The sequence below is a fragment of the Lentzea flaviverrucosa genome, assembly GCF_003350445.1.
In the GTDB taxonomy this organism is placed as follows: Bacteria; Actinomycetota; Actinomycetes; order Mycobacteriales; family Pseudonocardiaceae; genus Lentzea; species Lentzea californiensis.
In genome coordinates, this window is sequence record NZ_QQAU01000004.1 from 55,795 (window position 1) to 169,287 (window position 113,493).

A 113,493-nucleotide genomic window follows, 5' to 3' on the forward strand; every position below is an offset into this window, starting at 1 on the left:
CCGCGCGATCTTCCAGGGCACCAACGGGTCCGGCAAGTCCCGCACGCTGGAGCTGCTGCTCCCGCTGTGCCTCGACGGCGACCTGCGCCAGGTCGGCTCGAAGGGCTTCGACACGGTCAGTCTGCGGCGTCTCATGCTGGACGACTACGACGGCGGCCCGAACCGCATCGGCTACACGTGGGTCGAGCTGATCCGCGAGGCCGCGGACCACTCCGGCAACGAGTACCTGACGTGCGGCCTGGGCGTGAAGGCGTCGAAGACCTCGCAGGCCATCACGGACTCGTGGCGCTTCGTCACGCCCCTGCGCGTCGGCACGGAACTGCAGCTCGCGGGTGCCGAGCGCGTTCCGCACGGCCCGGCGCAGCTGCGGGACCTCATCGGCGCGGACTGCATGTTCGAGGAGCCGGCGTTCCGGGCGAAGATCGCCGAGACCGTCTACGGCGTGCCGGCGGCGCGGTACGGCGACCTGCTGCACCTGCAGCGGACACTGCGCAACCCGGACGTCGGCCTGAAGGTGCTGGAGGGCCAGCTCGAACAGATCCTGAGCGATGCCCTGCCGCCGCTGGACCAGGCGATGGTCGAGCAGCTCGCGACGTCGTTCGACGACCTGGAGTCGATCCGCGAGAACATCGTGCGACTGTCCTCTGCGGACAGTGCGCTCGGCACGTTCCTCAAGACCTACAGCGACTACGCGTTCGGCGGGCTGCGGTCCGCGTCGGAACGGCTGGAGGCCGCCGAGAAGTCGGTGGCCAAGCTGCGGCGAGAGCAGTCGAAGCTCACCCAGGAGCTGGACCTCACGCGGATGGAGCGGGCGGCGGCCGAGCAGGCGCTGACCGACATGGAGACCGGCGAGCAACAGGCCGAGGAGACCATCGCGGCGCTGAAGGAACTGCCGGCGTTCCGCGACCTGCAGGACCTCAAGACGCGCGAGAACCTGGTGGCGGAGAAGCGTTCCTCCGCCGTCGCCGCCCTGGAGACCGCCCACCGCCAGCGCGCCCAGGAGGAGGCGGCCGTCGACAACGTGCTGCGCCTGCTGCGCCGCCTCGCCGAGGACCTCCAGGCCGCCGACGCGCTGAGTGAGCCGTTGCGCGAGAACCTGCGCCTCGCGGGCATGGACCCGGACCTCGCGCCGGACGTGCCGCAGGTCCCGGCCGCCGAGGCAGGCGTGACCACGGCTTCGGTGCGGGCCAAGCCGGACCCGGAGGCCGGGCCGCTGCCGATCGAACGCCGCGTGCCCCCGGCCGCCGCGACCGAGGACGTGCTGGCCGCGCTGACGTCGGTGGTCGACCAGACCTCGGGCATCGCTTCCCTTGCACGTCAACGGGGTGCGCTCGCCCTGGCCCTGCACGAGCAGGCGCTGGCCCTCGACGCGCGGCAGCGCGAGGTGGAGTCGTTGCGGCAGAAGGCCCGCGACGCGCAACTCGGTGCGACCGAGTCGACCTCGTTGCGCAACCAGGAGGTGCAGGAGCTGGCCGAGGTCGTGCAGGCCTGGCTGGAGCAGGTCGAGGTGTGGACGTCGAGCGGCCCGCTGCTCGACGAACGCCCCGCCGAGGCCCTGAAGCTGCCGCGGACCGCCGATCCGGCCGTCGCGAGGACGCTGAGCACGACCGCCCGCGAGTGGGCGGCACCGCTCGTGCAGACGGCCCGCGACGCCGCGCACGCGTTCACCCAGCAGCGCAGCGAACTGCGGGCGCGGCTGGACACGCTCGACGAGGAGCTCGTCGGCCTGCGTTCGGGCAACGAGCGCGTGCCGGTGCCCGGCCAGTACACGTCGGCGGACCGCGACTCCGCCGCCGGAGCGCCCTTCTACCGGCTGGTCGACTTCGTGCCGGCGCTGACCGACGACGAACGGGCGGGGCTGGAGGCGGCGTTGCAGGCGAGTGGCCTGCTGGACGCCTGGGTGACCCCGGCCGACGCCGACCTGAGCGACGTCCTGGCCGTCCCGCGGCCCGCCGTCGACGGCCGTTCCCTGGCCGACTACCTCGTGCCGGCCGTCGAGGGCTCGCCGGTGCCGGAGTCCTTCGTCGCCGACCTGCTCAAAGCGGTGTCGCTGGACGACATGACCACGACCGGCGACTGGCGCACGGGCGTGCTGACCGGCCGCTGGACCAAGCCCGAGGCCGAGTTCATCGGCGCGGGCGCGCGGGAGGCCGCCCGCGGCCGCCGCATCGCCGCCCTGGAGGAGGAGCTCGCCGATCTGCGCGACCGGCTCGGCACCGCCGAGGACGAACTGGCCCGCGCCCACGAGCACGTCGCCACCTGGGAGGCGCACCTCGCGGCGTTCCCCGGCGACGGCGAGCTGATCGCGAAGCACAGCCGCGTCCAGGCCGCCGAGGAGTCGGCGGCACGGGCCCAGCAGCGCACGTTCGAACTGCGGGAAGCCCTGGAGAACGCCAACTCCCGGCTCGAGGCGGCCCGCGGTGAGCTGACCCGGCAGGCGGGCGACGCCGACCTGTCGTCCGACACCGAGGCGCTGCGCCAGGCCCAGGCCGCGGCCGCGGAGGCCCAGCGGACCGCGGACCTGCTCGGTGACGCGGTGAAGAGGCGGTGCCAGGGCACGATCTCCGACCTCACCGACGCCTCGCACCGCTACCACGAGGCCGTCGCCGACCGGCAGACCGCGGAGGCCGACGCCGACAGCCGCTGCGTCGACCACGCGGCCCAGGCGGGAACGCTGGCCGAGCTGACCGACGCGGTCGGCGGTGAGGCCAAGGAGATCAGCGAACAGCTCACGCAGCTGGAGAAATCGCGCAAGAAGATGCGCACGGACCTCAAGGGCGTGCGCGAGGGCATCACGACCGCGCGTGAGCAGGCCGCGAAGCTGGAAGCGTTGCTGGAGAACAATTCCACGCAGGTCACCGACGCCGCCGAGGCACTCGAACGGGCCGCGGGCAACTTCCGCGCGACCGTCCGCGCCCCCGGTCTGCTGGCCGCCGCCTTCCCCGAGGCACCCGACGAAGCCCTGGTGCGCCAGGCGATCGCCGAGACCCCGGACCGGCGGGGCGGCACCGAGGCGACCGTGATCGCGAAGCTGCAGGCGTTGCAGACCTCACTGGCAGGCAGCCACGACATCGCCGCCGAACAGCACGCGGGCCTGCTCACCGTCACCGTGACCGGCGAGGAGGGCGCGAAGCCCGTCGCCGTCGCCGCCCGCCAGGTCACCACGAAGCTGGCCGAGCAGCGCGGGTTCCTCGACGAGCGGTACCAGGGCATCTTCGCCGACTACCTGATCCGCGACCTGGCCGAGTGGCTGCGCAACCAGATCACCGTCGCCGAGGACCTGACCAAGCGCATGAACGAGGTGCTCGGCCAGGCCCGCTCCAGCCAGGGCGTGCACGTCAAGCTGGCCTGGAAGTCGTCCAGCGCCCTCGACGACGCGACGAGGCAAGCGCTTGCGCTGGTGCGGCTGCCGTTCGGCGAACGCACGCCCGAGCAGGACGCCACGCTGCGCCGCGTCTTCACCGAACGCATCGAGAACGAGCGCGACACGCACTCCGGCGGCTACGCCGAGATCCTGTCGCGCGCACTCGACTACCGCACGTGGCACCAGTTCACGGTGACCGTCGCCGACACCGGCCCGGACGGCAACCCGCGCGAACGCCGCCTCCGGCAGCTCTCGTCCGGCGAGACCCGCCTGATCTCGTACGTGACGCTGTTCGCGGCCGCCGCGAGCTTCTACGACGCGGTGAGCGACGAGTTCGACCCGCTGCGCCTGGTGCTGCTCGACGAGGCCTTCGAACGCCTCGACGACCCGACCATCGCGCGCATGCTGGGCCTGCTGGTCGACCTCGACATGGACTGGGTGATCACCTGGCCGAGCGGCTGGGGCGTGTCGGACAAGATCCCGCGCATGCACATCTTCGACGTGCTGCGCCCCAAGAACGGCCGGGGCGTCGCGTGCACGCAGACGACGTGGGACGGCGCGGCCCTGGACCGGGTCGACCCCTAGGGCGTGTCCCGTAAGTCTCGTCCGCGATGGTCGCGGTCGAGGGCCCCGGAGGCGGCACCGCCGCAACACCCGGATACGCCCGGTATGAGGGCGCCGCGGCGGCACCGCCTCCGGGTCTCTCGACCGTGACTCTCATCGAACGGACTTGCGGGACACGCCCCTAGAACGGCACCTCGGTGTCCAGTGGGGCGGTCCCGCGGCCGCAGAGCGCCCGGCAGAACTCGACGGCGTCGAACTGCATTTCGGGCCCGTCCTCGCCCCAGCCGCCTCCGGCGGGCCCGGTCAGCCGCAACCTGACCGGGCTGCCCAGCCGCTCGAACCACTCGCGCACCACGTCGTCGACCAGCACGCCGTCGTGCTCGGCCGTCAGCACCATCGGGGCTCCGGTCGCGAGCGCGAGGTCGCTCCGGTGCATCCACGGGTCGCGGGTCATGATCACGTCGTTGAGGAAGCCGAGCGTCCACGCCTCGTCGCGGCCGTTGACCCGCTGGGTACCGGGCATCTTCCGCCCGCGCACGAACCGCGGCACCCGGCGCCGTCCCTTGACCGCACGCGGTGCCACCTCGGCGAAGCGGGCCACGACGGCGGCGGGTGTCAGGCCGGCGCGTTCCTCGACCTGCACCGCCGTCAGGTCGTCGATGAAGACACCGCCACGGGCCTGAGCGGCCTTGGCCTGCCGCACGCTCTCGATCATCGACGCCGACATCTCGGCCATGCCGAGCATGTGCGTGGCCATCGCACGGACGTCCCACGACGGGCAGTCCGTCGGCTTGTCCCAGTCCTGCGGCGCGAGCCCTGAGAGCAGGGCGGTGACGCGGTCGTACTCGGTGGCCGCGAGCCGCATCGCGGTCTCCCGGTGCAGCGCCGACGGACGGGGTCTGGCAGCAAGGGCGGCGGTCATCTCGAGCTCCTCAGGGACGGTCCGGGCAGGCCGACTTCGTCGGCGAACATGTCGATCACGCGGGGCAGCTGCCGCAGCCAGCGGTCGCCGCCGGGCTCGTTGGCGAGTTGCCGGTCGAGCAGGCCGCCGCACAGCGCCAGGAACAGGTCCACGTCGGCACCGTCGGTGACGCCGAGCCCGCGCATGACGTCGTGCAGCAGGCCGATGACCTCGACGGACGGCGCGTAGGCGGCGTCCGACGGCGTGAAGCCGGGGATGGCGTGCTGGTTCAGCAGCTGGTAGCGAGCGGTGTCGGCGAGCGAGAACGCGAAGAAGTGCTCGGCGATCGCCAGCACCGCCTCCCGCGGTGCCGGCGGCAGGCGGTGCTCCCGCATCTCGGCGAGGTAGAGCGTCCAGCCCTGCCCGAACATCGCGTCGTAGATGGCGTTCTTCGAGTCGAAGTGCGAGTACAGCGACGGCGACCGCATCCCGATCATGGCCGCGACCTCGCGCAACGTGACCGCACCCAGCCCGTCGCGCCGCGCGATCTCCCACGCGGCGTCGACGATCTCCCGCCTGGTTGCCTCACGCCGTTCGGCTTGCCTATCACGATTAGGCAGAACGCTCATGGTTAGGTACGGTCCGCTCGCCGGGGCTTCCTGTCAAGGCCTAAGTTGGAGTCGTGACCGAGTACGACCGCCCCGAACTCGAGGCCTTCTGGCACCTCGCCCGCGAGACGATGGAGGGCGGCGGCCGGTCGGCGTTCAGCTTCCGCGTCGAGGACGCGAGCACCGCCACCGTCCTCGGTGAACTGCTGCGCAAGCCGATCGCGCACCCGGCCCGCCGCCAGATCTCCCTGGCACGCCTGGACGAACACCTCCGCGCCCACGGCAGCACGTTGCCGGAGGTGCTGGAGTCGGTGCACGGCAGGCCGATCGGCATGTCCACCGCCCAGGAGGCCTCGACGGCGGACGCCGTGCTGAGGTTCGCGTTGCGGCAGAACGGGTTGCTGCAGGCTCCCTGGGCCGACGAGTGGATCGAGCACGTCCGCAGGTACGGCAAGATCCCGCAGCCCGCGCTGCCGATGATCGCGAACCAGGCCGCGGCGATCCTCGCGCGGCTGCACCCCGAGCCGCGGCGGTGGACGACGCGGTTCGCGTTGGCGGGCAACGACCTCGACGACGGCCGCCCGCTCGCGCGGATCGTCCACAAGGCACTGACCTTGGCGGGCCTCGACTGGGAACGAGCCGGAGTCCTCCGCGACGCCTACAGCGACCCGGTCCTCACGTCACAGGGATACCTGACGTTGAACGACTCCCCGGCAGCGCAGGAGATCACCGTCGTCCGCAACCCGCGGCTGCTCGAGTCCGGCGTTCCGGGCACGTTGGTGGTGCTCCCCCACGGCCTGACGCCGCAGGCGAAGCACCACCTCGACGGCAAGACCGTGAAGTGCCACAACGACTTCACGCCGGACGGCATCCGCGTGATGAACGAGGTCCTCGCCTGGACCGGCGGGACGGCGTGGCGGATGTCAGCGGACGACTACCGCGACGCCGTGGCCACGCTCATCGCCCGAGGCGTGGAGCTGCCGACGTTGAACAGCCGGCCGGAGGAGGCGAGCTGGGACCCCGCGCTCGCCGGGACCATGGCCACGACCGGGCTCATGGTCACCGAGGAGCACGTGCTGCCGTCACTCCTCTGAGGTGGCTCCCGACCAACTCTGCAGCATCCGGAACGCGATCGACGCGCCGCCGGCCAGACCGAGGCCCGGGATGCTGCCCGGTTCCTCGATCGCCTTGCGGACGTCGGCCCGCGACACCCACTTGGCCTCGGCGATCTCGCCCTCGGCGAGCCGCAACGGCTCGGCTGGGTCGGCCACGGCCTCGAACCCGATCATCAGCGACCGCGGGAACGGCCAGGGCTGGGACCCGAGGTACCGGATGTCGTGCACCGAGACACCGACCTCCTCGGCGATCTCCCGCGCCACGCAGGCCTCCAGCGACTCGCCGGCCTCGACGAACCCGGCCAGCACGGAGAAACGGCCCTCCGGCCACTCCGGCCCGCGAGCGACGAGGACCTGGTCGGCGCCGTCGTGCACGAGGCAGATCACCGCCGAGTCGGTGCGCGGGTACTCCTCCCGGCCGCAGCCGGAGCAGACCGACGCCCAGCCGGACTTCTCCAGCACCGTCCTGGCCCCGCACTTGGCGCAGTACTTGCCGAGCCGGTGCCACTGGAACAACGCGGCGGCCGTCGTGAACAGCCCGGCCGACATGTCGTCGAGCGTCGCACCGGCCTGCCGCAGGTCGAGCCACTGCGGCTCGTCCGTGAGCTCCGGCGGGCCCCAGGCGCGGCTGGCCGGCACCGCCTCGCCGTCCTCGGCGGGCATCAGCACGGCGAACCAGGCCACGCCGTCCTGCTCACCGAGCAGGACGGCGTTCACGGGCGGCAGGTCGCCGAACTCCAGGGCCGGCCGGTCGGCCAGCCGCGTGCCGCGATCGGCGACCAGCGTGCGGCCGCGCGTGTCCACGACGATCATCCGGGCCTTGGGCCAGAGCGCGGCGAGCTTCTCGTCGTCGCCGCGCAACGGCTCGGACCGGTCGACCGCGAAGCGCGACAGCGCGGGCAGACCGACTAGTTCGAAACTCACTGGAACGAGACCCCGCCCAACGCGGCCAGCTTCGGCTTGAGCGTCTCGGCGTCACCGACGAGCACGCCGGTGAAGTTGCCGGGGGCGAAGAACTCCAGCGCGGCCGCGGCCACCTGCTCCGGCGTGACGGCCGCGAGGCGCTGCGGGTGCGCCACCAGCCAGTCGAGGCCGAGGCCGAGCGCGACGAGGTTCACCAGGAACGACGCCAGGCCGCCCTGCGAGGACGTGCTGGTGAGCAGCGTGCCGACGGCGTAGCTGCGCGCGGTGTCCACTTCGGACTCCGACGGCGGTACGAGGCCGAGGCGCGCCAGTTCGTAGCGGGTCTCCAGCAGCGCCGCCGCCGTCACGTCCGAGGCCGTGTCGGCGTCGATCAGCAACGTCGCGCCGTGCACGGTGAACTCGGGGTGCGACCGGGCGCTGTAGGTGTAGCCCTTGTCCTCGCGGATGTTCTCGACCAGGCGCGACGAGAAGAACCCGCCGTAGACCAGGTTCGCGAGCTGCAGCGCCGGGTAGCGCTCGTCGGTGCGCGGGATCGCCTGCGCCGCGAGGCGGATCTGCGACTGCACGGCACCGGCGCGGTGCACGAGCACCAGGTCGCCACCGGACACCTCCGGCAGCGGCGGCAGCTGGACGGCCTCGCCGTCGCCCTGCCACGCGCCCAGCGCGTCGCCGATCTGGGCCACGGCGTCGGCCGGCTCGACGTCGCCGACGACGACGATGACCGAGCCGCGCGGCAGCAGTGCCTTGTGGTGCAACGCCACCACGGCGTCGCGGGTGACGGCGGCGACCTCGTCGGCCTCCGGCATCTCCTTCGCGTACGGGTGGTCGCCGTACAGCACCTTCTGCAACGCCTCGCGCGCGATGACGCTCGGCTGCGAGCGGGCGATCGTGATGCGCTCGACCAGGCGGGCGCCCTCGCGCTCCAGTTCCTCGACCGGGTAGGAGGCGCCCGTCAGGACGTCGGCCAGCACCTCCAGCACCGTGCCGAGGCCCGAGGCCAGGGCGTTGCCGGTGAAGCTCAGCCGCTCCGGGTCGACCATGGCGTCGAGCTCGCCGCCGACCAGCGCCAGTTCGGTGTCGATCTGCACGCGCGAACGCTTCTCGGTGCCGGTGAGCACGGTGTTCGCGAGGATCTCGGCCACCGCGGCGTGCTGGGAGCCGACGCTGCTGCCGGCCGGGTCCGCGAACGGGACGCGCAGCCGCAGCTCGACCATCGGCACCGTGGCGCGGCGCACCGCGATGACGCGCAGGCCGTTGGGCAGCGTGGTGTCCACAGTGGACAGCTCTGCGGCCGCCTTCTGCGATCCCAGCTCCGGCAGCGGACGGGGACCGGCCTCGGTGCGGCCGATCTCGTCTGCCGGGCGATGGGTCTTGGCGGCGGTCACTGAGCTCCTCCGGTGGGCTTGACGAACAGAAGGGCGCGGGAGTCGGGACGCAGCGCCTTGGCCGCGGCCGACACCTCGTCGACGGTCACCGACGCGATCCGCTCGGGAAGTTCGTAGATCAGCTCGGCGCGGCCGAACAGCAGTTCCGCGGAGCCGAGGCCCAGCGTGCGGTTCGTGAGCCGGTCGTGCTCCTTGTGCATGGTCGACGCCCAGCGGGCGGTGACCTTCGCGAGCTCCTCGGCCGACGGCGGCTCCTGCGCGAGCTTCTGCAGTTCCTCGTCGATGGCCGCGACGACCTGGTCCGCGGAGACCTCGGCGGCGTGGATCGCGGTGATGCTGAACGTGTCCGGGTCGCGGGCCTCGAGCGGGCCGAACAGGCCGCAGCCGGCGTTCAGGTCGATCACGATGCCCTCTTGGTGCACCAGTCGCTGCTGCAGGCGCGAGCCGTCGCCGTCCGCCAGCACGCCGGCGAGGACGAGGTAGGAGAGGTAGCCGTCGATGTCGGTGACCGGGTCGGGCACGCGGTAACCGATCGCGATCGCGGGCAGCGGGGCGAGCGCGTCGCCGTGCTCGTGCCGCACCTCGCCCTGCGGGGCGGGCTCGGCGAACGAGGGGCGCTCCGGGCGCGGCCGCGCGGGCACGTCGCCGAAGTGCTTCTCCACCAACGCCTTCGTGGTCTCGACGTCGAGGTCGCCCGCCACCGTCAGCACCGCGTTCGCCGGGCTGTAGTAGGTGTCGAAGAACTCCGCGCAGTTGTCGACCGTCGCGCTCTCCAGGTCGACGAAGTCGCCGTAGCCGTTGTGCGCGTTGGCGAACGTCTTGAACAGCACCGCGGGCAGGAGGATCCAGGGGAACCCGCCGTACGGGCGGTTCAGCACGTTGAGCCGGATCTCCTCCTTCACCACGTCGATCTGGTTGCGGAGGTTCTCCTCGGTGAGCTTCGGCGCGCGCATGCGGTCCGCCTCGAGGAACAGCGCCCGCTCCAGGGCCGCGGACGGCAGCACCTGGTAGTAGTCGGTGTAGTCGGGGTGCGTGGACCCGTTGAACGTGCCGCCCGACGACTGCACGTGCCGGAAGTGGGCGAGCTTCTCCAGGCTCTCGCTGCCCTGGAACATCAGGTGCTCGAACAGGTGCGCGAACCCGGTGCGCCCCTCCGGCTCGGAACGGAAGCCGACGTCGTAGTGCACGCTGACGCCGACGACCGGTGCGGAGGCGTCGGGGGCGAGCACCACCCGCAGGCCGTTGGGCAACGTGAACCTGTGCAGTTCGGGTGAGGCCATGGAGCAAGACTACGGGTTCGGCGTCCGGAGCGATCGCAGGTGGCCCGCCTGGGCGAGCACGCCGTCGAGAGCCCCGAGGAACGCCGGGAAGCTGCGCCGGAAGTCCGAGCCGGTTCCCGAGTTGCCGTACCAGTAGAGGTCCTGCTGACCGAACGTGCCGATCCACCGCTCGGTCTCGCCGAGCACCACCGCGTACGGCAGGGACCGGGAGAACACGAGCTCGCGGTCGGCCTCGGGGACGTCGCCCGGCGTCACCCCGGCGAGGTAGCCGCGCAGGCCGCGGACGTGCTCCAGCAACTCGCTGCCGCGCTTGGTGCGGGCGGGCATCGACCGCGCGCCGAACGCCAGCGCGACGCCGCCGACGGCCACGACGAGCCCGAACAGGGCGTTGCCGACCGTCAGCGCCAGCACGACCGTGGCGGCCACGCCGAGCACCGCGATCACGATTCCAGCCCACCAGAACAGGTTCCGCTCGGCGTCCGGGCGGCGCACGAACCAGCGCTTCTCCACGACGTCGGAGTAGAGGCGGTCGCGCACGAGCGCGAGGTCGATCTGCCGGCCGCGCAGGTCGGACACGCTCACCACGTCCGCGCCCTGGGGCAGCAGTGCCTCGCAGACCGCCTTCTCGTAGCCGGACAACGAGTCGTCCACCGGGTTGCGGCGCACGATCTGCCAGTCGTGGCCGAAACCACCCTCCTGGCCAGTCTCCGTGATCCACAGGTAGTTGCGGACGGCGAGGTCGATCACCGTGGCGGTCACGTCGACGACGTCCACGTGCTCGTCGACGACGGTGCCGACCTGACCGGGCAGCACGCCGTCCGGGGAGGCGAAGGCGACCCTGCCGTCCTGGTCGCGGACCAGCACGGAGACCGCGCCGACCTCGCTGGCGAGCGCTGCCGCGTCCCGGCCGCGCAGGTACCAGAGCAGCGCGACACCGCCGAGCAGCAGCACCAGCAGCCCGCCGAGCGCGGCACCGCTGGCCGGCGTGAGCGCGAACGCGGCCGCGAGACCGGACTGCTCGACCACGACGGCGTTCGGGGGCACGACCCCGGCGGACAGTCCGATCGCGACGTCCACGCGTTCGCCGGCGCCGAGCTTGATCTCCTGCGCGCGCACGCCCTTGCCGTCCGCGAGGTCCGCGCTCGTGCACGGCTGCGACGAACCGACCGGGCCCGCGAGGCAGTTCACCGACGTCGGGGAGTCGGGTGCGGAGAAGGAGACGGCGACCTTGTCCAGTTCGGTGTCCCAGCCGCCCGCGACCTGCCAGCGGACCTCCAGCGCGTCACCGACGGGGGCGACGGCGCCGACGACCGTGTAGGTCAGCGTGGACTGGCCGCCCTCGAGGGTGACGGAGAAGCTGTCGTCGTCGGTGGAGGTGCTGCCCTTGCCCTCGACCTTCGCGTCGGTGACCCGGTACTGGCGCTCCAGGTCGTCGCCGGCCGCGAGTCGCAAGGGGACGGTGCGCTTGACGGTCTTGCCCTCGGGCACCTGGACGGTCTCGGTGACGGAGAGCCGGGCGTCGCGCTCCAGCTTCATCCGCACCTCGGTGCTGACGGTGCCGGGAAGTGGCTGCGCGAGCGCGCCGGCCGCCGTCCCGAAAGACGTGACGGACGTCAGCGCTACGGCGACGAAGATCGCCGCACCCCAGTTCTTCGACACGGCTGCGGACAATAGCGGAGTCCTCATATGCTCCGGCGGACTTTCGAACAGACGCCATCTGGGGGATCTTCGGCGATGACACAACCACCGCCGCCAGGCAACCGGCCACCGCCGCGCCCGGTGGGTCCGCCGCCCGTGCCCGCCGCACCGCCGTACGGGCCGCCGATGCCTCCCCGCCCCGCTCAGGGACCTCCGCCCGGCGCACGCCCGCCGATGGGACCGCCGCCTCCGGCCGGTCCGCCGCCGATGGGGCCTGTGGGACACCGGCCTCCCGCAGGCCGCCCGCCCATGGGTTCGCCTCCTCCCCACGGCCCTCCCCCGTACGGCCCGCCGCCCGGCCGCATGCCGCTCCCGCCACCGCGCCCGATGATGCCGCCGCCGCGTCCGGTGATGCCTCCGCCGCACCCGGCGTGGGGTCACCCGCACCCCGGCGCGTTCGCACCGCCGCCCTACCCGATGGCACCGCCCCGCAGGAGCAGCAGCGGCCCGGTCCTGGCGCTCGTCCTCGGCGGCGTCGTCGTCCTCGGGCTGGGCGCGATCGGCATCTTCTCGGCGGCGCTGAACAACAAGGTGAAGGACACGGGCTACTCGAACTACACGACCTACAGCCCGACCTACACCTCCACGCGAACGACGACGACCACGACCACGACGACGGCGTCCACACGCACCTCGTCGACCCGCACGCCGAGCACGCAGCAGACGCCGGTGGGCCCGAAGGCGGTCTACAAGCTCGCCGACCACCCGATCTTCAGCACCAACATCGGCGCGAACGACTTCGACTCGTGCCCGTTGCCGCAGATGGAATACAGCCCGGCGGGCGAGAAGCGGTTCCTCGAGGCCGCGCTGCCGTGCATCGAGAAGGCGTGGCAGCCGGCGCTCAAGGCCGCCAACCTGCCCTACCAGCCGGCGGAGCTGCAGGTGTTCACCGGCACCACGCAGACGCCGTGCGGTTCGCGGCAGAACAACACGACGGCGATGTTCTGCCGCGGCGTCATCTACTGGCCCGGCAACTTCTACGCGAACGAGGGCGGCTCGACGGTCCGGCACCCCGGCGTCTACCTGGGTCAGCTCAGCCACGAGTACGGCCACCACATCCAGTGGCTCACCGGCATGCTGCGCGCCGCGGACCAGGCCCAGTACGACGTCGGCGGCTTCGACACCCCGAAGGGCCTGGAACTCAACCGCAGGCTGGAGTTGCAGGCCACCTGCCTCGGCGGCATGACGCTGGCGCCGTTCTCGCACCGCAACGTCGTGCCGATGGAGGTCGTGAACACCGGCCTGAGCGACTCGGGCAAACGCGGGGACTACAACCGCAGGCCTGACCACGGCAGTGCGCCGAACAACGACCGCTGGGTGATGCACGGCCACAAGCAGAACAAGATCAACGCGTGCAACACGTGGGCGGCGACCTCCGCGGACGTCTCGTGAACCGATCCCCCGGCCCATGCGTCTCAAGGAGTGAGCGGGACGCGTTAGCCCGGTCGGGGGACGCGTGATCCCGGTCCGCCTATGCTCGTACCCGACCCAGGATGACCATTGGGGGGACCTCAGGCGATGACGCAACCACCGCCACCGGGCAACTGGCCGCCGCCGCGTCCGGTAGGCCCGCCACCGATGCCCGCACCGCTCGGGCAGCGTCCGCCTCAGGGCCCACCGCCTCAAGGTCCACCACAGCAAGGCCCACCGCTCCAGGGCCCGCCGCCTCCGTACGGCATGCCGCCGCAGGGCCCGCCCCCCGGCTACTACGGCCCGCCGCATCCCGGCCAGGTCATGCCGCCACCGCAGCCGTCGTGGGGCCCGCCTCCCGGCTACGGCCCGTACCCGCCGATGCCACCGCGCCGCAGGAGCAACGGCCCGATGATCGCCCTGGTCCTGGGCGGCGTCGTGGTCCTCGGCCTCGGCGCGGTCGGCGTCTTCGCGGCGACCCTGAACAAGAAGGTGGAGGACGCGGGCTACTCGAACTACACGACGTACAGCCCGACGTTCACCCTCCCGACCACGACTGAAGCCCCGGCGACGACGAGCGGCGCACCGCGCGCCTCAGCGTCGCGCACCCCGTCCGCACCGGCCACCCCGGCGGGCCCGAAGGCCGTCTACGCGCTGGCGGACCACCCGTTCCTCAAACCGGGGTTCGGCGCGAACACGGTCCCCGGCTGCGCGCTGCCGCCGATGGACTACTCCCCGGCTGGCCAGGACCGCTTCCTGCGCGCCGCGCTGCCGTGCATCGAGAGCATGTGGAAGCCGGCGCTGAACGCCGCGAACCTGCCGTACCAGCCGGTCGAGCTGCACATCATCACCGAGACCGCCCAGTACCCGTGCGGCACGGTCCGCCCGGACCAGACGGCGCGGTACTGCCAGGGCGGCATCTACTGGACGGCGAACGCGTACGCCGCCGAACGCAACCCGAACAACCCGAACCACCCCGGCAAGTACCTGGGCCAGCTCGCCCACGAGTACGGCCACCACCTCCAGTGGCTCACCGGGATGCTCAAAGCCTCGGACCGCGCGCAGTACGACGCGGGCGGGTGGGATACTCCAAAGGGCCTCGACCTGAACCGCCGGATGGAGCTGCAGGCGACGTGCTTCGGAGGCATGTCGCTGGCCCCGTTGTCGCACGGAGCGATTCCGATCGAGGTGATCCGGATCGCCCTGACCGACGCGGGCAACCGGGGTGACTTCGACATCTACCCGACGAAGGACCACGGCACCCCGCAGAACAACGCGACCTGGGTCGACCGCGGTTACAAGTCGAACAAGGCGTCCGACTGCAACACCTGGGCAGCCGATCCAGGCGCTGTCTCCTAGGAAGGGGAGAACGTGACCCAACCAGCCAAGAACAACCCGGTCCTGCTCGCGGGAGTGTTCGTGCTGGTGGTCGCGTTCGTCCTCGGGATCGGTCAACTGAGCCGGCCCAGAGTGGTCGCCGGCCACGCCATGGCCGGGTCGCGCCCGGCCACGACTCCCCCGGCCGAGCCGTCGACGCCGATCCGGCCGCGGGCCGTCTTCCGCCTGGCCGACCACCCGTTGCTGGTGAAGCCGGTCTCGCTGACCCAGGTGACCTGCTCGTTGCCGCAGTTCGGCACCTCGGACGGCCAGCTGGCCGCCTACTACGCGGCCGGCGTCGAGTGCCTGGACACGGCCTGGGGCCCGCTGCTGAAGGCGGCGAACCTGCCGTTCGACAAGCCCGAACTGGACGCCTCGCCGGACCTGAAGGACGGCCCGTGCGGTGAGGCCCCGGAGTCCGACCACGCGGTGGCCTACTACTGCGGCCGCAACCGCACGATCTACATGCCGACGGCCCGCCTGCGCGACAACGGTGGCGGCGACGCCCCGGCGACGCACCTGGCCACGCTGTCGCACGAGTACGGCCACCACGTCCAGGCGTTGACGGGCCTGCTGCGGGCGGCGGACCTGAAGATCACCGAGGCGGGCGAGAAGACCCCGGCGGGCCTGGAGATGTCGCGGCGGATCGAACTGCAGGCGAACTGCTTCGCGGGCATGTTCCTGAGCTCGGCGGCCGGACGCGGTTCGCTGACGGCGGGCCTCGCGCGGCAGGCGCAGGAGGACTTCAAGTTCGCGATCGAGGAGAAGCCCGAGAACAACGCGCACGGTTCCGCCGAGAACCAGGCGCAGTGGGCGGCCGCGGGCTTCAGGGCGAACTCCACGGACGCCTGCAACACCTTCTCGGCCTCCGCGGCCCAGGTCGGTTAACGCAGGTAGGTCTGCTCGTCGACGTGACGCGTGGGCGTTCCCAGGAACACCTTCGCGTCGCCCGGTGAGCCGTAGGCGAGGTTCAGCGTGGTCAGCAGGTAGTTGTAGCCGCCGTCGCGCGGCCGCTGCCACCGGTGGTTGAGCTGCCACCGCACCCATTCGCCGCGCGCCAGCCGGACCGGGGAAGGCCGGTTCCACCGCCGTGGCGTCGCGTGCATGGTGTCCTGCAGCTGCACGGACAGCACGTCGTCGTCCTCGCGGAGGGTGAGCGCGATCCGGTCGATCTCGTCGCTCTCCTTCGACCACACGGGGGCGAAGTCCTCCCACTCGAGCAGGCGCACCTCGTGCACGGCGGGCCTCAGGTGCGGCAGCGCGAACCCGACCGGCACGGCGTTGCGCCGGGTCGCACCGGGCTCACCGCGGGACTGCTTGGTCCACTCGGTCCTCACCCACTGCACCACCACGTCCGCGTCCACACCCCGATGGAATCAGACGCGGCTCGGCTCGGCGACCGGATTGATGGCGGGCAGCACCACGCGGAACACCGCGCCCTGCTCGGAGGGTTCGCACGTCAGGTCTCCGCCGTGAGCGCGGATCACGCCGCGGGCGATGGCCAGGCCCAGCCCTGATCCACCGGATCGCCGGTCGCGGGCGTCGTCGAGCCGCACCAGCCGGTCGAAGATCCGCTCGCGTTCGGCCTCGGGCACGCCAGGACCGTTGTCGGACACGGTGAACCCGGTCAGGTCGACCCGGATCCGGACGGTCCCCTGTGGACCGGTCGCCTGCCGGGCGTTGTCCACGAGGTTCGCGAGCACCTGCGCGAGCCGTTGCCCGTCCCCGACCACGGCGACCGGGACGCCCTCTGCCGTGATGTCGAAGTCCGGCGCCACGAACCGGGTCCTGGCGACCTCGGCCTCGGCGAGACCCAGCAGGTCGACCGACTCGCGCTGCATCTCGTAGCCGGCGTCGAGCTGGGCGAGGGCGAGCAGGTCGTCCACCAGCCGTCCGGCTCTTCTGGCTTCCCTGACCAGCAGGAACGACATCTGGTCGCGGTCGGGTGAGTCGACGGGGGCCTGCACGAGCGCCTCGGCCACGGCCTGCACACCGGTGATCGGCGTCCTCAGCTCGTGCGCGGCGTCGGCGACGAACCGCCGTGTTCGCTGTTCGGAGCCCTCCAGCGAGTCGAGCATGCCGTCGAACGCGGCCGCGGTCCGTCCCAGCTCGGTGTCGGTCCTGGACGGGTTGAGCCGTCCACCCCGGTGCCCGGCGGCGATGGCCTGGGCCAGCGAGGTCATGGCGTCCAGCGGTGCCAGCGCCCTGCGCACCACCACGACGATCAGCGCGCCGGTGATGCCGATCGCCGCGAGCCCCAGGATCAGCAGCAGCTTCCGCAGCCTGTGCTGGGCCTGCGAGATGGCCTCGGTGTCGGCGTAGAGGGTGACCTTGTTGCGCTGGACGTTGCGGACCTGGCGTTCGAACTGCCCTTCTTCGGGCGCGCTGCCGACGGTCGTGCCGTTGGGCAGCTCGATGGTGACGTGGATGTTCCGCTTGGTCAGCACGCCGACGACCTCGGCAGGACGTCTGCCGTTCCTCAGCATCTCCACCGCACGCGCCCCGGCGTTGTTCAGCACGCCGTCGACGTCCTTGGAGGACTGCCCGGCGAACGTCCGGTCGACCGAGATCACCAGCGTCACGAGCACCAGGAACAGCACCAGCAGCACGGACACCGCGACCCGCCGGCGCAACGAGACCGTGCGGAGGTTCATTCCTCGGCCCGCAGCACGTACCCAAGGCCGCGAACGGTGTGGACGAGCCTCGTGCCGTGTTCCTCGATCTTGCGGCGCACGGCGCTGACGTGGACCTCGACCAGGTTCGGGTCGTAGTCCTCGTAGCCCCACACGGCCGTGAGGATCTGCGTCTTGGACACCACGCGCCCGCGCTGGGCGGCCAGGTACACCAGCAGCCGCAGTTCGGTCGCGGTCAGTTCGATCGGCCGGTCGGCGCGCATGACGACACCGGCGTCGGCGTCCACGACCAGGTCGCCGACCTGCACGGTCGACGGCGTGCGGCCGAGGCGGCGCAGCACCGCCGAGACCCGTGCCACGAGCTCTGCCAGCACGAACGGTTTGCCCACGTAGTCGTCGGCGCCTCCGGAGAGTCCGCGCAGCCGGTCCGGCACGCCGTCGCGCGCGGTCAGCATGACCACGCCGGCGCCGGACGAGCGGCGGATGACCTCGAGCAACTGGAAGCCGTCGCGGCCGGGCAGCATGACGTCGAGCACGACCAGGTCGGGGCGGAAGCGACCGAGGTCGGCCTCCAGCTGGCGCCCGTCCAGGCGGTGCTGCACGTCGTACCCGGACTCACGCAGCGCGGACGACACCGCGGCACCGATCGCCTCGGCGTCCTCGATCACCAACACCCTGGCGGACACCTCACCATTCTGCTGATCATCGGCACTTCGGGCGACTCGCCTTCAGCTTGCGCTCAGCATGCACCCGCACTCTGGTGCGCATGTCGAAGAAATCTGCGTGGGCCGGCGCCATCGTCGCGGCCGTCGGCCTCACCGTCGGCGGCATCGCGGTCGCGACGGCGGCCGAAGGCCCCGACCGCCCACCGAACGCGGCGTTCGCGGAGCGCCACCTCGGCGCCCCCGGCGGCCCCGGCAAGCCCGGCCGTCCGGACAAGGCCAAGCTCAAGGACAGCACTCTCGTCGTCGGCCGGGTCAAGTCGGTCGAGACAGGCAAGCTCACGATCACCAAGGACGACGGCAGCGAGGTGTCGTTGACCACTGACGGCTCCACGAAGCTGCGCGGGGGCGATCTCGCCGGGCTCAAAGCCGACCAGCGCGTGACCGTGCGCGTGAAGGACGGCAAGGCGCTGAACGTGGCGCTGGCGAAGGCCCAGGCACGCGGCACCGTCAAGGACGTCAACGGCAACAACGCCACGTTGATCCAGGTCGACGGCCTGCAGACGTCGCTGGACCTGTCCTCGGTGACCGAGAAGCCGAAGAACGGTGACCTCGTCGCCGTGAGCGGTTCGGTGACCGACGGCAAGACCATCAAGGTCGACCAGCTGCGCCGGCTGGCGAAATAAACCTGGGCTCCACGCGGGCCGCCGCGTCTGCGAACATCGCAGTGTGGCGGTTCCGCGAAGCCCGGACAGATGGGTGTTCATCCTGCTGGTCGTCGGACTGGTCGGGATCGGGGTCGCGCTCGCGCTCTTCTTGCCCGCCAAGGTGTTGGGCGCCGAGGAACCCCCTAGACCCGTGACGGCGACTGTCGTCGAGAGCGGCTCCTGCGGCTCCGGCATGGACACGGTCGAGTGGGACGCCGACGGCCAGAAGAAGCAGGCGAAGCTCGACGGCTGCGGCCACACCAAGGGCGAGACAGTCGAGATCATCAACACCGGCGGCGAGATGGTGTCGTCCGCCGCCTCACTTCCCGCCGGACTCCCGGTCGGGCGCCGCCTCACCGCGCTGCTGCTGTGCATGGCAGCGCTGGCGGGCGGCTTCTACGCGTTCCTCTTCCGCTACGCGCCTCTGCGCGCACCGGCCGTGATGCCTACTCCTCGCCGGGCGGGGTCACCTTCTTGACGTAGAGCAGCCGGTCTCCCGGCTCGATCGCGTCGGCCTCCGGAGCGTCCACCCGGAACAGCGTCCCGCCCCGCACCACGCCGAGCACGATGTCGGGCAGGTGCCGCGGCGATCCGCCGATCTCGCTCTTCTCGACGTCCCGCTCGGCGATCGCCAGGCCCGCGTCGGGCGTGAGCAGGTCCTCCACCATCGCCACGACGGACGGCGTCGCGGTGGCCATGCCGAGCAGGCGGCCGGCCGTCTCGGACGACACGACCACCGAGTCGGCGCCGGACTGCTTGAGCAGGTGCTCGTTCTCCCGTTCCCGCACCGACGCCACGATCTGCGCCTTGGGGGCGAGCTCGCGGGCCGTCAACGTCACCAGCACCGCCGTGTCGTCCCGGTTCGGCGCGACGACGATCGCGCGCGCACGGGCCGCACCGGCGACCCTCAGCACGTCGTTGCGAGTGCCGGAGCCGTGCACGACCACCAGTCCCTTGGCGGACGCCGCGTCCAGCGACTCCTGCACGGTGTCGACGACGACGATGGAACCGGGGTCGACACCGTCACCGAGCAGCGCCGCGACCGCCGAACGCCCCTTCGTGCCGTAGCCGACGACCACCACGTGGTCCCGCACAACCCGCCTCCACTTTTGAATGCGCAACGCCTGACGTGAGCGCTCCGTGAGAACTTCGAGTGTCGTGCCGACCAGCACGATCAGGAACAGGACCCGCAACGGCGTGATGACCAGGACGTTGACCAGCCGCGCCGACGACGACGCGGGCGTGATGTCGCCGTAGCCGGTCGTCGAGAGGGACACCGTCGCGTAGTAGAACGCGTCGAGCAGCGAGACGCCGTCCTCGTTGACGTCGCGGTAGCCGTCGCGGTCCAGGTAGACGATCATCACCGCGAGCAGCAGCGCCGCCATCGCGCCGATGACGCGCTTCAGGATCGCGCGGACAGGGCTCTCGACCTTGTCCGGCATCCTGATCACGCCGACGAGCGAATGCGACGCTTCATCAGACAGGCTCATCGGGACAACCTCTTCGCGATCTCCGCTTGGGCAAGCATCCGCCACAGGTGAGCGGCCGCCTCCGCGCCTTTGAGGAGCAACGGCACCACTACGCGCTCGTTCGGCGCGTGGACGCGATCATCCGGCAAGGTCGCGCCGAGGTAGACGAGGGGCACCCCGAGTCGTTGCTGGAGCACCGCCGCGGGCCCGGACCCGCCGGCCCGCGCGAACCGGACGGGCTGGTCGAACGCGAGTTCCAGGGCCTGCTTGACCGCGGCGTTGGCCGGGTCGTCGGGGCTGATCGCGTACGGCGGCACCCCTTCGCCCCTGAGGGCGACCCGCGCCGTGATGCCCGGCGGCGTGTGCTCGGCGACGAACCGGCTGAGCTGCTGCGCGACCTTCTCCGGGTGCTGGTCGGGCACGAGCCGGAAACTGATCTTCGCGGTCGCCGTCGCGGGGATGATCGTCTTCAGGCCGGGCCCGGTGTAGCCGCTGCTGATGCCGTTGACCTCGGCGGTGGGCCGCACCCAGATGCGTTCGAGCGTGCTGTAGCCGGTCTCGCCGTGGGTCGCCTGGGCCCCGCCACCGTTGTGCTGGAGCCACTTCCGCTCGTCGAACGGCAGCGCGGCGTAGTCCTCGCGTTCCTTTGTGGACGGTTCCAGGACGTCGTCGTAGAAGCCTTCGAGCCGGATCCTGTTGTCGTCGTCGTGCAGCGCGGCGACCAGTTTCGCGAGAGCCGTCGCCGGGTTGGGAATCGCACCGCCCGCACGCCCGGAATGCACATCGCCCGCGCCGCCTTCGAACGTGATTTCGGCGCCGAGAACACCTCTTTGCCCGGTGTTGACCGTCGGCGTGTCACGATCGTGCAATGCCGTGTCGGTGAACACAACAAGATCACAGCCGAGTTCGGCTTCGTGATCTTCGAGCAGCTTTCGAAGATGCGGCGATCCCGATTCCTCCTCGCCTTCGACGAAGAGTTTCAGCGTGACGCTCGGCGCATTCTGCCCGGTGGCCGCGAGATGCGCTTTGACCGCGAGCAGGTGCATCGCGACCTGCCCCTTGTCGTCACTCGCACCGCGCCCCCTGATCTCGTCACCGCTGATCACGGGCTCGAACGGCGGATGCTCCCAGCGTTGCACCGGATCGACCGGCTGGACGTCGTGATGCCCGTAGACGAGCACGGTGGGCGCGTCCGGATCGCTGGCGGGCCAGCAGGCGAACACGGCGGGCAACGCCGGCCCGTCACCCCAGACCGCGACCTCCGGCCAGCCGTCCTCGCGCAGCGCGTCCGCCAGCCAGTCGGCGGATCTCCGCACGTCAGCATGGTGCGCGGGGTCGACCCCGATGCTCGGAATCCTGATCCACTCGCAGAGCCCTGCCACGAACGAATCGGTCAGCGCGGCGACAGCGGCGCGTTCAGTGCGTTCTGTGCCTTCGGAATGACGAGAATCACCTGCCACGGCCGTGGAGAATAGGCCAGCCCCGTCTCGCCTACGCGGCGTAGGCATGACAGGGTGACGCCATGGAACCAACCCGTTCCCGAGCGCGGTCGGCGCTGGCGCTCGCCACACTGCTGGGTCTGGCCGGAGCAACCCACTTCACCAGGCCGAAGTACTACGACGCGATCGTCCCCCGCTCACTGCCCGGCACCCCGAGGCAGTGGACGTACGTGTCAGGTGCCGCAGAACTGGCCGTGGCCGCGGCGGTGGCCACCCCCCGAACCCGCCGTCTGGGCGCTTTCGCGGCAACCGCACTGTTCGTGGCGGTGTTCCCGGCAAACGTGAAAATGGCTCTTGATTTCCGGGGCAAATCGCCCAAAGCACGAGCCATCGCCTACGGCCGCCTGCCACTGCAGATCCCACTCGTCGCATGGGCGTGGAAAGTGGCGAAAGCCTCCCCATGACCACCCTGGGTAATCCTTAACCAAGTATCCCGCAAACGCTGTCATTTTCTGCGCGAGGAACCTTAGGATGCGCCCTGTGCAAACGCTCCTTCAGCGCGCCGCGACCGCACTCGGCTGGGACGGAGTCGTCGTTCCCGACGTCGCCGTCCTGGGCCAGCAGGTGTCCGCGGTAGTGCGTTTGCTGCCCGACGTGCACGAGTGGAGAACCTCGAACGGCTGGCCCCCACGAGCCGACCCGTCCTGGTTCCGCTCGTGGTTCGAGCCGGAAGCACACGACCGGCTCCCCGTGGCCGCCGTGGAACTCGTCGGCGTGCTGGTGAGCGAGTCCACTACGGACCGCGCCCTCCAGTCTTGCGGCACCCTCCTGACTCTGGCGCCGTGCGCGGTGATGCTCCCCCGCACCGGCGAGTCACAGGCCTGGTCGTTCATCGAGCTCGACTACTACGGGATCGGTGTCGTCGTGGGCGACGACAGCGTGGCCGAGTTGATGGTGCCGCCGGAGGACCGGTCGCCTGAGTTCGGGCCTTCGTTGTTCGGGCGGTGGTTGCTTGAGGTTTTGTATGAGCGGGTTTTGAAGGCTTCTCATGCGCCGGCGGGTAGTTCGCAGGGGTGAAGCTGGTCGCGGGGGTGGTCCGGGGTCGTGGGGTCGTCCCGGCGGGCTGAGCCGGGTCGTGGGGTCTTTCCGCCGGGCTGAGCTGTGTCGCCGGGCCGTGTCGCAAGCCGAGCCGTGTCGCAAGCCGAGCCGTGTCGCAAGCCGAGCCGGTCGCCAAGCCGAGCCGGTCGCCAAGCCGAGCCGGTCGCCAAGCCGTGTCGCAGGGCTGCACCATCCCGCCGGACTGAACCAGTCGCAGAGCCGAACCGCAGGGCCGGACTGAGCCATCCCCGCAGGGACGAGCCGTACCCGCATGCCGAGCCGTCCGCGGAGCCGAGCCACACCGCAGCGCTAAGCCGTCCCGCAGGGCGGCACAGGGCCAGCCGTTCCCGCACGGCCAAGCCCGCCCAGCAGGACCAAGCCCGTCCCGCAAGGCCAAGCCCGTCCCGTAGCGCCAGGCCCGTCCCGCAGGGGCCAAGCCATCCGCGGAGTCGAGCGGCGCGGCCCCACAGGCATCACCAGCGCGCACGCCCGAGTCGCCACGTCCAGGCCGACAGCCGCCGCAGCCCTCGCGCGCGATCCAGAGCTACAGCCGTCGCACACCACTTCGATGACGACTCGGACCTGACCGAAAGATCGGCCTGCTGCTCCCCCGCGCGCTTCCTTGTCACGCAACGAGTGAAACGCAACTTCGGTTCCCGCCTGTCCACAGGCTAACCGGGCAATAGATAACCGCAGGTCAGAAAGTCGCAGCCTGTGGACAACTCGCGATCAAGACCCAACAGACCGGATCAGGTCCTTCAGGCCCTGCTCTTCCAGCAGGTCCGCCGGCCTCACCGTGTGGTCGTGCCGCACGTAGTGGAACGCGGCCCGCACCTGTTCCAGCGGCGCGCCGACCAGGGCCGCCCACGCCAGCCGGTATGCCGCCAGCTGCACGGACAGGGCGGGCAGGGCGTCGGCGTCCGGGACTGCGCCTGTCTTCCAGTCCACGACGGTCCAGCCGTCGGGGTCTCGGTACACGGCGTCCATGCGGCCTCGGACTGAGATGCCGTCGAACTCCGCTTCGAACGGCACTTCGACGTCGTGTGGGGTGCGGTCTGCCCAGGCGCTGGCCAGGAACGACTCCTTGAGGCGTTCTAGGTCTGCGTCTGGGGCGGCGTCTGCGTCGCCTGCTCCTGGGAGGTCGTCAATGTCGAGCAGGCGGGTGGCGCCGAAGCGGTTTTCCAGCCACGTGTGGAAGGCCGTACCTCTGCGGGCCAGTGGGTTCGGGGGGAACGGGAGTGGGCGGCGCAGGCGGCGGGCCAGCAGGTCCGGGTCTTTTGCCAGTTCCACCAGCTGTGAGACCGACAGGTGGTCCGGCAGGGCCACCTGTTCACGGCGGTTCTGGGATGCCGCTCGTTCTGCCAGCAGGACGTCGACGTCCCTCGCCCAGCCTTCTGGGTCCTCGTCGAGGGGGAGTTCCGGGTCGTCTGGGACGACGTCGTCCGGGAGTGGTTCTGGCTCTGGCGGGAAGTCGTCGTCCGGGGGCTCGTCGGTGGGGGGCGGGTAGTCCTCGTCCAGGAGCTCGGCCGTGGGGTCTTCGAAGATCAGCGGCAGGGGTGCCGGTGGGGCGTTGCGCAGGGTGTCCAGGGCGGCCAGGACCAGTTCGGCGCCTTCGACTACGGCGTCGCGGCGTTTGCCCAAGGGGTCTGCGGGCCAGATCGAGGACTTCACGTCCTCGGCCAGTGGGTTCGGGGTGTCCGCGTCCGGTTCGAGGGCCCAGCAGGAGATGTCGCCGACGGCGGTGTCGCGTTGCAGGACCTCGTGCATTTCCTGCAGGAACACCGAGGGGCCCTTGGGCTTGTCGCCTGCCTCCGCCCACCAGTGGCCCGACATCAGCAGGCTGTGTTCGGCTCGGGTGACGCCCACGTAGAAGAGGCGGCGTTCCTCGACCAGGCGGCGTTCCTCGAACTCCTCCGCGTGGATGGTCAGTGCCTCGTCGACCTCTTTGCGGTTGTAGCCGGCGGACAGCGTCAACTTGGGGAGGTCGGCCGCGTCGCCGCGCAGGGGGGCCGGCAGTTCGGTCACGGACTTGAGCCAGCACGAGGACTTCTTGCGGCCCGGGAACACGTCGCGGACCAGGTGCGGCAGCGCGACGATGTGCCACTCCAGGCCCTTCGCGGAGTGGACGGTGAGGATCTGCACGCGGTCTTCGGAGACCTCGACCTCGCCGGGTTCGAGGCCGTCTTCGGCGTGCTCCGCCGTGTAGAGGTAGTCGAGCAGCGACGGGAGCGTGGCGGACGGGGAGGCCGCGGCGAAGTCCGTCACGACGTCGGAGAAGGCGTCGAGGTGGGCGCGGCCGACCATGCCTGGGCGTGACATCGACTCGATGTCCAGCAGCAGGGTGCGTTCCACGTCGGCCACGAGTTCGGGTAGCGGCTGGTCGAGCCTGCGCCGCAACGCCGCGAGCTCGCCGCCGAGCCGCCGGATCCGCCGGTAGCCGTCGGTGGAGTAGGCGTCCGGGTCGCCGGGGTCGTCGAGGGCGTCGGCCAGGCCCGCCTGTTCGGCGTGTTCGCCTGGCAACGCGTCCGCCAGCACCATCAGCGGATCGTCCACAACGGACTGTCGCGGTGCTACGCCCGCCAGGTCGCGGGCCCTCGACCACAGCGCGGCCAGGTCCACGGCCGCCAGGCGCCAGCGCGAGCCGGTCAGGAGGCGGGCGGCGGCGGTGCCCGCCAGGGGGTCGACGAGCACCCTCAGGGCCGACACCAGGTCGCGCACCTCGGGTTCGTCCAGCAGGCCGCCGAGGCCGACGACCTCGACGGGCAGGCCGCGTTCGCGCAGGGCCGCGGCGATGGCGGCCATGTCCGAACGGCGGCGCACCAGCACGGCCGCGGTCGGCGGCACGCCCTCGGTGTCGAGGTGTGCTTCCCATTGTGCCGCAACGTTGTCCGCCATCCAGTCGAGCTCCCCGCGGATGTCGGCGTGCAACGCCAGCCGCACGTCGCCCGGCCCGGCGCCGGGCCTCGCGCGCAGCTCGTCGACGTCCAGCCCGGCTTCCCGCAACGGCAACGAGACCGCGTTGGCGAGTTCGAGCACCTCGGGCGGGTTGCGGAAACTGGTCAGCAGCCCGAACTTCTTCGTCGGCGGGAAGTCGTCGGCGAAGCGCGGCAGGTTCGCGGCCGACGCCCCGCGCCAGCCGTAGATGGCCTGCGCCGGGTCGCCCACGGACGTCACCGGCATCGGCTCGCCCTCGCCGAACAACGACCGCAGCAACACGCGTTGTGCGTGCCCGGTGTCCTGGTACTCGTCCAGCAGGACGGCGCCATAACGCTCGCGTTCCCCGGTGGACACCTCGTCGAACGCGGCCAGCTGCGCTGCCAGCGACATCTGGTCTGCGAAGTCCAGCGCGGCTTCCTTGCGCTTGCGCTGCTGGTAGGCGTCCAGCAACGGCAGCATCGCGATCCGCAACCGTTGCGCCGCAACGATCTCGCGCAGCTTCTCCGGCAACGCGTCCCGCTGGCGGGGCGCACGTGGCGCGTTCTCGACCAGCGCGCAGAACTCGAGGGCGTGCGCTTCCAACGCCTCGGGCGTCACCAGGTGCTCGCCCAGCTCGCCGGCCAGCGACAGCAGGTACCCGGTGATCGTCGCCGGCACCTTGTCCGTGTCGAGGTCGCGGGCCCACGTGGACACCACCCGGTGCGCGAGCTGCCACGACGCCGTCTGCGTCAGCAGGCGCACGCCGGGCTCCACGGGCAGCCGGAGCCCGTGCTCGGTCACCAGGCGCCCCGCGTAGGCGTGGTACGTCAGCACCACGGGCTCGCCGGTCAGCACGGCCATCTTGCGCTCGCCGCTGGGATCGAGATCGTCCAGGAGGGACGATCCGGCCAGCCTGCGCAGCCGGGCGCGCACGCGGTCCGCGAGCTGGCGCGCGGCCTTGCGCGTGAACGTCAGGCCGAGCACGCGGTCGGGCAGCACGAGCCCGTTCGCGACCAGCCACACCACGCGCGCGGCCATGGTCTCGGTCTTGCCCGCTCCGGCGCCGGCGATGACCAGCGCGGGTTGCGCGGGTGCGGCGATGACCTCGGCCTGCTCGGGTGTCGGCTTGTTCAGCCCGAGCGCCTCAGCGATCTCGAACGGGCTGACGGTCACCAGTACATCTTCCTACCCGGGCCGGACGCGGCCGCACCACCCCGCACGGTGTGTTCGCCGACAGTTCGAGAGCATGAAACACGCAGGTCGACAGCACTTACTCGCTGACCTGCCGGCCGGACGGGTGGACCGGGCACGTCGTACGGGCCGGGCAACGGTCGCAGTCCGCGTTCTCCCGCGCCGTGTAGTTCGGCCCGAGCACGGACTCCGCGGCCCCCTGCACGACCTCCAGCCACGCCTGCACGCCCTGCTCGTCCAGCGGCGCCTGGGTGCGTTCGACGGCTCCTGTCTTCTTGTCCTCCTTCGCCACGTAGAGCAGGCGGGCACCGCCTGGCTCGGTTCCGAGTCCGATGTGGGTGAAGCCGCCCAGCGACGACGCCAGCTGGTAGACGGCCAGCTGCGGGTGTTCCTGGGACGCCTCGCGCGACACCGGGCTCTTGCCGGTCTTGAGGTCGATCACCACCGGGCGGCCGTCCTCGTCCTTCTCCAGACGGTCGACCCGGCCCCTGACCTGCAGCCACGGCCCGCCGTCGCGTTTCGGGACGTCGACGACCATCTCCTCCTCGACCGCGACCTGCGTGAGCTGGCTGCGGCTCATGGCCAGCCACGCGAGGAACGTGTCGAGCATCTTCTCCACCCGCATGCGTTCGCGGCGGGAGAACCACGGGGCGCCGGCGTCCACCGCGGCCCAGGCCTCGTCGAGCTTCACCCTGAGCTGCTGCGCGTCCGCACCGGACGACGCCGCCTGCGCCAGCGCGTGGACGAGCGTGCCCGTCACCGAGGCGAGCTCCGCCGGGTCCTGCCCGCCGTGGCGCTCGACGACCCAGCGCAACGGGCACTTCGTGATCACCTCGATGGTCGACGGCGTCACGCTGACCTTCTGCTCCTCGGTCCACAGTGGAGCGTCGATGGACACTTCCGCCAGGCCGTACCAGGACTCCGGGTGCGCACCGGGCACACCCGCCTCGGCCAGCCGGGCCAGCTGTTCGGCGGCACGCGAACGCCGGTCAGGGGACTCGGAGTCCGAGCACACGACCCGGCGCAGTTCGCCGACCAGCTCACCCAGCACCAGGCCGCGCTGGGGCCGGTGCAGCTTCCGTTCGTCCTCCGCGGACGACTCGATCTCGTCGAGGAACCGCGACGGCTGCTCGTCCTCGCCTCGCACGGCGCTGATCAGCAGCTTCGACCGCGCGCGGGATGCGGCGACGAGCAGCAGCCGGCGTTCCTCGGCCAGGATCGGCGCCACGGCCGACACCGAGGGCTCCATCCCTGCCAGCACGTCCACCATGCGTTCGACGCCCAGCACGGTGCCGCGCAGCCGCAGGTCCGGCCAGCTGCCCTCCTGGACGCCGGGCACCGCGACGACCTCCCACTCGCGCCCGGCGGCCGAGTGGGCCGTCAGCACGGACACCGCCTCACCGGTCGGGGCCGAGGCGGCCAGCGTGTCGCCGACGATCCGTTGCGACTCCAGGTAGTCCGCGAACCCGGCGACCCCGGAACCCGGCAACCGGTCGACGTACTTCGCGGCCGCCTCGAACAACGCCACGATCGCGTCGAGGTCGCGGTCCGCCTGCATGCCGAGCAGTCCGCGCCGGGCCGACTGCGCCACCCAGCGCTCCTGCAGGCCCGTCGCCGCCCACAGGTCCCACAGCACGACCTCGACGGACTTCCCCGTCTCGATCGCCTTGCGCGCCAACGCCAGCAGATGTCCGATCCGCCGCGCGGGCAACGACTCCGCGTCTTCCAGCGCGGCCAGCCTGTCCCCGGTCTCCACGACCTCGACCAGCAGGTCGCCGCTCGGCCTGTCCCCGCCCGCGGCCATCTCCAGGCGCCGCAGACCGCGGCGCAACCGCCGCAGCGCCAACGGATCCGCGCCACCGTACGAAGAGGACAGCAGCATCGCCGCCGTGTCCTCGTCCAGCGAACCCGGCGAGGCCGCGGCACGGACGAGAGCGAGCAGCGGACGCACGGAAGGCTGCTGCGCCAGCGGCAACTCGTCCGACGCGACCGACACCGGCACGCCGGCGGCGAGCAGCGCACGTTGCAGCACCGGCAGGGACAGCGTCGCCGACCGCACCACCACGGCCATCTGCGACCACGGCACCTCGTCGGCCAGGTGCGAACGCCGCAGCTGGTCCGCCACCCACGTCGCCTCCTGCGCGGACGACGCGAGCAACCGCACCTGCACCGAGCCCTCACCGTCGACCGGGTCGACCGAGCGGGCAGGGGAGGCACCGGGCAGACGCGCCGCCAGCCGGGCCACCGCGTCCCGGACCTCGGGCATCATCCGGTGCGACTGCCGCAGCACGACCGTCTCGCCGCCGGCGTCCCGCAGGATCTCCGGATCGGCGCCGCGGAACGTGAAGATCGCCTGGTCCGGATCACCGGCCAGCACGAACCGCGCGGCTCCCGACCCGAGCGAGCGGATCAGCGAGTACTGCATCGGATCGAGGTGCTGCGCGTCGTCGACCAGCAGGTACCGCACGCGCCGCCGTTCGGCGAACAGCAGGTCCTCGTCGTTCACGAACGCCGCGTAGGCCGACGACACCAGCTCGGCCGCGTCGTAGGCGGGGGCGTACGCCGTCGCGGAGTCCATCCCGGACAGCAGGTTCACCGCCTCGTACTGCGCCCCGAACCGCCCGGCCGCCACCCACTCGTCGCGCCCGTTCCGCTCGCCGAGCTCGATCAGGTCTTCCGGCCCGAGCCCCCGTTCCGCCGCGCGCAGCAGCAGATCGCGCAGCTCGTGCGCGAACCCCGGCAGCTCCAGCGCCGCCCGCAACCGCTCCGGCCACTTCAACGCGCCCAGCTCCACGTCGCCGGCGAGCAGTTCGCGCACCATCGCGTCCTGGTCCGGCCCGGACAGCAACCGCGGCGGCGGCTCGCCCTGCAGCACCGCCTGGTTGCGCAGCACCGCGAACGCGTAGGAGTGCACGGTCCGCACCAACGGTTCGCGGATCGCGGACAACCGCCCCGTCAGCAACTGCGTGACCTGCGCGCGCAACGCCACCGACGCACGCCTGTTCGCCGTCAGCACGAGCACGTTCTCCGGATCCGCCCCGTGTTCCAGCACGACGTGCGCGGCCAGCTCGGCGAGCAGCGTCGTCTTGCCGGTGCCGGGGCCGCCGAGCACCCGGACGAAGCCCTCGTGGGAGAAGACCCGCTGGGCAGCGGCGTCCCACCGGGGACGCGGGCGCGTCTCCGGCCTTCGGCGGACCAGCTGGGGTGGAAGTGCCACGGGTCGATTGCACCACGCGGCACCGACAAGATCGTCAAAGGCCGCCCGACCAGGGTGGAACCGTGCAGCACGAACCAGCGGACGATTTCGTCTACCTTCTTGACAGAGAGAGGTGGTCTAGTCCACTTTTGAAGACGTTGTGAGCCCGCTCACTGCCAGCTCCGCCGCCCTGGACCGAGCAGTCTTGGAGGAGAAGATGAAGCGGTTCCTCGTCGGCGCCGTCGCCGCCACGTGCGCGGCGATCATGCTGCCCACGACCGCACAGGCGGCCGTCAACCCCGTGCTCGCGGCGCCCTACCTCTACCAGTGGGGTGGTCAGCCCAACCCCGCCACCGTGATGCAGCAGACGGGCATCAGGTCGTTCACCCTCGCGTTCATCCTCAGCGACGGCACCTGCAACCCGAAGTGGGACGGCAGCCGCTCGCTGACCGGGTCGGACAAGACCCTGATCAACTCGATCCGCGCGGCCGGCGGTGACGCGGTGCCGTCGATCGGCGGCTGGTCCGGCAACAAGCTCGGCCAGTTCTGCGGCTCACCGGCCGCGCTCGCCGGCGCCTACCAGAAGGTGATCGACGCCTACGCGCTCAAGGCGATCGACATCGACATCGAGGCCGCCGAGTTCGAGAACAACACCACGCAGGACCGCGTGCTCGGCGCGTTGAAGATCGTCAAGCAGAACAACCCCGGCGTGAAGACCGTCATCACCATGCCGACCGACCGCACCGGGCCGAACTCCTGGGGCAAGCGCCTGATCACGCGGGCCAAGGAGCTCGGCGCGCCGATCGACACGTGGGCCGTCATGCCGTTCGACTGGGGCAGCAGCGGCGACATGCTCGCGCTCACCAAGAGCGCCGTCGACGGCCTGAAGAACCACGTCAAGTCGACCTACGGCCTCACCGACGACGCGGCGTACCGGCGCAGCGGCCGCCCCCAGCAAAGCCGCAGCCTGCCGAACGGTGGCCAAGGCCCGAGCATCAGACGAACCCGCCGCGGCGAGCACAACTGCGTCGCCGCGGCGGAAACCTGCCTCCCGCAACCGATCTCGAACCGCCGGCACCGCGTCCAACCCCACCGGCGACGTCAGCACCACATCAGCCCGAGGCCCGATCTGCTCGGGAATGTCAACCCGGACGTGATACCCGGCAGCCAGAAAAACCGGCACCACGACACAGGGACCATCCACAACGGACCGGACGTCCGGCTGCCGCACATCGGCGTAAGCGACCTCGACGGGCAGGTCCACCGACTCCTGAACAGCAGCCGCGATCTCCGAACACACCGCGGCCCCACGCGGATCACGCGTCCCGTGGAACGCCAACACCAGTTTCATGCAGGCTCCATCGCTAGCCGATAACCACGTTTCACGACCGTGCACACCATCTGCGGCGACCCCAGGGCGGTCCGCAACCGCCCGATCGCCGTCTCGACGGCGTGCTCCTCGCCACCGGAAGGCAAGGCGGCCAACAGGTCCTGACGCGACACCACCCGCCCACGAGCGGCCACCAAAGTCCGCAACACGGCCATGGGAGCGGGCGCGACGGGCCGCAACTCCCCGTCGATCACCACGGCCTGAGCACGCATCTCCATGTCACGAGAAGCGATCCGCAGCCGCAACGCGCGCGAAGGAAGTTCCAGCGCCAACTCGCGCACCATCGACCCGATCCGCGACCGGGCAGGTTGCACAACAGGGATCCCGGCGGCCACCAACGGCCCGGCGGTGATCGCACCAACCCCGACCACCAGAACATCGCGGCGCAAACAGGAAACCAAAGCCCCGAAGTCCGGAGCCGTGCGCAGCACAGAAGAAGCCGCAGGCGCCGAGGTGAACGTCAAGGCGTCCACCTGTCCGGCCAGGACGGCGTCGATCAAGCGTTGCAACGGTCCCAGATCGGCCGGCGGCTCCCACCGGTAGACCGGGATCTCGACGACGAGAGCCCCGGCGGCTTCCAGCGTGTTCACGAAGTCCGGCAACGGCTCGCCGTGCAGCTGAACGGCGACCCGCTTGCCCGACACGCCCATCCGCAGCAGGTACTGCAGCAGTTCGGCGTTCGACTCCGACGACGGCGACCAGGCCTCGACCAGCCCGGCCGCGCGGACCGCGCCCTTGGCCTTCGGGCCGCGTGGCAGGACCACGGCGCCTTCCAGAGCGCGGTGCAGGCGCCCGGCGAGCCCCCATCCCTCGGCGGCCTCGAACCACCCGCGGAAGCCGATCGCGGTGGTCGCGACGACGACGTCCACGGGGGACGACACGAGTTCCAGCGTCGCGGCGTGCAGGGTCGCGTCGTCGGGCAGCGGCACGATCCGCAACGCCGGGCCGTGCAGCACCGAGGCGCCCTTGCGTTCCAGCATCGCGATGAGCTCGTCGGCCCGGCGGGCCGCGGTGACGCCGATCGTGAAGCCCGCCAACGGACCCGTCATGTCAGCTCCACAACACCGTCACGCACGCGGACCTGGTGCACCGCAACGGAGACGGAAGGTTCGTCCAGGCACTTGCCGGTCGCCAGCTCGAACGCCTGCTTGTAGACCGGCGACACCACGACGGGCACACCGCCGCGGTCGCCCACGATGCCGCGCGACAGCACCGCGGCCCCGCTGAACGGGTCGATGTTGTCGAGGGCGTGCACCGTGCCGTCCGCGGTCAGGAACACCGCGACCTGCGAGCCGTCGGGCCGCAACGCGGCGACACCCTGTTCCGGCCTCAACACGTCAAAGTCACAGACGATCATCTGACGACCTCCGGGATGCCCAGGGAGACGGGGACGCGCTGACCGCGTTCAGCGCGGAACGAGATCGTGGGGTCGGGGACGCCCGGCGCGTTCACGAACGACGTGAACCTCGCCAGCTTCTCCGGGTCCTCCAGCACTCCACGCCATTCGTCGGCGTAGTCGGAGACGTGCGACTCCATCGCGGTCTCCAGTTCGGCGCAGATGCCGAGCTTGTCGTCGACGACGACCTCACGCAGGTGGTCGAGCCCGCCCTCGAGCCCTTCCAGCCACGCCGCGGTGCGCTGCAGCCGGTCGGCCGTGCGGATGTAGAACATCAGGAACCGGTCGATGATCCGGATGAGCTCGGCGGTGTCCACATCGGACACCAACAGGTCGGCGTGCCGCGGCGTGAAGCCGCCGTTGCCCGCCACGTAGAGGTTCCAGCCGTTCTCCGTGGCGATGATGCCGAAGTCCTTGCTGCGCGCCTCGGCGCACTCACGGGCGCAGCCGGAGACGGCCGACTTGAGCTTGTGCGGCGAGCGCAGGCCCCGGTAGCGCAGCTCCAGCTCGATGGCGAGGCCGACGGAGTCCTGCACGCCGTAACGGCACCACGTCGTGCCGACGCAGGACTTCACCGTGCGCAACGACTTGCCGTACGCGTGCCCGGACTCGAACCCGGCATCGACCAGCCGGCGCCAGATCTCCGGCAGCTGGTCGACGGTCGCGCCGAACAGGTCGATGCGCTGGCCGCCGGTGATCTTCGTGTACAGGCCGTAGTCGCGGGCCACCTCGCCGATGACGATCAGCTTCTCCGGCGTGATCTCGCCGCCGGGGATGCGCGGCACGACCGAGTACGTGCCGTTGCGCTGCAGGTTCGCCAGGAACCTGTCGTTGGTGTCCTGCAACGAGACCTGCGTCTCGCCCAGGATGTGCCCGTTGCCCAGCGAGGCCAGGATCGAGGCCACGGCCGGCTTGCAGATGTCGCAGCCGCGTCCGGTGCCGTGCTTCTCGATCAGCGCGGAGAACGTCGCCACGCGCGTCGCCCGGATGATCTCGAACAGCTCCGCGCGGGAGTACGTGAAGTGCTCGCACAGGGCCTTGGACTGCTCGACACCGCACTCGGTCAGCAGCTTCTTCAGCATCGGCACGCACGAGCCGCAGCCGGTGCCGGCCTTGGTGCAGGCCTTCAGCTCGGCCACGTCGCACGCCACACCGGACTGGATCGCGTCGGTGATCGTCTGCTTGGTCACCGCGAGACAGGAGCAGACCTGCGCGTCCGCGGGCATCTCCACGTCGACGGCACCGCCCGGCTGCAACAGCGCGGCCGGAACCTCCTTGCCCACCAACGGGCGCAGCGACAGGTACGACGAGGCGTCGCCGACGAGCACGCCACCCAGCAGGATGCGGGCGTCGTCCGACACCACGAGCTTGCTGTAGGTGCCCGCGACCGCGTTGTTGACCACGACTTCCAGCGCGCCCTCGGTCTGGGCGTGCGCGTCGCCGAACGACGCCACGTCCACCCCGAGCAGCTTCAGCTTCGTGGACACGTCGGCACCGGGGAACACCCGAGCGCCACCGGAGAGCTGGTCGGCGACCACCTCGGCCATCGAGTAGCCGGGGGCCACCAGCCCGTACGTGACGCCCTCGACGGCGGCGCACTCGCCGATCGCGAACACGTGCGGGTCGGAGGTGCGGCAGGCCGCGTCGACCAGGTAACCACCGCGCGGCCCGAGCTCCAGTCCCAGGTCGAGGTCGGTGCGCGGCCGGATGCCGGCGCTGAACACCACGACGTCCAGGTCGAGCTCGAGTCCGCTGGCGAGCTTCGCGATCAACCGCGAGCCGTCGCGTTCGATGGAGGAGGCGGACGTCCCGGTGTGCACGGTCAGGTCGAGCTTCTCGACCAGCCGCTTCAGCAGCCCGGCACCACCGTCGTCGACCTGGATCGGCATCAGCCGCGGCGCCAGTTCCACGACGTGCGGCGAGACCCCCATGCCGCGCAACGCGTTGGCGGCCTCCAGGCCGAGCAGGCCACCGCCGAGCACCATGCCGGAACGCCTGCCGGGCCGGTCGGCGGCCTCCACCGTCGCCCGGATCTCGTCCAGGTCGTCGACCGTGCGGTAGACGTGGCAACCGGGCAGGTCACGGCCGGGCACCGGCGGTACGAACGGCACCGAGCCGGTGGCCAGCACGAGAGCGTCGTAGGAGATCTCGACGCCCGAGGAACCCACCACGACCTTGCGGACGCGGTCCACGGACACGGCCTTCTCGCCGAGCCGGAGCTCGCAGCCGTCCAGCGCGGGCAGCTCCAGGTCCGCGAAGGTCCAGCTGTCCACATAGGACGACAGCGCGACGCGGTCGTAGGCGGGGCGGGACTCCTCCCCGAACACCACGATCCGCCAGGACGAGCCACGAAGGATCTCGACGAGCCGGTGGCCGACCATGCCGTTGCCAACTACGACCAGAGTCTGGGTCATCGGGCATTCCTCCTTCCGCCCGGTATGCTCACCGGGCGGCGTGTCATCCCAAGGTCCGCGGTATTTCGCGGGTGTTAAAGGAAACTCTCTCCGCAGTTCAGCGAGTCGTGCGTCACACGCCCGCGTAGGCGAGCGACGGACGCGCCGCGAACACGTTGCGCCGCAGGTAGAACCACCAGGTGGTGCCCACGCAGAGCCCGTAGAAGACCAGGAACGCGGTCAGCGCGGGCGTCAGGGTCTTCGATCCCTCGAGCGAGAACTTGAAGACCAGGTTCACCAGCACACCACCGGCGGCGCCGATCGCACCCGCGATGCCGACGACGGCGGCGGCCTGGCGCTTCGCGGACTTGTCGTCGTCCGACTGGGTGCGGAAGATCGCCGGGATCATCCGGTACGTGGATCCGTTGCCCACGCCCGCCAGCACGAACAACGCGATGAACGAGCCGAAGAACAGTGCGAAGTTCCCCGAGTCGACGCTGACGATCACGCCGACGGAGCCGATGGCGAGGCCGACGAACGTGCCCAGCGTCACCTTGGCGCCACCGATCCGGTCGGCGAGCCAGCCACCGAACGGGCGGGCCACCGAACCGATCAGCGCACCGAGGAACGCGAGCGCCACCCAGCCCTTGTAGTCCACGAAACTGATCTTGATCAGCGACGGGAACGCGAACGAGAACCCGATGAACGAGCCGAACGTACCGATGTACAGGAAGGACATCACCCACGTGTGCCGGTTCGACAGCGCGAGCCTGTACGACTGCCCGTCCGGCTTGGCCTGGGTGAGGCTGTCCATGAAGAACCACGCGCAGGCCGTGGCGAGGACGATGAACGGCATCCAGATCAGCGCCGCGTAGGCGAGGTGGATCCCGGTGCCGATGGTGATCACGATCGGCACGAGGAGCTGCGTGATCGCGACACCGAGGTTGCCGCCGGCCGCGTTCAGGCCGAGCGCCAGGCCCTTCTTGCCCTCGGGGTAGAAGAACGAGATGTTCGCCATCGACGACGAGAAGTTGCCGCCACCGAGGCCCATCGCGGCCGAGGTCAGCAGGAAGAACCAGTAGGGCGTGCCCGGCGTCGACACCGCGTAGGCGAGCATCGTGCACGGGATGAGCAGCAACCCGGCGCTGATCGTCGTCCACAGCCGGCCGCCGAAGCGCGGCACCGCGAACGTGTACGGCACCCGCAGCGCGGCACCGACCAGGTTCGGCACGATCAGCAGCCAGAACTGCTGGCCGACGCTGAAGTCGAAGCCGACGGAGCCGAGGCTGACGACGACGATGCTCATCAGCACCCAGACGCTGAACCCGAGGTTCTCCGCGAGGATGGAGAACACGAGGTTCTTGCGGGCGATCCGCTTGCCCTTGTTCTCCCAGAACTCGGGCTTCTCCGGCTCCCAGTGGTCGATCCAGCTCATTTGAAGTCCTCCGCGGGGTCGGCGTTGCCGCAAAAACTAGGAAGCGCGCATTACCGAGGCGTTCTGGGCGGTGACGGCGGAGGCAACTCCGCCGCACATCACGCCGGGGCGGGCTGTGAGGCCCCGAGCCAGTCGAGCAACCCGCACACGGCGTCCTTGCAGCCACCACAGCCCGTGGTCGCGCGGGTGGCCTCCGCGAGCTGTGGCAACGACTCCGCACCCGCGCGCCAGGCCGACACGATCTGTCCCTTGGAGACGGTGTTGCACCGGCAGATCACCGCGCTGGACGGCAGGTCGGCGGGGGACGCGGCCTCGGCGGGCAGCGCACGTCCCAGCAGCAACGCCAGGCGGTCGGTCGGCGCGGGGATGCCGCGGTCGTAGAGCTGGGTGATCGTGGCCGCCGCGTCCGGCGCGCCCAGCACGATCGCGCCCGTCACCCGGTCGTCGCGCAGCACGAGCTTGGCGTACCGGCCGCGCGAAGGTTCCTGGAAGCACAGGACTTCCGAGTCCGGGCAGTCCACATCGGTGTGCACGTCACCCAGCGCCGCGAGGTCGACGTCGCGCGCCTTCAACCGCGTGACGACGGACGTGCCCCGGTAGCGGGCGGCCGGGTCCACTCCGGTCAGGCGGTCCGCGAGCACGGCGGCCTGGTCCCACGCGGGCTGCACCAGGCCCGACACCGTGCCGGGGTGCTGGGCGCAGTCACCGATCGCGTGGATGCGAGGGTCGCTGGTGCGCAGCGCGTCGTCCACGACGATGCCGCGGTCGACGGTCAGTCCCGCCCGCACCGCCAGCGACGTCTCGGCGCGCACGCCGGCGGAGACCACGACGAGTTCGGCGGGGACGTGCGTGCCGTCGTCGAGGATCAGGCCGTCGCCGGGCAGGTACTTGGTGGCCATCGAGTTCAGGCGGAACTCGATGCCGAGCTTGCCGAGCGTGCGGGCCAGCACGCCGCCGGCACCGGGGTCGAGCTGGCGTTCCATGAGGTGGCCGACGGGGTGGACGACGGTGACCAGGCAGCCACGTCCGGCCAGGCCACGGGCGGCCTCGATGCCGAGCAGGCCACCGCCGAGGACGGCGACGGGCATGCCCTTGCCGGCCTTGGCCTCGATCTGGGCGCAGTCGTCGAGGGTGCGGAAGGCGACGACACCGGGGGCGAGCCCGCCGTCCTCGGTGAGGCCTTCGGCCGGCGGCACCCAGGGGACGCTGCCGGTGGCGAGGACGAGGGCGTCGTAGGGAATGGGCTCGACGACGAGCTCGAGATCCCCTGCCTTGCCGGCCACCACGGTGCGCGCGGCGCGGTCGACCTCCAGGACCTGCCAGCCCAGCCGCAGGTCGACGCGGTGCTCCTGCGCCCACCTGTCGTCGTGCAGCCGCGTCGACTCCGGCGTCATCGTGCCCGCCACCACCGTCGACAGCAGCACGCGGTTGTACGCGGCGTGCGGTTCCGCACCCACGACCGTGATGGAGATGTCGGCGTCGCGCCGGCGCAGTTCGTCCGCCAGCCGAGCCCCTGCCATGCCGTACCCGACGATCACGACTCGCCTCATGCCCGCTCCAATCGAACCGCGCAGACCTTGAACTCGGGCATCCGGCTCGTGGGATCGAGCGCGGGGTTGGTGAGCAGGTTCGCCCGCCCGTCACCGGGGAAGTGGAACGGCAGGAACACCGCGTCGACGCGCATGCTCGGCACGCACCGCACGACCGCCGTCACCGTTCCCCGTCTGGACACGACGTGCGCGGACTCGCCGGAAGCGAGGCCGGCCCGTGCGGCCGTGTCCGGGTGGACCTCCACGTACATCTCGGGAACGGCCTTCAGCAGCTCGCCGATCCGCCGCGTCTGCGCTCCCGACTGGTAGTGCTGCAGGACGCGGCCGGTGGTGGCCTGCAACGGGAACTCGTCGTCCGGCGGCTCGGCGGGGCCGCGGTGGTCGACCGGGATGAACCGCGCCAGGCCGTCGGGGTGCGCGAACCGGTCGAGGAAGAGCCTCGGCGTGCCGGGGTGGTCCACCGACGGCACCGGCCAGTGCAACTGCTCGGACTCCAGCCGCTCGTAGGTGATGCCGGAGTAGTCGGAGGGGCCGCCGGCCGACGCGCGCCGCAGTTCCTCGAAGACCTCGACCGGCTCCACCGGGAACTTCTCGCCGACACCGAGCCGTGAGGCGAGGCCCTGCAACAACTCCAGGTCGCTGCGCACCCCGGCCGGGGCGTCGAGTGCCTTGCGGCGCCTGATGATCCGGCCTTCGAGGTTGGTCATCGTGCCGTCCTCCTCGGCCCACTGCGTCACCGGGAACACGACGTCGGCCATCGCGGCGGTCTCCGACATCACGAAGTCCGCCACCACCAGCAGGTCCAGCGCCTTGAACCGGTCGACGACACCGGAGGCCCGCGGCGCCGAGACCACCGGGTTGCTGCCGAACACCAGCATCGCCTTGACGTCGTCGGCGACCAGCAGCTCGTACGCGCTGCGCCCCGGTCCGGGCAGCCAGTCGACGCCCCAGACGTCCATCACGTGCCGCCGCGCGGCGGGATCGTCGATCCTGCGGTAGCCCGGCAGCTGGTCGGCCTTCTGCCCGTGCTCACGGCCGCCCTGGCCGTTGCCCTGCCCGGTCAGGCAGCCGTACCCCGAACCCGCGCGACCCGGCAGACCCAGCGCCAGGGCCAGGTTGATCCACGCCGAGACGGTGTCCGTGCCGGACGCGTGCTGCTCGGCGCCGCGCCCGGTCAGCACGTACGACCGCCCGGCCAGCATGTGCACGGCCGCGCGCTGGTCGGCGGCGGACACCCCCGTGACGCGTTCGGCCCGCTCCGGCCACCACCCCGCCGCGACCCGCCACGCGTCGTCGAAACCCGAGGTCCGCGAGGTGATGTACTCCTTGTCGATCACGCCCTCGATGACCGCGGTGTGCAGCAACCCCAGTGCCAGCGCCAGGTCCGTGCCCGGCGCGGGCTGCAGGTGCAGCGTCGCGCGCTCGGCGGTCGGGGTGCGCCGCGGGTCGATGACGATCAGCCGCGCGCCTTCGAGGTGTCGCAGGAACGGCGGCATCGTCTCGGCCGGGTTCGAACCCGCCAGCAGCACGGTGTCGGCGCCGCGGAGGTCCGTCAGGGGGAACGGCAGCCCGCGGTCGAGCCCGAACGCCCTGTTGCCCGCGGCGGCGGCCGACGACATGCAGAACCGGCCGTTGTAGTCGATCTGCGAGGTCTTCAACGCGACGCGCGCGAACTTGCCGAGCGCGTAGGCCTTCTCGTTCGTCAGCCCGCCGCCGCCGAACACGGCGACCTCGTCGGGCTCGTAGGAGGTGATCCGGGCGGCCACGAAGTCCAGTGCCTCGTCCCACGACACCGGCCGGCCGTGCAGGAGGGGCGTGGTGAGGCGGCCGGGATGGCGCAGCAGCTCCCCTGCCGTCCAGCCCTTCTGGCACAGCCCACCGGGACCAGGTGTCACCTGGCCGTCGATGACGCTCATGGAGCACTGCAGCGCGCAGTAGGGGCAATGGGTCACGCCGCTGACGCTAAGAAGCCCCCGTTAACGCCGCGCGCCGAAATGTTTCCGACGTGGAAAATGACCCGCTCAGAGCAGTGCGGTGACGTGGTGAGCAGCTCGTTCCAAGCCCGCAAAGGACTGTGGCGTTGACAACGGGTGCAGCGCGTGCACGGCCAGCCGGAACAACGTCGCGCGCACCAGCGCCTGCTCCCACTCGGCCTGGTGGCTCCACCGGTGCAGCAGCCCGGAGTCCGCGCCACCCCACGCGACGGCGTCCACCGCGACCACGGCGGCGGCCCACTCGGCGGGACGCCAGTAGGCGGTGAAGTCGATGACGGCCGGCGGAGCGTTGCCCGCGAACAGCACGTTGCCGAACAGGTCACCGTGCACGACCTGCGGCTTGAGGTTGATCGGCTTCTGAGCTTCCTTGAGCAGGTCGAACAGCCTGCCGCCGAGGTCGGCCTCGAGCGGCACGTCCTCTTCGCCCCACGCCTTGCGGTCAGCAACGGCGAACACGTCCGTGCGCGCCTCCAGGAACCGGGGCTTGGGCAGCTCGGCGGTGGCCTGGTGCAGGCGCTGGGCGACGGCGATGACCTCGTCGTGCCGCGCCTCGGCCCTGCCGGCGAGGAACTTGGTGGCGGACCAGCCGCCGACGACGTACCGGCCGTCGGTGGATCTCAGGGGCCTGCCGATGCGCAGGTGGTGGACGTCGAGACCGTCGAGGGTCTTGGCGATCCAGGTGGCCTCGGCGGGCCTGGGCGACGGCCTGATCGTCGCGTCGCCGCACCGCCAGGCGGGACCGCCGTCGATCAGCTCTGGCTCGGCGTCACGTGCCCCGAACGCCGCACGCACGTGCGCTGGGGGCGGTTCGGGGGACCGGGTCACGGTCGGGCACGCTACCTGCTTAGACCGTCCGGGTGGTGGAAGGCAGCACACCACGATTCGCGCCGCCACCCGAAAAGCCGAACGGTTGATGGGTGCTTTCGAGCGCTCGCGCGCCCGAAAGCACCCACCACCACTAGTACGTCGGCAGGCTGGGGTCGACCTCGCGGGCCCACGCCAGCACACCGCCACCGACGTGCACGGCGTCCTTGAAGCCCGCCTTGTGCAGCGCCGCGAGCGCCTCCGCGGAACGAGCGCCGGACTTGCAGTGCAGCACCAGCGGCTTGTCCTGCGGGAGCTCCGAGAACGCCTCCCCGGACAGGATCTTGTCCTTGGGGATCAGCACCGAGCCCGGGATCTTGACGATCTCGTACTCGTGCGGCTCGCGCACGTCCACCAGCAGGAAGTCCTCGCCGGACTCCTGCTTGTGCTTGAGCTCGAGCGGCGTGATCGTGTTGCCCGCGGCCGCCTGCTGCGCGTCCGTGGACACGACACCGCAGAACGCCTCGTAGTCGATCAGCTCGGTGATCTTCGGCGACTCCGGGTCCTTGCGGATCTTGATGGTCCGGTAGGACATCTCCAGCGCGTCGTAGACCATCAGGCGGCCCAGCAGCGGGTCACCGATGCCCGTGAGCAGCTTGATCGCCTCGGTCACCATGATCGAGCCGATCGACGCGCACAGCACGCCCAGCACGCCGCCCTCGGCGCACGACGGGACCATGCCGGGGGGCGGCGGCTCCGGGTAGAGGTCGCGGTAGTTGAGGCCCTGGCCGTTCGGGGCGTCCTCCCAGAAGACGCTGACCTGGCCCTCGAACCGGAAGATCGAACCCCACACGTACGGCTTGCCCAGCAGCACCGCGGCGTCGTTCACCAGGTACCTGGTGGCGAAGTTGTCGGTGCCGTCGAGGATCAGGTCGTAGTCGCGGAAGATCTCCAGCGCGTTCTCGGAGTTGAGGTGCGTCTGGTGCAGGATCACCTTGACGAACGGGTTGATCTCGGCGACCGAGTCGCGCGCCGACTCCGCCTTCGGGCGGCCGACGTCGGACTGGCCGTGGATCACCTGGCGTTGCAGGTTGGACTCGTCCACGACGTCGAAGTCGACGACGCCGAGCGTGCCGACCCCGGCCGCGGCCAGGTACAGCAGTGCCGGGCTGCCGAGGCCGCCCGCGCCGACGACGAGCACCTTCGCGTTCTTCAGCCGCTTCTGCCCGTCCACCCCGACGTCCGGGATGATCAAGTGGCGGCTGTAGCGCGCGACTTCTTCCTTGGTCAGCTCCGCGGCTGGCTCAACGAGCGGCGGAAGCGCCATGCTGGTCCTCCTCGACGAATGTCTCCGTGTCCGAGACAACGTCTACCCTGCCTCGACTCTTCCCCGTTGGAAAGCTGTCTCAGCCTGCGGGAAACGCGTTCGGCGTGCACACCTTGCCGTCGGCCGGCACCACGTCCTGGCCCGCGTTGAGCTGCGAGACGAAGTCGTTCGAGACGCCGAACGTCTGCTGCATCATCACGGGGGCGGGCGCGCCGTTCTCCGCGCAGGCCGCGTGGCCGCTGCCCAGGGCGTGACCGACCTCGTGGTTGATCACGTACGTGCGGTATCCGGCCAGGTCAGGGCCGTAGACCATGGCGCCGCGCACCCAGCGGGCGACGTTGATGATCACGCGCTTGGTGCTGGGGTTCCAGCAGGAGGTCTCGAACGGGATCTCCTTGCCGCACAGCGTGTGGGTCGTCTTCGTGGTGGTCAGCGCCACGACGAAGTCCGGGTTCTGGTTCGCCTCGACGCGCTGCAGCGCGACCTGCTTGGTGCCGATCCAGCTGCGCGGGTCGGAGAGGATTCCGTCGATCGTGCGAGCGAACGCGGCCGGGTCGTCGTTGAAGTCGGCGGGCTTCACGCCGTCCTCGACGGCGATCGCGTACTTGCGGAACTTCGGCGCACCGGCCTCACCGATGCGCGGGCCGCTGCCGGCGATCACCTTGAACGTGCCGACGCCGTCCTGCGAGAAGTCCGGACCGGCCGGCAACTCGGCGGTCGGGATCTTCAGGTCGGGTTTCTTGGCCGGCAGCTCGGAGGCGGGCGGCTCGGGCGTGCTCACGGGCGTCTCGGCGGCGTTCGTGCTGCCGCCGTCGCCGGTCGCGGGCGCCTTCGGCTGCACCGTGTCGAGCACCACAAGAGCCGTCAGCACGAGCAGGACCGGGATCGCGTAGATCCGCCAGCCGTAGTTGGCGACGAGCTTCTTGACGCCGCGGCGCTTGGGCGGCCGGCGCATCGCCTGCGTGCCGTCCGGCTCCCAGGCGGCCGCGAGCGGTTCCGCGCTGGTCCGGCGCTCGCCGCGACGGTAGCGGTCAGCGGGCGGAGCAGTACGTCCTCGCTCGGGGGCGCGATTCACGTGCTCCAGGGTCCCACACCCCCCGTATGGCCGTCGTTCGTCACCATGAGCGCCGGTCGACCGCCTCCCACATGCCCAGCACGGCCCTCGCCACGGTGGCGGGCCGCTCCATCTGGGCGACGTGGCCGGTCTTGGGGAGCACCAGCAGCCGCCCCTGCGGCAGCGACCGTGCCGTCCGCGGGCCCTTGCGCACGCTGACGAGCCGGTCGTTCTCGCCCCAGAGCACCAGCGTCGGTGCCTTGACCAGCGGCAGCAGCCGCCACAACGACTTCGGTCCCGGCGTGAGCCAGCTCTGCATCAGGCCGAACGTGCTGCGGTTGAGCGCCTGCCCCGCCCACTTCTGCCGGGCGCGCTCCTCGTTCTCCTTGATCGACTCCTCGATGCGGTGGTCGGGCACCACGCTCGGGTCGGCGAAGCACAGCTCCAGCATCTGCCTGGTGCGCTGGTGCGCGGACAGCTTCGCGAGCTCGCGGCGCACCCTGGCGCCGACGATCGGCAGGACGGCGAGCGCCATCCGAGGATCGGACATGCGGTCGAGGCGCGGCCTGAGGTCGGGCACGGCCGGCGAGACCAGCGTCAGCGTCCTCACCAGATCCGGCCTGCTCGCGGCCACCATGACGGAGATCGCGCCCCCCATGGAGTTGCCGAGCAGGTGCACGGGCTGTGAGAGCGTTTCCAGGTACTTGATCACCGTGCGTGCGTGCGTGGCGAGACTGAAGTCGTAGCCCGGAATCGGCTCCGACCGGCCGAACCCGGGCAGGTCGATCGAGTAGCCGCTGACGTGGTCCTTGAGCTGCGCCGCGAGATCTGTCCAGTTCGTCGCGGACCCGCCAAGGCCGTGCACGTACACGGCCGGCGGCCCGTCGCCTGGAGTGACCCTCACGTGCACCTCGTGGCCGTCTACCTGCTGGAACTCACCGGGCCACGGCGTCTGGGACTTGTCCAGCGGCGGCAGCGCGACCGTGGACAACGGGGCGGGAATGATGGTGCTCACCGGACCAGGATGCGGGAAAGAACGGCAAGATGGTTCCCGGAAGTCGGCTACCAGCGAGTAAGGTTGCGCTCAGCCTCGGTCTGGCAACCCCTGTCCGACGGCCGGATCACTCGTGCTGGAGGCACCATGACGGAGACGGCGCAGAGCGCACCCGCAGGCAGGGGCGTTCGACTGCCGCGCACCGCCCGCCGTGCGCAACTGCTGGCGGCGGCGCAGGACGTGTTCGTCGCCAACGGCTACCACGCCGCGGCGATGGACGAGATCGCCGAGCGTGCGGGCGTGTCCAAACCGGTGCTGTACCAACACTTCCCGGGCAAGCTGGAGCTCTACATGGCGCTCCTCGAGTCCCATGTGGACGAGCTGGTCGGCCGCGTGCGCACCGCGATCGGTTCCACCACGGACAACAAGCTCCGCGTCCGCGCCGCCGTCGCCGCCTTCTACGACTTCGTGGACGGCGAGGGCCAGGCGTTCCGCATGGTGTTCGAGTCCGACCTGCGCTCCGAACCCGCCGTGCAGTCGGCCGTGGAACGCGCGACCACCGACTCCGTGGACGCGATCACCGACACGATCACCGCGGACGCGGGCCTGGACGAAGAGCGGGCCCGCCTGCTGGCCGTCGGCCTGGTCGGGCTGTCCCAGGTCACGGCACGGTCGTGGCTCGCGGACAACCGCCGCGTGCCCAAGGAAGACGCCGTGGCGCTGATCTCGAACCTGGCGTGGCGCGGCATCGGTGGCGGTTTCCCGCTCCAGCACTGACAACAAAAGAGGGCCCGCGAGTGCGGGCCCTCTTTTCGTCACATCAGCGCGGCTATCCGTCTCGCCACGTCCTCGGACCGTTCCAGCGGCAACATGTGCCCGGTCTTGGGGTAGATCACGAACTGCGCGCTCGGCAACGCCTCGGCCAGCACCCGTGAGTGCCGCATCGGCGTGAGCACGTCCCACGACCCGGCCATCACGACCGTGGGGATGTCCGACAGCACCGCCAGCGCTTCCCGCCGCTGGTGCAGCGTCAGCTCCTCGCGGATCCCGACGAACGCCTCACCGGTCGTGTTGCCCGCCATAGCCGCGGCCGCGCGCACGTCGGCCCACTTGGGGCGCCGTCCGAACGTCATCCGCAGCCCGGGGGCGATCACGCGGCCGAACCCGACCTTCGGCCGTCCGGCCAGCCACCGCCCGGCGAGCCGCTCCACCCAGAGCTGCTGGGGCAGGTTCCCGCACGACGTGGCGATCAACGCCACCCCGGACACCCGCTCGAACAGCTCGGGCCGCTGCTCGGCCAGGGCCATGATCGTCATGCCGCCCAGCGAGTGGCCGGCCAGCACGATCCGGCCGGTCGGAACGCACTCCTCCAGCACGGCGGCCAGGTCGTCGGCCAGCTCCGAGATCGTTCCCGCTCCCGCAGAGCCACCGTGACCGCGCACGTCGTAGCGCACCACCCGGCCAGGCAGCGCGGCGGCGACGCGGTCCCAGGTGGTCAGGTCCATGGTCCACCCGTGCAACAGGACAGCGGTCACGTCGGAGGGCGAAGTCCCCGACGTGACGACGTTCAGCCGATCAAGAACGAGCGACGCCATGAGCGCATCCCCGGCCTTCCCACGAGTCCGGCCTCGTCCAGGAACGTCATGATCCGCTCGCCGGCCCAGCGGATCATCTCCTGGAACCGCTCGTTGCCCAGCGCGGCCCGGTGCGCCTCGCGGACGTCCAGCCCGACGGCGGCGTACGCGGCGGGGTTGATGATCGCGCGCGTGATCATCATCGAGACGTACCCGACCAGCCACTTCTGGTACGGCAGCTCGTAGCCCTTGAGCTCCGACATCCCGCGCAGCAGTTCCTCACGCGCGAACCGCACGTGCCGCGCCTCTTCCAGCACGTGGATCCGGTTCACCATCCGCACGAGCGGCTGGATGGTGTCGTCGGTCATCGCCTCGCGCTGCAGCCGGTCGAGGATCTCCTCCGCGACCAGGATCGAGCCGTACATCGCGGGCCCGTAGCCGATCACCGGCAGCAGCTTGCCCATGCGGTGCGTGTGGCGCGTGGGCCCGTAGGCCGGGCAACCGATCCGTTCGACCAGGCGCGCGAACATCGTCGAGTGACGGCACTCGTCGGCGACCTCGGTCAGCGCGTACTGGGCGTGCCGCGTGGTCGGGTCGGTGTTGTAGACCATCTTCACGAGCATCTGCATGAGCAGCAGCTCGAACCACAGGCCGACGGACGCGATCGACGCCAGCTCGTGCTTGGACAGCTCGATGCGCTGCTCCTGCGAGAGCGAGTCGTAGAGAGGCGTGCCGTAGAGCGAAATGCGCTGTTCAGGGATGTAGAAGAGACCGTCGACCAGCGGTGCGGACCAGTCGATGTCCACCTCGGGGTCGTAGAACTTCTCGGCGGACGACTTGAGGAGCCGTTCCGCTGTCTTCTCCCGATCGGCGACCCTCATCGGTTGCCCTCCCCGGTAGGTGTTACTTGAGGTAACGGTTACTTCTGGTAGCGTGCGTCACATGGCACGCACTGTCAAGGGGCCGGACGCGCGACGTGAGCGGTGGAAGGGTCACCGCGAGCAGCGCAGGGCGGAGTTCGTGGAGGCCACGATCGCCGCCGTGGCCAGGAAGGGCCCGGACGTCGGCATGGACGACGTGGCCGCGGAGGCCGGCGTCAGCAAGCCCGTGCTGTACCGGCACTTCACCGACAAGTCCGACCTGTACCTGGCAGTGGGCCAGAAGGCCACCGAACTGCTGATGGACCGGATGGGTCCCGCGCTGATCGCCGACGGCCCGATCCGCGGCCGCATCCTGGGGATCGTCGACGCCTACCTGTCGGTGATCGAGGAGAACCCGAACCTCTACCGGTTCGTCGTGAAGGGGTCCTTCGTGGACCGCCCGGTCGAGAAGGACGTCGTCGCCGAGGACAAGAACCTCATCGCGTCGACACTGGCCCGGATCCTCGGTGACTACCTGCGTTCGTTCGAAATGGACTCCGGCGGCGCCGAACCGTGGGCGCACGCGCTCGTCGGCATGGTGCAGAACGCGGGCGACTGGTGGCTCGACCGCCAGACCATGTCCCGCACGAACCTCAGCGAGTACCTCACCACGCTGATCTGGCACGCCATCGACGGGCTGCTGCGCTCGGCGGGAGTGCAGGCAGACCCGGCGAAGCCACTCACCCCTCTGCGATTGGTTGACTGATGAGCGAGCACGAGCACGACGAAGGGGGCTACATCGGCGCCGCCACCCTCGTCTTCGGTTCCGACGAGGTCGCGGTCGAGGTCGACCTGCGGGGCTACTTCCAGCCGATCGACGGCCGCTACCACTGGTACGGGCGGATCAAGAAGCACGACGACGTCACGAGCCGGGTCGAGGGCGGCGCGCGGACCGCGCTGCTGCGCACCCCCACCGGTGAGGCGGAGGGCACGCTCACCGACCCCGACCCGTGGGGCCGCTACCGGGTCGGTGGCGTCTCCACCCCGCCCTACAAGATCGAAGAGCCGGTCGAGCACTAGACCGGCCACCACAACGAGAAGGGCCCCGGTCGCGGTGACCGGGGCCCTTCTCAGTGCTGACGACTCAGGCGCCGAACCCGACCTTGCGCGAGTCCTGCGGGCCGATCTCCACGTACGCGACGCGGCCAGCGGGCACGACGAACCGCGCACCCTTGACGTCCACCAGCGACAGCACGCTGGACTTGCCGGACACCGCGTCCGAAACCAGAGTCTCGACCTCGGACGGGTTGAGCTCACTGGTCACGACGAGTTCGCGCCCGCTGTCCGCGACGCCGATCCTGACCTCCACGCTGACCTCCGTGCTCAAGAGAAAAATCTGATGCCGAGCCTACCTAGCCCAGACCCAGCTGCGTCATGCGCCGCGCGTGCGACTGCTGGAGGCGGCGGAACAGCTGACCGATCCCGGCGAGGTCCCCCGAGCCCCGGATGATCAGCTCGGAGAGGCCGTCCCGCTCCGCCACCACGTACTGGGCCTGCGTCAACGCCTCTCCGAGCAGTCGCCGACCCCACAGCGCCAGCCGGTCGCGCACCCGCGGATCGGACTCGACGGCGGCCAGGACTTCGCGTTCAGCGAACGCCGAGTGACCCGTGTCGGCGAGCACGTGGAGCACCAGCTCCTTGGTCGGCGCGTCCAGCCACTCCGCGATCTCGCGGTAGAAGTCGGCCGCAAGCCCGTCGCCGACGTACGCCTTCACGAGCGACTCGAGCCACGACTTGGGGCTCGTCGACTCGTGGAAGGCGTCGAAACCCTTCACGAACGGCCCCATCGCGTCCTCGACGGTGATCCCCTCGGCGGCGAGGTGCTTCTGCAGCAGCGTGAAGTGGCCGATCTCGGCCGCGGCCATCTGCGCGAGAGCCGCACGCCCCGCCAGGGTCGGCGCCGTGCGCGAGTCCTCCGTCATCCGGTCGAAAGCCGAGAGCTCGCCATATGCAAGCGCTCCCAGAAGATCGACAACACCCTCCGCAACACCCATGAGACCGAACTCTAGTGCGCGCTAGGTGGTCAAATGTGTCTTGCCAGGTAGAATGGGGGCGGACGCCCGGCGTGACGAGTGTGACGACCACGCTGCGCGGCGTTGAATCGGTGCGCGTACACCTTTCCCGCAGCTGCTCATCGAGCGCGGTCGAGAGGCCCGGCCAGGGCTCGTACGCGCTTGGTACGAGAGAGGCTGATCACCCTGACCGCTGAAGTAGAAGCACATCTGGACCCGGTTCTCCTGGAACACAGCGAGACCGGAGTTCCCGTAGAAGACACGTCGCACCCGTTGCTGGCAGACGCCCCGGTGCAGTCCGAGTCCCCCACGTTCGCCGAGCTCGGCGTTCGTCACGAGATCGTCAAGGCGCTCGGCGAAGCCGGCATCGAGCGCACGTTCGCCATCCAGGAGCTGACGCTCCCGATCGCTCTCGCCGGTGACGACCTCATCGGCCAGGCACGCACCGGCATGGGCAAGACGCTCGGGTTCGGCGTGCCGGTGCTGCACCGCGTCGACCTGCCCGGCGACGGCACCCCGCAGGCCCTGGTGGTCGTGCCCACCCGTGAGCTGTGCCTCCAGGTCTCGCACGACCTCACTGACGCGTCGAGGCACCTGGGTGTGAAGGTCGCCGCGATCTACGGCGGCATCCCCTACGAGCGGCAGATCGCGCAGCTCCGCAAGGGCGCCGACGTCATCATCGGCACGCCCGGCCGCCTGCTCGACCTGGCCGAGCAGCGCCACCTGGTGCTCGGCAAGGTCCGCATGCTGGTGCTGGACGAGGCCGACGAGATGCTCGACCTGGGCTTCCTGCCCGACATCGAGCGCATCCTGAACATGGTCCCCGACGAGCGGCAGACGATGCTGTTCTCGGCGACGATGCCGGGCCCGATCATCACGCTGGCGCGCACGTTCCTGAACCAGCCGACGCACATCCGTGCGGAGGAGAACGACGCAGGCCAGACGCACGAGAACACGTCGCAGTTCGTCTACCGGGCGCACTCGATGGACAAGCCGGAGATGCTGGCCCGCGCACTGCAGGCCCGCGACCGGGGCCTGACGATGGTCTTCGCGCGCACCAAGCGGACCGCGCAGAAGGTCGCCGACGACCTGACCGAACGCGGGTTCGCCGCGGCCGCCGTCCACGGCGACCTGGGTCAGGGCGCGCGGGAGAAGGCGCTGCGGGCGTTCCGCGCCGGCAAGGTCGACGTGCTGGTCGCCACCGACGTCGCCGCGCGCGGCATCGACATCGACGACGTGACGCACGTCATCAACTACCAGTGCCCCGAGGACGAGAAGACGTACGTGCACCGCATCGGCCGCACGGGCCGTGCCGGACGCACGGGTGTCGCCGTCACGTTCGTCGACTGGGACGAGACGCACCGCTGGAAGTCCCTCAACGACATCCTGGGCCTCGGCCAGCCGTTGCCGGTCGAGACGTACTCCACGTCGGACCACCTGTACGCCGACCTGGGCATCCCGTCCGGTTCGACGGGCCGGTTGCCGCTGAGCCACCGCACCCGTGCGGGCCTCGACGCCGAAGAGGAGGAGAAGCTCGACACGGGCAAGCGCAAGCGCCGCAGCAGCACCAGCAGTGGCGGTAGCAGCAGCCGTCGTACGGGTTCCTCCCCCGCCGGTGCCGAGCAGGCGCCGGAGCCGAGCGAGGAGACGAGGCCGAAGCGGTCCCGCTCGCGCACGCGCAGCCGCGCCGGCGTGTCGCAGGAGGGTGAGCAGACGCAGGCGGCTCCTGAAGCCACCGAGAAGTCCGCCTCGGACAAGCCGCGCAGGCGCCGGCGTCGCCGAAGCGCTGCCGAACAGGCCTCTCCTTCGGCAGACTGATCACATGTCGTCCCCCGGTTCCGACGTCACCGACGTCGAGGACGTGCTCGACGAGCCCGCACACGAGGCCGCGCCCGTCGCAGAACGTCCTCCCGCCCGGTCCTGGCGCACCCGCGCCGACTTCATCGCGATCGCCCTGATCGCGGTGGTGTCGGTCACGGCGTCCGTGCTGACCTGGGCTTTCAGCGATGCTCGCGCCACGACGTCGGTCACCGGTCCGTCGTCGTGGGAGCCGCTGCCCGAAGTGACCACGCTGCCCCCGTCCCTCGCCGAGGTGTGGCGGGCGAAGAGCGGCGCCTCGCTGTCCCCCGTGGTCGTGCAGACCGCGTCGAAGGACACGGGCGAGGAGAAGCCGTCGACGGTCGTGACCGGCGACGGCGGCACGGTCCACGGGCGCGACCCGCTGACAGGTGACGTGCGGTGGTCGTACGAGCGCGACCTGCCGCTGTGCGTGGTGAGCACGGGCTGGGGCCGGGCGATGGCCCTGTACTCCAAGGGCACGAACTGCTCCGAGCTCACCTCGCTCGACGGCGTGACCGGCGAGCGGCGGGCACAGCGCAACGGCGACGCGGAACCGGGCACGGCACTGCTCAACGAGGGTTCGCACCTGATCACCACCGGCTCGAAGTTCGTCGAGGTCTACCGGCGCGACGACCTGGTGCGCTCGCTCGAGTACGGCGCTCTGCGCGCGATCGTGAACCCGAACAAGCAGCCGCGGGCAGGCTGCACGTACGGCTCGGTCGCCGTCACCACCGGCAGGTTCGCGATGGTCGAACGCTGCCCCGACGACGCGTCGGACCGGGTGACGATCCTCAAGCCGAACCCGGACAAGTCCGACGAGCCCAAGGTGTTCGGCAGCCCTCTCACCGGCGCGAAGAACGTGCAGGTGGTGGCTGTCACCGAGAAGCTCGTCGCGGTGGCGGCACCGGGTCCGAGCCGGTTGCTGATCTTCGACGCGGAGAGCGGCAACCAGGTCGGCGAGGCACCGCTCGACATCCCCGAAGCCGACTTCGCCGACCCGCCCAGCCACGTCGCGCGCGTCTTCACGACGAAGACGAACGCCTTCTGGTTCAGCGGGTCCCGCACGGTCGCGCTGTCGCTGGAGACGCTCACTCCACTGTGGACCGCCGAGGGCGCGCTGGGCGCCGGTACGACGCTCGCGGGCCGCGCGGTCATCCCGGTGAAGGAGGGCCTGCGGGTGTACGAGCAGGCCACCGGCGCGGTCGTGGGCACGATCCGGCTGAACCGCGAGGGCCACACGGGCCCTGTGCAACTCGCCACAGCCGGTCCCGTCGTCCTCGAGCAGCGTGGCGGAACCCTGGTCGCGCTGAGATAGTTCAGCTCGTGCACTCGCAGATCAGCCCTCACCGGGCGCAACGCGTCGACCTCCCGGGCCGCTACGGCACGATCGCGGCGCTGCGCGCGCCCGCGCTGGGCGACGACACGATGCGCACGACCGTGCTGCTCGTGCCGGGTTACACGGGCTCCAAAGAGGACTTCGCGCCGATGATCGACCCGATCGCGGACGCGGGTTTCGAGGTCGTCGGGATCGACCTGCCGGGCCAGCAAGATTCCCAGGGCCCGGACGACGAGGCGTTGTACCGCCCCGGTCCGCTGGGGTCGGTGCTCGCCGAGCTGATCGGGAAGATCGCGGCGGACGGCCGCAAGGTGGTGCTGCTCGGCCATTCCTACGGTGGTCTGGTGTGCCGGGCGGCGGTGTTCGCGGGGGCCCCGGTCGCGGGGCTCACACTGATGTCGTCGGGCCCGTCCGAACTGCCCGCGGGTGACCGCCGCACGGTGCTGGAGGTCGGCGAGCACGTGCTGGCCGAGCAGGGCGTCGAGGGCACCCAGCGGCTCAACGAGCTGCGGGCGCAGCAGACCCCGGCGTACGCGGTGCTCCCGCAGGAGCTGAAGGACTTCTACCGCACCAGGTTCCTCAAGTCGCAGCCCGCGGCGTTGCTCGGCATGGGCAACGGCCTGCGCTACGAACCGGACCAGGTCGCGAAGCTGGCCCGCGCGCTGCGTTCGTCCGGCACGCCCTGCCTGGTGGTGTGCGGCGACGCGGACGACGCGTGGACGCCCGCCGCCCAGCGCGACATGGCGGAACGGCTGGACGCGGACTTCGCGGTGCTGCCCGGCGTGATGCACTCGCCGAACACCGAAGCGCCGCTGGACCTCATCGCCACGCTGCTGCCGACGTGGCGGGCCTGGCTGAGTTCCTGACCCAGCCAGACCGTTCACGGCGTCACCAGTCGATCTGGATCTCACCCTCGTGGGTCGCGGAGTGCGGCCACGCGCTGAGCTCGGCCTTGGCGTACGCCCTTCCCCCGAGGAACGCGCGGTTCTGCGCGGTCACGCTGACCTTGACGGTCTGGAACGCGCCGGTGCAGGTGACGCTCTTCGACGTGCTGCCGGAAGCCACGCCGAACGGCACCCTCTGGGTGATGCTGAGGTTGATGTACCCCTGCTGCACGCCGGCCGGGCAGGAGAACGTCACGTCGGCCTCGACCGCCGCGCCCGACGCCTTTCTCTTGGCCGGCGACTCGACTCTGACGAGCGCCTGCGACGGCGACTGCGCGCTCACGTCGGCCATGACCGGCGCGATGGACGCGAGGATCGCACCACCCGCGACAGCCACGACAGCCGCCGTCTTCCCCGCGGTGAACTTCTTCATGCTGTTGTCCCCTCTTTCATCCCATCCTCTGTGGATGGAAACCCCAGACCGGCGCAGAGGCCGGCGACGATCAGAACAGCGGGCAGGTGCCACAGGAAGTCGAAACCGCTGTGCACCAGCACGACGACGACCGCCGCCATCGATCCCGCCCACAACGGGGTTCCGCGCCCACGCCACAGGACGGACAGCGTGGCCGCCACCACCCCCAGCGCCAGCACCAGCCCGACGGCCCCCAGTTCGACGAGCACCTGGAGGTACTCGTTGTGCACATAACGCATGACACGGGAGCCTTCGTTGCCCCGGTCGAAGAAAAAAGATCCATTCCCCGGTCCGGCTCCGAGCAACGGCGTCCGGGCGACGAGGTCCAGCGCGGCCCCGGTCGCTCCGGCGCGGTCCGGTGAGCTGAACGAGAACCGCGTGGCCAGGCCGTCGGCGAGGCCGTATCCGGCCACCGCGGCGCCTGCCAGCGACAGCACCGCGACCGGCACCACGAACCGGCCCAGCCGGGGCAGGCCGAGGGTCACCAGCGCTCCGGCGATCAGGCCTGCGACCGCGAGCACGGGCTGCGGTTCGTCGGCCACCCGCATCGACGGGAGCAGGGCACCTACCGCCACCCCTGCCCCGAGCAACGGTGGCAGGGCGGCGGTCAGCGTCTCCTCGACACCCCGGAAAGCACAGAGCACCACCAGGCCCGCCAGCAGTGCGATCACCCCGGCACGGCTCATCGTCGCGCCGATCCCCGTGCACAGCAGGAAACTCGCCGCCGCCGTGAGCGGACTCGGCCGCAGGACGAGTGACAACACAGCGGTCGCCGCCATCGCCGCCGCGGCCGCGTTCGGGTAGGTCAGGGTCGACCCGGCCCGCAGCAGCCCCTCCGCCACCGTCGACCACGACGGCAGCCGGAACACCACGGCAAGCCATCCGGTGAACCCGATCAGCGCACCGACGCCGGCGAGGACGGTGGCGAGCAGCTCCCGCTGGTCGCGATCTGCCTGTGCCGCAACGAGTGCGGCACCGGCGAACACCACGGCCGCGGCGGCCGACGGCAGTCCCGACAGCACGTCACCTTCGAGCAGTCCCCGCAGCAGGGCCCACGCCGCGAACGTTCCCCCCAGTGCCACAAGGATGTTCGGCCGCGGACGGACCAGCACGACGGCCAGCACGACGAGCAGGCCCGACAACACACGACCGGGCAGGTAGTACCCGCCCTGCGCGACGACGGCCGCGGCGAACCCCGCGACCACCAGCAACACCGGCACCGGCAACGCGACCGAATCTCGGCGCGCGCCAACGACGTCCCCCACGTCCATCGACTTCCCCCAAGGATGATCGAACCGCCTCCCCAAGCGGATCGAGAGCACACTGTAGGTGCAGGACGGCTGCGGCGGAAGGGTGAGTTCCCGTCAGGACAGCAGCACCGCGGCGAACGCACCAAGGAGCATGAACGGCCCGAAGGGCAACGAGCTCTTGAGCGTGATCCGCCGCAGCAGCAACAGGACCAGCGACACGACGGCCGACAGGACGAACGCGAGAGCGGCGCCGACCAGCAGCACCGGCCAGCCGAGCCACCCGAGCGCCATCCCGACGACCCCGGACAGCTTCACGTCGCCGAAGCCCATCCCGGCCGGGTTGAGGAACTCCAGCACGCGGTAGACGAACGCGAGCGCGAGCCCGCCCAGCACCGCCCGGCCGAGCGCGCCGAACGTGCCGCCGGTCAGCGCGGCCACGGTGAGCAGGGCCAGCACCAACGGGTACGCGGGCAGTGTGAGCACGTCCGGCAGCCGTTGCACGGCCGTGTCGATGAACGCCAGCGCGACCCCGACGGCGCCCAGGCACGCGAACGCGAGCACCTCGACGGAGCCCGCGAACTTGGTCGCGAGCACGGCGAGAACGGCCGCCGACACCAACGGCAGTGCGATGCCGGTGGGCGTGAACCGGCCGACCAGCCCGCGCAGCGCGACACCCGAGACGAGCCCGCCCAGGGCACCGCCGGCGGCCCAGAGAACCATCATGCGGCCGACGGTAGAGCGCGTACGATCGCGACGGAACGTGACGGCGGCAGGTCTGGCCGAGCGGTCTACGGCGTGTCCCCCTGTCGGCCGACAACGTCCTCCGATCTGCGGTTCCGTTACACCTCATCGCCCGATACCGGCGGCCATTCCACATCACGCAGAGTTGCGGCGTCCCGACTTGGATCTCACATCCCCCAGGAGACCGCCATGCTCAGCTTCCTCAGCTACGTGCAGACGTTCCTCACCCGCACCAAGCGCGAAGACGACGACAGAGGCGCCACCGCCGTCGAGTACGGCCTGATGGTCGCCCTCATCGCGATCGTCATCATCGCCGGTGTGACCGCGGTCGGCATCAACCTCCTGGCGCTGTTCAACCAGATCGCCGGCGAACTCATCTGACCGGTCGCCGGCTTCATCGATGGCTGCAGTCCCCTGTTCCCGCGCGGCCGGCGCTCCCCTCCGCCGGCCGCGCGCCTTCCTCCGGAGCGGTCATGACGAACCTTGCTCGCGATCGCGGCGCGACCGCTGTCGAAGTCGCCCTCCTGATGCCGATCGTGCTCGTCCTCGTGATGGGCATCGTCGACTTCGGCTGGGCCGTGCGTGCCCAGATCACCCTGACGCAGGCCGCCCGCGAGGGTGTCCGGGTCGCCGCGCTGGGCCAGCCCGATCCGGGCGGCCGCGCGGTGCTCGCCGCGACCGGTCTCGACGGCGTCGACGTCGCGGTCGACGCCTGCCCGGCGGGCGGGACCCCCGGCGAGGACAGCGCCGAAGTGACGGCGACCCACACCTACACCTTCATCACGCCGGTCGGCGGACTCGCCGGACTGTTCGGCGGCGGTGGCTTCGGAGCCCCGATCTCCCTGAGCGCCACGGGAGTCATGCCATGTGGATGACGACGGACGACGACCGCGGAGCGCTCGGGGTGCTCTTCGCCATCCTGCTCGGGTTCGGCGTCCTGCTCGGCATGGGCGCGATCGTGATCGACGTCGGCTTTCTCTACGAGGAGCGGGCCGAGCTGCAGAACGGTGCCGACGCGGGCGCGATCGCCGTCGCCCAGACCTGTGCCGGCGAGCCCTGCCTGGTGAACAAGTCCAACTACTTCGCCAACCACAACGCGAAGGATGGCGCGTCCACTGTGGACGCCGTGTGCGGACACGACGAGGGTGGCGTGCTGCCCTCGTGCCCCGCGGCGACCGGCGCGATGACCGACTGCCCCGCGAAACCCGCCGCCGGCGTCAAGTACGTGGACGTGCACACCTCCACGCAGACCTCCGGCGGTGGCACCCTGCTCCCGCCCATGTTCGCCCGGTCGTTGGTGGACAACGGCTCCTACGAGGGCTCGCGGGTCTCCGCCTGTGCCCGCGCGAGGTGGGGTCCGCCCGCGACCGCGGCGAACTTGATGGCGATGACGATCTCGTGGTGCGAGTGGAACCAGGCGACCTCGAGCGGCTCGAACTTCGGCCCGGAGCCGCCCGCGACACCGCCGTTGTCCGTGCACCGCGTGCTGAAGCTCCACACCACCGGCGGAACGGCCTGCCCGAGCGGCCCGGCGGGGTCTGACGGCCCCGGCATGTTCGGCTGGGTCGACGGCACCGGCTGCTCGGTCGACATCACGGACAACACCTACAGCGCGGACACCGGCGTCTCGGCCGGCAGTGACTGCAAGACCGCGCTCGCCGAGGCGTACTCCTCCCGGCGCAAGGTCTTCCTCCCGATCTACACCAAGGTCACCGGCACCGGCACCGGCGGCACGTACGCGCTGGCGGGCTTCGCGGGGTTCGTCGTCACCGGCTACTGGCTGCCCGGCGCGAGCCAGAAGGACTGGCTGACGAACAAGAACGAGTGCAAGGGCCCGGACAAGTGCGTCGCGGGCTACTTCGTCGAAGGCCTCATGCCCAGCACCGGCACCATCGGCGGCCCCGACCTCGGTGCCCGCATCGTCCAGCTCATCGGCTGAAATCCAGGAGTCGTCATGAAGAACCGCGCATTCGTCATCGTCCTGGCGGTGTTGCTGGCCGTCTGCGGCAGCGCCGGGGTGTTCCTCTACGTCCGCAGTGCCGACACCCGCGCGATCGCGGGCCAGCAGGCCGTGACGGTGCTCGTCGCGAAGGAACGCATCCCCGCCGGCACGAGCGCCGACTCTCTCAAGGACCTCGTCGAGCAGCAGCAGATGCCCAAGAGCACCGTGCCCGAGAACACGATGTCCGAAGTGGACTCCTCGGTGGCGAAGCTCGTGACGTCGTCGGAGATCCCCGAGGGCCAGCTGCTCACCAAGGCGCTGTTCACCGAGCAGGCGTCACTGGCCAAGGGGATCTCGATCCCGGACGGCCTGATCGCGGTGACCGTGCCGACCGAGGCCTGGCAGCGCGCGGGCGGGCTCATCCAGAAGGGCTCGAAGGTAGCGGTCTTCGACACCTTCACCGTGATGGACGGCAAGGGCAACACCCCGGCGGGCGACGGGCTCTCCAAGCAGTACGAACGCAACCAGTCCACCCGGCTGCTGCTGACCGGCCTGGAGGTCCTCTCCGTCGTCGACGAGAAGAAGGCGGCCGAGGACGGCGACGTCGGCAAGGCCATCGTCACGGTCGCGGTGAAGCAGGCCGACGCGGAGAAGCTCATCCACGGCCAGCAGACGGGAACGCTCTACTTCGCACTGCTCGGCGGCAAGTCCGAGATCGCGCCCGGCAACGGCGTCGACAACCGCTCCCTGTTCGGAAACTGAGGCGTGCCATGACGATCCTGTGCGAACCGGCCGCACTCGCCGGACAGCTCTCCCCCGCGCTCGGCGGTGACCTCCGCACGGCGGCGACCCTGGGCGAGGCGTCGCGGTTGCTCGCCGCCGATCCCCTGGAGAACCTCGTCGTCATCGGTTCGGCCGTCGGATTGGACGAGGCACTGGCGTTCACCGCGGGCCTGCGGGTCGAACGTCCGGCGGCCGGCGTGGTGCTGCTGCGCGACGTGCTCGACGTCGCGGTGCTGACCCGTGCGTTGCGCGCCGGGGTGCGGGAGGTCGTCGCGCGGGACGACCTCGCCGCGCTGGTGGACGCCTGCACGCGGTCACGAGCCCTGTCCTCGCAGGTCGCCGGGGTGCCGATGCCTCGGACGGACGAGCGCAGGAACGGCCAGGTGCTCACGGTGTTCGCCGCGAAGGGCGGCTGCGGCAAGACGACGCTGGCGGTGAACCTGGCCGCGTCGCTCGCGGCCGGTGGTGAGCGGTCGGTCTGCCTGGTGGACCTCGACCTCTCGTTCGGCGACGTCGGCATCTGCCTGCGGGCGGAACCGGTCCGCACGATCGTGCACGGGCTCGGAATGGTCGGCCACGTCGACGCGGCCGGGGCGTCGTCGCTGCTCACGGCGTGCCGGCCGGGGCTGAGCGCGTTGCTCGCGCCGGTCGAGCCCGGTGACGCGGAACGGATCCCGGCGGCGCTCGTCGGCGAGCTGCTGGACGTGCTGCCGAGGATGTTCGACTTCGTGGTCGTGGACACGCCGTCCGCGTTCAGCGAGCACGTGCTGGCCGCGATGGACGCCTCGCACCACCACGTGCTGCTGACCACGCCGGACGTGCCGGCGTTGAAGAACCTGCGCGTGACGCTGGACATGCTGGACCTGCTCTCGTACGCACACGACATCCGGTCGGTCGTGCTCAACCGGTCCGACGCGAAGGTCGGGCTCTCGATGGACGACATCGACCGCGTGGTGCGCAGCGAGATCCGCGCGCACGTGCCGTCCAGCCGCGACGTCCCGATCTCGGTCAACAAGGGCAACCCGATCGTGCTCGACCTGCCCAGGCACCCGGTCAGCGAGGCCATCTCGCGGTTCGCCCGCGAACACGTGCTCGCCGAGCCCGTCGCCGCCGCCAGGCCCTCGAAGAGGTGGTTCCGATGAGTCTGGCCAACCGCATCGCCGCGCAACGGGAATCGTCGTCACCGACGCCGCCGTTGCGCCGCCAGAGCCGCGCCGCCGACCCGTTCGCCGAGGTCAAACGCAGCGTGCACGCCGGTCTGCTGGAGGTGCTGGGCCCCAAGCTCTACGACGCGCACCTCGACCAGCGCGAGCTGGAAACCCGTGTGCGCCAGACGTTGCAGGCGGTGCTGGAGCGCGACGAGACGCCGTTGACCAACGCCGACCGCGCCCGCATCGCCCTGGAGGTGCTGGACGAGATCCTCGGCCACGGGCCGTTGGAGCCCTACCTCCGCGACCCCGGCATCTCCGAGATCATGGTCAACGGGTTCGACCAGATCTACGTCGAACGGGCCGGGCGCCTGGAACCGGTGCCCGTGGCGTTCGCGGACGAGTCGCACCTGCGCCGCACCATCGACAAGATCGTCGCCAAGGTCGGGCGCCGGGTCGACGAGGCGTCCCCGATGGTCGACGCGCGCCTGCCCGACGGCAGCCGCGTCAACGCCGTCGTGCCACCGATCGCGCTGGACGGCTCGGTGCTGACGATCCGCAAGTTCGCCGCCGACCCGTTCACCGTGGACGACCTGGTCGGGTTCGGCACGCTGACGCCCGCGACGGCGTACCTGCTGCAGGCGTGCGTGCAGGGGCGGATGAACGTCCTGATCGGTGGCGGCACCGGCTCGGGCAAGACGACGTCGCTGAACGTGCTGTCGTCGTTCGTGCCCGCGGACGAACGCATCGTCACCATCGAGGACGCCGCCGAGCTGCAGCTGCGCCAGGACCACGTGCTGCGCCTGGAGGCCAGGCCGCCGAACGTGGAGTCGCGCGGCGAGGTGGCCGTGCGGGACCTGGTGCGCAACGCGTTGCGCATGAGGCCCGACCGGATCATCGTCGGCGAGGTCCGCGACGGCGCGGCGCTGGACATGTTGCAGGCCATGAACACCGGCCACGACGGCTCGATCACCACCGTGCACTCCAACTCGCCGCGCGACTCGTTGTCCCGGCTGGAGACGATGGTGCTGATGGCCGGCGTGGACCTGCCTGCGCGGGCGATCCGCGAGCAGATGGCGTCCGCGATCGACCTGATCGTGCACCAGTCGCGGCTCAAGGACGGCACGCGGCGGATCACCCACATCACCGAGGTCGTCGGGATGGAGGGCGAGATCGTGACGCTGCAGGACATCTTCACGTTCGACTTCCACGCCGGTGTGGACGAGCGCGGCTTCTACCGGGGCGCGCTGCAGTCGACCGGGTTGCGGCCGCACTTCGTGGAGCGGTTGCGCGATCGCGGGATCGACGTCCCGCCGCACCTGTTCGGAGGTGGTCCGCGATGACCCGTGTGCTGGCCGGCTTCGTCGCCGGCGTGCTGCTGACGTTCGTGTTCGGCGCTGTCGCCTCTGCCGCACCGGCTCGCGGGGTCGTGGTGCTGCTCGACACCAGCGGGTCGATGGCACCGGACCGGATCGTCGTCGCACGGCAGGCGATCTCGACGTACGTGTCGTCGTTGCCCGCCGACGTCCAGGTCGGGCTGGTGGCGTTCTCCTCCCAGCCTTCGCTGGTGCTGGCGCCCACCGCGGACCGAGCCGCCTTCTCCGGCGCGCTGAACTCGTTGCAGGCCAAGGGCGACACGTCGTTGTTCGACGCGGTGCCGGTCGGGCTGTCGGCGTTGCAGGGGGTTGCCGAACGGCGGATGGTGATCGTGTCCGACGGCGAGGACACCGTCTCCCGTTCCACTGTGGACGCTGCCGTCTCCGCGGTCGCGGCCGCCGGTGTGCCGACCGACGTGATCGGCTTCCAGTACAGCGACGAGGCCCTGCGCCGGATCTCCGCCGCTGCCGGCGGACGACTGCTGACCGCGTCCGACGCGCCGGCCCTGGCGGCCGCGTTCGCAGCTCTGGCCGTGCCGGCGCCGGTCGCCGCCGCGCCTTCCGCCGCCGTCCCCGCGGCACTGCCGGCCGTCGCACCTGTTCCGGCTCCCGGGCAGAACTGGGTGGCCTGGGTGTTGGTCGTGGGCACGTTCCTCGTCGTGTTCCTCGTCGTGATCATGCTGCTGGTGCCGCGCCGGTCCGACGCCGGACGCAGGCTGGAACAGCACCTGGAGCACTACGGGGCACAGGAACCCGTTGCACAGGAGGAAAGCCAGGCCGCGCAGACCGCCGTGGTCTGGACGCGCCGGGTGATGAGCGACGACGGCGCCGCCCGCCTCGCCGACCGGCTCGACCTGGCCGGGATGAAGGCGAGTCCTGCCGAGTGGACCCTGCTGCGGCTCTGCGCCGGTGCCGGGCTCGCCGCGCTGCTGACGTTGCTGACGACGTGGTGGATCGGTGTGCCGCTGGGCTTGGTGCTCGGGTGGCTGCTGGCGGCGCTGGTCGTGCGGGCTCGGGCCTCGAAGCGCCGTGCCGCGTTCGCCGACCAGCTCCCGGACGTGCTGCAGCTGGTCGCGAGCTCGCTGCGGTCCGGTTTCTCGCTGGCGCAGTCGATCGACGCCGTCGTCCGCGACGACACCCAGCCCACCGCGGGCGAGTTCTCGCGCGCGCTGGCCGCCACCCGGATCGGCGCCGAGCTGGAGGACGCGCTCGACCGCGTGGCCGCCCGGATGCGCAGCGCCGACCTCACGTGGGTGGTGATGGCGATCCGCATCCAGCGCCAGGTGGGCGGCAACCTCGCCGAGGTGCTGATGAACACGGTCTCCACCATGCGCGACCGTTCGCAGACGTTCCGGCACGTCCGCGCCCTGTCCGCGGAAGGCCGCCTGTCGGCGTACGTCCTGGTCGGGCTGCCGATCTTCCTCGCGGGGTTCCTGTTCTGGTTCCGCGCGGAGTACATGCGGCCGCTCTACACGACGTTGATCGGCGTCGTGATGCTCTCGTGCGCCGCCGTCCTGGTCGTGCTCGGCTCGTTGTGGATGCGCAAGCTCGTGCGTGTGGAGGTGTGACATGGCGCTGTACCTCGGTGTTGGCTGTCTGCTGCTCGCGGTGTTCCTCGGCGCTTTCGCACTCGTGGTGAAGCCACGCGTCACAGCCGCCGGTTCTCTCGCGCTGATCGAGACGAGCTACTCGGCCGCCGTGACGGCGAAGCCGGACGCGGTCGTCTCACCGGGCTGGTTGCGGTCGATCGCGCTGCGGCTGTCCCCGGCCGGTGTCGCGTCGGGGCTGCAGCGCCGCCTCGATCTGGCGGGCAACCCCGCCACGTGGACGCCGGACCGCGTGCTGGCCGCCAAGGGCCTGGGTCTGCTGCTCGGCCTCGGGCTGGGCGGTCTGCTCGGCGCGCGTTCGGTGGGCTGGCTCGTCGCCGGCCTCGTGCTCGGCGCGGTCTTCGGCTTCTTCCTGCCCGACCTGCTGCTGCTCAACGCGGGCCAGAAGCGCCAGGAGCTGATCCGCCGCGCGCTGCCCGACGCGCTGGACATGCTCACCGTGTGCGTGGAAGCGGGTCTCGGCTTCGACGCGGCCATGGCCCAGGTGGCCCGCAACACCTCGGGTCCGCTCGCGCAGGAATGCGCCCGCGTCCTGCAGGAGATGCAAATAGGCAAGTCCCGCAACGAATCCCTGCGGGCCCTGACCGTGCGCACCACCGTCGCCGAGCTCCGCGCGTTCGTCTCGGCTCTGGCCCAGGCGGGCGAACTGGGCGTCCCGATCGCGTCCGTGCTGCGCGAACAGGCCCGCGAAATGCGCCTCCGCCGCCGTCAACGCGCCGAGGAGCAGGCCCAGAAAGTCCCGGTGAAGATCCTGTTCCCACTGATCACATGCCTGTTCCCGGCCATGTTCGTGATCATCATCGGCCCCGGTGCCATCAGCATCGCCCGCGTGCTGATGAATCTGTAGGTCCCTGTCCATCGAGAACAGAGGACTCTGTTGCTCCCTTCGGTGTAACCAATTGATACGTCCGGAACGACATGCGGGTTGAACCTTCAGTGAGAGGGGCGGCTCGTGGAAACCAAAGTCGTCGTCGTCGACGGACACGCACTCACCCGCTTCGGCCTGAAAATGCTCGCCGCCACGAGTACAGACCTGGAGGTCGTCGACGAGGCGAGCACGGCGGCCGAGGCCCCCGCGATCATCGCCGCGGCCTCTCCGGACGTGGTCACCGTGGCGGTGGGCCTGCCGGACGGCAACGGCCTGCGCCTGGCCCGCGAACTGCGCGACCGCTACCCGCTGCTGGGCATCGTCGTCCTGACCTCGCACGGCGAAGACGACGTGCTCTTCCGCGCGCTGGAAACAGGCGCCTCGGCGTTCGTGGGCAAGTCCGCACCCGTCGACGAGATCCTCTGCGCCATCCGCCACGCGGCCGTGGCGGCCTTGTCGTTCACCGCCACGGGCCTCGCCACCGCGATGGCCCGCCGCCAGACCGCCCACCTGTCGCTGAGCCCGCGCGAACGCGAGGTGCTCAACCTCCTGGGCGAGGGCGTGTCGATCCCGGCGATCGCGCGAACCCTGTTCGTCTCACCGTCGACGGCCAAGACCTACGTCTCACGCCTGTACGAGAAGCTGGGCGTCTGCAACCGCGCCCAGGCCCTGATGACGGCCCTGCGCATCGGCCTCATCCACAGCGACGCCGCGACCGCCTGAACCACCCGGTCCCCACCGGCTCAGGCCCACCAGAACGTCCACAGCGTCGCGGCGCTCACCACGAGCACGGCCAGCGACGCGACCGGCGCCTTCCAGTCCGCGTACCGGTCGGCCACGATCTGCCCGGCGACCACGAGCAGCGCCGCCACCACGTGCGCGATGACGGACAACGTCCCAGGTCCAGGCAGATCGCGGGAGTTCGCGTAGAACTGGACGCCGATGTTCCCCAGAGCGAGCAGCACCATGCCCACCGCGAGCACTCCGCTCACAGCGCGCAGGAATCCGTAGGTCCGCGACGGTCGCTTCGCTGCTTCGACGTCCACTCAAGCCACCCTACGGGTCCACGGATGCGCAGGCAGTCATGGCCCGGACGGCCTAGGGGTGTCCTGTAAGTCCGTTCGATGAGAGTCACGGTCGAGAGTCCCGGAGGCGGTGCCGCCGCGAGGCCCTCATACCGGGCGTATTCGGGTGTTGCGGCGGTGCCGCCTCCTGGGCCCTCGACCGCGGCTATCGCGGACGAGACTTACGGGACACGGCCTGGAGCGAAAGCCGCACTCCAGACACCGTCACGGCGCCAGCAACGCCCAGGGGTCCAGCGAAGGCGCCGCCGCCTGCCCTTCGGCACAACTGCGCCGGAAGTCGCACCACTGGCACTGCCGCCCGGTCACCGCCGGGAACAGGACCTCCTGGTCCCCACCGGCCTTCAGGGTCTCCGTGGCCAGGTCGATCTCGTCCGCCGCCTCCTCCGCCCGCCGCACGTGCCGCGCCAGCGACTCCTCCGTGTGCTCCCACTCCGCGATCGACCCGGACGGCAGGTGGTGCAGCTCGACCTTGCGGCACGGCTTGCGCAGCGTTCGCCGAGCGGCGAGCGCGTACAAGGCCAGCGCCTGCGAGCCACGGGCGTCGTCGGACGTCAGGACGTGGCGGCCGGTCTTGTAGTCGACGATGACGAGCTCGCCGTCGCGGAAGTCGATGCGGTCGACCCGGCCCTCGGCCACGATGCGGTCGGTCGGCGACGACACCCAGCGCTCCACGCCCAGCGGTTCGAAGTCGACGTCCAACGACGAGACGTACTCGTGGACCCAGCCCTGGGCTCGGGTGCGGTACTCGGTGGCCTGGTCGACGTCGCGGAAGCCCTCGGACTTCCACTGCCGGTTCAGCAGCGCCACGGCCTGGTCCGGGGTGCGACGGTCGGGCGGCAGGTCGAAGAGGGCCTTGAGAGCGTTGTGGACCACGGCGCCGAGGGTGTTGTGCGCCCACGCACCGCCTCGCGGCGGTGAGGGCCGGTCGAGGTACGTCATCCGGAAGCGGCGCGGACAGCTCGTCCACGTCGACAGCTTCGCGGGCGTGACGCGCACGAGCTTGCGGGGTGCCGCGGTGCCGAAGTCGAAGCCGAGTTGTTCCACCCCAACCAAGTTACTCAGTCACCCTGACAGAAAATGAACCGCATGGAGATCTGGCACAACCCGCGCTGCTCCAAGAGCCGCGCCGCCAAGCAACGCCTCGACGACGAGGGCGTCGACTACACCGAACGCCGCTACCTCGACGACGCGCCGTCAGCCGAGGAGCTCGACCACGTCCTGAAGCTGCTCGGCAAGGAGCCGTGGGAGATCGCGCGCACCAAGGAAGCCGCCTACCCGAAACTGCTGGAACACGACCGCGCGAAGTGGATCGCGCACATGGTCGCCAACCCGAGCCTGATCGAACGCCCGATCATCATCGACGGGGACAAGGCCCGCATCGAGCGCTAGACGCCCGAAGAGATGAAGCCCTGCACGGACGACGCGACGAGCTGCACGGCGATCGCGGCCAGCAGCAGACCGGCGATCTTGGCCATCAGCAGGATCCCGCTCTCCTTGAACACCTTGATCAGCAGGCCGGCGGACCGCAGCGTCCCCAGCAGCACGAGGTGCACGGCCACGATCGCCGCGGCCAGGGCCAGGTAGGAGCCCCAGTCGCCGTTCGCCTGGCGCACGAACACGATGGTCGCGGCGATGGCACCAGGTCCGGCCAGCAGTGGCGTGCCCAGCGGTACGAGGGCGATGTTGACGTCCTCGACCTCGGGGTGGTTCGTCGCGCCCTTGCCCGTCAGCAGGTCGAGCGCGATCAGCAACAGCAGCAGCCCGCCCGCGCCCTGCAGGGCGGGGATGCCGATGTGCATGTACGCCAGGATCGAGTTGCCGGCCACCGCGAACAGCGTGATGACCAGGAACGACACCAGCACGCCCTGCCGCGCCGCGGACTTGCGGGCCTCGCGCGACTTGCGGCCGACGAGCCCCAGGAAGACCGGCACGGTCCCGGGCGGGTCCATGATCACCAGCAGCGTGATCGAGGCCTCGATGAAGAGCCGCAGGTTGAACACGAGAACACCGCCCTATCCCACGAGGATCTTGCAGCCCGTCGCCCTCTCGGCCAGAGCATCCAGCATCTCCGGCGCGGTCGTCTCCGCGCCGAGCCGCACCGTCTTGTTCGTGCCGTGGTAGTCACTCGACCCGGTGACGATCAGGCCCAGCGAGTCGGCCAGCGACCGCAGCGACCGCCGCGTCTCCTGGTCGTGGTCCGGGTGGTCCACCTCGACGCCGAAGAGGCCGGCTGCGGCCAGCGAGCGGACGACGGAGGGCGCCACGACGGGGCCGCGGGAGCGGGCGAAGGGGTGGGCCAGCACGGTGACGCCGCCGGCCTCGGTGATCATCTCGATCGCGCGCTCGACGGGGGTGTCGGTGCGGCCGACGTAGTACTGGCCGCCGGTCAGGAACGTCGCGAACGCCTCGTCGACCGACGTCACCACCCCGGCGCGGATCAGGGCCTGGGCGAGGTGCGGGCGTCCGGCCGGCGCGTCGAACGGCAGGCGGGACATCAGGTCGACCGGGTCGATGGGGAAGCCGTCGGCCTGCATCATCTCGGCCATCTTCTGCAGCCGCTGCCGCCGCTCCTCGCGCAGGCGCGACTGCTCCTTCATCAGCATGGCGTGCGTCGGATCGTACAGGTACGCCAGCAGATGAACGGTGATGGTGTGGCCGTAGCCGTCGGCCGACGAGCACGACAGCTCGGCGCCGCGCACCAGTCTCAGCCCGGACGGCAGCGCCGCCTCGGCCTCGGCCCACCCCGCCGCCGTGTCGTGGTCCGTGATGGCCACCGCGTCGAGTCCCGCGAGGGACGCGGCCCTCACCAGGTCGGCGGGGCTGTCGGTGCCGTCGGACTCGGACGAATGGGTGTGCAGATCGATGACCACGTCGTCCAGTGTGGACGACGTGGTGAACGATCCGTGTTACGGGACCATCTTCTTCCCGCGCGCCGCGCGCTGGGCCTTGATCATCGAGAACCGCTCGGCCTGTGCCTTCTTGTCGCCGAAGGTCAGCTCCGAGATGGCGTCGTAGACCTCTTCGGGGTTCGGCAGGAACTCCAGGCGGTTCAGCGCCTGGATCTGACCCGCCGACTCCACGATGAGCGTGCCGTAGCCGAACATGCGTCCGCCCACGGTGCGCTCGTAGGTGAGGTCGGTGACCTTGGTGATGGGCATCATCGCGACCTTGGTCTCGAAGACGCCCGAGGTCAGCATGAAGCGCTTGTCGGTGACGACGATGCGCTCCACCCACCACTCGATGATGAAGTACGCAACGCGCAGCAACACCAGCAGAGCCCCGTACCAGAGCACGTTCTGCAGCAGGCTCGCGTCCGCCGGGAGCAGGTACGAGATCATCATGAAGCCGGCGAGCAGCGCCGCCGCCTCCAGGACGTCCCAGATCAGGTAGGACCAGTGCCTGCGCACACGGATGACCCGACGCTCGCTCGGGAGCAGGTAGTCGTCCGGATCACGTGGTGCGAACATGCGCTACCAGCCTTTCCTGGTACCAGGCAGTGCCCTGTCTGACCTGCTCCCGCCACCCGGCAGGTGGCTGGTACCCAGACTAGAAGACGGAGCGCACGAACGTGATCAGCGCCTCGGCCGCGGTTCGCAGCGAGTTGAGGATGTTCTGCACGAGTTGAGCCGCCTGCTGAGGCTCCGCGATCAGGAAGAACAACAGCAAGGCGATTCCAGCGAAAGTGAGAATCTTCTTCAAGTTCACGGTGTCCACCCCGTCCGCGTCGCACCCGTTTGGCGCCGTTCGTGACCGTTGTACAGCACGATTCAGCACCTTGGGAGATTTGTACCGCAGCCGGGGTAGCGGACAGCACCGCCGATCCGGTGTGACTACGCTTCGTGATCGTGACGCCCAGCAGCAAGCGCACCATCCGTTGCGTCGGAGCCGTCGTTCATGACCCGAACGGGCGACTACTGCTCGTGCGACGCGCCAATCCACCTGGTGAGGGCCTGTGGTCGGTACCAGGTGGGCGCGTGGAGGCGGATGAGACCGATGAGGCGGCCGTGACTAGGGAACTAGCCGAGGAGACGGGACTCTGCGTCACCGTCGGCCGCCTCGTCGGCCACGTGGAGCGACCGGCCCCGAACGGTGTTTTCTTGATCTTCGACTACGAATGCCAGGTCACGTCGGGTGTGCTCCGAGCGGGCGACGACGCATCGGATGTCGCTTGGGTCGACCGTGCGACCTTGGACACACTTCCGACCACCGAAGGGCTCGTGGAAGCGCTCTCTGAGTGGAACTGCCTGCCCAAGGCCTGATCAGGGTTCACGCGTTAGGGGTGGGGTGCTCAACGCCAAACGAGACGTTGCCCGTGGGCCTCGGTGGTCGCCAGCGTGGTCGTCTCCACGCCTGACTCACCGACACGGATGAGGCGCAGCTCACCGGCCTCGTGGGCGGCCCACCAGACAGGTCTGCCCAAAGCCGACAATGCGGGCACGAGGTCGAGGCCGGACCCGCTCGTGATGACGACGAGCGGTGCGTCGATCGGCTCGACCGCCTTGGCCAGGTCCGCGACCGGGTCCCCTGCCACCAGGCGCGGCGGGTTCTTCCGCAGCACCCCGCACGCCACCCCGAACAGGCGCAGCCGCTCCGGCTGGTCGGCCCACACGCAGGCCTCCAGCCACGCGTAGGCGTCCTCGTCCGCCAGGTCGGCGGGCGCGACCCCGATGCCCGCCTTCGCGGCCACCTTGATCGTCTTGGGCAGCTTCGGCAGCACGGCGCCGGGCGCGAGCTCCAGCGAGCAGTGCAGCCCCAGCGCGGCCTTGGCCGGTCCGGCGACGAGCTGGCCGGCCTCCGCGGTCTGGTAGCGGTACGAGTACTGGTCGAGCCCGAGCAGCAGACCGGCCGTCGTCGCGGCCTCCACGAGCCCGATCGGCCCGCCCGCCTGCTTCGCCGCGGCCACGACGGCCGGGTAGAGCAGGGCCGCGCGCCGCACCTCGTTGGTCTGGATCACCTGCGAGCTCACCAGCGCCCGCACGCGGTCGCCGCGTTCGAGCAGGAAGTCCCGGAACAACGGCCAGGTGCTCTCGTCCGCGCCGTACGTCCCGCCGAGCGACGGGTAGTAGTTCGAGAGCTGGTGGAACGGCTCGGCCTGCACCAGCCGGTGCGCCGCCGCCAGCAGGAGCTCGCCCGTGGCGTTGTCCTCGCTGGCGGCGGTCAGCAGGTCGGCGACCTCCGGATCGGCGGCAGCACGCGACGCGAGGTGCTCGTAGAGCGGCGAAGTCGCCGAGGCTTCCTCCGCGAAAGCCCGCAACCGCTGCTGTGCCAGGTCCAGAGACGTCACGTCACTTCCCCAAAATTAGTTGGATACCGGTTCAGGGCGTCCCGGCTGCTCGCCGCCGCGGGCCTCGCCGTAGGACTGCTTCGGCACCATGACCTTGCGCCTGAAGATGCACACGACCGTGCCGTCCTGCTTGTAACCGCGAGTCTCCACGTAGACCACGCCCCTGTCGTCCTTCGACTTGGACGGCGTCTTGTCGAGCACCTCGGTCTCACCGTAGATCGTGTCACCGTGGAACGTCGGCTTCACGTGCCGCAGCGACTCGATCTCCAGGTTGGCGATCGCCTTGCCGGAGACGTCGGGCACGGACATGCCCAGCAGCAACGAGTAGATGTAGTTGCCGACGACGACGTTCTTGCCGAAGTCCGTCGTGTTCTCCGCGTAGTTCACGTCCATGTGGAGCGGGTGATGATTCATGGTGAGCAGGCAGAACAGGTGGTCGTCGTACTCCGTCACCGTCTTACCGGGCCAGTGCTTGTAGACCGCTCCGACCTCGAACTCCTCGTAGTACCGACCGAACTGCACCGCGCCTCCAACTACGTGTGATCGAGATCTGACTCAGGTGGGGAGACAGTCTTTACGCGGAGGGAGTACCCTCGGCAACCGGTGTGTGAGGATTTCCACCACCAGTGACTTCGCCCCGAGGAGGTGAGGACCCCTAAATGAGCAAGGACCCCCACCCTGCCAGTACCAAGCGCGTCCTCACCGAGGTGGCCTGCTAGATCGTTCTAGTTCGCTGAGTCTCCACCGGTAGGACGCCCGTCGTGCTTTTCGTGCACTTCGACGACGTGTGGCCCTGGAGGAACTCACCATGCCCAGCCTGCCCTCGATCCGCGGACGCGGCGCTCAGCAGCGCCCTGCGCCGCGCATCACCGTGCCTGTGTCGCACTACGTGGTCGACTGCGCGGTCTACGTCGACGGCAAGCGCTTGCCCGGCCGGTGGACGCACACCGACGCCGTCAAAGAGGTCAGCAAGCGCAAGGACGGGTTCGTCTGGATCGGACTGCACGAGCCCGACGCCGAGCAGATCGAGGGCATCGCCGAGACGTTCGGGCTGCACGAGCTCGCGGTCGAGGACGCGGTGCACGCGCACCAGCGCCCGAAGCTGGAGCGGTACGACAACACGCTCTTCATGGTCTTCAAGACCGTTCGCTACGTGACGAACGAATCGCCCGACACCGCCAACGAGATCGTCGAGTCCGGCGAGATCATGGTGTTCCTGGGCAAGGACTTCGTCATCACCGTGCGGCACGGCAACCACTCCGGGCTCTCCAAGCTGCGGCACGTGCTGGAGGCCGACCCGGAGCGCCTGGAGATCGGCCCCTCCGCGGTGATGCACGCGATCGCCGACCAGGTCGTCGACAACTACCTCGAGGTCACCGACCACATCGAGGACGACATCGACCGCATGGAGGAACGGGTCTTCGCGCCGCGCACCGAGGTGAGCGCGGAGCAGATCTACATGTTCAAGCGCGAGGTCGTGGAGCTGCGCCGCGCGGTGATGCCGCTCGCGAACCCGTTGCGCCGCTTGGCGGAGGGCTACACGCCGCTCATCCCCGAGCAGGTGCGGGCGTTCTTCCGCGACGTCGACGACCACCTCACCGAGGTGTCCGAGCGCGTCATCGCGTTCGACGAGCTGCTGACGACGCTGGTCGACGCGACGCTCGCGAAGATCACGCTGCAGCAGAACACCGACATGCGCAAGATCACCTCGTGGGTCGCGATCATCTCCGTGCCCACCATGGTCGTCGGCGTGTACGGCATGAACTTCGACTACATGCCCGAGCTGAAGTGGAAGTTCGGTTACCCGCTGATCATGAGTCTGGTCCTGATCGCCTGCCTGACGCTCTACCGAATACTGCGCCGAAATCGCTGGCTCTAGTCCCGGTTTCGCCCGCTTTCTTCGTTGTGGAAGGGCCCCGTCATGACCAGAATCCTCACCAACATCCGCTTCTGGATCCTCGCGTTCCTGCTCTGCTGGATCACCACCGTGTTCGTGCTCATCAGCGGAACCCCCTGACGTGAAAGCGCGGCTGACGAACCTCAGGTTCTGGCTGCTGGTGTTCCCGATCGGCTGGCTCGCGATGGTGTTCGTGTCCATCGCGGTCTGGCCGTCTCCGGGCGCCGGGTCACCGGACGAGCTCGCCGCCGAAGTGACGAACGCGTTGCGCGCACACGACTTCCACAAGCTGGAGCCGCTGCTGGCGGTCGGCGGCGAGGACGTCGCGAAGACGACCGCGGACCAGTTCCAGACCGCGCGGGTGGAACGTGGCGTCTACCGCGACGGCGCCATCGTGGTCGAGTACACGCACGACGGCACCCGCGCGGAGTTCCGGCTGCCCGTGGAGATGCAGGACGGCCGGTACGTGGTGAACCCGGTCGTCACTCCCAGGGGGTGACGTCCCAGGTGAACGGCGTGCCGTGGCCCGCGCCGTGGCCGAGGTTCAGCGAGATCCCGGCCGGCCAGAGCTTGAGCAGCAGTTCGAACCGGTAGTCGTCGTCGGTGCGGCGAGGCTCGAAGACCAGCAGCGCCAACGGTGACAGGGGTGTCGCCTTCGCGGCCGCGTCCGCCAGCACGGCCCTGCCCATCGCCCGGTCCGCGGGCGAGGCGTACTGCCACACCACCGAATGCCACACGACGGTGAGCACGTCCCGTTCGGCTCGGGCGAGCTGGTTCGCGAGCCACTCCGGTGCGGCCGACCGGTCGACCCGGACGGGGTCGGTGGCGGCGAGGTCCAGCGCGTCCCGCAGGCGGTTCCACCTGTCCAGCTGGTCCGGCCAGACGAACGAGCTCAGGTGCAGCCGTCCGTCCTCTGTGGACACGTCGACCGGGGTGAGGTCGCAGCCCGCCCTGCCGACGACGCGCAGCCGGTGGCCCAGGTCCGCGGGCGGCCTGCCGGTCCACTCCGGGTCGAGCACCAGGAGGCTGTCCGGATCGCCGAGGACCGTGTCCGGGAGCTGGTAGCCGACGTGGTGCGGGCGCAGGTTGAGCCCGCCGCTCGCGCCGACCTCCAGCAGCCGCACGCAGAACGGCACGTGCCGGCCGGCGGCCTTCGCGGCCTCCTGCGCGGCGACCACCAGGCCGCCGTAGAGGGGCGCGCTGCGGCCGGGTTCGTTGGTCTGCACGACGGTGGCCAGGACGCGTTGCCGCAGGACGTCGGCGTGCTCGTCGAGCGCGGGCAGCGCGTCCTCCCACAGCGTCGGCAGGTGGGGCTGGCCGCCGACGGACGGGTAGTGCTTCGCGAGGCCGGGCGCACGCCCTTCGAGCACGAGCCGGTGGACGGCGCCCGCGAACCGCAGCCCGGGCACGGTGCCCTCCCGGTCGCGTTCGGAGCCGGCCATGATCCTGGCCGTGACACCGCCCCGCCGGAGGTCGTCGGCAGCGTCGGTGAGGAGTCGCTGGGTCAGCGGACTGCGGTCGCGGCACCCGTGGGCGGCCGCGCCGAACAGCTCGGCAAGCACGGTCCTAACGCTAACGGCAGCGCCGCCACCCGTCATGTGGGGAAAGTCCTCATTAAGCTGCTGGGATGGCTCGGATTCTGGCTGTCGCGGACGAGGTGGTCGAGCAGCTGTGGACCGATCAGGTGCACCAGCACTCGGGCGTCGACCTGATCGTCGCGGCCGGTGACCTGCCGTTCGACTACCTGGAACACCTGGCCAACGCCCTGGACAAGCCGCTGGTGTTCGTCCCCGGCAACCACGACACCGACCTGTCGGGCTACTCGAACGTGCGCGGCCTGTGGACCAAGGCGGGCGTGCCGGTGCGCTGGCCAGGACCAGCCGGTGCGGTGAACGCGGACGAACGCGTGATCGACGTCGCCGGCCTGCGAATCGCCGGTCTCGGTGGTTCGATCCGCTACAACAAGGGCCCGAACCAGTGGACGGAACGGCAGCAGGCCCGCCGCGCCCGCCGGGTGTCCCGGCTGGCCGGGTGGCGCAGGCTGCGGGACGGACGTGGCGTGGACGTGCTGCTGACCCACTCACCGCCGTTGGACTGCGGCGACGAACCCGACGCGCCGCATCGCGGTTTCGACTGTTTACGCGGACTCGTCTCGCGGCTGCAGCCCTCGTTCATGCTGCACGGCCACATTCATCCGCACGGCGTGCCGCGCCCGGACCGTTCGCTGGGCTCCACACGCGTGATCAACGTCGTGCCGCAGAAGGTCCTGGAGATCTCGGGAGGTTCGTGATGAGACGTGACACCGGTTTCCCGGTGGCCGATGCCGAGAGCGACTTCCTGCGCGCCCGCCGCCGCCAGGTGATGTCGCGCCTCGCGGCCTGGCTGCGCCGCGAGCCCGACGACGTGAACATCATGCTGCCGTTCCACGAGGTCGTGGACGCCCTGGGCATGGCGTCGGAGAAGCGCCTGGGCCTGCAGACGATCCGCCTGGACTCGATCGTCGGCAGCGTCGACCGCACCCGCGACTTCGACCGCCGCTTCCGCCCGACCTCCAGTCGCGTCCGGGAACGCTGGCAACGGCTGGCCCTGGCCGCACGCCGCGGCGAGAGCGTGCCGCCGATCGAGGTGTACCGGGTCGGCGAGCTGCACTTCATCAACGACGGCCACCACCGCGTGTCCGTGGCGCACGCCATGGGCCTGGAGGTGATCGACGCGTACGTGACGCAGGTGATCACCCGGATCAACTCGTCCGGCATCCGCTACCGCGGCGACCTCATCGTGAAGGACTACCGGCGCCTGTTCCTGGACCGGGTCCCCCTGAGCGGCGAGGCCCGCGCCGCCGTGGTGCTGTCCGACCCGTGGGACTACGCCCAGCTCGGCGAGCACGTCGAGGCGTGGGGTTTCCGGCTGATGCAGGACAGCGGCCAGTTCCTGGACCGCTCCGAGGTGGCGCGCCGCTGGTACGCCGACGAGTACAAGCCGGTCGTGGCGATGCTGCGGCAGGCCGACATGATCGGCGACCGCACCGAGACCGAGGCGTACATGTGGGTCGCGGCGGAGCGGTACCGGCTGATCCGCACGCACCGATGGGACGCCGACGTCATCAACGCCGTGCGCGAGGAAAGCCAGTCGCACGGCCGAGGCCCACGCGCCTGAGGTGACGTCTCTGCGGTGACGCCTGTGCACCGATCACCGGGGCGCCACCCGCGGCCCGTCCGCGTCCGGCAACGGCCGCGCCTGGTCCAGCACCTCGTCGGTGTACTTGTCGAGCAGCCGTGTGCCGATCTGCTGCGCGTACCCGAAGATGACCGCCCACAACAGCAACGCCGCAGCCGACGGGATGCCGATCAGCCCGCTGGTGACCCCTGCTCCCAGCGCCAGGATGCCGACCACCGCCAGTGCCGCACCCAGCATGATCTTGATGAGCGCCTGGTACCCGATCATCACGTACGGCGAGAGCGACGGCCGGCGGCGTAAGAGCAGCACCACGGACGCCAGCACCGCACCGAACGACCCGAGCACCTGCACCAGCCACACGTCCACACCGGACGCCTTCACCGTGCCGCCGGGGCAGACGGTGGGCAGCGCGTTCTCCTTCGGGTCGACGCACAGCGGGATGATGCCGGGCTTCACGATGCCGACGACACCGAGCACCGTGTTGATCACGAACAGCACGATCGACGCGGCGATCAGCTTGTTGCGCAACGCACGCGACCCGGCGTGCGCGAAGTCCGAGTTGTCGTAAGCCGCCCGCAGCGCGTCCACCACGATCGCGCGCTCGACCGCGGGCGTGAACTCCCCCGGCCGCAACTCCTCCAGGGCGCGGCGGCGCGGATCGTCGTCGTCCAGGTACTGCGCCACCCGCGCGCGCAGACCGGGCAACCGCCCGAGAAACCCGCGCTCGGCCGAGATCGTGGCGACCTCGGCCTCGTGCAGGGCGCGCCAGGCACGTTCGATGTGCCAGCCCGACCACCACGACGGCAGCATGCGCCACCACGGCTCGCGAGCGTTGAGCATCGCCTCGACCACGGCGGCCTGCGCCTCGGCCGTACGCCGCCACACGTCGCCCTCGGGATCGACCGGATCGGACGGGCCGAGGGCAGCCAGATCCGCGCGGACCCGGTCCAACCGGGACTGCACGACGAGTCTCCAGTCGGTGACTCTGGGTTTGCGCTCGGCCATGCCCCGATGGTGACAGGAGGGTCAGACAATTTCCGCAGCCATCCGTGTGACGTGGGCAAACGTCACCCGAACACCTCAGTCCGTGATCGTCTGGCGTATCCACGGAAAGTAGCGGCCTGCGCCAGTTCGTCCTCGTCGAACCTGTACAGCCCCGCCACCGTCCACAGCCGACCCGCGGGGAAGGCGCCGCACAGGGCACCGGACGACGCCTCCCCCGCCCGCTCAGGCGGTCTGCGAAGGTTCCACCAGCGCACGCAGCCGGGGAGGCATCCTCTTCTCCAGCCCGTACGGTTCGAGGTGTGCCTGCAGCACGCCCGTGAACGCCCGCTCCACCGAAGCGGTGTCCCAGTTGTCGCTCTCCAGGATCGGTTGCTTGAAGTACGGCTGGCCGACGATGTGCAGCTGCCTGCCGTTGCACCGGATGACCTGCCCGGTGATGCCCTCGGCGCGGTCCGAGAGCAGGAACAGCACCAGCGGCGCGACCTTGCCCGGCGTCCGGTCGGCCGGGATGGCGCGCAGGGAGCGTTCCGACTTCCACACCATCCGCGTGTGCGCGACGGGGCACACGGCGTTCACGCGGATGCCTTCGGCCTCCAGGTCGAGGGCCCACGAGTAGCTCAGTGAGGCCACCGCGCCCTTGGTCGCCGAATAGGTGGCGAGTTTGCGCTGGCCGAATGACGCGCCGGAGGAAATGTTGATGATCGAACCGCCACCGGTGGCCCGCATCGCGCGCATCGCCGCGATTCCGGTGTAGATGACGCCGAGGACGTTCACCTCGACCACGTGCCTGATCGTCTCGGGGTCGTCTTCCCACGGCGCGGTCTCGTAGTTCAGGCCCGCGTTGTTCACCAGGCCGTCGACGCGGCCGAATTCGTCGACGCACAGGCTGACGATCTTCGCCGCCTCGCTCGGGTCGGCGACCGTGTGGTTCGAGGCCACGGCTCGGCCGCCGAACTCCCGGATGTGCTCCGCGACCCGTTCTGCCAGGTCACCATCGTTGTCGTTGACCACCACCGACGCACCCGCGAGGGCAGCGTGCATCGCGTAGGCCTCGCCCAGTCCTCGACCGGCCCCCGTGATGACGACCGCTTTTCCGTCCAGGATCCCCATTGCACGCTCTCTTTCACTCGGCGGCGGTTCCCCGGAACCCCCCGGTGGTCCTGTACCCGCCTTCGACAAGCGTGCGGACGATCCGAACAAGCGAAGAGCACGTTTCGATGAGATGTCGCTGCCGAGCGCCCAATGGCGAACCGAGTTCGGCAGGGCAGATAGGGCGGGACTAATAAGTCCCAACTGCGCGAGGGCTTTCGCCCTCACTCGATCGAGTGACAGAAACGGGCCGCCCTCCCGCGAGGGGAAGGCGGCCCGCAAAACGAGAATTCACCGTTCCGTGTAAGTCAGGTTCCTGCCGCTGGACGGGTCGAAGAGCTGCACCTTGTCCGCGTCGAACCAGATCTCCGACGAGGCGCCTTCCACCGCGCCGGACGCCGACGACAACCGCGTCACGAGCGAGATGCCGTCACCCGGCACGTCGTCCGATCCCGCGTCCGCCGCGAGCTCCTGGAGCTCCGCCGAGGCCGCCTGCTCGCCCGTGAGGTTGAAGTAGGCGTACTTGTCCGAACCCATCGACTCCAGCACGTCCACGTGCTGCGTGAACTTGCCTCCCGACGACAGCGCCGCCGCGTCGACCAGTGCCGCGTCCTCGAAGTGCTCGGGGCGGATGCCCATGATCACCTCGCGGGGCGCGTCGGCACCTTCCACCAGCTGCCGCACCCGGTCCGTCAGCGTCACGTCGCCGAGGATCGACCGCAGTGAACCGTTCTCCAGCGTCGCCGGCACGAAGTTCATCGACGGGGAGCCGATGAAGCCCGCGACGAACAGGTTCGCCGGCTGGTCGTAGAGGAACTGCGGCGCGCCGATCTGCTGCACGACACCGCCGCGCATGACCACGACCCGGTCGCCGAGGGTCATCGCCTCGGTCTGGTCGTGCGTCACGTACACCGTGGTCGTGCCCAGCTGCTTCTGCAGGCGCGACACCGAGGTGCGCATCTGCACGCGCAGCTTGGCGTCCAGGTTGGACAGCGGTTCGTCCATCAGGAACGCCTTGGGGTTGCGCACGATCGCGCGCCCCATCGCCACGCGCTGCCGCTGGCCACCGGACAGGTTGGACGGCTTGCGGTCGAGGTGCTGCGTCAGGTCCAGGATCTCCGCGGCGTCGTTGACCTTCTTCTCGACCGTCGCGTTGTCGACCTTGGCCAGCCGCAGCGGGAAGGCCATGTTCTCCTTCACCGTCATGTGCGGGTAGAGCGCGTAGGACTGGAACACCATGGCGATGTCGCGGTCCTTGGGCGCCTTCTCGTTGACGCGCTGCCCGCCGATGCGCAGCTCGCCGTCGGTGATGTCCTCCAGCCCCGCGATCATGTTGAGGGTGGTGGACTTACCGCAGCCGGACGGCCCGACCAGGATGATGAACTCGCCGTCGGCGATCTCGAGGTTGACCTCCTGCACGGCCAAAGCGCCGTCGGGATACCGCTTGGTCACCTTGTCCAGAACGATCTCTGCCATTGGTCAACTCACCCCTTGACGGCGCCGGAGGTCAGGCCGGCGACGATCCGGCGCTGGAAGAACAACACGAAGATGATGATGGGGATCGTGATGACCACGGCGGCCGCCGCGATCGATCCGGCCGGGTCCTCGAACTGGGAACTACCGGTGAAGAACGACAGCGCCACCGGCACGGTCCGCGACTGCTCGGTCGAGGTGAGCGAGATCGCGAACAGGAAGTCGTTCCAGCAGAAGATGAACACCAGGATCGCCGTCGTGAACACGCCCGGCGCGGCCAGCGGCGCGATGACGCGACGGAACGCCTGCCCCGGCGTCGCACCGTCCATCTTCGCCGCCTTCTCGAGCTCCCAGGGGATCTCGCGGAAGAACGCCGACAGGGTGTAGATCGCGAGCGGCAGCGCGAACGTGATGTACGGCAGGATCAGGCCGGGCCACGTGTCGAAGAGACCCAGCGAACGCTCGATCTCGAACAACGGCGACACCAGCGAGACCTGCGGGAACATCGCGATCAGCAGCGAGACGCCCACCAGCAGGTTCTTGCCGGGGAAGTCGAGCCGCGCGATGGCGTAGGCGGCCATCGTGCCGAACACCACGGCGATCGCGGTCGCGATGATCGCGATGCCGATGGAGTTGATCAGTGCCCGCGTGAACTCGGACGTCGAGAAGATGTTCTGGTAGTTCTCCAGACTCCACTCGCGAGGGATGAAGTTGCCGTCCGCCAGCGTCTTCGACGACTTGAACGACAGGGACACGATCCACAGCACCGGAATCAGCGCGTAGATCACGACCACCGTGTTGAGCACACCCCAGCCCCACTTCTTGGCCGGGGTCTCCGCTCCTCCGATACCCGCCATCAGCGCTTCCCTCCGTCGTCACTGCCGGGGGCAGCGGTGCCGAAGAGCTTGATGAACACGAACGCGATGATCGCGACCATGATGAAGATCAGCACGGACATCGTCGATCCGATACCGAGGTTCAAGCCCTTGATGAGGTTGTTGTAGGTCAGCATCGACACCGACGACGTGCCCTGCGAACCCGCGGTGAGCACGAAGAGGTTGTCGAAGATGCGGAACGCGTCGAGCGTGCGGAACAGCAACGCCACCAGGATCGCCGGCTTCATGATCGGCACGGTGATCTTGATGAACCGCTGCCACCCGCTCGCACCGTCCATCGCGGCGGCCTTGAGCAGGTCGTCCGGCACCAGCGCCAGGCCCGCCATCAGCAGCAGGGCCATGAACGGCGTGGTCTTCCAGATCTCCGCGAGGCCGACGACCATCAGTGCCGGGATCTTCTCCGTGAGCACGGGGTCGCCGCCGAGCGCCTCGGCGAGGTAGCCGGTGCCGGGCGTCCAGGCGAAGCGCCAGGAGAACGCGGCCACGACCGTCACGATGCCGTACGGGATCAGCGTCGTCGTGCGGACGATGCCCCGGCCGACCAGCGCCCGGTGCATGATCAGCGCGAGCGACATGCCCAGCACCAGTTCGATCGCGACGGTCACGACCGTCAGCACGACCGTCACCCACACCGCGTTCCACCAGTACGGACTGCTGAGCACGGTGACGTAGTTGTCGAACCAGATCCACTCGGTGCGGTCCGGGAACTTCAGGTCGAACCTCTGCATCGACAGCAGCAGCGAGTAGAGGATCGGCCAGCCGGTCACCGCGATCATGGTGATCGCGGCGGGCGCGCAGAGCAGCCAGCCGAGCCTGCGCTCGGCTCTCTTGCCCTCGCTCAGCGCGACTTTCTTCTTGGGCGCGACGGGTTTCGGTGCCGCCGCTGCCTTCGCCGTGTCTTCTGTGGTCGCGTGACTCACGGCAGAACCCCCTTCGAGTCGAGAGCGTCCTGCAGTTCCTTGCGCAGCCTGTCCCCGGTCGCCTGCGGGTCGATGCTCGCGGGCGGCGACAGGATCGTGGAGATGACCGTCGAGACGTTCTGGTAGGCGGGCGTGCGCGGCCGCACACTCGCGTTCTTCAACGTCTCCTTGATGTCGTCGCGCATCGGGTACGCCTCGGCCATCTCGGGCTCGTCGTAGACGGCCTCGATGGTCGGCGGCACACCGTCCTTGAGCGCGGCGAGCTTCTGGGCCTCCGCGCCACGCAGGCACAACACCGCGTCGAACGACTCGTCCGCGTGCGTGCTGTAGTTGCTGACCGCGTAGTTGATCCCGCCGACGGTGACCTTGGCGGCCTCACCGCTGACCGTGGGGTACGGCGCCCACTTGAAGTTCTTCGCGAAGTCCGGCTTCTTCTGCGCCGCCGCGTAGACGTACGGCCAGTTGAGCTGGAACGCCGCGTTGCCACCCTCCATGGCGAGGCGCGCGTTGTCCTCGGCCGCGTTGGAGAACGACGGGTCGATCGCCTTCGACGTGGCGAGCTTCTTCAACGCCGCCAACGCTTCCACGGCCTTGGCGTCGACGACGGCCTTCGTGCCGTTCTCGTCGAGGATCGTGCCGCCGTTGGAGTTGACCAGGGTGTTGTACAGCACGACGAGTCCCTCGTACTGCTTTCCCTGCGCCACGATCTGGCCGGGCTTCCCTTCCGCCACCAGCGCCTCGGCCATGGAGATCATCTCGTCCCACGTCTTCGGCGGCGTGGGCACGAGGTCCGAGCGGTACCACAGGAGCTGGACGTTCGTGTTGTCCGGAGCCCCGTACAGCTTGCCCTCGTACGTCGCGGTGTCGAGCGGCGTCTTCAGCGTGCCGTTCTCCACCTGCGACTTGACCGAACCCGTGAACTCCTTGATCCAGCCCGCCTTCGCGAGCTCCGCGGTCCACGTGACGTCGAGCCCGAGGACGTCCATGCTGTCGTCCTCCGCCGCGAGTCTGCGCACCATCTGCTCGCGCTGACCGTCCGCCTCCCGCGGCAGCTTGTTGTAGACGATGTTGTATCGCCCGCCGGCCTTCGCGTTGCAGCTGTCGACGATGGCCTGGAAGTTCTCCTGGGGATACTTGTAAACGTTGACGGTGATGCCTTGGTCGCCAGACCCGCAAGCCGTGAGGGTTCCTGCCGCGAGTACCGCGGCTCCCACTCCGGCGGCGAGTCGATAGCGCCGTGTCGCACCCATCGGCCCTGCCTCCTTCCCGACTACACGGAGGAGCCAGACCGCTGTCTGCCTGGCACCTCGTCGTGCCACCGGCCGCACCGGGCGAACCGGTCAACCGAACCTAGGCCCGGTGATCAGGAGCCGCAACCAAGGGAAGCAACGATTCAGAACCAATGGCCTTATGTGAACCTCAAGAACTCGGGTTCACGGGCCGCATCGCGAGCCTCGCGAGCAGGTCACGGCCCTTCTCGGCCGACTTCGGGTGGCAGAGCACGTCATACCGGTTCGCGACCAACTGGGACGCTGACTGGAAGTCCCGCTTGCCCCGCGCCGACCCGTACCCGACCGCCGCGAACACCAGACCGAAGAAGACACCGGTGATCAGACCGGTCAGCACCGGTCCGACCGTGACCCCGGGCTCGGGGCTGAAGAGCGTGAGCAGAAGGCCGACGAACAGACCGAACCACGCACCACTGGCAGCGCCGGTCATCAGCACCCGGCTCCAGGTGAGCTTGCCGGTGATGCGCTCGACCAGCATCAGGTCCACGCCGACGATCATGACTTCCTGGACCGGGAAGTCCTCCACCGCCAGGTGGTCGACCGCGCGCTGCGCTTCCTCGTACGTGGCGTACGAACCGATCGGCCACCCCGTCGGCGGAGTGGGCAGGCGGGGAGGGACGCCGGACCGGTTCGGGTTGGCGAACGGACTCGTCACGGGGACCACCTCTGTCGGACGCGCTGATCGTTCCATCCTGCCAGTGCCCACTACGGCGTGCCGACATGCCTGCGGGTGTTTTGCCGGATTGCGATCAGTACGGCAGCTCCTCTCCTTCGACCGTCCAGGCTCGCGTGGTGCCCGGATGGGGTCGCGTGGTCGTCGTACACGGAGATCTCGCCTTCGCCGTCCCCCTCGAACTCGACGACGACGTGTCCGCCGCCCGGAATGACGTACTCCGCCCCTGACGGCTCGAAGACGATGGTGAGCGGGACCTGCCCCTTCCCGTGCAAGCGAAACTTCACGAGTCGTCCTACCGCTCGGGCACGACGGCTCACTGCCATCGCTCACCGGCGCATTGTCGCTGCGGGACCGTCAGCCGGGGAACGCGATTTCGAACCGGTGCACCAGCGCCCGGTGCGACCGCGCGTACCCGTCCCGGCTGTCCGCCACCCGTTCCGCCTCCTTCTTCAACGCCTCACGGGCGGCACCGGCGTTCCCGCCGAGCACGTGGACGACCGCGAGCTTGCGCGCCCGCTCGAAGTCGAGCAACGACTCCGGCTTGGCCACGAGCTCACGCGCCAGGGTGTCCCACTTGGCGTACTTGTCGATGTACGGCTTGCCGTGCTTCAAGAACGCGGCCACCAGCGACGCGGCGCCGGCCAAGTGGTCTCCGCCGGGAGTGAAGGTCCACTTCCAGACGGGCTTGTCCCCCATCAGGTGGCCGAGCGGCATCGACACGACGGGCGTGGTCGGGATTCCGACGCCGAGTGCGCGGCAGACCTCGTCGTAGCGGCGGGAGCAGACGCCGACCAGCGGGGTCAGGTCGAGCGCGCCCGCCACGCCGAAGCCGAGCCAGCCGGAGACGCCGTCACCTCGTTCCTGGAGCCAGACGTGGCCGCGGCGGACGAAGCCCGTGGGACGCAGGGCGGTGTCCACGGCGATGAGCACGTCGGTCTTCGGTGATGGCCTCACGGACGACAGGGTCCCAAACGAAGCCGTATCCCGCTGGTCAACGGGGCCGGGCCCTCGTACCGGCGCTTCCCGGCGCGGACGGCCGCCGGAGGGCAGCGGCCTCGAGAGCTCCCCTCAGTGCAGCACCGGCCCGAGGAACTCGGCCAGCTTGCGGACCACGTCCGGCGGCACCTCGTCGAGGTGTTCCGTCAGCTGCAGAAGTATGCGCCCGCCGCCGAGGTGCTCGACGGAGGAACACGGCGCCGTCGAACAGACCTCCTGCACACCACCCAAAGCGGCTACCTGGCGTGGTCCCAGCAACGTCGCCCAGTGCGGGCCGCGGGACATTTCCGCTGCCATGAAAAGGGATTCGTCCAGGCCGACGCCGGCGGCGACCTCGTGCGCGGTCCGCACGCCGACGCGGTCCAGCGTGATCCAGCCGCCGCTGGCCTGCGCCAGCGAGGCGCCCGACCGGAAGACCGACAGCCATTGTTGTTGCACCGCATGGGAGATCCAGCCGCCGAACAGCGACCGCGAGGCCGTGACCACCACCTGGTGCGGGAACGCGGGGTCGTCCTTCAGCAGGATCTCCGCGCACCAGCCGTGATCGACCAGGGGCAGGCCCTGGAAGTCGAGCTGGACCAGCTGCACGCGCAGGAACGACGGCAGGTCGGCCAGGGCCGCCGACCACGACGGAAGGGTGAACTCACCCGAAGAGAGCAGCAGCCGGGCATAACCCGGCGGGCCCCAGGGCGTTGTGTCGGAGGGGTGGTAGTCGCGCGCCACCGACACGAGCTCCTCGACCGATGCCGGGCACAGGGGTGCGAGCAGGTCGGTGAACAGGGCGCCGAACCACTTGGCCAGCGCGGGACGGTCGACGCCGGAGAACGTGTCCAGCTCCATGCGGACGACGTGTGGCGGCGACACAGGTCCGGGAAGTGTCAGATCTGTGCTCAAAGTGAGCGAACCTTATGGCCCGCGGGAGGAAACCGTTAGGGGCCAGTCCCGTGAAAGATTGGCCCCTAACGGACGAACGCCGACTCGCGTCTAGCCGCGCGACTGGTAGTCGCGGAGCAGGCCGCGCGAGATGATCGTCTTCTGGATCTCCGACGTGCCCTCGCCGATCAGCAGGAACGGGGCCTCGCGCATCAGGCGCTCGATCTCGTACTCCTTGGAGTAGCCGTAGCCGCCGTGGATGCGGAACGACTCCTGCGTCACCTCGGCGCAGTACTCGGAGGCGATGAGCTTCGCCATGCCGGCCTCGACGTCGTTGCGCTGGCCCGAGTCCTTGAGGCGCGCGGCGTTGACCATCATCAGGTGCGCGGCCTCGACCTTGGTGGCCATCTCGGCGAGCTTGAAGGCGATGGCCTGGTGCTCGACGATGGCCTTGCCGAACGTCCTGCGCTGCTGCGAGTACTCGATGGCGAGTTCGAAGGCGCGGATCGAGATGCCGCACGCGCGGGCGGCCACGTTCACGCGGCCCACCTCGACGCCGTCCATCATGTGCCGGAAGCCCTGGCCCGTGACGCCGCCGAGCACCTGGTCCGCGGCGATCTCGAAGCCGTCGAACACCATCTCGGTGGTGTCGACGCCCTTGTAACCCATCTTGTCGATCTTGCCGGGGATCGTGAGGCCCGGCAGGACCTCGCCGTAGCCCTCGGGCTTCTCGACCAGGAACGTCGTGAGGTTCTGGTGCGGCTTCTCGGCGCCCTCGTCGGTCTTCACCAGCACGGCGGTGAGGTTCGACGTGCCGCCGTTCGTCAGCCACATCTTCTGGCCGTTGATGGTGTAGCCGTTCGAGCCCTTGACGGCCTTGGTGCGGATCGCCGCCACGTCGGAGCCGAGTTCGGGCTCGGACATGGAGAACGACCCGCGCACCTCGCCCGCGGCCATGCGCGGCAGGTACTTCTGCTTCTGCTCGGGCGTCCCGTGCTGCTTGAGCATGTGCGCCACGATGAAGTGGGTGTTGATGACACCGGAGACGCTCATCCAGCCGCGCGCGATCTGCTCGACCACCAGCGCGTAGGTCAGCAGGGACTCGCCCAGGCCGCCGTACTCCTCGGGGATCGTCAGGCCGAAGAGGCCCATCTCCTTCATGCCCTCGACGATGTCGGCGGGGTACGTGTCGCCGTGCTCCAGCGTCTGGGCGTGGGGGATGATTTCCTTGTCCACGAACGTGCGAACGGTCGCGAGGATTTCTTCCTGGATGTCCGTGAGACCCGCGGTCTGGGCGAGGCGCGCCATCGCACTTCCCTTCCAAGGCTTTGGTTACCGGCGAGTATGGACCGGTTAACGCCCGTTTGCGACCGGGGTGTGCTCTCCGCAACAACCTGAGCGCCCGCTGTACCGAAACAGCACCGCTGACAGGTGTATTCACGCACCCGCACGCGACGAACCACGCCGGCGGACCTTAAGATTCCCGCTCAAACATCTAGGGGGAATTCGCGATGACCTACGACCCGTACAACCCGAAGCAGCCAGGCGATCCGTACGGCCAGCAGCCGCCCTACGGCCAGCCCGGTCAGTACGGCCAGCAGCCCATGTACGGCTACCCGCCCCCGCCCAAGTCGCAGACGAACGCGATCCTGGCCCTGGTGCTGTCGCTCGTGGGGTTCGCGACCTGTGGCGTGACGTCGATCGTCGGCGTCATCTTCGGGCACATCGCGATGGGGAAGATCAAGCGCGGCGAGGAGGAAGGCCACGGGATGGCGCTCGCCGGCATCATCGTCGGCTACGTCGTCATCGTCGGCTACCTGCTGTTCATCGCGTTCTACGTCTTCGCGATCTTCGCGGCGGTCAACGGGGGCTATCGCTGAACGGGGAGGTCTCAGCCCGCGAGGGCGATCTCCAGGGTGCCGCCGCAGTGGCGGCAGACGTCGGCGAACACGTGGACGTCGGCATCGCATCCCGGGCAGCTGCGGAAGCTGCGCTCGAGCAGGTCGTCCTCGCGGCGTTTGAAGAGCCGCAACCGTCTGCTCGTCTTGCCGTTACTCGAACGTGACATGCCCCAGAGCATGCCCCCACCCAGGGGCGAGATCGCAAACTCCGGTAACGGATTGTGCGCCACTTCACCCGTTTCGAATGCAACCCGTGACGGTCGAACACGTCCAGTGACATTCAGGGTGAAGTAGCGCACAATCCGTAACGGAATCAGGCCTCCGGCGGCGTCCACACGTTCGCGCGGGACATGCCCGCGGCACGGCCCTTGCCGGAGATCACCAACGCCATCTTGCGCGACGCCTCGTCGATCATCTCGTCGCCGAGCATCACCGCGCCGCGCCTGCCGCCCGCCTCGGACGTGTAGAACTCGTACGCGTCGAGGATGTTCTCGGCGTGGTCGTAGTCGTCCTGCTTCGGGCTGAAGACCTCGTTGGCCGCGTCGATCTGGCCGGGGTGCAGCACCCACTTGCCGTCGAAGCCCAGCGCCGCGGAACGACCGGCGACGCGCTTGTAGCCGTCGACGTCGCGGATCTGCAGGTAGGGGCCGTCGATGGCCTGCTTGTCGTGGGCCCGCGCGGCCATCAGGATCCGCATCAGGATGTAGTGGTAGGCGTCGCCGACGTCGTAGCCGGGCGGCTGCTCGCCGACGACCAGCGACTTCATGTTGATCGACGCCATGAAGTCCGCCGGGCCGAAGATGATCGTCTCGACGCGCGGGGACGCGGTGGCGATCGCGTTGACGTTGTTCAGGCCCAGGGCGTTCTCGATCTGCGCCTCGATGCCGATCTTGCCGACCTCGTAGCCCATCGTCTTCTCGATCTGCGTGAGCAGGAAGTCGAGCGCGACGACCTGTTCGGGCGTCTGCACCTTCGGCAGCATGATGCAGTCGAGGTTCGCGCCGGCGCCCTCGACGACCTCGGTGACGTCGCGGTAGGTCCACTCCGTCGTCCAGTCGTTGACGCGCACGACACGGGCCTTGTCGCCCCAGCCGCCCTCGTTGAGCGACGCGACGATGGTCTTGCGGGCGTCGGGCTTGGCCAGCGGCGCGCAGGCGTCCTCCAGGTCCAGGAACACCTGGTCCGCCGGCAGCGTGCGCGCCTTGTCGATCATCTTCTGGCTCGAGCCGGGGACCGCCAGACACGAGCGACGGGGACGCTGCTGGTCGACCACTGGAGTACCTCCTTGTACCGGCCGGTAACTATGAGCGCCACAGTGGCACGCATCATCTCCGGGCGCATATTCGCTGAGTCCCGTTTCACACACGAGTTCGCGTCGGTCGTCCGGTCTCCTCTTCGGGTCAACCGCCGCAGGCGATTCGGGCCGAAGCGGAGACCGGACGACCGACTTCCCGGCGAACTCGTCGCCGTCTGCGGAGCAGCGGCATCAAACACAGCCTGGCAGGCTGAACCGGTGGAGATCACTCGAGTACTCGACGCCGCGCTGCGCAAGGCGGCCGCCGTCTGGATCACCTCGCACGGTCACGAACCGCGCCTCGTGCACGCGCACTGGCGTGCCGACTCCCTGTGGGTCATCTCCGGCGGTACCGAACCGACGGTGCCGGGACTGGCCGACGGAGCGCAGGTCACGGTCACCGTCCGCTCCCCCAGCACGCACTCGCACCTCATCGACGCCCAGGCCGTCGCGCACCTGACCGAGCCCGACGACGAGACCGCGCAGGCGTTGAAGACGGCCCGGCTCAACACCAAGCCGTCGTGGGACGCCGTGTACCGGCTGGAGTTCGGCGCATGATCACCGTTCCGGACGGCTTCGGCGAGGGTCTCGGCGACGGCGCTCCGGCATGGGTCGCGAAGCTGCCGACGCTCGCCACCAAGGCGTGCGCGCGCTGGCGCCTCACCCCGGACGGCGCGCTGATGCACGGCTTCTGCGCGGTCGTGCTCCCGGTGCGCCAGGCCGACGGGCACCCCGCGGTGCTGAAACTGAGCTGGACGGACGACGAGACCCAGCACGAACCGCTGGCGCTGCGGCTCTACGACGGCAACGGGGCGGTGCGGCTGCTCGACCACGACGCCGAGCTCGGCGCGTTGCTGCTGGAACGCCTCGACCAGCACTCGCTCGACGACGAACCGGTCGACCTGGCCATCGGCGTGATCGGCGGCCTGCTGCGCCGCCACCGCGGAATCCAGGCGCCGGAAGAGTTCCGGCGGGTCTCCGGTGCGGTGAGAGATCATCCGGCGATCCCTCGCGACCTGCTCGGCGCGGCCCGTGAGGCCGGCACCAGGCCGATGGGCACGATGCTCGTCAACGAGGACCTGCACTACCAGAACGTGCTGCGCGGCGACCGCGAACCGTGGCTGGTGATCGACCCGAAGCCGTTGTCGGGCGATCCCGAGTACTGCGTGATCCCGTTGCTGTGGAACAGGTTCGACGAGCTCGACGGCTCCAGGGGCCTCACCGACCGGTTCCTGGCGGTGTGCGACGCGGGTGAGCTGGACGTGGCGAAGGCACGCGACTGGACGCTGCACCGGGCCGTCGCCAACTGGATCTGGTGCCTCGAGGAGGACATGGCGGACATGGCGGTGATCTGCGCCGACATTGCGCGGTGGGCGGCCCGGACCTGATCTAGCCTGGTGTTGTGGTGGCCGTGAACAGGATCTACATCGCTCAGCTGGCCGGACTTCCCGTGTTCGGCCCCGACGGCGAACCCATCGGCAAGGCCCGTGACGTCGTGATCAGCCTCCGCATCGACCGGCAACCGCCGCGCGTGCTCGGCATGGTCGTCGAGCTGGTGACGCGCCGGCGGATCTTCGTGCCGATGCTGCGGCTCACCTCGATCGAGCCGAACGCCGTGACGCTCGCGACCGGGTCGGTGAACCTGCGGCCGTTCCACCAGCGCGTCAACGAGGTGCTGGTGATCGGCGAGCTGCTCGACGCCAGGATCACGGTCGACGACGGCGCCACGGCGGTGGTCGTGGACGCCGCGATGGAGCTGACCCGCACCCGCGACTGGCGCATGGTCCGCGTCGCCGGCCGGGAACGCACGGGCCGGTTCAGCCTCAAGGGTCCCGTGCAGGTGTGGCAGTGGGAGGACGTCACCGGCCTGAGCGTGAACGAGATCGCGGGCCAGCCGCAGGGCGCACAGCAACTCGTCGCGGTCTTCGAGGGCATGCGCGCGGCGGACGTGGCCCATTCACTGCACGAACTGCCGCCGAAGCGCCGCCACGAGGTCGCGGACGCGCTCGACGACGAACGGCTCGCGGACGTCATCGAGGAACTGTCCGAAGAGGACCAGAAGGACATCCTGTCGCACCTGGACGAGGAACGCGCCGCGGACATCCTCGAGGCGATGAACCCGGACGACGCGGCGGACCTGCTCAGCGAGCTGTCCGAGGGCACCAAGGACCGCCTGCTGGAACTGATGGAACCCGAGGAGTCCGAACCGGTCCGGCGGCTGCTGGAGTACTCGTTCGACACGGCCGGTGGCCTGATGACACCGGAGCCGATCATCCTCACGCCGGACGCGACGATCGCGGAAGCGTTGGCACGAGTGCGAAATCCCGACCTCACGCCCGCGTTGGCGTCGATGGTCTTCGTCTGCCGTGCCCCCTCCGCGACACCGACCGGCCGCTACCTGGGTTGCGTGCACATCCAGCGGCTGCTGCGCGAACCACCGTTCGACCTCGTCGCCGGCGTGCTCGACACGGACCTGACCTACCTGTCGCCGAACGCCTCGCTGAGCGACGTGACGCGGTACTTCGCGACCTACAACCTGGTGTGCGCCCCGGTGCTGGACGAGGCCGAGCACCTGCTCGGCGCCGTCACCGTGGACGACGTGCTGGACCACCTGCTGCCGGACAACTGGCGCGAGACGGGACTGAGCCATGCCTGACCTGCCACCTCGGCGCAGACTCGACCAGCCGCGCGGACCGCGCGGCTTCCGGTTCTCGATCGACCCGGACACCTTCGGCCAGCTCTCCGAACGGCTCGCGCGCTTCCTCGGCACCGGCAAGTTCCTGTTCTGGCAGACGCTCCTGGTGATCGCGTGGATCACGCTCAACCTCGTCGCCGTGTCCCTGCGGTGGGACCCGTACCCGTTCATCCTGCTGAACCTGGCGTTCTCGACGCAGGCCGCCTACGCCGCGCCGCTGATCCTGCTCGCGCAGAACCGGCAGGACGACCGGGACCGGGTGTCGCTGGAGGAGGACCGGAAGAGGGCCGCGCAGACGAAGGCGGACACCGAGTACCTGGCGCGTGAGCTGGCAGCGGTGCGGCTGGCCCTCGGCGAGGTGGCGACGCGCGACTTCATCCGGGGTGAGCTGGAGAAGCTGGTGAAGGAGCAGAACAACCTGAAGAAGGTCCGGCCGTGACGGTCGAGGAGTTCCGCGACGTCGTGGCGCTGTGGCACGTGAACGAGGCCAGGGACACCGAGGTCGTGCTCGCGGCCTGTGAGCTGGTTGTCGCCGGCGTCGACGGCCCGGCGGTCAGCATGCTGGCGGGTGCCTCCTTGAAGCACGCCGGGGAGGAGGTGCCGCCGCTGCTCGGGGACGCGATGCGGGAGCTCGGACTCCAGCACCACGAACACCGCACCGACGGCGGCAAGGAACAAGGTCTGCGGCTGATGGCCCGGCGGACTGTCGCCGGCGAGATGTCACCGCGCGACCTGGCCGGGTGGGTGCACGGCGAGTTCGGGCACTACCTGTCCGAGGCGGAAGAGCTGGCCCGGCTGGACGACGTCTACGACATCCTCGAGTACGAAGACCTCACCGCGGCCGACGTGGATCAGCAGGTGCTGGCGGAAGCGCGCCGGCTCACGGCCTGACGCGGCTGCTCGCGACCAGGTCGTCCAGGACCTCGTGGATCGCGGGAGCGGTCTCGGCGTGCGCCCGGTACTCGTCACGGGTCACGTACGTCAGTTCGGCGATCTCGCCGGCCGGGCGCGGTGTGCCTTTCAGCTGCGCCGTGAAGCAGGTCATGTCGACCATCGCGCCTTCACCCTCGCCGTAGGCCGGGGCGACGTAGCGCTTGAGGACCTCGGGACGTGCGGCGTCGACGCCGAGCTCCTCGGAGACCTCTCGGAGCAGGGCCTCTTCGAGGGACTCGCCGGGCTCGATCTTGCCGCCGGGGAGGTAGAAGGCCTTCTTGTTGCGTGAGCGCACAACGAGGAGGCGGCCAGCCTCGACGTGCACGAGTCCCACCACCGTGATCATGCGGTCACGGGAACACGTCGTCCGCGGCGAGGCGGTCGCACGTGCGGCCGAACGCCTCGAGCTCACCGGGGCCGAAGCTCTCCCCGAAGTGCTCGGCGACGCCGGCGAGGTGGGTGGTGGAGGCACTGCGGAGGCGTTCGGCACCCAGCGGTGTGAGCACGGCCACGATGCCGCGTCCGTCACCGTCGGCGCGTTCCCGCCCGACGAGCCCAGCACGTTCCAAACGGTCCACCAGGCGGGTCACGCCAGACCGGGACAGCAGAACGGCATCGGCCAGTTCAGTCATGCGCATGCGCATGGAAGGCGTCTCGGCCAGTTGAACCAGCACGTCGTACGCCGCGAGCGATAGGCGCTGCTCAGCAATCAGTTCGGCCTCGAGGACCCTCGTGATCCGTGCATGCGCGCGGAGGAACGATCGCCACACCCCGAGCTCGACACGGGTGGGCAACCGGGAACTACCCGATTCCGGCACGGGCGTCGATGTTACGGACAGCGCCCTCTCCACTACGACCTGGCCCTGTACTGGAAAGTGACCGGCCGGTAGGACCGGCACGAACCGGACGTAGCATGGATCGGTGACCACCACACAGCCCCTCCCCACCACCGAGGACGTCCGCAAGGCGCTCGCCGGTGTGCAGGACCCCGAGATCCGCCGCCCGATCACCGAGATCGGCATGGTCAAGGACGTCGAGGTCGGCGCGGACGGCGTCGTCGTGGTCGGCATCTTCCTGACGGTCGCGGGCTGCCCGATGCGCGACAAGATCACCAAGGACGTCACCGCGGCCGTCACGGCACTGGACGGTGTCTCGTCCGTGCGCGTCGACCTGGACGTCATGAGCGACGCCCAGCGCACCGAGCTCCGCAAGACGCTGCGCGGCGGCGCTGAGGAGCCGGTCATCCCGTTCGCCCAGCCGGGCTCGCTGACGCGCGTGTACTGCGTCGCGTCCGGCAAGGGCGGCGTCGGCAAGTCGTCCGTGACCGTGAACCTCGCCGTCTCGATGGCCGCCAGGGGCCTGTCGGTCGGCATCGTCGACGCGGACATCTACGGCCACTCGATCCCGCGCATGCTCGGCGCCGACGGCCGCCCCACCCAGGTCGAGAAGATGATCATGCCGCCGCAGTCGCACGGCGTGAAGGTCATCTCGATCGGCATGTTCACGCCGGGCAACACCCCGGTCGTGTGGCGCGGCCCGATGCTGCACCGCGCGTTGCAGCAGTTCCTCGCCGACGTGTTCTGGGGCGACCTGGACGTGCTGCTGATCGACCTGCCGCCCGGCACCGGCGACATCGCGATCTCCGTCGCCCAGCTAGTGCCGAACGCCGAGATCCTCGTCGTCACCACCCCGCAGCAGGCCGCCGCCGAGGTGGCCGAGCGCGCCGGCTCGATCGCGTTGCAGACCCGCCAGCGGGTGGCCGGTGTCATCGAGAACATGTCGTGGCTCGAGATGCCCGACGGTTCGCGCATGGAGATCTTCGGAACCGGTGGCGGCGCGGCCGTCGCCGAGTCGCTGACCAAGGCCATCGGCTCCGACGTGCCGCTGCTCGGCCAGGTGCCGCTCGACCCGCGGCTGCGGGAGAACGGCGACTCCGGGACGCCGATCGTGCAGGCGGTGCCGGACTCGGCCGCCGCTCAGGTGCTGACCGGGATCGCCACGAAGCTTTCGGTGCGGTCGCGTGGGCTGGCTGGGCGGTTGTTGAACGTTTCGCCTGCTGGTCGCTGACGGCTGGCGCTTTACGGCTGACGGCGCGCGTCGGCTTGCGTTGGCCGGCGCCGGTTCCAGCGGGGTGGTCGCCTGCCGTGCGAGCGGGTCAGCGCGCGAGAGCGGGCCGGTGGGCTGCGCGCGGGTCGACTTGCGTTGGCCGGCGCCGGTTCCAGCGGGGTGGTCGCCCGCCGTGCGAGCGGATCAGCGCGCGGGTCGGCTTGCGTTGGCCCGTTCCTGTTCCTGTTCCAGCGGGGCGGTCACCGATGCGCTCAGGTCGCCTTGCGAGGGTGGTTGCTCAGGCAGTACCGGGCCCGTGCCGGTCATCGCCGCTGCGCGACGATAGCGATTGGCGGCACGGCGGCTCGGCTTCGCCGTCGCCCTGTTTGTGCGGAGGAACGCCTCGGCTCCGCCCTTGCGTTAGGCGGCAAAGGGGTGGACTGGCTTGGCCTCCGCCCCCGTTCGCCCTCACCCTCTGCGCGGCTTCACCCTCTGCGCGGCTTCACCGTCGCTCTTCGCCGGGTCGGCAGCGGGAGGTTGCCGGGTGTCGCTCGGCTCAGGTCGCGTCCGGGTCGTACGGCGGGCGCTCGCCCGGTGCGAGTGGGCGCTGTTCGGCTGCCGGCGGGGTCGGCGGGGTCGGGTAGCCGTTGGACTTCGTCGTGGGCTCGGAGTCGTCGAAGAAGTGCTTCGTGACCGCGCGCTTCGGGTCGAAGTTGCGCAGTTCGCGCAGGTCTTCGAGGGGCTTGCGGAGTGACTCGAACTCCGGGCCCATCTCCTGCTTCAGCTGTTCTCGTGCGCCGGTCGCGTACTCACGGACCTGCCTCACCGTCTTGCCCAGCCAGGCCGCGGCCGAGGGCAGGCGTTCGGGGCCCAGGATGAAGAGACCCGCGATGACGATGATGAGGATCTCTACCCATCCGATGCTGTCGAACACGGGTCCCAGCCTACTTGTCAGTCGCTCTTCAGTGTCACGTCTAGTTTGAGCTCACGGCCCTGGCGTGCCAGCACTACCTGCACGGTTTCGCCGATTGCGTGCTCGCGGACCGCTACGACCAGTTCGGCGGCGTTGCGGACCATGCGGTTGCCGACCTTGGTGATGACGTCGCCCTCCTGGATGCCGGCGGCTGCCGCGGCGCCTCCCGCGGGGACGTTCTGCACCTGGGCGCCTTCGGAGGTCTCGGCGGACACGGACTTCACGTTGATGTTCATGTCCGCGTGCTTGACCTGGCCGCTGCGGATCAGGTCCTGGCTGATCTTGCGGGCCTGGTTGCCGGAGATCGCGAAGCCGAGGCCCACGGAGCCGCCGGTCTCGGTGCGGATCGACGAGTTGATGCCGATCAGGGCGCCGCGGGAGTCGACCAGCGCGCCGCCCGAGTTGCCCGGGTTGATGGCCGCGTCGGTCTGGATCGCGTCGTAGGTGACCTGGGGGCCGCCGTTCTCGCCCGCCGCCGTGACCGGGCGGTGCAGCGCGGAGACGATGCCCTCGGTGACGGTGTTGGACAGCTGCAGCGGCGAGCCGATCGCGATGACGCTGTCGCCCACCTGCAGTTCGTCGGAGTTGCCGAACTGCAGGACGGTGGGGTTGGTGACCTCGACCTTGATGACGGCGAGGTCGGTCTTCGGGTCGCGGCCGACGACGCGGGCCTGGGCGCGGGTGCCGTCGGTGAAGACGGCGCTGAGCTTGGCCGAGGAGTCCTGGGCGGCCGGGGCGACGACGTGGTCGTTGGTCAGGATGTAGCCGCCGGCGTCGATGACGACGCCGGAGCCGACGCCCGCGACGTTCGCGCCCTTGAACTCGATCGAGACGACGCTGGGCGTCACGCGCTTGGCGATGTCCGAGATCGAGCCGGCCGGGCGTTCCTTGCCCTCCGAGATCTCGGCCAGGGTGACCGTCGAGTCGGTCAGGGGGTTGCCCGCCCGGCCGATCAGCCAGCCGACGAGGCCACCGACGGCACCGAGGACGAGCGCGACCGTCAACAGCAGCGCCAGGGCCGCCGGCTTCACGCGACGGCCGAAGAGGAGTTCGGGAACGCTCAGCTGGGGACCGGGCCCCGGCTTGCGCTCGGGTTCGCCCGGCGGGTCCTCACCGACGGCGGGCGGGCCGATCACGGCACCGGAGGCGGGGTCGCGCCACGGGTCACCGGCGGGCTTGTCGCCCCAGAACACCGGGTCGATGTCCGGATCCGGGTCGGACGTGGGCTGCGGCGGCCGCTGCAACAGCTCCTGCGAGCCCTGGCGGCCGAACGCGGTCACGAGGGACTCGGGAGGCGGTGGTGCGGACTGGAGCTGGGACACGGGCACGTCGCGCGAGGCGAACGCCCCGGGAACACCGTCCGGGCGGCCGAAGGCGGTGGCGTACGCGGGGTCGACCGGCGGCTGCACCAGGGGGCGTGGCCGGAGCCTGCGATGCGCTCCGTCGTCCACTCCGGAAACGGGTGTGGACGTCTGGCCGTTGGGCGACTGCTGGCTCATCTCTCCCCGAATTTTCCGCTAGGAGTGCTGAACCACAGCCTGCCCCACGAACAGTGAAATGACTGTCAGGGGGTGGTCGCGAAGACCGCACCGGCGTTCTGAGGAACTGGAACCGCGGGAGCGGGCGTGTCGCTCTCCGGCGTGGTGAACGCGAGCGCGCTCAGCAACATGCCGCTGACGACGACTCCGGCACCCTGGCGGGCACGACGGCCGCTGAACCAGCCGTTGCTGCCCAGCGGTCTGGACGAACCCAGCACGGGCCCGGCACCGAACGCGGGCTTGTCCGTGCGCTGCACAGCGACGAACTGACCGTCCTCGGTGATGGCGAGCCCGTCCGGAGCGGACGGCAGTTCGACCTCCTGAGGGATCGCACCGAGCCTGTCCAGCAGCGACGCCGACGCCGTGGGCGCCGAAGCGGTGCGCACGGCGGAGCGCGCCTGCTGCTGGGTGAAGGTCTCGAATGCGCAGAAGCCACAGCGCTGAACATGCGCGGACGCGCGTTCGTGCGCGGTCGAGGACAGTTCCCCGTCCACGAACGCGACCACGGCATCCGGCAAGAGATGCTGCTCAGGCAGGCCCCAACCTCGGAGGTCGGTCATGCAGAGTCCTCCAGCAACGATTCTTGACGACGGCGTTCGAGCGCGACCTTCAGAGCCTGGCGGCCCCGATGGATCCTGCTCCTCACCGTACCCATCTTCACCCCGAGAGTGGCGCCGATCTCCTCGTAGGAAAGGCCTTCCACGTCACAGAGCACGACCGCGGCACGGAACTCCGGCGGGAGCTCGTCCAGCGCGGCCTGCAGGTCGGGGTCGAGGTGGTTCTCGTCGTAGATTTCCTCAGGGGACAGGTCGTCACCCTCGAGGCGGTCGTTGTCCTCGGGCAGCGCCTCCATGCGCACGCGGCTACGCCGGCGTGCCATGTCCAGGAAGAGGTTGGTGGTGATGCGGTGCAGCCACCCCTCGAAGGTGCCCGGCTTGTACGACGCGAGCGAGCGGAAGACGCGGATGAACGTCTCCTGCGTCAGGTCCTCGGCGTCGTGCTGGTTGCCGGTCAGGCGGTACGCGAGCCGGTAGACCCTGTCCGCGTGCTCACGGACGATCGCGTCCCACGAGGGCGGCGTCCAGTCGGCCGTCTCGATGGGCGCGACGGCCTCCGGAGAACTCGACTGCGTGCGCATCAGGTGTTTCGGCACCTCCATGTGGGCCGCCCGGCGACCCTTATGCGGCTCAACGGGCGACGGGTCCGGCTTGTTCCCGACTAGAGCCTGGCTTCTTGCCTCTGTACCTTCTCCTGCTCCCTTTAAACGATCGTGAGAGTGGGCTGAGAGCACCCTGAGAATTTCGGTTCGGGCCACGTTCACCCGTTTTGGGCACTCGAAGCACTAACCTGCTACCCCGTGACCCCGGAATCGGCCCTGCGGGAGTACGTCGAGCAGTACCTCCCCGAGGACGACGTGCACCTGGCAGCACGAGCACGCGGCCAGGAACTGGGCTGCGTGCCCATCGGCGCGGGCGGAGGCGCCGCCCTGCGGTTCCTCGCAACCGCACTCCAGGCCCGCGCGGTGGTGGAAATCGGCACCGGAGCGGGCACCAGCGGCCTCTACCTCCTGGCGGGCATGCCACAGTCAGGCATCCTGACCTCGATAGACGTGGCCTCGGACCACCAACGGGCAGCCCGCGAGGCCTACGCGGCAGCAGGCATCTCCCCGTCCAGAACCCGCCTGATCATGGGCAAGGCCCTGGACGTACTCCCCCGCCTGACCGACGCGGCGTACGACCTCGTCTTCGTGGACGCCTACAAACCGGAGTACCCGCAGTACCTGCAACACGGCGTGCGCATGCTGCGCCCAGGCGGCGTGATCGCGTTCGACAACGTCCTCTGGCACGGCGCGGTCGTGGACCACACGAAACAGGACGAATCCACCCAGGCAATGCGAGACATCGCACGCCTGGTGAAGGAGGACGACCGCCTGGTACCGGTGATCCTCCCGCTGGGCGACGGATTGCTGGTGGCAGCCCGCAGGCCTTGACAGCCCATCGCAAGCGAAGCCGAAGGCGAGCCACCACCCGCACGCGAAGCCGAAGGCGAGCCGTCCCTCGCATGCGAAGCCGCAGGCGAGCCGTCCTTACCAAGCGGGCCTGGCGGTGGGGTCCCGTCACGAGTCGCGCCACAGCTCTTGCTGCATGCAGGTAGGGGTGTCAAGCGGACACGCTTTTCGTCCGCTTGACACCCCTACCTGCATGTGGCCCGCTCTTGGCGTGGCTCGTGACGGGACCCCACCGCCACAACGCACTCTCCACGCAACCGGCGGCCGCCCAACGCAACAGGCGTGCCATCAACCCACAGGCGGCGCCACCCCCCGATCAGATTGCCGGGGTCTGGGGCAGAGCCCCAGGAAATGCACGCAACGCAACCAGGCCGCCCGCAAGGCGACCACCCACAAAGGCGCGGCTCAGTAAGCCCGAACACCCTTCCCAAGCACGGTGATCCCAGAGGCGGACACGGTGTACCGCTCCCGATCCATAGGAGCATCCACCCCGATCAAAGCCCCGTCAGGCACAACAACGTTCTTGTCCAAAATAGCCCGCCGAACCACAGCACCCTTACCGATCCGAACCCCGGGCAACAACACAGACCCCTGCACAACCGACCCGACCTCAACAGTCACGTCGGACGAGATCACAGACCCGTGGATCTTCCCGGAGATGATCGCCCCAGGCCCCACCATCGAGTCCTCAGCGGACCCGCCCGCGATGAACTTCGCCGGAGGCATCGGCGGCGTGGCCGTCCGAATAGGCCAGAGCTCGTTGTACAGGTTGAAGATCGGGTGGACCGAAACCAGGTCCATGTGCGCGTCGTAGTAGGCGTCGATCGTTCCGACGTCACGCCAGTACCCGCGGTCCCGGTCGGTGGCGCCGGGAACCTGGTTGTCCTGGAAGTCGTAGACGTGCGCCTTACCCCGGTCCACCAGCATGGGGATGATGTCGCCACCCATGTCGTGATCCGAGTCCGGGTTCAACGCGTCCCCGCGCAGCGCGTCCAGCAGCGCCTCGGTGGTGAAGATGTAGTTGCCCATGGACGCGAAGGTCACTTCGGGATCGTCCGGCACGTGCGGCGGCTCGGACGGCTTCTCCAGGAAGCGCGTGATCTTGCCGGACGCGTCCGAGTCGATGCACCCGAACGCCTTGGCCTCGTTCCGCGGCACGCGGATGCCGGCGACGGTCACGGCCGCGCCCGACTCGACGTGCTGCGAGATCATCTGGCCGGGGTCCATCCGGTACACGTGGTCGGCTCCGAAGATGACCACGTGGTCGGGCTTCTCGTCGTGGACGAGGTTCAGCGACTGGAAGATCGCGTCGGCCGAGCCCGTGTACCAGCGGGGGCCCAGGCGTTGCTGGGCCGGGACCGGCGTCACGTACTGACCGAGCACATTGGACAGGCGCCACGTGGTCGAGATGTGGCGGTCCAGCGAGTGCGACTTGTACTGCGTCAGCACGCAGAGCTTCGCGAGCCCGGCGTTGACCAGGTTCGACAGCACGAAGTCGACCAGCCGGTAGTTGCCCCCGAAGGGCACAGCCGGTTTCGCGCGGTCCGCCGTCAGTGGCCACAGGCGCTTGCCTTCACCACCGGCAAGCACAATTCCGAGAACGTGCGGCTGCCCCTTCACGGTATGTGACCCTATCCGTGCGATCGTTCTCGAACCAGACGCAAAGCGGTTTGTCCCAACAAGTACCGCCGTGATCTACGGTGGGTGCGTGCGAGTAGCGCTCTTGACCCGGGAGTATCCGCCAGAGGTGTACGGCGGGGCTGGCGTGCACGTGGGATTCCTCGTGCCCCATCTCCGCGAACTCGTGGAGGTCGACGTGCACTGCTTCGGTGCACCGAGATCGGACGCCACGGCCCACAACCCACCGCACAGCCTGGAGCAGGCGAACGCGGCTCTCACGACCCTCGCGGTCGACCTGGAGATGGCCTCGGCGATCTCCACGGCCACGCTGGTCCACTCGCACACCTGGTACGCCAACATGGGCGGTCACCTGGGCAAACTCCTGCACGGCATCCCGCACGTGGTGACGGCGCACTCGCTGGAACCGCGCCGGCCGTGGAAGGCAGAGCAGCTCGGCGGCGGGTACCGGATCTCCTCGTGGGCGGAGCGGACGGCGTACGAGCACGCCGACGCGGTCATCGCCGTGAGCGAGGGCATGAGGGCCGACGTGCTCGACGCCTACCCCGCTCTCGACCCGGCGAGGGTGCACGTCGTGCGCAACGGGATCGACAGCAACGCGTACCACCCGGTCACCGAATCGGACGCGCTCACGTCCCGTGGAATCGATCCCACGAAGCCGATCGTGGCCTTCGTGGGAAGGATCACGAGGCAAAAAGGTTTGAGCCACCTCGTGGCCGCCGCGCACCAGATCGACCCGGACGCGCAGATCGTGCTGTGCGCGGGTGCACCGGACACTCCGGAGATCGCCGAGGAGATCCGGCAGGCGGTCAGCGAGCTCTCGCAGTCGCGGCCGGGCGTGTTCTGGATCCAGAAGATGCTGCAGCCGGCCGAGGTGCGGCAGATCCTGAGCCACGCGGCGGTGTTCGTGTGCCCGTCGGTCTACGAACCGCTGGGCATCGTGAACCTGGAGGCGATGGCGTGCGGCACCGCGGTCGTGGCGAGCGACGTGGGCGGCATCCCCGAGGTCGTCGTGCACGGCGAGACGGGCCTCCTCGTCCACTACGACGAGCATGATTTGTCGACATATCGACTCCAGCTCGCGGAATCGATCAACGAACTGATCACAGACCCCGAGCGCGCCAAGCGCTTCGGAGCCGCCGGGCGCACCCGCGCTGAGCTGGAGTTCTCGTGGTCCGCGATGGCGGAGCAAACCGTCGAGGTCTACCGCAGTGTGATTTGAGCCACACTCGACCGGGGCAACCCTGAAGAGTGAGCGCCGCCTTTAACCAGTAGTGACGTTTCGGTTTCAACTGGTGAGGGGCGCGAGGACTGTGCGTTGTGCGGTGCTGGGTCTGACGGTCCTCCTCGCAGTGACTGGATGTGCCACAGCCCCCGCCGCGCAACCGGCGGCGGTCCAGCTCACGATGGACGGCAAGAAGCTCGCCGATGCCTCTGAGCTGCAGGCGACCGCCGAGGCGCAGCTCGCCTACACGCTGGACTACGGCTACGTGGCACGAGCCGGTGCCGCCGCGGTCAGCTGCTGGTTCGCGAAGACGGGCCTCGAGTCCGAGGTCGACAAGCGGCTGTGGTGCGGACCGGTCCAGGTCCCCGGCACCGGCGCCAGCACCGACTGGGTGCCCGTGCCGCTCAAGGAAGTCACCAAGACGGATGACGAGGTCCGTTACGAAGTGCAGTCGCCGCAGGTGCCCGAGAAGGGCAACCGCAGCACGCCGAGCGGGACGCTCGTGCGCACCGACGGCAAGCAGTTCGACCCGTCGAAGCAGCAGGACCTGACGGCCGGACGCGACTTCCTGGCCGTGCTGCCCGACGACGGCAAGCGCTCGAACCACGAACTCGGGCTGGGCGACGCCGACATCAAGCTGCGCGACGACCTGCTCGGCACCGCCGTGACCGGCTGGGCGAACCCGGACATCTGGTTCACCTCGGAGGGCACGCTGCGCGCCGAGACCGGGTCACGGCTGCGCGTGGTGCGGATGAAGGTCGAGAAGCTCAACGAGACGGACAGCGGTTTCCACCGCACCAACTGGCAGGGGTTCGCCCCGCAGCCGTCCGAGCTCGCGCTGGAGGTCCCCGGCAAGCGCCAGGTCCTCCCGGCCGACCGGCTGCCGGCCTCCGGCTCGGTCTTCGTCGTCTACACCGTGCCGGACCCGCAGGAGGGCGCCGAGCACATCACGCTCGGCACGCTCGGCGCCAAGTCGCTGGAGCAGCGCGCCGAGGTCCCGTCCGGCAAGCGTGCCGACACCCCGCCGCAGGTGCTGACGCGCGCCTCCGCCCCCGCCCAGTTCACGGAGCAGACGCAGAAGATCCGGTTCAACGACCGGGAGCTCGGCCTGAAGATCACCGGCGTGCGGCTCGGCCGCCAGCGCCCGGTCAAGCTCGGCGAGAGCCAGTACGACGTGGCCACGATCTCCGCGCCGGACAAGGCGTTGCTGGAGGTGCGGATCGAGGCGACCGGCGACCTGCCCGACACCGCGGGCGGCCTGTGGACCAAGGACCTGATCACCGTGACGCTGCCCGACGGCTCGGCCGCCCGGCAGGTCGGCGCGCGCTACGACGGCGGACCGCTGCCGTTCGCGATCGTCGTCGAGGTCCCTGCGGACACCCGCTCGGTCTCGGTCGGCATGGTCGACGGGCTGCTGGACCTGCCGCGCCTCGGCAAGACGACCATCGCGCCGGTCGACTCGCGCGCCACCCTCGCCCTGGAGTTCTGAGCTGGTGGTGTGTTCGCTAACCCTCGCCGGCCCATTTCGTGTCCAGGCGGGTAGCTCGCGGTGCCGCCCCCACGCCCTCATATCGGGCATATGGGGGCGTGGGGGCGGTGCCGCGAGATGCCCCACTGGGCGCGGAATTGACCGGCGAGGATTGCGAACACACCACCAGCATCGCGGCGAGAGCCAGCCAGCCCAGCAGCACCAGGACGAGTCCGCCCCAACCCCACTCCTCGTAGGCGGTGGCGCCGGACGTCCCGCCGATGCTGCTGCCCACGTAGAACCCGGCGAGGTAGAGCCCCGAGGCCTGACCGCGGGCGTGCGAGGGAGCGCGTGCGGCGACCCAGCCGCTCGCCGTCGTGTGCGAGGCGAAGAACCCGGCCGTGACGATCGCCAGGCCGAGCGGCACCCACACCAGGCTCGCCAGGGCGCCGGCCGCGAGCACCGCGATGCACAGCAGCAGCACGCGACCGCGGCCGAACCGGTCGGCCAGCCTGCCCGCGAACGCCGCCGCGGTGCTGCCGAAGCCGTAGAAGAGGAAGACCAGCGTCTCCAGCCACGCCGGACCGGAGAGCTGGAAGCCCGCGACGTTGTAGAACGAGATGAACGTCCCCACGAGCAGCACGGCGACCGCGTACATCGACAGCAGCACCGGGTCCTTCAACGCCGCCTTCATGCCGCTGGGCGCGCGCTTCGGCATCGCCTGGGCCTTCGGCAGGAAGAACACCACGATCAGGGCCGCGACCAGCCCGAACACGCCGGCGAGCAGCACCGAGCCGCGCCACCCCAGCCAGTCGACGGTCATACCGGTGACGAGCCGCCCCGACATGCCGCCCAGGCTGTTCCCGGCGATCATCGCGCCCATCGCGGCGCCGAGCTTCTTCTTGTCCAGTGCGTCCGCGAGGTAGGCCATGGACGCCGCGGGCACCCCGGCCGCCGCGATGCCCTGCAACACCCGCAGGCCCAGGAACAACTCGTAGTTCGGCGCGAACGGCAGCACGAGCCCGAGCAACGCCGCCACCAGCACGCTGACCACGATCACCGGGCGACGCCCGACCCGTTCGGAGAGCATCGCGATCGGCACGACCACCACGGCCAGCGCGAGCGTCGCCGCGGACAGGGCGAGCGACGCGCTGCCCGGCCCCAGCCCGTACTCGGCGGCGATCTGCGGCATGACCGGCTGCGGGGTGTACAGCAGCGCGAAGCACGCGAACCCCGAAGCGGCGATGGCCGCGGTCAACCTGTTCACACGATTGACGCTAAGCCATACGTCCAATACGGAAATACGGCAAAATCGATCCGTGGACGAATCGGAGCTGGCACCGAAGCTGGCGGTGCTGAAAGCGCTTGCCGCAGACGAGCACGTGACTCGCGTCGCAGAGCGCCTCGGTCTCCCCCAGCCGACCGTCAGCCGCTGGATCGCCGAGCTCGGTGACCAGCTCGGCGCGCCACTGCTCGTGAAGACCGGTCGCCGCGTCCGGCTGACCCGCCCCGGCCGGTTGCTGGCCGAGGCCGCTGTCCGGTCGCTGGCCGCGCTGGAACCAGGTCTGCGAGAGGTGGAGGAGGAGCTCGACCCGGAGAAGGGCCGGGTCGTGCTGGGCTTCCTGCACATGCTCGGCCGCGCGATCGTGCCGGAGCTGGTCCGCGGCTACCGCGCCGAGCACCCGCACGTGCGGTTCGGCCTGGTCCAGAACGCCCGTCAGGCCGTGATCGACAAGCTCGTCAGCGGCGAGATCGACCTCGCGCTGGTCGCCCCGCCTCCGGTCGGTCCCGAGTTCGAGTCGGTGGTCGTGTTCGAACAGCCCCTGATCGTCGTGGTGCCGGCGGGGCACAGGCTGGAGTCCAGGAGGTCCGTGCGGATCGGGGACCTGGAGGGCGAGGACCTGATCACGCTGGAGCACGGCTACGGCCTGCGCCAGATCACCGACGACATGTGCGCGGCCGCCGGGTTCACGCCCCGCTACGTCTTCGAGTGCCAGGAGATCGAGACGGTGCGCGGCCTGGTGGCGGCGGGCCTCGGCGTGGCACTGCTGACGCACGCCGAGTTCGCTCCGCCTCCCGGACTGCGCGAGCTACCGCTGACCCCGCGCACCGGCCGGATCTTCGGGCTGACGTGGCTGAAGGACCACCCGCTGCCGCCCGCCGTCCGCGCCTTCCGCGAACACGCGCTCAGGACTCACGGCGTCCAGCGCTGAGTGCCCGACCACGTCCGCAGGTAGGACTCGGCGCCACCGAGCATGTCCTGGACCAGCTGGTCACCGCCGAGCTGGCGGACCTTCTCGACCCAGTCCGGCAGCAGGCCGATGTGCGCGCCGCCGTCGACGTTGATGTCCCAGACGCGCTCACCGGTGCGCTGCCGGTCGACCAGCGGGCCGTCCGAGTAGGTGCGGAACGGGTAGGTCACGCCGGTCTGCGGTGCCGGGTGCGACCCGACGCCGTTGTAGTCGGAGCCGAACCCGATGCCCACGTCGTACTTGCGCCGCAACGGTTCCGCGGCGGCCGCCTGGGCGACGTAGCCCTCGGGGCTGTTCTCGTAGCCCGCGATGAACCCGCCGAGCGCGTAGACCTCCTCGGTCCACTGGGCGTCCATCCAGCTGTGGCTGGAGATGATGCCGGGGTAGCGCGCCTGGGCGGCCAGGTCCAGCGTGCGGCCGGCGGCCTTCACGCTCATGTGGTCGATCTCGATCATCATGTGCCGGCGCATCATGCCCTGCACCGCGTACTCGCCCAGCGACGTCAGGCCGCGCACGTTGCACCGCTTCGCCGGGTCGTAGGCGGGCGCGACGGCCGAGGCCGGGATCAGCGCGTTCGGGCCGACGGTGCCGATCGGGTTGTCCTGCTGCGGGCCCTTGCACTGCTCGGTCTGCCACCACTGGCCGGTGCGCAGGAACTGACCCGCGTTGATCACGCCGCCCTGCGTGCCCGAGTCGAACCGGACGCCGCACAGCGCGTTGTCGAACTTGTGGCACAGGAACGCGCTGCGCACGCCGAGCGCGTACATCTCGTCGAGGCCGCGGTCGATGTCGCCCCTGTTGCACAGCGGGATGTCGAGGAACGTCCGGCAGCCGAAGATCTCGGAGGTCTCGATGCCGAGGACGACCGCGAGCTTGCCCTGGGTGATCACGTCACGGGCCTGCTCGGCCGACGTGACGACGCGGAACCAGCCCTTGCCCGCGCCACCGAACTGACTGTCGACGAACGCCTGCAGCTCGTAGGTGCGCTGGGCCTGCAACCGGACCGACTGCATCTCGTCGCAGGGCTTGTCCTTGAACGGGTGGATGACGCACAGCGTGGCGTTGCTCGTCAGGTCCTGGACCAGCACGCGCTGGCCGCCGCGCCACGCCCGTTCCAGCCAGGCGTAGTAGTTCTGCTGGTGCGAGACGGTGGTGGAGGAGGGCCAGTCCTTGAACGTCGGCCAGCCCACCGGGTCGTGGCCGTCGAGGTCGCCCGTCACGATCGCCTCGAAGATCGCGCCCAGACCCGCCGGGTGGTGCTCGGGGCAGTCCTTCAGCGCGTCCGCGATGCCCTGCTCCGAGAACGGCTTGCCGCAGATCAGCTTGCCGCCGAAGCCCTCGTTGGTCATGAGGTGGTTGTGCGCGTCGACGAACCCGCGCACCCTGCCCTGCCCGTCGACGCCCTTGAAGGGCTCGCCCGTCACGTTGATCTGCGAGTCCACCGCCGGCCGCGCCACCGGTTCCCACCAGGGCGTGGCCGCGGTGGCGGGGGTCATGGCCGCTAATACCAACGAGACGGCGAGAGCCAGGCGGAGTAACACGAGCGCTCCTCTACGACGGTGTGAAGGAGCTCACATCATGCCGTGGAACGTCGCCGTCTCGTATGGGCAGATCGTAGGGACCTGGGCCTGCATCGAAGCCTGGTCCGCGACAGCCAGGCCCGAGGCGGCCCCTAGCGCGAATATTTTTCAGCCAACTCGACGAGCGTCCGCGCGCCGAAGCCGGTGGCTCCCGCGACGACCTCGTCGTAGACCTTCTCCGAGCGCGCCGGGCCCGCGATGTCGAGGTGCGCCCACGGCACGTCGCCCGCGAACTTCTGCAGGAACAGCGCGGCCGTGATGCCGCCGGGACCGGGCGGGCACTGCTTGTAGTCCGCGATCTCGCTCGCGACCGCGCTCACGTGCTCCTCCAGCAGCGGCATCCGCCACCACTGCTCGCCGACGTTCGCACCGGCCTCGACGACCTCGGCCGCGAGTTCGGCGGACGGGCTGAACACGCCACCCGTGCGCAGGCCGAGCGAGACCTTCATCGCGCCGGTCAGCGTCGCCACGTCCACCAGGAGGTCGGGCTTCAGGTTCTTCACCGCGTACGCCAGCGCGTCGGCCAGGACCATGCGGCCCTCGGCGTCGGTGTTCGTCACCTCGGTGGTCGCGCCGCCGTAGTGGCGCACGACGTCGCCCGGCCGGTACGCCGAGCCGCTCACGTGGTTCTCCGCGCACGGCACGAGCCCGGTGACCCTGACCGGCAGCCGCCTGCGCGCCACGGCCAGCAGCGCGCCGATCACCGCGCCACCGCCCGCCATGTCGGTGCGCATGAGGTGCATGCCGTCCGCGGGCTTCACCGAGATGCCGCCCGTGTCGAACGTGATGCCCTTGCCGACGAACACCAGGTGCGGGCCGGTGGTGCCGTACGTGAGCTCCAGGAACCGCGGCGGGCGGGCAGAGCCGCCGCCGACCGCCAGCACGCCGCCGAAGCCCTGCTGTGCCAGCCACTTCTCGTCGCGCACGGTGGCGCTGAGCCCGTCGACCCTGTCCGCCAGCCTGGCGGCGGTCGTGGTGAGCCAGCGCGGGTCCTTGACGTTGGACGGCGTGTTGGCGAGATCACGTGTCAGAGCCGTCGCGGTGGCGAGCGCGTGGGCCTTCAGCGCGGCCGACGTGAGCACCTCCTCGAACCCGTCGTCGGCCGTGATCAGCCGCAACGAGCCGACGCGCTTCGGAGCTTCCTCGCCGGTGACCTTGAAGCGGTAGCCGCCGAGCGCCGCGCCCAGCACGAACGCGCGCACCTTGCCGGCGTCGAAGTCGGGGGTCAGCAGGACGTCGGCGGTCTTGGGCGCGTCGTCGCCGCTCAGGGCCCGTACGAGACCGGCGCCTGCCGCGCGGTGGTCCGCGAGCGAGCCGGTACCGACACCGAGCGTCCAGGTCTCGTCGTGCCGCACCGCCTCGCCGGCCTTGCCGGTCAGGCCGGAGACGTCGATGCCGTCGCCGCCCGGTCCGAGCGCAGGTCCCGTGGACACGAGCACGACCGCCGGAACGTTGCGGCGCGCGGTGGTGGCCACCTCGACGTCCACGAGCTTGGTTGGCACTGACGGCACCGTCGACGCCACGGTTGGACCTCCCCTATTGCATTAACGACCGTTCATTCTCACCTGGTGCGAGAACGAAGCGATGCCCCGGTCTCCACTGTGGAAACCGGGGCTCAACACTGCTTCCTCGCCGGGATGCCTCAGCCGGCGGCGGCCCTCAGCGCGTCGCCCAAGGCGCTGGCCTCGTCCGCCGACATCTCGACGACGAGGCGCCCACCACCCTCGAGCGGCACGCGCATGACGATGCCGCGTCCCTCCTTGGTGACCTCGAGGGGACCGTCGCCGGTCCGGGGCTTCATGGCCGCCATCGCGTGCTCCCTCCGTCAACATCTTCCCCGTCCGGCCAGGCCGGATCTGCTCCATTCTCCCCTATGGCGACTCAGGGGCGAAACCGAACCGATCTTTTGGCGAGTCCGGGTGACAGTTGTCGATCTTGGCTTCTGCCTGATCAACACCTGTTTTCACGACAAGGCAACACTTTGGGCACCTCCGGTCGTGTCGTGACAGACTGGGCCGGGTGCGAGCCCGTTCCGCGCTCTTCGACGTCTACGGCGGCCACCTGCGCGAGCGCGGTGGGGCCGCCACCATCGCCGCGCTCGTCCGGTTGCTCGAGCCCCTCGGCTTCGCCGCGCCGGCCGTCCGCACGGCCGTGTCGCGCACTGTCCGGCAGGGCTGGTTGCAGCCGTCGCGGCTGCCTGACGGGCCCGGATATGCCATGACACCTCGCGGGGAACGCCGGCTCGACGAGGCCGCCGCCCGCATCTACCGCACCGGGCCGTCCACGTGGGACGGTCGCTGGCACGTGGTGGTGCTGGAGGAGATGCCCGGCCGTGACTCGCGCGACCACCTGGCCTCGGAGCTGCAACTGCTCGGCTACGGCGCGCTCGGTCCTGTGACGTGGATCGCTCCCCGGCCGTCACCGGAGCTGGCCGACGTGCTGGCCGCCGAGGAGGTCGCGGCACGAACTTTTCACGGTTCACACGACGGTGGCGACGCCGAGCTCGCGGCGAAGGCGTGGGACCTGGCCGAACTGGGTCGCGACTACGCCGCGTTCGTCGCGCACTGGCACGAGACGGTGTCCGTTGTGGACGAAACCGACGACGCGGCGGCGTTCGCGGCATCACAGCAGCTGCTGCACGCGTGGCGGAAGTTCCTGTTCCGCGATCCCGGTCTTCCTGCTGAACTGTTGCCACCGGACTGGCCCGGGCACGCGGCAGCGTCGTTCTTCGACGAACAGACACTGCGGCTGGCACCGGGCACGAGTCGTTTCGTCGACGAGTGCCTGCGGCCGGTGCGCAACGTTTCCACAGCTTGATGGAGGTCCAGTGTCCGAGCTCCTCGTCGACGACGCCGATGGTGTGCGCACGCTCACGTTCAACCGCCCCGAGTCGTTCAACGCCTTCACCGTCACGCTGAAGGAGGCGTTCCTCGCCGCGCTGCAGGAGGCGGCGGCGGACGAGTCGGTGCGCGCGGTGGTGATCACGGGTGCGGGCAGGGCGTTCTGCGCGGGTCAGGACCTCAAGGAGCACATCGGCCTGCTGCAGGCCGGTGATCCGGCGCCGCTGCACACGGTCGAGAAGCACTACAACCCCATCGTGCGCGAGCTGATCGGCATGCCGAAGCCGGTGATCGCCGCGGTCAACGGCAGCGCGGCCGGCGCCGGCGCGTCGTTCGCCTACGCCGCGGACCTGCGCATCGCGGGCACGTCCGCGAAGTTCCTGATGGCCTTCGCGAACGTCGGCCTGACGGCGGACTCCGGCGCGTCCTACACGCTGCCGCGCCTGATCGGCCACGGCCGCGCGATGGAGATGATGCTGCTCGCCCAGCCCGTCGGCGCAGAGGAGGCGCTGCGGGTCGGCATGGTCAACCAGGTCGTGCCGGACTCCGAGCTGCAGTCCACCGCGCACCTGCTGGCCGCGAAGCTCGCCGCCGGACCGACGACGGCCTACGCGAAGATCAAGGAAGCGCTGGCCGCGGCCGCGGACGGGACGCTGGAGGACGCGCTGGAGGCCGAGCGGCGCACCCAGGCCGACTGCGGCGCGACCGAGGACCACCGCGAGGCGGTCGACGCGTTCGTGAACAAGCGCGCCCCGAAGTTCATCGGGAAGTGAGCGGCGGGGGGAAGCCGTCGCGTTGACGCTCTTCGCTCAACCAGCGCGAAAGCAGGTCGCGATGTGGTCGTCGACCATGCCGGTCGCCTGCATCAGCGCGTAGCACGTGGTGGGGCCGAGGAACTTGAAGCCGCGCTTCTTCAGTTCCTTGGCCATCGCCTTGGACTCGTCCGTGATCGCCCGGACGTCCGCGAACGTGGCGGGCCGCACGTGGCCCGCCGGCGCGAACGACCACAGCAGCGCGTCGAGGTCGACGCCCTCCGAGACGATCACGCGCGCGTTGTGGATCGCGGCGTCGATCTTCAGCCGGTTCCGGACGATGCCCGCGTCGGCCATCAGCCGTTCGACGTCGGCGGGACCGAACTTCGCGACCAGCTCGGGGTCGAAGCCGCCGAACGCCGCGCGGAACGCCGGACGCTTGCGCAGGATCGTGATCCACGACAGCCCGGACTGGAACGCCTCCAGCGACATCCGCTCGTAGAGCTCCGGCGTCCCGTGCAGCTCCACGCCCCACTCGGTGTCGTGGTACTCGGCGTAGTCCGGGGTCGAGTCGCCCCAGGGACAACGGGAGATCGGCTCAAGCCCGGTGCTCACTCGGCTCCAGCTCCTCGAGCTCGCGCACACGGGCCCGCAGCGTCTCGACCTCGGTCGCGAGCCGCTGCAGCGCCCAGTCGACCTCGGTCATCTTGTAGCCGCGGAAGACCTGCTGGAACTTCAGCTCGCGGACGTCCTCCGCGGTGATGTCGTCGGACGGCAGCCGCGTGGGCGACGCTCCGGGTGGCAGCGGCGCGAGCTCCTCGCCGCGCCCGAACACCAACGCCGCGAGCAGGAACACCACTGCCGCGACGGCGATCATCACGATCAGGTAGATCAGGGCGTTGGTCACGCGACGATCGTGGCACAGCTCAGGCAGCGGCGAGCGAGCAGACCGAGACGAACGATCACGATCCAGGTGACCAGGCTCGCGATGGTCATCGGCAACGACTGCACGAGCCGTGACGCGTCGACGTGCGCGGTGGCCAGGATGATCGCGAGGTTGCCCAGCAGCACCGCGGCGACGGCCACGAGCGCGATGGTCGCGCCGGCCTTCGCGAGCAGCTTCGTGTCGTACTTGCGGGCGAGGACCCGGCCCAGCACCAGCGCCACCAGCGCGACGCCGGACGCGATGCCGCTGGTCAGGTCGTTGGCCTGGGCGACGAACAGGTACCAGGCCGGCGGTCTCGTGCCGAAGTCCTGCCACGGCCCGATGAGCAGCATCCGGCCGTACTCCCACGCCATGTGCATCAACGGCAGCACGATCGCGAGCCAGACGAGCGTGCGCGTGCCGTACGCGACGGCCAGTTCGGCCTGGTACTCGTTCGCGATCTCGCGCACCGGCCCGAACTCCTCGACCGCGCGTTCCTGGGCCTCGCGCTCGGTGAGCCCGCGGTCCACGTGCGCCTCGGTGGCGTCGGCGAGGCTGTCGCGGGTCTCGGTGAGCAGCTCGCGGACCTGCTTCTTCGAACCCTGCAACCGTGAGCCGAGCTCGGTCATGTACCGGTCGACCACGTCCGCGTCCATCACGTCTGCGCCCACTTGCCCCCACCTCCCAGCACCCCGTCGATGACCGTCGTGAACTCGCGCCACGCGTCGCGTTCGGCGTTCAACGCGCGCTGCCCCGCCTGCGTGAGCTTGTAGGTGCGCCGCTTGCGGCCGCCCACCGTGCTCCAGTCGCTGCTGACGTGCCCGGCCCGTTCGAGCCGGCGCAACGCCGGGTAGACGGTGCCCGTCGGCAGGTCCAGCGCACCCCCGCTGCCCTGCTGCAACGCTTCGATGATCGCGTAGCCGTGCAGCTGCTCACCGTCGAGCGTGGCCAGCAGCAACGCGTCGAGGTGGCCGCGTAGCGCGTCGGGCTTCATGCGTGGCAACTCTACCGATGTGCGCCCTGAGAACGGTCCCTGAAATCTTCGGTCAGGGTCAGCCCTGAGATCCCCCTGAGATGCGCTTTCGAGCCTTAATAAGTAGGCGCGCTACACATACCGTCGCTACCCATGAGCGCAGTAGACCTCGCCCGCCTCCAGTTCGCGACGACCACGTCGTTCCACTTCCTGTTCGTGCTGCTCACGCTGGGCCTGGTGACCCTGCTGGTGGTCATGCAGACGAGGTTCACGATCACCGGCGCGGCCGTGCACGAGCGGATGACGCGGTTCTGGGGCCGGATCTACGTGATCAACTACGCGCTCGGGATCGTCACCGGCATCGTGATGGAGTTCCAGTTCGGCTTGAACTGGTCGGGTCTCGCGACCTACGCGGGCGACGTGTTCGGCGCGCCGCTCGCGATGGAGACGCTGGTCGCGTTCTTCCTGGAGTCGACGTTCCTCGGGCTGTGGATCTTCGGCTGGGGCCGGCTCAACCGCTGGCTGCACCTCGCGTTGCTGTACCTGACGGCGCTGACCGCGTTCGCGTCGGCGTTCTGGATCATGGCGGCGAACGGGTTCCTGCAGAACCCCGTCGGTTACCGGGTCGACGGGAACGTGTTGCGGCTGGACGACTTCGGCGCGTTGCTGACCAACCCGGCCTTCACCTCCGCGCTGACGCACGTGGTCTTCGCGGCGATCACGGCCGGCGGCGTGTTCATGACCGGCGTCTCGGCGTACCACTTCATCAAGCGGACGCACGAGGTCGACTTCTTCCGCCGCTCGCTGCGCATGGGCGTGGTCACCACGGCGCTGGCCACCCCGGCGTTGATCGGCGCCGGGTTCGCCCAGTTCCCCGTGATCGCCCGGTACCAGCCGGACAAGACCGAGGCGGCGCCGTGGATCGGCGCACCGCTCGGGTTCATGATCCTCATCGGGATGGGTCTGACGACGATCAGCTGGCTCACGCTGCCGCTGCTCGTCAGGGATGCCGTGATCCGGATGCGCTTTCCGTTGTACCTCATGGTGATCGGCATCCCGTTCCCCTTCGTCGCGGCCATCTTCGGGTGGATGTTCCGGGAGATCGGGCGGCAACCGTGGCTCATCTACGGCCTGCTGCGCACCGAGGACGCCGTGTCGCATGTGGACGCTTCGCAGATCCTGTTGTCGCTCATCGTGTTCACGTTCCTGTTCCTGGTGCTGGCCTGCGTCGACTGGGCGTTGATCGCACGTGCGGTCCGTCGCGGTCCGGACGTGGCACCGGCTCCTGTCTCGCCGTTGGTGGTGACGCTCTGATGGAAACTCTCTGGCTCGTCGTGCTCGGCACGCTGACCATCGGCTACTTCGCGTTGGCCGGCTTCGACTACGGCACCGGGTTGCTGCTGCCGTTCCGCGGGCGCGAGGTCCCGCTGCGGCGGATGAACCCGTTCTTCCTGGGCAACGAGGTGTGGCTGGTCGCCGCGATCGGAGTCCTGTTCGCGGCGTTCCCACGCCTGGAGGGCGAGCTGCTCTCCGGCGCGCACAGCACGTTCACGCTGCTCCTGGCCGGGCTGGTGCTGTTCATGGCGGCCGTGCAGCTGCGGCTCTGGTGGTGGCTGGTGTTCACGGGCGCGCTGATGGTGTCGGTCGGCTGGGGGCTGTTCCTGGCGCACCTGCTGCACGCCCCCTGGCCGGTGGCACTCGGCATGCCGGTGCTGTTCGCGGTGCACGGCTGGGTGTTCCAGACCCGGCGCTGGAAGCTGTTCCCCGTCACCGCGCTGCTCTGCGCGCTGCCGATCCCGCTGGCGTTCAGCTCGATCGACGTCACCGGCCTCATGGCCCACGACGACACTCTCGGCCTGCTCGCGTGGGTCGCGGTCCCGATCATCCCGCTGGTGGTGCTGGTGCAATGGTCGATCGTCGCCATCTCCTCGCGCTGATCCCGATCCCGTTCCTGGTGCTCGCCCAGGCCGAGCTCCTGGCGACGGTGCTGAGCGGCGGAACGGGTCTTCTCCTGCTGTGCCTGGTCATCGGTGCGCGAGTGCTGGTCTGGTGGGTGCACCGCGAGTGGGCGCACCGGGCCGCCGAACGGACTCGGGCGCGGCTGCGGGAAGCGTTCCTGCGTTCGCCCGGCACCAAGGCCGGCGAGGTCGCCACGCTGGTCACGCGGGGCGTGCACGACGTGACGCCGTACGTCGTCGGGTATCTGCCGCAACAGGTCCTGGCGGTGGCCGTGCCGCTCGCGGTGGTGGTCAGGCTGGCGTTCGCGGACCTCACCGCGGCCCTGACGATCCTCGTGACGCTGCCGCTGATCCCGATCTTCGGTGCGCTGGTCGGCGCCCACACCCGTGAACGGACGGCCCGCCAGTGGGATGCGCTGGCCACCCTCGGCGGGCACTTCCTCGACGTGGTCAAGGGAATCGGCACGCTGCGGGCGTTCGGGCGGGCCGAGGCGCAGTCCACGACCGTCCGCACGCTGGCCGCGCGGCACCTGACCGAGACGATGTCGGCGCTCCGGGTCGCGTTCCTGTCGGCGTTCGTGCTGGAACTGGTCGCCACGATGTCGGTGGCGATGGTCGCCGTGCCGATCGGACTCAGGCTGCTCGACGGCGGAGTGCCGCTGCACACCGCGCTCCTCGTGCTTTTCCTTGCCCCAGAGGCATTCTTGCCGCTCCGGGCCGCAGGGGCGCAGTACCACGCGAGCGCCCAGGGCCGGGAGGTGCTCGCCAAAGTGCCCGCACACCAGGAGACCAGGGGTCAGGCGCCGCC

Annotated in this window: 115 protein-coding genes (2 of these 115 cut by a window edge); 46 read left to right on the forward strand and 69 right to left on the reverse strand. The window is 69.9% G+C overall.

Annotation, left to right across the window (positions count from 1 at the left end):
• A protein-coding gene (locus DFR72_RS13880) for a TIGR02680 family protein (protein WP_090065748.1) crosses the window boundary here: on the forward strand, positions 1-3,949 show its 3' portion. It extends 80 nt beyond the left edge of the window; 3,949 of the gene's 4,029 nt are visible here — the last part of the coding sequence; its start codon lies beyond the left edge, outside the window; the stop codon is at positions 3,947-3,949.
• A 160-nt stretch (positions 3,950-4,109) separates the two neighbouring features.
• On the opposite strand, the gene DFR72_RS13885 is transcribed toward DFR72_RS13880, so the two are convergent.
• The gene (locus DFR72_RS13885; protein ID WP_211335426.1) at positions 4,110-4,850 is read right to left on the reverse strand and encodes a maleylpyruvate isomerase family mycothiol-dependent enzyme; all 741 of its coding nucleotides are present in this window, start codon (positions 4,848-4,850) and stop codon (positions 4,110-4,112) included.
• A complete protein-coding gene (locus DFR72_RS13890) occupies positions 4,847-5,458 on the reverse strand; it encodes a TetR/AcrR family transcriptional regulator (RefSeq protein ID WP_090065747.1) in 612 nt (203 codons plus the stop codon). The genes DFR72_RS13885 and DFR72_RS13890 overlap by 4 nt, the downstream gene beginning before the upstream one ends.
• A 53-nt stretch (positions 5,459-5,511) precedes the next feature.
• On the opposite strand from DFR72_RS13890, the gene DFR72_RS13895 reads away from it, so the two are divergent.
• Positions 5,512-6,531, forward strand: coding sequence for a DUF2399 domain-containing protein (locus DFR72_RS13895; RefSeq protein WP_090065746.1), 1,020 nt, complete (start codon positions 5,512-5,514; stop codon positions 6,529-6,531).
• On the opposite strand, the gene nudC is transcribed toward DFR72_RS13895, so the two are convergent.
• From nudC to DFR72_RS13915, 4 genes are read right to left on the reverse strand one after another with little or no spacing between them, the layout of a single operon-like run.
• Positions 6,520-7,476 carry an NAD(+) diphosphatase gene (gene nudC, locus DFR72_RS13900; RefSeq protein ID WP_090065745.1) on the reverse strand — a complete coding sequence of 319 codons (957 nt, stop codon included), beginning with the start codon at positions 7,474-7,476 and terminating at the stop codon, positions 6,520-6,522. The two genes, DFR72_RS13895 and nudC, sit on opposite strands and share 12 nt — an antisense overlap.
• A complete protein-coding gene (locus DFR72_RS13905) occupies positions 7,473-8,861 on the reverse strand; it encodes a M16 family metallopeptidase (RefSeq protein ID WP_090065744.1) in 1,389 nt (462 codons plus the stop codon). The genes nudC and DFR72_RS13905 overlap by 4 nt, the downstream gene beginning before the upstream one ends.
• The gene (locus tag DFR72_RS13910) at positions 8,858-10,141 is read right to left on the reverse strand and encodes a M16 family metallopeptidase (RefSeq protein WP_090065743.1); all 1,284 of its coding nucleotides are present in this window, start codon (positions 10,139-10,141) and stop codon (positions 8,858-8,860) included. The genes DFR72_RS13905 and DFR72_RS13910 overlap by 4 nt, the downstream gene beginning before the upstream one ends.
• A gap of 9 nt (positions 10,142-10,150) precedes the next feature.
• Positions 10,151-11,800 carry a DUF2207 domain-containing protein gene (locus DFR72_RS13915; RefSeq protein ID WP_090065742.1) on the reverse strand — a complete coding sequence of 550 codons (1,650 nt, stop codon included), beginning with the start codon at positions 11,798-11,800 and terminating at the stop codon, positions 10,151-10,153.
• 390 nt (positions 11,801-12,190) lie between these two features.
• Between DFR72_RS13915 and DFR72_RS13925 the strand changes: the two genes are divergently transcribed.
• The 3 genes from DFR72_RS13925 (at position 12,191) to DFR72_RS13935 (ending at position 15,514) form a co-directional block, all read left to right on the forward strand.
• Positions 12,191-13,231, forward strand: a complete 1,041-nt coding sequence (locus tag DFR72_RS13925) for a neutral zinc metallopeptidase (protein WP_245982917.1) — start codon at positions 12,191-12,193, stop codon at positions 13,229-13,231.
• A gap of 285 nt (positions 13,232-13,516) precedes the next feature.
• A complete protein-coding gene (locus DFR72_RS13930; protein WP_245982919.1) occupies positions 13,517-14,608 on the forward strand; it encodes a neutral zinc metallopeptidase in 1,092 nt (363 codons plus the stop codon).
• Between the two features lie 12 nt (positions 14,609-14,620).
• The gene (locus DFR72_RS13935) at positions 14,621-15,514 is read left to right on the forward strand and encodes a neutral zinc metallopeptidase (RefSeq protein ID WP_090065741.1); all 894 of its coding nucleotides are present in this window, start codon (positions 14,621-14,623) and stop codon (positions 15,512-15,514) included.
• On the opposite strand, the gene DFR72_RS13940 is transcribed toward DFR72_RS13935, so the two are convergent.
• The 3 genes from DFR72_RS13940 to DFR72_RS13950 are packed head-to-tail and all read right to left on the reverse strand — an operon-like array spanning position 15,511 to position 17,945.
• Complete coding sequence (locus tag DFR72_RS13940; RefSeq protein ID WP_090065740.1) at positions 15,511-15,990, reverse strand: hypothetical protein; 480 nt, start codon at positions 15,988-15,990, stop codon at positions 15,511-15,513. The two genes, DFR72_RS13935 and DFR72_RS13940, sit on opposite strands and share 4 nt — an antisense overlap.
• Before the next feature lie 12 nt (positions 15,991-16,002).
• Positions 16,003-17,280 (reverse strand): sensor histidine kinase, encoded by a 1,278-nt coding sequence (locus DFR72_RS13945; protein ID WP_090065739.1) that lies wholly within the window; start codon positions 17,278-17,280, stop codon positions 16,003-16,005.
• A complete protein-coding gene (locus tag DFR72_RS13950) occupies positions 17,277-17,945 on the reverse strand; it encodes a response regulator transcription factor (protein ID WP_030480954.1) in 669 nt (222 codons plus the stop codon). The genes DFR72_RS13945 and DFR72_RS13950 overlap by 4 nt, the downstream gene beginning before the upstream one ends.
• Positions 17,946-18,025: 80 nt before the next feature.
• Between DFR72_RS13950 and DFR72_RS13955 the strand changes: the two genes are divergently transcribed.
• The gene (locus DFR72_RS13955; protein WP_090065738.1) at positions 18,026-18,607 is read left to right on the forward strand and encodes a single stranded DNA-binding domain-containing protein; all 582 of its coding nucleotides are present in this window, start codon (positions 18,026-18,028) and stop codon (positions 18,605-18,607) included.
• Between the two features lie 43 nt (positions 18,608-18,650).
• Positions 18,651-19,106, forward strand: a complete 456-nt coding sequence (locus DFR72_RS13960) for a hypothetical protein (protein WP_143086711.1) — start codon at positions 18,651-18,653, stop codon at positions 19,104-19,106.
• Here DFR72_RS13960 and DFR72_RS13965 read toward each other — a convergent pair.
• On the reverse strand, positions 19,075-20,118 hold the full coding sequence (locus DFR72_RS13965) for a potassium channel family protein (protein WP_090065736.1): 1,044 nt from the start codon (positions 20,116-20,118) through the stop codon (positions 19,075-19,077). The two genes, DFR72_RS13960 and DFR72_RS13965, sit on opposite strands and share 32 nt — an antisense overlap.
• Positions 20,115-21,605 (reverse strand): M20/M25/M40 family metallo-hydrolase, encoded by a 1,491-nt coding sequence (locus DFR72_RS13970; RefSeq protein ID WP_090065735.1) that lies wholly within the window; start codon positions 21,603-21,605, stop codon positions 20,115-20,117. The genes DFR72_RS13965 and DFR72_RS13970 overlap by 4 nt, the downstream gene beginning before the upstream one ends.
• 14 nt (positions 21,606-21,619) lie before the next feature.
• Between DFR72_RS13970 and DFR72_RS13975 the strand changes: the two genes are divergently transcribed.
• Together DFR72_RS13975 and DFR72_RS13980 are read left to right on the forward strand one after the other, a co-directional pair.
• A complete protein-coding gene (locus tag DFR72_RS13975) occupies positions 21,620-22,000 on the forward strand; it encodes a DoxX family protein (RefSeq protein WP_090065734.1) in 381 nt (126 codons plus the stop codon).
• Positions 22,001-22,076: 76 nt separating this feature from the next.
• Positions 22,077-22,613 (forward strand): hypothetical protein, encoded by a 537-nt coding sequence (locus DFR72_RS13980; RefSeq protein WP_177224545.1) that lies wholly within the window; start codon positions 22,077-22,079, stop codon positions 22,611-22,613.
• Positions 22,614-23,363: 750 nt separating this feature from the next.
• Here the strand turns inward: DFR72_RS13980 and DFR72_RS13985 are convergent.
• From DFR72_RS13985 to DFR72_RS14050, 14 genes are all read right to left on the reverse strand, one after another.
• Positions 23,364-26,723: an ATP-dependent helicase gene (locus tag DFR72_RS13985; protein WP_090065732.1), complete on the reverse strand. Its 3,360-nt coding sequence runs from the start codon at positions 26,721-26,723 to the stop codon at positions 23,364-23,366.
• Between the two features lie 97 nt (positions 26,724-26,820).
• Complete coding sequence (locus DFR72_RS13990) at positions 26,821-29,958, reverse strand: ATP-dependent helicase (protein ID WP_090065731.1); 3,138 nt, start codon at positions 29,956-29,958, stop codon at positions 26,821-26,823.
• Between the two features lie 315 nt (positions 29,959-30,273).
• Positions 30,274-30,471, reverse strand: a complete 198-nt coding sequence (locus DFR72_RS47885) for a hypothetical protein (RefSeq protein WP_211335427.1) — start codon at positions 30,469-30,471, stop codon at positions 30,274-30,276.
• 19 nt (positions 30,472-30,490) lie between these two features.
• A complete protein-coding gene (locus DFR72_RS47890) occupies positions 30,491-31,288 on the reverse strand; it encodes a sirohydrochlorin chelatase (RefSeq protein WP_245982921.1) in 798 nt (265 codons plus the stop codon).
• Positions 31,285-32,376: a uroporphyrinogen-III synthase gene (locus DFR72_RS14005; RefSeq protein ID WP_090065722.1), complete on the reverse strand. Its 1,092-nt coding sequence runs from the start codon at positions 32,374-32,376 to the stop codon at positions 31,285-31,287. Before DFR72_RS14005 ends, DFR72_RS47890 begins: the two co-directional genes overlap by 4 nt.
• Positions 32,373-32,684, reverse strand: coding sequence for a nitrite reductase small subunit NirD (gene nirD, locus DFR72_RS14010; protein ID WP_090065721.1), 312 nt, complete (start codon positions 32,682-32,684; stop codon positions 32,373-32,375). The genes DFR72_RS14005 and nirD overlap by 4 nt, the downstream gene beginning before the upstream one ends.
• On the reverse strand, positions 32,681-35,137 hold the full coding sequence (gene nirB / locus DFR72_RS14015) for a nitrite reductase large subunit NirB (protein WP_090065720.1): 2,457 nt from the start codon (positions 35,135-35,137) through the stop codon (positions 32,681-32,683). Before nirB ends, nirD begins: the two co-directional genes overlap by 4 nt.
• A gap of 112 nt (positions 35,138-35,249) precedes the next feature.
• Positions 35,250-36,551, reverse strand: coding sequence for an MFS transporter (locus DFR72_RS14020; RefSeq protein WP_090065719.1), 1,302 nt, complete (start codon positions 36,549-36,551; stop codon positions 35,250-35,252).
• Positions 36,552-36,649: 98 nt separating this feature from the next.
• Entirely contained in the window at positions 36,650-38,101 is a 1,452-nt protein-coding gene (locus DFR72_RS14025; RefSeq protein ID WP_090065718.1) for an FAD-dependent oxidoreductase, read from the reverse strand.
• Entirely contained in the window at positions 38,098-40,017 is a 1,920-nt protein-coding gene (locus tag DFR72_RS14030; protein WP_090065717.1) for a molybdopterin oxidoreductase family protein, read from the reverse strand. Before DFR72_RS14030 ends, DFR72_RS14025 begins: the two co-directional genes overlap by 4 nt.
• Positions 40,018-40,122: 105 nt before the next feature.
• Positions 40,123-40,920 (reverse strand): TIGR02569 family protein, encoded by a 798-nt coding sequence (locus DFR72_RS14035; RefSeq protein ID WP_090065716.1) that lies wholly within the window; start codon positions 40,918-40,920, stop codon positions 40,123-40,125.
• A 133-nt stretch (positions 40,921-41,053) separates the two neighbouring features.
• The gene (gene moeZ, locus DFR72_RS14040; protein WP_090065715.1) at positions 41,054-42,226 is read right to left on the reverse strand and encodes an adenylyltransferase/sulfurtransferase MoeZ; all 1,173 of its coding nucleotides are present in this window, start codon (positions 42,224-42,226) and stop codon (positions 41,054-41,056) included.
• Positions 42,227-42,305: 79 nt separating this feature from the next.
• A complete protein-coding gene (locus tag DFR72_RS14045) occupies positions 42,306-43,301 on the reverse strand; it encodes a DUF3152 domain-containing protein (protein WP_245982923.1) in 996 nt (331 codons plus the stop codon).
• A gap of 40 nt (positions 43,302-43,341) precedes the next feature.
• On the reverse strand, positions 43,342-44,295 hold the full coding sequence (locus DFR72_RS14050) for an alpha/beta fold hydrolase (protein ID WP_211335428.1): 954 nt from the start codon (positions 44,293-44,295) through the stop codon (positions 43,342-43,344).
• Positions 44,296-44,421: 126 nt separating this feature from the next.
• On the opposite strand from DFR72_RS14050, the gene DFR72_RS14055 reads away from it, so the two are divergent.
• Positions 44,422-45,051, forward strand: coding sequence for a TetR/AcrR family transcriptional regulator (locus tag DFR72_RS14055; protein WP_030480925.1), 630 nt, complete (start codon positions 44,422-44,424; stop codon positions 45,049-45,051).
• A gap of 38 nt (positions 45,052-45,089) precedes the next feature.
• Here the strand turns inward: DFR72_RS14055 and DFR72_RS14060 are convergent, their stop codons facing one another.
• Together DFR72_RS14060 and DFR72_RS14065 are read right to left on the reverse strand one after the other, a co-directional pair.
• A complete protein-coding gene (locus DFR72_RS14060; RefSeq protein WP_090065713.1) occupies positions 45,090-45,869 on the reverse strand; it encodes an alpha/beta fold hydrolase in 780 nt (259 codons plus the stop codon).
• Complete coding sequence (locus DFR72_RS14065; RefSeq protein WP_090065712.1) at positions 45,842-46,729, reverse strand: AurF N-oxygenase family protein; 888 nt, start codon at positions 46,727-46,729, stop codon at positions 45,842-45,844. The genes DFR72_RS14060 and DFR72_RS14065 overlap by 28 nt, the downstream gene beginning before the upstream one ends.
• Before the next feature lie 61 nt (positions 46,730-46,790).
• Here DFR72_RS14065 and DFR72_RS14070 point away from each other — a divergent pair, with 61 nt between their 5' ends.
• Positions 46,791-47,474: a TetR/AcrR family transcriptional regulator gene (locus DFR72_RS14070; protein ID WP_090065711.1), complete on the forward strand. Its 684-nt coding sequence runs from the start codon at positions 46,791-46,793 to the stop codon at positions 47,472-47,474.
• Positions 47,474-47,788, forward strand: a complete 315-nt coding sequence (locus DFR72_RS14075; protein WP_090065710.1) for a DUF4873 domain-containing protein — start codon at positions 47,474-47,476, stop codon at positions 47,786-47,788. Before DFR72_RS14070 ends, DFR72_RS14075 begins: the two co-directional genes overlap by 1 nt.
• A 64-nt stretch (positions 47,789-47,852) precedes the next feature.
• On the opposite strand, the gene DFR72_RS14080 is transcribed toward DFR72_RS14075, so the two are convergent.
• Together DFR72_RS14080 and DFR72_RS14085 are read right to left on the reverse strand one after the other, a co-directional pair.
• Positions 47,853-48,095, reverse strand: coding sequence for a DUF3107 domain-containing protein (locus tag DFR72_RS14080; RefSeq protein ID WP_406602080.1), 243 nt, complete (start codon positions 48,093-48,095; stop codon positions 47,853-47,855).
• A gap of 25 nt (positions 48,096-48,120) precedes the next feature.
• A complete protein-coding gene (locus DFR72_RS14085) occupies positions 48,121-48,762 on the reverse strand; it encodes a ferritin-like fold-containing protein (RefSeq protein ID WP_090065709.1) in 642 nt (213 codons plus the stop codon).
• Between the two features lie 195 nt (positions 48,763-48,957).
• Here DFR72_RS14085 and DFR72_RS14090 point away from each other — a divergent pair, with 195 nt between their 5' ends.
• From DFR72_RS14090 to DFR72_RS14100, 3 genes are read left to right on the forward strand one after another with little or no spacing between them, the layout of a single operon-like run.
• On the forward strand, positions 48,958-50,598 hold the full coding sequence (locus DFR72_RS14090; protein WP_484169487.1) for a DEAD/DEAH box helicase: 1,641 nt from the start codon (positions 48,958-48,960) through the stop codon (positions 50,596-50,598).
• A 4-nt stretch (positions 50,599-50,602) separates the two neighbouring features.
• A complete protein-coding gene (locus DFR72_RS14095; protein ID WP_090065707.1) occupies positions 50,603-51,934 on the forward strand; it encodes an Rv3212 family protein in 1,332 nt (443 codons plus the stop codon).
• A gap of 8 nt (positions 51,935-51,942) precedes the next feature.
• Positions 51,943-52,821 (forward strand): alpha/beta fold hydrolase, encoded by an 879-nt coding sequence (locus DFR72_RS14100; protein WP_090065706.1) that lies wholly within the window; start codon positions 51,943-51,945, stop codon positions 52,819-52,821.
• Between the two features lie 22 nt (positions 52,822-52,843).
• Here the strand turns inward: DFR72_RS14100 and DFR72_RS14105 are convergent, their stop codons facing one another.
• The 3 genes from DFR72_RS14105 to DFR72_RS14115 all read right to left on the reverse strand — a co-directional run bounded on the left by DFR72_RS14105 (position 52,844) and on the right by DFR72_RS14115 (position 55,284).
• The gene (locus tag DFR72_RS14105) at positions 52,844-53,272 is read right to left on the reverse strand and encodes a hypothetical protein (RefSeq protein WP_090065705.1); all 429 of its coding nucleotides are present in this window, start codon (positions 53,270-53,272) and stop codon (positions 52,844-52,846) included.
• On the reverse strand, positions 53,269-54,576 hold the full coding sequence (locus DFR72_RS14110; protein ID WP_170176266.1) for an O-antigen ligase family protein: 1,308 nt from the start codon (positions 54,574-54,576) through the stop codon (positions 53,269-53,271). The genes DFR72_RS14105 and DFR72_RS14110 overlap by 4 nt, the downstream gene beginning before the upstream one ends.
• A gap of 99 nt (positions 54,577-54,675) precedes the next feature.
• A complete protein-coding gene (locus DFR72_RS14115; RefSeq protein WP_090065703.1) occupies positions 54,676-55,284 on the reverse strand; it encodes a prepilin peptidase in 609 nt (202 codons plus the stop codon).
• A 207-nt stretch (positions 55,285-55,491) separates the two neighbouring features.
• On the opposite strand from DFR72_RS14115, the gene DFR72_RS14120 reads away from it, so the two are divergent.
• The 9 genes from DFR72_RS14120 to DFR72_RS14160 all read left to right on the forward strand — a co-directional run bounded on the left by DFR72_RS14120 (position 55,492) and on the right by DFR72_RS14160 (position 63,749).
• On the forward strand, positions 55,492-55,683 hold the full coding sequence (locus tag DFR72_RS14120; RefSeq protein WP_090065702.1) for a Flp family type IVb pilin: 192 nt from the start codon (positions 55,492-55,494) through the stop codon (positions 55,681-55,683).
• 92 nt (positions 55,684-55,775) lie between these two features.
• Positions 55,776-56,177, forward strand: a complete 402-nt coding sequence (locus tag DFR72_RS14125; protein ID WP_114773673.1) for a TadE/TadG family type IV pilus assembly protein — start codon at positions 55,776-55,778, stop codon at positions 56,175-56,177.
• Positions 56,168-57,241, forward strand: coding sequence for a pilus assembly protein TadG-related protein (locus DFR72_RS14130; protein ID WP_090065701.1), 1,074 nt, complete (start codon positions 56,168-56,170; stop codon positions 57,239-57,241). The genes DFR72_RS14125 and DFR72_RS14130 overlap by 10 nt, the downstream gene beginning before the upstream one ends.
• Positions 57,242-57,256: 15 nt before the next feature.
• Positions 57,257-58,006, forward strand: coding sequence for a Flp pilus assembly protein CpaB (gene cpaB, locus DFR72_RS14135; protein ID WP_090065700.1), 750 nt, complete (start codon positions 57,257-57,259; stop codon positions 58,004-58,006).
• Positions 58,007-58,014: 8 nt separating this feature from the next.
• Positions 58,015-59,169 carry a CpaE/TadZ family protein gene (locus DFR72_RS14140; RefSeq protein WP_090065699.1) on the forward strand — a complete coding sequence of 385 codons (1,155 nt, stop codon included), beginning with the start codon at positions 58,015-58,017 and terminating at the stop codon, positions 59,167-59,169.
• Complete coding sequence (locus tag DFR72_RS14145; RefSeq protein ID WP_090065698.1) at positions 59,166-60,518, forward strand: TadA family conjugal transfer-associated ATPase; 1,353 nt, start codon at positions 59,166-59,168, stop codon at positions 60,516-60,518. The genes DFR72_RS14140 and DFR72_RS14145 overlap by 4 nt, the downstream gene beginning before the upstream one ends.
• Positions 60,515-62,119 (forward strand): VWA domain-containing protein, encoded by a 1,605-nt coding sequence (locus DFR72_RS14150; protein ID WP_090065697.1) that lies wholly within the window; start codon positions 60,515-60,517, stop codon positions 62,117-62,119. The genes DFR72_RS14145 and DFR72_RS14150 overlap by 4 nt, the downstream gene beginning before the upstream one ends.
• A 1-nt stretch (position 62,120) precedes the next feature.
• Entirely contained in the window at positions 62,121-63,005 is an 885-nt protein-coding gene (locus DFR72_RS14155) for a type II secretion system F family protein (RefSeq protein ID WP_090065696.1), read from the forward strand.
• Positions 63,006-63,110: 105 nt separating this feature from the next.
• Entirely contained in the window at positions 63,111-63,749 is a 639-nt protein-coding gene (locus DFR72_RS14160; RefSeq protein ID WP_090065695.1) for a response regulator transcription factor, read from the forward strand.
• A 20-nt stretch (positions 63,750-63,769) separates the two neighbouring features.
• Here the strand turns inward: DFR72_RS14160 and DFR72_RS14165 are convergent, their stop codons facing one another.
• Both DFR72_RS14165 and DFR72_RS14170 read right to left on the reverse strand, forming a co-directional pair.
• Positions 63,770-64,072: a hypothetical protein gene (locus DFR72_RS14165; RefSeq protein ID WP_090065694.1), complete on the reverse strand. Its 303-nt coding sequence runs from the start codon at positions 64,070-64,072 to the stop codon at positions 63,770-63,772.
• 243 nt (positions 64,073-64,315) lie between these two features.
• Complete coding sequence (locus DFR72_RS14170; protein WP_090065693.1) at positions 64,316-65,155, reverse strand: RecB family exonuclease; 840 nt, start codon at positions 65,153-65,155, stop codon at positions 64,316-64,318.
• Between the two features lie 33 nt (positions 65,156-65,188).
• Here DFR72_RS14170 and DFR72_RS14175 point away from each other — a divergent pair, with 33 nt between their 5' ends.
• Complete coding sequence (locus DFR72_RS14175) at positions 65,189-65,500, forward strand: ArsC/Spx/MgsR family protein (RefSeq protein ID WP_245982925.1); 312 nt, start codon at positions 65,189-65,191, stop codon at positions 65,498-65,500.
• On the opposite strand, the gene DFR72_RS14180 is transcribed toward DFR72_RS14175, so the two are convergent.
• The 4 genes from DFR72_RS14180 to DFR72_RS45510 form a co-directional block, all read right to left on the reverse strand.
• The gene (locus DFR72_RS14180) at positions 65,497-66,111 is read right to left on the reverse strand and encodes a MarC family protein (protein WP_256239079.1); all 615 of its coding nucleotides are present in this window, start codon (positions 66,109-66,111) and stop codon (positions 65,497-65,499) included. The genes DFR72_RS14175 and DFR72_RS14180 overlap by 4 nt on opposite strands.
• 12 nt (positions 66,112-66,123) lie before the next feature.
• On the reverse strand, positions 66,124-66,981 hold the full coding sequence (locus DFR72_RS14185) for a PHP domain-containing protein (RefSeq protein WP_425459888.1): 858 nt from the start codon (positions 66,979-66,981) through the stop codon (positions 66,124-66,126).
• Positions 66,982-67,017: 36 nt separating this feature from the next.
• On the reverse strand, positions 67,018-67,578 hold the full coding sequence (locus DFR72_RS14190) for a PH domain-containing protein (protein WP_090065690.1): 561 nt from the start codon (positions 67,576-67,578) through the stop codon (positions 67,018-67,020).
• A 79-nt stretch (positions 67,579-67,657) separates the two neighbouring features.
• Positions 67,658-67,816 (reverse strand): hypothetical protein, encoded by a 159-nt coding sequence (locus DFR72_RS45510; RefSeq protein ID WP_169746024.1) that lies wholly within the window; start codon positions 67,814-67,816, stop codon positions 67,658-67,660.
• A 140-nt stretch (positions 67,817-67,956) separates the two neighbouring features.
• On the opposite strand from DFR72_RS45510, the gene DFR72_RS14195 reads away from it, so the two are divergent.
• Positions 67,957-68,370 carry an NUDIX hydrolase gene (locus DFR72_RS14195; protein WP_090065849.1) on the forward strand — a complete coding sequence of 138 codons (414 nt, stop codon included), beginning with the start codon at positions 67,957-67,959 and terminating at the stop codon, positions 68,368-68,370.
• A gap of 29 nt (positions 68,371-68,399) precedes the next feature.
• Here the strand turns inward: DFR72_RS14195 and DFR72_RS14200 are convergent, their stop codons facing one another.
• Together DFR72_RS14200 and DFR72_RS14205 are read right to left on the reverse strand one after the other, a co-directional pair.
• Complete coding sequence (locus DFR72_RS14200) at positions 68,400-69,395, reverse strand: DUF2332 domain-containing protein (protein WP_090065689.1); 996 nt, start codon at positions 69,393-69,395, stop codon at positions 68,400-68,402.
• 15 nt (positions 69,396-69,410) lie between these two features.
• Positions 69,411-69,917 (reverse strand): MaoC family dehydratase, encoded by a 507-nt coding sequence (locus tag DFR72_RS14205; RefSeq protein WP_090065688.1) that lies wholly within the window; start codon positions 69,915-69,917, stop codon positions 69,411-69,413.
• A 286-nt stretch (positions 69,918-70,203) separates the two neighbouring features.
• Between DFR72_RS14205 and corA the strand changes: the two genes are divergently transcribed.
• Together corA and DFR72_RS14215 are read left to right on the forward strand one after the other, a co-directional pair.
• Positions 70,204-71,274 carry a magnesium/cobalt transporter CorA gene (gene corA / locus DFR72_RS14210; RefSeq protein ID WP_090065848.1) on the forward strand — a complete coding sequence of 357 codons (1,071 nt, stop codon included), beginning with the start codon at positions 70,204-70,206 and terminating at the stop codon, positions 71,272-71,274.
• A gap of 139 nt (positions 71,275-71,413) precedes the next feature.
• Positions 71,414-71,791 carry a hypothetical protein gene (locus DFR72_RS14215; RefSeq protein ID WP_090065687.1) on the forward strand — a complete coding sequence of 126 codons (378 nt, stop codon included), beginning with the start codon at positions 71,414-71,416 and terminating at the stop codon, positions 71,789-71,791.
• Here the strand turns inward: DFR72_RS14215 and DFR72_RS14220 are convergent.
• Entirely contained in the window at positions 71,775-72,854 is a 1,080-nt protein-coding gene (locus DFR72_RS14220; RefSeq protein WP_090065686.1) for a DUF2332 domain-containing protein, read from the reverse strand. The two genes, DFR72_RS14215 and DFR72_RS14220, sit on opposite strands and share 17 nt — an antisense overlap.
• A gap of 65 nt (positions 72,855-72,919) precedes the next feature.
• Here DFR72_RS14220 and DFR72_RS14225 point away from each other — a divergent pair, with 65 nt between their 5' ends.
• Together DFR72_RS14225 and DFR72_RS14230 are read left to right on the forward strand one after the other, a co-directional pair.
• On the forward strand, positions 72,920-73,582 hold the full coding sequence (locus DFR72_RS14225; RefSeq protein ID WP_090065685.1) for a metallophosphoesterase family protein: 663 nt from the start codon (positions 72,920-72,922) through the stop codon (positions 73,580-73,582).
• The gene (locus DFR72_RS14230) at positions 73,582-74,448 is read left to right on the forward strand and encodes a chromosome partitioning protein ParB (protein ID WP_090065684.1); all 867 of its coding nucleotides are present in this window, start codon (positions 73,582-73,584) and stop codon (positions 74,446-74,448) included. The genes DFR72_RS14225 and DFR72_RS14230 overlap by 1 nt, the downstream gene beginning before the upstream one ends.
• Positions 74,449-74,481: 33 nt before the next feature.
• Here the strand turns inward: DFR72_RS14230 and DFR72_RS14235 are convergent, their stop codons facing one another.
• From DFR72_RS14235 to DFR72_RS14285, 11 genes are all read right to left on the reverse strand, one after another.
• Positions 74,482-75,474, reverse strand: a complete 993-nt coding sequence (locus DFR72_RS14235; protein ID WP_090065683.1) for a hypothetical protein — start codon at positions 75,472-75,474, stop codon at positions 74,482-74,484.
• A 222-nt stretch (positions 75,475-75,696) separates the two neighbouring features.
• Positions 75,697-76,584: an SDR family NAD(P)-dependent oxidoreductase gene (locus DFR72_RS14240; RefSeq protein ID WP_090065682.1), complete on the reverse strand. Its 888-nt coding sequence runs from the start codon at positions 76,582-76,584 to the stop codon at positions 75,697-75,699.
• Between the two features lie 270 nt (positions 76,585-76,854).
• Entirely contained in the window at positions 76,855-78,039 is a 1,185-nt protein-coding gene (locus DFR72_RS14245; protein WP_090065681.1) for an ABC transporter ATP-binding protein, read from the reverse strand.
• Positions 78,040-78,047: 8 nt separating this feature from the next.
• Positions 78,048-78,893, reverse strand: a complete 846-nt coding sequence (locus tag DFR72_RS14250) for a carbohydrate ABC transporter permease (protein ID WP_090065680.1) — start codon at positions 78,891-78,893, stop codon at positions 78,048-78,050.
• A complete protein-coding gene (locus DFR72_RS14255) occupies positions 78,893-79,852 on the reverse strand; it encodes a carbohydrate ABC transporter permease (protein ID WP_090065679.1) in 960 nt (319 codons plus the stop codon). The genes DFR72_RS14250 and DFR72_RS14255 overlap by 1 nt, the downstream gene beginning before the upstream one ends.
• Positions 79,849-81,102 (reverse strand): ABC transporter substrate-binding protein, encoded by a 1,254-nt coding sequence (locus tag DFR72_RS14260; RefSeq protein ID WP_090065678.1) that lies wholly within the window; start codon positions 81,100-81,102, stop codon positions 79,849-79,851. The genes DFR72_RS14255 and DFR72_RS14260 overlap by 4 nt, the downstream gene beginning before the upstream one ends.
• A gap of 169 nt (positions 81,103-81,271) precedes the next feature.
• Positions 81,272-81,832, reverse strand: coding sequence for a YflT domain-containing protein (locus DFR72_RS14265; RefSeq protein ID WP_090065847.1), 561 nt, complete (start codon positions 81,830-81,832; stop codon positions 81,272-81,274).
• A gap of 14 nt (positions 81,833-81,846) precedes the next feature.
• Entirely contained in the window at positions 81,847-82,101 is a 255-nt protein-coding gene (locus tag DFR72_RS14270; RefSeq protein ID WP_090065677.1) for a hypothetical protein, read from the reverse strand.
• Positions 82,102-82,171: 70 nt separating this feature from the next.
• Positions 82,172-82,771: a hypothetical protein gene (locus tag DFR72_RS14275; protein WP_143086710.1), complete on the reverse strand. Its 600-nt coding sequence runs from the start codon at positions 82,769-82,771 to the stop codon at positions 82,172-82,174.
• A 114-nt stretch (positions 82,772-82,885) separates the two neighbouring features.
• A complete protein-coding gene (locus DFR72_RS14280; protein ID WP_143086709.1) occupies positions 82,886-83,707 on the reverse strand; it encodes a DUF3396 domain-containing protein in 822 nt (273 codons plus the stop codon).
• A 90-nt stretch (positions 83,708-83,797) separates the two neighbouring features.
• Positions 83,798-84,994 (reverse strand): acyl-CoA dehydrogenase family protein, encoded by a 1,197-nt coding sequence (locus DFR72_RS14285; RefSeq protein WP_090065674.1) that lies wholly within the window; start codon positions 84,992-84,994, stop codon positions 83,798-83,800.
• A 203-nt stretch (positions 84,995-85,197) separates the two neighbouring features.
• Here DFR72_RS14285 and DFR72_RS14290 point away from each other — a divergent pair, with 203 nt between their 5' ends.
• Complete coding sequence (locus DFR72_RS14290; RefSeq protein WP_090065673.1) at positions 85,198-85,566, forward strand: DUF4190 domain-containing protein; 369 nt, start codon at positions 85,198-85,200, stop codon at positions 85,564-85,566.
• A gap of 11 nt (positions 85,567-85,577) precedes the next feature.
• Here the strand turns inward: DFR72_RS14290 and DFR72_RS45515 are convergent, their stop codons facing one another.
• The gene (locus tag DFR72_RS45515) at positions 85,578-85,754 is read right to left on the reverse strand and encodes a hypothetical protein (protein WP_157529767.1); all 177 of its coding nucleotides are present in this window, start codon (positions 85,752-85,754) and stop codon (positions 85,578-85,580) included.
• A gap of 146 nt (positions 85,755-85,900) precedes the next feature.
• Entirely contained in the window at positions 85,901-86,860 is a 960-nt protein-coding gene (locus DFR72_RS14295; RefSeq protein WP_090065672.1) for an HpcH/HpaI aldolase/citrate lyase family protein, read from the reverse strand.
• Between the two features lie 240 nt (positions 86,861-87,100).
• On the opposite strand from DFR72_RS14295, the gene DFR72_RS14300 reads away from it, so the two are divergent.
• From DFR72_RS14300 to DFR72_RS14320, 5 genes are read left to right on the forward strand one after another with little or no spacing between them, the layout of a single operon-like run.
• Positions 87,101-87,439, forward strand: a complete 339-nt coding sequence (locus tag DFR72_RS14300; protein WP_245982929.1) for a hypothetical protein — start codon at positions 87,101-87,103, stop codon at positions 87,437-87,439.
• Complete coding sequence (locus tag DFR72_RS14305) at positions 87,436-88,269, forward strand: aminoglycoside phosphotransferase family protein (protein ID WP_090065671.1); 834 nt, start codon at positions 87,436-87,438, stop codon at positions 88,267-88,269. The genes DFR72_RS14300 and DFR72_RS14305 overlap by 4 nt, the downstream gene beginning before the upstream one ends.
• 14 nt (positions 88,270-88,283) lie before the next feature.
• Positions 88,284-89,537, forward strand: a complete 1,254-nt coding sequence (locus tag DFR72_RS14310) for a magnesium transporter MgtE N-terminal domain-containing protein (protein WP_090065670.1) — start codon at positions 88,284-88,286, stop codon at positions 89,535-89,537.
• Entirely contained in the window at positions 89,530-90,015 is a 486-nt protein-coding gene (locus DFR72_RS14315) for a DUF1003 domain-containing protein (protein WP_090065669.1), read from the forward strand. Before DFR72_RS14310 ends, DFR72_RS14315 begins: the two co-directional genes overlap by 8 nt.
• Entirely contained in the window at positions 90,012-90,467 is a 456-nt protein-coding gene (locus tag DFR72_RS14320; protein WP_090065668.1) for a hypothetical protein, read from the forward strand. Before DFR72_RS14315 ends, DFR72_RS14320 begins: the two co-directional genes overlap by 4 nt.
• Here the strand turns inward: DFR72_RS14320 and DFR72_RS14325 are convergent.
• Positions 90,457-90,855, reverse strand: coding sequence for an NUDIX hydrolase (locus DFR72_RS14325; protein WP_090065667.1), 399 nt, complete (start codon positions 90,853-90,855; stop codon positions 90,457-90,459). The two genes, DFR72_RS14320 and DFR72_RS14325, sit on opposite strands and share 11 nt — an antisense overlap.
• Positions 90,856-90,859: 4 nt before the next feature.
• Positions 90,860-91,327, reverse strand: coding sequence for a MarR family winged helix-turn-helix transcriptional regulator (locus tag DFR72_RS14330; protein ID WP_035913526.1), 468 nt, complete (start codon positions 91,325-91,327; stop codon positions 90,860-90,862).
• A gap of 103 nt (positions 91,328-91,430) precedes the next feature.
• On the opposite strand from DFR72_RS14330, the gene DFR72_RS14335 reads away from it, so the two are divergent.
• Positions 91,431-92,576: an Mrp/NBP35 family ATP-binding protein gene (locus DFR72_RS14335; RefSeq protein WP_090065666.1), complete on the forward strand. Its 1,146-nt coding sequence runs from the start codon at positions 91,431-91,433 to the stop codon at positions 92,574-92,576.
• 535 nt (positions 92,577-93,111) lie between these two features.
• Here the strand turns inward: DFR72_RS14335 and tatB are convergent.
• The 4 genes from tatB to sigE form a co-directional block, all read right to left on the reverse strand.
• The gene (gene tatB, locus DFR72_RS14340; RefSeq protein ID WP_090065665.1) at positions 93,112-93,489 is read right to left on the reverse strand and encodes a Sec-independent protein translocase protein TatB; all 378 of its coding nucleotides are present in this window, start codon (positions 93,487-93,489) and stop codon (positions 93,112-93,114) included.
• 17 nt (positions 93,490-93,506) lie between these two features.
• Positions 93,507-95,027: a trypsin-like peptidase domain-containing protein gene (locus DFR72_RS14345; RefSeq protein WP_090065664.1), complete on the reverse strand. Its 1,521-nt coding sequence runs from the start codon at positions 95,025-95,027 to the stop codon at positions 93,507-93,509.
• 65 nt (positions 95,028-95,092) lie between these two features.
• Complete coding sequence (locus DFR72_RS14350; protein ID WP_245982931.1) at positions 95,093-95,626, reverse strand: zf-HC2 domain-containing protein; 534 nt, start codon at positions 95,624-95,626, stop codon at positions 95,093-95,095.
• Positions 95,623-96,204, reverse strand: coding sequence for an RNA polymerase sigma factor SigE (sigE, locus tag DFR72_RS14355; RefSeq protein WP_082374044.1), 582 nt, complete (start codon positions 96,202-96,204; stop codon positions 95,623-95,625). The genes DFR72_RS14350 and sigE overlap by 4 nt, the downstream gene beginning before the upstream one ends.
• A gap of 219 nt (positions 96,205-96,423) precedes the next feature.
• Between sigE and DFR72_RS14360 the strand changes: the two genes are divergently transcribed.
• Complete coding sequence (locus tag DFR72_RS14360; RefSeq protein ID WP_090065663.1) at positions 96,424-97,056, forward strand: O-methyltransferase; 633 nt, start codon at positions 96,424-96,426, stop codon at positions 97,054-97,056.
• Between the two features lie 423 nt (positions 97,057-97,479).
• On the opposite strand, the gene glgC is transcribed toward DFR72_RS14360, so the two are convergent.
• The gene (gene glgC / locus DFR72_RS14365; protein WP_090065662.1) at positions 97,480-98,694 is read right to left on the reverse strand and encodes a glucose-1-phosphate adenylyltransferase; all 1,215 of its coding nucleotides are present in this window, start codon (positions 98,692-98,694) and stop codon (positions 97,480-97,482) included.
• Positions 98,695-98,782: 88 nt separating this feature from the next.
• Between glgC and glgA the strand changes: the two genes are divergently transcribed.
• Both glgA and DFR72_RS14375 read left to right on the forward strand, forming a co-directional pair.
• A complete protein-coding gene (gene glgA, locus DFR72_RS14370) occupies positions 98,783-99,934 on the forward strand; it encodes a glycogen synthase (RefSeq protein ID WP_090065845.1) in 1,152 nt (383 codons plus the stop codon).
• A gap of 130 nt (positions 99,935-100,064) precedes the next feature.
• Entirely contained in the window at positions 100,065-101,426 is a 1,362-nt protein-coding gene (locus DFR72_RS14375; RefSeq protein ID WP_143086708.1) for a hypothetical protein, read from the forward strand.
• A gap of 16 nt (positions 101,427-101,442) precedes the next feature.
• Here DFR72_RS14375 and DFR72_RS14380 read toward each other — a convergent pair whose 3' ends face one another.
• Positions 101,443-102,672, reverse strand: coding sequence for an MFS transporter (locus DFR72_RS14380; RefSeq protein WP_245982933.1), 1,230 nt, complete (start codon positions 102,670-102,672; stop codon positions 101,443-101,445).
• A gap of 52 nt (positions 102,673-102,724) precedes the next feature.
• On the opposite strand from DFR72_RS14380, the gene DFR72_RS14385 reads away from it, so the two are divergent.
• Positions 102,725-103,618, forward strand: coding sequence for a LysR family transcriptional regulator (locus DFR72_RS14385; protein ID WP_245982935.1), 894 nt, complete (start codon positions 102,725-102,727; stop codon positions 103,616-103,618).
• Here the strand turns inward: DFR72_RS14385 and DFR72_RS14390 are convergent.
• The 3 genes from DFR72_RS14390 to DFR72_RS14400 all read right to left on the reverse strand — a co-directional run bounded on the left by DFR72_RS14390 (position 103,600) and on the right by DFR72_RS14400 (position 107,047).
• On the reverse strand, positions 103,600-105,153 hold the full coding sequence (locus tag DFR72_RS14390) for an amidohydrolase family protein (protein ID WP_090065659.1): 1,554 nt from the start codon (positions 105,151-105,153) through the stop codon (positions 103,600-103,602). The two genes, DFR72_RS14385 and DFR72_RS14390, sit on opposite strands and share 19 nt — an antisense overlap.
• 176 nt (positions 105,154-105,329) lie before the next feature.
• Positions 105,330-106,739 carry a leucyl aminopeptidase family protein gene (locus tag DFR72_RS14395; RefSeq protein WP_245982937.1) on the reverse strand — a complete coding sequence of 470 codons (1,410 nt, stop codon included), beginning with the start codon at positions 106,737-106,739 and terminating at the stop codon, positions 105,330-105,332.
• Between the two features lie 140 nt (positions 106,740-106,879).
• Positions 106,880-107,047: a DUF3117 domain-containing protein gene (locus tag DFR72_RS14400; RefSeq protein ID WP_084402065.1), complete on the reverse strand. Its 168-nt coding sequence runs from the start codon at positions 107,045-107,047 to the stop codon at positions 106,880-106,882.
• A 209-nt stretch (positions 107,048-107,256) separates the two neighbouring features.
• On the opposite strand from DFR72_RS14400, the gene DFR72_RS14405 reads away from it, so the two are divergent.
• Together DFR72_RS14405 and DFR72_RS14410 are read left to right on the forward strand one after the other, a co-directional pair.
• Complete coding sequence (locus tag DFR72_RS14405; protein ID WP_090065657.1) at positions 107,257-108,054, forward strand: PaaX family transcriptional regulator; 798 nt, start codon at positions 107,257-107,259, stop codon at positions 108,052-108,054.
• Positions 108,055-108,064: 10 nt separating this feature from the next.
• Positions 108,065-108,850 (forward strand): enoyl-CoA hydratase-related protein, encoded by a 786-nt coding sequence (locus DFR72_RS14410; protein WP_090065656.1) that lies wholly within the window; start codon positions 108,065-108,067, stop codon positions 108,848-108,850.
• Between the two features lie 36 nt (positions 108,851-108,886).
• On the opposite strand, the gene DFR72_RS14415 is transcribed toward DFR72_RS14410, so the two are convergent.
• The 4 genes from DFR72_RS14415 to DFR72_RS14430 are packed head-to-tail and all read right to left on the reverse strand — an operon-like array spanning position 108,887 to position 110,748.
• On the reverse strand, positions 108,887-109,444 hold the full coding sequence (locus tag DFR72_RS14415; RefSeq protein ID WP_245982939.1) for a DNA-3-methyladenine glycosylase I: 558 nt from the start codon (positions 109,442-109,444) through the stop codon (positions 108,887-108,889).
• A complete protein-coding gene (locus DFR72_RS14420) occupies positions 109,428-109,736 on the reverse strand; it encodes a DivIVA domain-containing protein (RefSeq protein WP_090065655.1) in 309 nt (102 codons plus the stop codon). The genes DFR72_RS14415 and DFR72_RS14420 overlap by 17 nt, the downstream gene beginning before the upstream one ends.
• On the reverse strand, positions 109,733-110,425 hold the full coding sequence (locus DFR72_RS14425; RefSeq protein ID WP_090065654.1) for a permease prefix domain 1-containing protein: 693 nt from the start codon (positions 110,423-110,425) through the stop codon (positions 109,733-109,735). Before DFR72_RS14425 ends, DFR72_RS14420 begins: the two co-directional genes overlap by 4 nt.
• On the reverse strand, positions 110,410-110,748 hold the full coding sequence (locus DFR72_RS14430) for a PadR family transcriptional regulator (RefSeq protein ID WP_090065653.1): 339 nt from the start codon (positions 110,746-110,748) through the stop codon (positions 110,410-110,412). Before DFR72_RS14430 ends, DFR72_RS14425 begins: the two co-directional genes overlap by 16 nt.
• 132 nt (positions 110,749-110,880) lie before the next feature.
• Here DFR72_RS14430 and DFR72_RS14435 point away from each other — a divergent pair, with 132 nt between their 5' ends.
• The 3 genes in view from DFR72_RS14435 to DFR72_RS14445 are tightly spaced (each overlapping or abutting the next) and all read left to right on the forward strand, a layout consistent with a single transcriptional unit that may run on beyond the window.
• Positions 110,881-112,041, forward strand: coding sequence for a cytochrome ubiquinol oxidase subunit I (locus DFR72_RS14435; RefSeq protein ID WP_090065652.1), 1,161 nt, complete (start codon positions 110,881-110,883; stop codon positions 112,039-112,041).
• Complete coding sequence (locus DFR72_RS14440; protein ID WP_090065651.1) at positions 112,041-112,664, forward strand: cytochrome d ubiquinol oxidase subunit II; 624 nt, start codon at positions 112,041-112,043, stop codon at positions 112,662-112,664. The genes DFR72_RS14435 and DFR72_RS14440 overlap by 1 nt, the downstream gene beginning before the upstream one ends.
• A protein-coding gene (locus tag DFR72_RS14445) for an ABC transporter ATP-binding protein/permease (RefSeq protein ID WP_090065650.1) crosses the window boundary here: on the forward strand, positions 112,634-113,493 show its 5' portion. 490 nt of this gene lie beyond the right edge of the window; 860 of the gene's 1,350 nt are visible here — the first part of the coding sequence; it begins with the start codon at positions 112,634-112,636; its stop codon lies beyond the right edge, outside the window. The genes DFR72_RS14440 and DFR72_RS14445 overlap by 31 nt, the downstream gene beginning before the upstream one ends.

Bases quoted from the DNA above. Each gene is read 5' to 3' on its own strand.
- DFR72_RS13885 (WP_211335426.1), bottom strand. From the start codon at position 4,850: ATGACCGCCGCCCTTGCTGCCAGACCCCGTCCGTCGGCGCTGCACCGG.
- DFR72_RS13890 (WP_090065747.1), bottom strand. From the start codon at position 5,458: ATGAGCGTTCTGCCTAATCGTGATAGGCAAGCCGAACGGCGTGAGGCA.
- DFR72_RS13910 (WP_090065743.1), bottom strand. From the start codon at position 10,141: ATGGCCTCACCCGAACTGCACAGGTTCACGTTGCCCAACGGCCTGCGG.
- DFR72_RS13925 (WP_245982917.1), top strand. From the start codon at position 12,191: ATGCCTCCGCCGCACCCGGCGTGGGGTCACCCGCACCCCGGCGCGTTC.
- DFR72_RS13930 (WP_245982919.1), top strand. From the start codon at position 13,517: ATGCCGCCGCAGGGCCCGCCCCCCGGCTACTACGGCCCGCCGCATCCC.
- DFR72_RS13945 (WP_090065739.1), bottom strand. From the start codon at position 17,280: ATGAACCTCCGCACGGTCTCGTTGCGCCGGCGGGTCGCGGTGTCCGTG.
- DFR72_RS13955 (WP_090065738.1), top strand. From the start codon at position 18,026: ATGTCGAAGAAATCTGCGTGGGCCGGCGCCATCGTCGCGGCCGTCGGC.
- DFR72_RS13965 (WP_090065736.1), bottom strand. From the start codon at position 20,118: ATGAGCCTGTCTGATGAAGCGTCGCATTCGCTCGTCGGCGTGATCAGG.
- DFR72_RS13970 (WP_090065735.1), bottom strand. From the start codon at position 21,605: ATGCCTACGCCGCGTAGGCGAGACGGGGCTGGCCTATTCTCCACGGCC.
- DFR72_RS13975 (WP_090065734.1), top strand. From the start codon at position 21,620: ATGGAACCAACCCGTTCCCGAGCGCGGTCGGCGCTGGCGCTCGCCACA.
- DFR72_RS47890 (WP_245982921.1), bottom strand. From the start codon at position 31,288: ATGAAACTGGTGTTGGCGTTCCACGGGACGCGTGATCCGCGTGGGGCC.
- DFR72_RS14005 (WP_090065722.1), bottom strand. From the start codon at position 32,376: ATGACGGGTCCGTTGGCGGGCTTCACGATCGGCGTCACCGCGGCCCGC.
- nirD (WP_090065721.1), bottom strand. From the start codon at position 32,684: ATGATCGTCTGTGACTTTGACGTGTTGAGGCCGGAACAGGGTGTCGCC.
- nirB (WP_090065720.1), bottom strand. From the start codon at position 35,137: ATGACCCAGACTCTGGTCGTAGTTGGCAACGGCATGGTCGGCCACCGG.
- DFR72_RS14020 (WP_090065719.1), bottom strand. From the start codon at position 36,551: ATGAGCTGGATCGACCACTGGGAGCCGGAGAAGCCCGAGTTCTGGGAG.
- DFR72_RS14025 (WP_090065718.1), bottom strand. From the start codon at position 38,101: ATGAGGCGAGTCGTGATCGTCGGGTACGGCATGGCAGGGGCTCGGCTG.
- DFR72_RS14030 (WP_090065717.1), bottom strand. From the start codon at position 40,017: ATGAGCGTCATCGACGGCCAGGTGACACCTGGTCCCGGTGGGCTGTGC.
- moeZ (WP_090065715.1), bottom strand. From the start codon at position 42,226: ATGGCGCTTCCGCCGCTCGTTGAGCCAGCCGCGGAGCTGACCAAGGAA.
- DFR72_RS14055 (WP_030480925.1), top strand. From the start codon at position 44,422: ATGACGGAGACGGCGCAGAGCGCACCCGCAGGCAGGGGCGTTCGACTG.
- DFR72_RS14060 (WP_090065713.1), bottom strand. From the start codon at position 45,869: ATGGCGTCGCTCGTTCTTGATCGGCTGAACGTCGTCACGTCGGGGACT.
- DFR72_RS14065 (WP_090065712.1), bottom strand. From the start codon at position 46,729: ATGAGGGTCGCCGATCGGGAGAAGACAGCGGAACGGCTCCTCAAGTCG.
- DFR72_RS14070 (WP_090065711.1), top strand. From the start codon at position 46,791: ATGGCACGCACTGTCAAGGGGCCGGACGCGCGACGTGAGCGGTGGAAG.
- DFR72_RS14075 (WP_090065710.1), top strand. From the start codon at position 47,474: ATGAGCGAGCACGAGCACGACGAAGGGGGCTACATCGGCGCCGCCACC.
- DFR72_RS14085 (WP_090065709.1), bottom strand. From the start codon at position 48,762: ATGGGTGTTGCGGAGGGTGTTGTCGATCTTCTGGGAGCGCTTGCATAT.
- DFR72_RS14095 (WP_090065707.1), top strand. From the start codon at position 50,603: ATGTCGTCCCCCGGTTCCGACGTCACCGACGTCGAGGACGTGCTCGAC.
- DFR72_RS14105 (WP_090065705.1), bottom strand. From the start codon at position 53,272: ATGAAGAAGTTCACCGCGGGGAAGACGGCGGCTGTCGTGGCTGTCGCG.
- DFR72_RS14115 (WP_090065703.1), bottom strand. From the start codon at position 55,284: ATGATGGTTCTCTGGGCCGCCGGCGGTGCCCTGGGCGGGCTCGTCTCG.
- DFR72_RS14120 (WP_090065702.1), top strand. From the start codon at position 55,492: ATGCTCAGCTTCCTCAGCTACGTGCAGACGTTCCTCACCCGCACCAAG.
- DFR72_RS14125 (WP_114773673.1), top strand. From the start codon at position 55,776: ATGACGAACCTTGCTCGCGATCGCGGCGCGACCGCTGTCGAAGTCGCC.
- DFR72_RS14130 (WP_090065701.1), top strand. From the start codon at position 56,168: ATGTGGATGACGACGGACGACGACCGCGGAGCGCTCGGGGTGCTCTTC.
- cpaB (WP_090065700.1), top strand. From the start codon at position 57,257: ATGAAGAACCGCGCATTCGTCATCGTCCTGGCGGTGTTGCTGGCCGTC.
- DFR72_RS14140 (WP_090065699.1), top strand. From the start codon at position 58,015: ATGACGATCCTGTGCGAACCGGCCGCACTCGCCGGACAGCTCTCCCCC.
- DFR72_RS14145 (WP_090065698.1), top strand. From the start codon at position 59,166: ATGAGTCTGGCCAACCGCATCGCCGCGCAACGGGAATCGTCGTCACCG.
- DFR72_RS14150 (WP_090065697.1), top strand. From the start codon at position 60,515: ATGACCCGTGTGCTGGCCGGCTTCGTCGCCGGCGTGCTGCTGACGTTC.
- DFR72_RS14155 (WP_090065696.1), top strand. From the start codon at position 62,121: ATGGCGCTGTACCTCGGTGTTGGCTGTCTGCTGCTCGCGGTGTTCCTC.
- DFR72_RS14175 (WP_245982925.1), top strand. From the start codon at position 65,189: ATGAACCGCATGGAGATCTGGCACAACCCGCGCTGCTCCAAGAGCCGC.
- DFR72_RS14190 (WP_090065690.1), bottom strand. From the start codon at position 67,578: ATGTTCGCACCACGTGATCCGGACGACTACCTGCTCCCGAGCGAGCGT.
- corA (WP_090065848.1), top strand. From the start codon at position 70,204: ATGCCCAGCCTGCCCTCGATCCGCGGACGCGGCGCTCAGCAGCGCCCT.
- DFR72_RS14225 (WP_090065685.1), top strand. From the start codon at position 72,920: ATGGCTCGGATTCTGGCTGTCGCGGACGAGGTGGTCGAGCAGCTGTGG.
- DFR72_RS14230 (WP_090065684.1), top strand. From the start codon at position 73,582: ATGAGACGTGACACCGGTTTCCCGGTGGCCGATGCCGAGAGCGACTTC.
- DFR72_RS14235 (WP_090065683.1), bottom strand. From the start codon at position 75,474: ATGGCCGAGCGCAAACCCAGAGTCACCGACTGGAGACTCGTCGTGCAG.
- DFR72_RS14240 (WP_090065682.1), bottom strand. From the start codon at position 76,584: ATGGGGATCCTGGACGGAAAAGCGGTCGTCATCACGGGGGCCGGTCGA.
- DFR72_RS14245 (WP_090065681.1), bottom strand. From the start codon at position 78,039: ATGGCAGAGATCGTTCTGGACAAGGTGACCAAGCGGTATCCCGACGGC.
- DFR72_RS14250 (WP_090065680.1), bottom strand. From the start codon at position 78,893: ATGGCGGGTATCGGAGGAGCGGAGACCCCGGCCAAGAAGTGGGGCTGG.
- DFR72_RS14260 (WP_090065678.1), bottom strand. From the start codon at position 81,102: ATGGGTGCGACACGGCGCTATCGACTCGCCGCCGGAGTGGGAGCCGCG.
- DFR72_RS14265 (WP_090065847.1), bottom strand. From the start codon at position 81,832: ATGGAACGATCAGCGCGTCCGACAGAGGTGGTCCCCGTGACGAGTCCG.
- DFR72_RS14285 (WP_090065674.1), bottom strand. From the start codon at position 84,994: ATGGCGCGCCTCGCCCAGACCGCGGGTCTCACGGACATCCAGGAAGAA.
- DFR72_RS14290 (WP_090065673.1), top strand. From the start codon at position 85,198: ATGACCTACGACCCGTACAACCCGAAGCAGCCAGGCGATCCGTACGGC.
- DFR72_RS45515 (WP_157529767.1), bottom strand. From the start codon at position 85,754: ATGTCACGTTCGAGTAACGGCAAGACGAGCAGACGGTTGCGGCTCTTC.
- DFR72_RS14305 (WP_090065671.1), top strand. From the start codon at position 87,436: ATGATCACCGTTCCGGACGGCTTCGGCGAGGGTCTCGGCGACGGCGCT.
- DFR72_RS14315 (WP_090065669.1), top strand. From the start codon at position 89,530: ATGCCTGACCTGCCACCTCGGCGCAGACTCGACCAGCCGCGCGGACCG.
- DFR72_RS14325 (WP_090065667.1), bottom strand. From the start codon at position 90,855: ATGATCACGGTGGTGGGACTCGTGCACGTCGAGGCTGGCCGCCTCCTC.
- DFR72_RS14345 (WP_090065664.1), bottom strand. From the start codon at position 95,027: ATGAGCCAGCAGTCGCCCAACGGCCAGACGTCCACACCCGTTTCCGGA.
- DFR72_RS14350 (WP_245982931.1), bottom strand. From the start codon at position 95,626: ATGACCGACCTCCGAGGTTGGGGCCTGCCTGAGCAGCATCTCTTGCCG.
- sigE (WP_082374044.1), bottom strand. From the start codon at position 96,204: ATGCGCACGCAGTCGAGTTCTCCGGAGGCCGTCGCGCCCATCGAGACG.
- DFR72_RS14390 (WP_090065659.1), bottom strand. From the start codon at position 105,153: ATGACCCCCGCCACCGCGGCCACGCCCTGGTGGGAACCGGTGGCGCGG.
- DFR72_RS14400 (WP_084402065.1), bottom strand. From the start codon at position 107,047: ATGGCGGCCATGAAGCCCCGGACCGGCGACGGTCCCCTCGAGGTCACC.
- DFR72_RS14430 (WP_090065653.1), bottom strand. From the start codon at position 110,748: ATGAAGCCCGACGCGCTACGCGGCCACCTCGACGCGTTGCTGCTGGCC.
- DFR72_RS14435 (WP_090065652.1), top strand. From the start codon at position 110,881: ATGAGCGCAGTAGACCTCGCCCGCCTCCAGTTCGCGACGACCACGTCG.
- DFR72_RS14440 (WP_090065651.1), top strand. From the start codon at position 112,041: ATGGAAACTCTCTGGCTCGTCGTGCTCGGCACGCTGACCATCGGCTAC.